We start from the raw sequence: 115343 nt of genomic DNA on the forward strand, positions 1-115343 counted from the left end.
TACATCGAGGTGTTTTATAATCGCCGTCGCAGACATAGTCATTTAGGCCAGTTATCACCGGCGGATTATGAAGAAAGAGAACGTCTCAACGAGGCAGCTGAGTGTCTATGAAACTGTGGGAAGTCCACACGGCATAGCTCAGGGACTGGAACTCCAGCCTCATTTTGTTTGAGAATTGCCATAATCTAGCTCTCAGTGAATTTTGATTTACGCATAGAAAACTCCTTGAGTTTATATTAATGGAATTTTCTACGAATAGCCTCTGTGGTTTTGAGGGGGGATTACAGCTTGTAAATACAGGGCCTTTTATTTTGATCGTTTATTTTGCAAAGGGCCGTTACAAACGCCCCATACAGTAGTGGGCGAAATGGTAGGGGAATGCAGCATAACTCAGATGCAGCTTTAGACTTGAATAAGCAATAACAATGACTAAATATCACACTAGTTGCCTTTACCTAAGACTAATAGCCTCCTGTAGCGCTTGCGAGATATTATCTATCACTTCATGAACCTTCTTACTTAATTGAGGATTGCTGCACTTTTGACACCATCACCTCTTCATATACTTCTTCCACATCAGCCATCCTGACCACGCTCTCAAGACGACTTAATGTAGTTAGCCTTATAGAATGCCTAAACGTGCCATCAGGTAGAAAAACAACCGGATTTTTTAATGAAAAAGGCTGACCTAACTCAAATAAAACATATAACTCATTAGAATCACTCTCCTTTCCGGTGATAGAGACATCGATTTCGCTTCGCTTTAAATATTGAACATTCCGTACCAGCCAAACCGCTGAAATATCATCACTTGTTTGATGATTAGGAATGAGCACTAAATATCGAACCTCATTGATTACATGAGCTTTAAACCTTAATTGAAATGTCGAAACTGGAAGATGATAAAAACGTAACACCCCATTCTTAAACTGTTCAAAGCAATGAGAAAACCTTTCATTATACTTGCCCAATGCTACTGTCATCGTTAAATCAGGGTACAGTACTTGACTCATGCCGTAATAAGGTATTCGCGCTGCTTCTTGAACATAGAACCTTTCGGCCATACTTATCACAGAATACATGGCCTCATGACCTTGCCCTATTTGTGTGCTCGGAGCTGTCCCAATTTGGTCTTGTAAAAATTCCAATAGCCATTTGCGGCCAGAATAACCACTTTGCTTGTCACAGCCGCTTTGGCTAGGCAATAAAGCAAATGCACCAATGCCGACTTCTTCTATCGCACTAGCGTAAGGGTTTTGCTTTGTGGCTTGATCAAAAAAGCCTGGGTATAAAGCAAAGGCACCAAATACAGGGCGGCTTTTCTTGGCAAATTGGCCACTCATTGAACTTGATGACGATTCAGACAAGCGAATTAAGGCATCGCGATAGCGGTGCATTTGGTTAATAGCATCGTCTGGCACGTAATCCGTACTTTCAATATCTTCATTGCTGTCATCAAAGCGGTTTTTATCGGTTTTAATGCGGTATTTGGCATCAAACAACCAAATAAACTGCTTCTCTTCTGATGAGCCCAGGTCTGAACTTGCGCTTTTAGGCAGTGTCACTTCCAACACAATATCCGGCTCTTGGTTAACCAAGTACGAGCGGATTGATTTTCCTTTTTTGGTAAATTTAGGCTCGTGTGCCAGCCTAGCTGTCACACCATCGCTGCGTTTAAAACGAAAGGCACCGGCAAAACCATCTTTTAGTTGGTACTCAAAAAAGTCATTTTGGGCGAGCTTCGTTGCACTGTTTTCCACCAATTCAAAGCCGAGATCCTGCTCTAAAATCTGTTTCAAACACAAAAAGCACCATACTTCATAAATCTCGGCCACTGACTTCATCGAAATGCTCGACTGATTGCCAAACACATCTAAATAAAATTTCAGCTCCTGCCAAACGCGATACACCGCGCTGTAACCGGTTTTTTGCTGTAGCACTAACGACTCACGACTTAAGCCTGTGTATGCGCCGACCTCTTTTAAAAAGCTTTGACCTAACACTTTTTGCAACGGTTGTTGCCAACTATGCAATTCATTTAAAAATGAATCAGACAACCGTTGACGTTCTGGGGCTTGGTTACTTTGCCTAAGCTTTTGTTCAAACTCCGCTAATTGCCGCTTGCTTTTACTAACCGCCATTTTGATAAAGCGGTTTTCTGGGGTATCGACACTCAGTTGCTTTTTTTCGACCGCGTAGCGTTTATCGTACTGACCATTAGCAAAGTCTTGTTTGACCTGCTCAGCTAGTTTATGAGACAGGCGGCCTTTTAATTTGGCAGCTTTAATATTGGCCACTGTGGGTTGCAAGCGGCTATGCGGTGCGGCACAAATCACTTTTAAGCCTTGCTCGAAGCGCTCTCTTAAGGCCGCAAAATTAGCCAGCCATATGAGAGGGAAATGACCTCGTTGCTGGTTGGTCGCAGCGTCTTGCTCAGTTTTTTCTACCAAACTAAAGCGCCAAAGTGGGTAAACTTTGTCGATGGCTTGGTACATGGCGGGCAAGTCTTGGTGCAGTGCCATTTTGGTTGGCAGCACCTCAAAGGCAATGTGCTGAGTCTGTGTTTTGCCATTCAGCTCAAAAGTGAGCGGTAAACGCAACCAACCCACATCGTTGCCGGTATTGATGGTGCCGGTTAAACGTGCACTTAATCCGTCTTCACTGGGAGTAAATATAAATGCATCACAAACAGTCTTAGAGCGGTGATTTAGGCTCGCCCATTGTACATTTTTAAGAAAAATCCACTCTACTTGATACAGCGTATTCTCAAAAAAAATAGGGGAGTCTAAATTGACTTGATCAGTGTGGTTAAGGTCTTCTACCGCATGCAAAAATGAGCATGGGCCATCGACAAAGCCTCGTGGTTGCTCGCTAAGTTTTATTGCAGGAGTAACTTTTACAAGAATATTAGAATTAGTGCATTGGCGAATAAGCAAAGTTTTGCTTAAGGTTCGGCTTCGGCTTTCAACCGACGCTGCTTTGACGGTGAATAAAAATTCGTCTGTTTTTAGCCTTAATAGTTCTGCCATGTGCTCACCCTCCTTGAAGCCAATTGTTTAAGGCCAGAAACTGGTGAAGGTGGCGTTGGCTAAGCGCTCGCTCATCCACTTCAACTTAACTTTTGAACGGCAAGGTATGCGAAGTACTTTTTCATCATCAGTAGCACCATCGGCAACGATTTTCTCGCGATATAAGTCAGGGCGTTGATCCTTATCGCCTTGTTCTGCTTGCCAAATAGGGGCTAACTGGTCTGCCAGCACAATATTCAGCTCTGCCAACAAGGCCTTACCATCAGATGTAGTGAGCTTGTCGGTATCGCCTTCGATACGTGGCAAAACTTTACACATCATAAAGTCGTCCCACACGGCTTTTAGGATCAAGTCATCTTGGGGTTGGCTGCTGGCCACAGCAAGAAGAAGTTCGTTTAAAGCACGGAACGCTAATTCAAACGGTGTATTTTTTAGAACAGTGTTTACAGCCGATAAAAATGCAACGGTTTTTGCTCCATCAGCATCAAAGGTATTGGCTAAATCTGCTTCACTGGCGTGTGACCGCACAGGGTAGCTTAGGCGTTTATTAAAACTAGTTGGGGTGAAGAATTCGTTATAGTCGTTAGGGAAAAAGGCACCAAAATCAAAGCTCAGTGCACGGTCAATCACTTTGCGCGAAAAACCATGCGTGGTTTCATCCATATTGACAGTGCCTGCGACCAGCAGATTAAACGGAATACCTAAACCATACTCGCAAATCAGTTCCCAAAGCTCATTATATTCTTCGCTGTCAAAGCCTAGCGCTTCGCGGAGCTTTTCTTTATCAGCGACTTCTTTAATGGTGGCGGGTTTTAATAAGGCATCACTGCTGTAGGTAAAGCTGTCATCTGACCAACGCCATTCGCGAGTTTCAAGCACTGACAGGTAATCAGCAAAATACTGCTCAACAGGGGCAAGGTTCATTTCATCTAAGCACAGCCAGTAAGGCAGCACCTTATCTAACGCATCAAGCTCACCTGTTACCACTAGGCGTTCACCTAGATCATCGCTATCTTGAACTTCAACGGTTAAGCCACTATCAGCAATCGCACGCCAAGCTTTGGCGATAAACTGCAATACATCGGTAGTGATGTATTCAGCGGCGCCATTTAAGCGTGAAATATAACCCAGCAAATCACTCGGCTCATGCCAGTCGGGCCGCACCGAGGTTAAACAATAGGTTTCAGCAAACTGCCCAGAGGTTTTAGCCTGTTCACGCACAAAGCGAGTTTTACCAGTGCCTGAGATGCCAGCTAACAGGAGGAAGGGTTTGGACAGAAACAACGAATTTACAGAAGCCACGTGCTTAACGCTTGGCACTGAACTCTTCGCTTGATTATATGCTTCGTAAACACTTCTATATGTAGTTGGACTTTGGCATAAATCATAGACCAACCGGCCAAATATACTTGATGATGCATCCGGTAAATTAATTTCTTTCAGGATAACAGAACCAAAACAGTCTCTTGATCCTCTAGGCTTACCCTGATCATTTATAAGCCTTTTTGAGCCCAGCCTATATTTAGCGTCATTTTTATCTAAAAACTTAGCAAAAAGCTCTATATCACCTTCAAACTCAAAACACTGCTTCAGTGCTTGCTTAGATTTTATATTTTCTTTTATTTGAGAAAAATCGCCTAGCAAGCTATCTGCATAAGGTCTTAATTTTTCATATATTTCAAAATATTTAAATAGTTCAGTCGCAAACTCATACATTTCGCTTGCAAATATAAAGTACTGATTAGGAATTAAAGCATAATTTGCAGGCTTATCTTCAGACTCCTTATCAGTTATCGCAAATGAAGTATAAGCATCAAAACCATAGCCAATGGCACCTAACTGATTCTGCAATAGTTTTTGTTGCGCTTGAGTTAGCCGATAATCAACAAGCTTAGAGTTATTAACTAGTGGCTGATTAAGTTCAATTTCATCAAGTTTTTTTAACATGCCATTCCTTTATTACATATACTCCGAGAGTCGCTCAGCTATAGCCCTAACTACGTCAACTGTAACACTATTACCAAATTGTTTATAAGCTTGAACCTTAGAACTGCTTGGTTCAAACTCATCTGGAAAACCTTGCAGTCGAGCTGCCTCTCTTGGACTAATCTTTCTGGGGTTTTTTCCAACTTGGCCAATTAACACTTCGCTTCCATCTTTATAATATCTTGCCGAGATCGTATTCGTGTAAGGCGACTCTTCTGTTACCAAGCCATAACCAAAACCTTTACCGTTTTTTTTATTTTCTATCTTTCTCCGTTGATGTCCCGCCCATAGTCTATCGGAAATAGTTAATTTAGGATCTGGATATTCCTCCAAAATATCACCAACTTTTACTTCAACTTCTAGTGGTTCTGGATATTCAAATCTATCCAACTCACCATCACGCCATAGGACAATATAAATGCGCTGCCTATTCTGAGGTATTCCAAAATCTACTGACTTAAGAACCATTTCTTTGGCTAAATTTTGAATTTCTTTTGTGGCTCCATTCTCAATAACACTTTTAGGAATATTACAGCTATACCCTATTTTGGTAAGTGTTTTTAGAATCACCTTTAATGTATAGCCTTTATCATGACTAATTAAACCTCTTACGTTTTCCAGCAACGCAAATTTAGGTTTTTTTGTTTCTAAAATATTCGCAATATCATGAAATAAAGTACCCCTCGTATCCTCTATCCCTAATTTAAGACCTGCATGTGAAAATGGTTGGCATGGGAAACCAGCCAAGAGGAGATCATGTTCAGGAATTTCATGAACTGGAATTTTTGTTATATCGCCAAATGGCTGTTCACCATGATTATTTTTATAGGTTTGCTGAGCATGCTTATCAAATTCTGACGAAAAAACACAAGCCCCACTATTTTGTTGAAACCCAAGTCTAAGACCTCCAATTCCTGCAAATAAGTCAATAAAACGAAATTTCGTATCGAAATCTGGTTTTAATTTTAAATCACCAAACACCTTCTCAAAAAAGGCATTCCGCGTTGTATATAAGTTATTCTCTTTAAGCAGTTTTATAACTTTTTCTTTTAATTTATCAGGTCCAATACGGCTTGGATTACAATAAAACGAACTATCGGTTGCGACCGCATGTAGCCACTGGTCAATAACAGCTTGAACGTCACTTCCTTCTGGCACATGCTCCAGAGCTAGTGGTTTAATCAATACTTGAGCTTGTTGAAGAACATTAATTTTATTTCTCATTATTCACTACTACTAAAAATTCTTGATGAATGACTTTAGGGCGAAGCATCGTTTTTGTACTTTGCACTTCTACTAAGTTGTACTTTCCTAGTGTTTTAAGAGTTCTCGACACATTACTCACCGCCCGCCCTGTCAGCGCCGCCAGCTCGGTTACTGACTGAGGTTCTTGCTCTGCAATGACTTTCAACAATTGCTGGTTTTCTTTCGACAGCACATTGGCCACTGATTTAAGAGAATCAAACCAAATATCCACTGGGTAATCTGGATCAGGTGCCTGCCCCTTAATGCCTATCACGCAACGCGATTGTTTGGCGCTTTTCATATACAACTCGTTTTCCAATCATTAACTCGGGATTTCAACGTGAAGTTCAAAGTTGAAAAAGAACACTATTAGAGAGGCTTCCACCAACCAAATAACTGTATATTTATACAAGTAAAGCACATATTATCAGCTGATGATAATAGAGCAAAGCATTTTCCGTCTGAGCAATAAAGCTTCTTTCTGTGCAGATAAAGCACAACAAGTGCTCTCGCTGCATTATCGTTGCTGGAGCCTAAACTTGGTGTTTACGTGGTGTCCTAGAGGTGACATGGCTATACTCGGCTAGTCATAAAAATACTACTTTACACAGTACATGCGCGGGCGAGTCTTGCCGGGCAAGCTAACTTGCGTTACGAGCAATTACTAAAGGGCACTAGGTAGCCTGCAAGCATGCGTGCATGATTTACGGGAATGTCACATCAGCCTATTTGGGCGGCCTCGTTAACCACAGGACAACACAAACTACTGAGCAGCTACGCCTACTGCGTCATATGCGGCAAGGTGAACACCTGATCAAACAACAATGTAAAGATAAAGGTGTACACTAAGAAAAACAGCAGCAGTGCAGCTTCCATAACGATGGCCTCCCAAATGCCCACGCCATACCAAAGCATGTACACCGGTAAGCAAAACAAAAACAATCCACCTTCAAAGCCCAGTGCATGCAAACTGCGAATTTTGAACGTGCGCGCAGTGAATTGACGACGTCTTTCCCAAGCTTCAAACAGGGTGTTATAGACATAGTTCCACACCACCGCAGTGCTTGAGACCAAGACCGCTACCGGTAAAGAGCTTTCGGCACCACTGCCGCTTAATGCCATCAAAACCAAAGTAGCAAAAAAGATACCCAACAACTCAAAAGACAAAACGTAGACAAGGCGACGTTTAAACGGACTTAATGTGATCAACTGAAACTCCAATAGCCTCTACAGGCTGCTTGATTCGTCAAGAGCCGGCCCGTCCCGGTCGAAAGTTAAATTTAAGATGCAAGGAAAGAACTTCCCTTGCTGCAGAGCCACGGTTTCCGCCTGCAAAGACTGCACATTATACTGTATTTCAGCACCGGCTAAACACTGGCATCGTCCCACGCCTGCAGACAGTGAATACAGCACGAAGGGGTGTTACACAAACCGTCGCTTTCGACGGCATCCTTCTGTGCGGTGCGTGCCCCCCAAACACCAAGCTCGTAGCCTCAAGGAGGTGTCTTACTCAGCGAGCGCACGCACCACAGGGTTTAACCGAGGTAGAGCACCGCGTCCATTTCAACGCAGGCGTTGCGGGGTAAAGAAGCAACACCGATGGCTGCGCGTGCAGGGTAAGGTGCGCTGAAATAACGGCCCATGACTTCGTTTAAAGCGCCGAAATTATCCAGGTCAGTTAAGAAAATATTGAGTTTAACGATATCATTGAGTGAACCACCTGCCGCTTCTGCTACGGCTTTTAAGTTTTCAAACACTTGTACCGCTTGCTGTTCAAAGCCTTCTACCATTTCCATGGTTTTGGGGTCCAGTGGGATTTGTCCAGACATATACACAGTGTTTTCTACACGTACCGCTTGTGAGTAAGTGCCGATTGCTGCTGGCGCATGCTCCGTGCTGATAATGGTTTTGCTCATGATATTCTCCGTTGTTTAGATAACCCGTCCGCCAGGCTCAATGCAGCACACCGGCCTAAGCGTACGGTAGAAAAGCAATTAAGCACGCATGCGTGTGATACGTGAGACACCCACGAGGGCACGTAACTTACGGATAATACGCGCTAAGTGGACGCGGTCGGTCACACTGATACCCAGCTGCACCACACTGATACGGCCATCGCGCTCATCCACATTGATCTTGTCAATGTTGGCATCGGCTTCGCTAATGGTGCCAGCAAGGAGCGCAATTAAACCGCGTTGATGCGCCAGCTCGATGCGTAATTCCACATTAAACTCGGCGTCGATATCATTAGCCCATGTCAGTGGAATGCATTTTTCTGGGTTGTTGCGGAACTCGCTGATGTTTTTACAGCTGTCACGGTGTACCACCATACCTTTACCAGCCGATAAGTGCCCCACAATGATGTCACCTGGAATCGGGGTGCAGCAGCGCGCGTAGTTTAGAACCAAACCTTCGGTACCGCGAATTACCAGCGGGCCATCTGCCGCCAGTGGATGCGCTTCGCTTTCTTCGGTTGCCAGTAAACGACGAGCCACTACGTGCGGGGTGCGATTACCTAAACCAATGTCTTCTAACAGGTCATCACGTTCATCTTGTTGGTATTCCTTCAACAAGGTGTTGAGGCGTTCGACGGAAACTGCTTCAAGGCTAGAGCCTAGGTTGTCTAAAGCTTTACTGAGCAAGCGCTTGCCTAAGGTGACCGATTCTTCACGGCGCTGTTGTTTCAAAGCATGGCGAATGTGGGTACGGGCCTTCCCTGTGACCACAAAGTTCAGCCAATTGGGGTTGGGCTGAGTATTGGGGGCGGTAATGACCTCAACCGTAGCACCACTTTCTAATGCTTGAGATAAAGGTGCTAAACGGCGATTGACGCGGCACGCAATACAGGTGTTACCCACATCGGTATGCACAGCATAGGCGAAATCCACAGGTGTGGAGCCTCGCGGCAATTCCATGATGCGGCCTTTAGGGGTAAACACATAGACTTCATCAGGGAATAAATCGATTTTAACGTTTTCAATGAACTCTAAAGAGTTACCGGCGCTTTCTTGCAGTTCCAGCAGCCCCTTCACCCACTGGCGCGCGCGCGCATGGTTATTGCGGCGACCATCATCGTCTTCAGTTTTATACAGCCAGTGTGCAGCAATACCATTGTTGGCCAGCTCTTCCATATCTTTGGTGCGGATTTGGATTTCAATCGGCACACCATGCATACCAAACAAGGTAGTGTGCAAGGATTGGTAACCGTTGGCTTTAGGAATCGCAATGTAGTCTTTAAAGCGACCAGGAAAAGGCTTGTATAAATTATGCACTGCACCGAGCACGCGATAGCAGGTGTCCACCTTGTCGACAACAATACGGAAGGCATAGACATCCATGATCTCGTTAAAAGCTTTACGCTTACCCCGCATTTTGCGGTAGATGCTGTACAGGTGCTTTTGACGACCGCTGACTTCACCCGGTAAGCCTTCGCGCTCTAAACAGTGCTCAAGGGATTCTTGAATTTTATTAACGATTTCTTTACGGTTGCCGCGTGCTTTAATAACCGCTGATTGAATCCGAGTGGCACGCATCGGGTGCATGGCTTTAAAGCCTAGGTCTTCAAACTCAGCATAAATGCGGTTCATGCCCAAACGATTGGCGATGGGTGCATAAATTTCTAAAGTTTCTTTAGCAATACGGCGGCGTTTTTCCGCATTTAAAGCACCTAACGTGCGCATATTATGCAAGCGGTCAGCCAACTTCACTAAGATCACGCGAATATCGCGCGCCATGGCCATGGCCATTTTTTGGAAGTTTTCTGCTTGTGCTTCGGCTTTAGTGCCGAACTTCATTTGAGTCAGCTTGGTCACCCCATCCACTAACTCAGCAACGTTGCTGCCAAACTGCGCGGTAATGGCTTCTTTGGGGATGCCGGTGTCTTCGATGACGTCGTGCAGCATGGCAGCCATCAAACTTTGATGGTCCATGTGCATGTCGGCCAAAATCGTAGCAACCGCTAAAGGGTGGGTGACATAGTGCTCACCACTGCTGCGTAACTGGCCATCATGGGCTTGTTCAGCATAGTAGTAAGCACGGCGCACCGCATTGACTTGATCTTTACTTAGATAAGTAGATAACTGCCCAGTTAGGCGATCTAAAGCAGGCATAGCTCACCTCCAGGTAGCAATCCATTATTCTTCACACAGTCAGCACAGCGCACGCTTAAACAGATACGCTTATTTATCGTCAAAGGCAGCAAACAATGGCTCGTCAGCCGTGAGCGCTTCTTCGGCGGCGATCATTTCTTCATCAACTAAACCGGCGGCAATCTCACGCAGCGCCAGTACTGTTGGTTTGTCGTTTTCAATCGGTAATTTAGGTTCTTTACCGCCGGTCGCCAATTGGCGTGAGCGTTTAGTGGCCAACATAACCAATGAAAAGCGGTTATCAACGTGTTCTAGGCAATCTTCAACAGTAACGCGAGCCATGGATATTCCTCACAGAAAAAAACAGCGCCAAAATGGGCGCATAAGTAGACACAGTTTAAGAAATAATGCGCGACAAAGAAAGGTGTATCGAGCTTTGTCGCACAGTTGTCACTATCGTAGCAGGTCGTTTAGCAGATGTGTGTGACGTTTTTGTTGGGGTTCAAGCCGTAACTGATTGCAGCGGAAGATGGCTTTGAGGTCTTCCAGGGCCGTAGCGAACACATCATTGATAATAATGTAATCGTATTCAACGTAATGGCTCATTTCAGAAATGGCTTGCTGCATGCGCAAATCGATCACATCTTCTGCATCTTGACCGCGATTGTTAAGGCGGTGACGCAGGTCTTGATGAGTGGGCGGCAAAATGAAGATGGATTTTGCTTCTGGCATTAATTTGCGCACTTGCTGTGCACCTTGCCAATCGATTTCTAAGATCAGGTCATAGCCTTTAGCGAGGGTATATTTTACCCAAGACAAGGATGTACCGTACAGATTGCCAAAGACTTCCGCGTGTTCTAAAAAATCGCCTTGCTCAAGCATTTCGACAAATTTTTCACGGGGAGTGAAGTGGTAGTTTACGCCATCGACTTCCCCAGGACGCATACCGCGTGTTGTGTGTGACACCGATACACGCACTTGCGCCATGGCATCGATTAAAGCCTTCACTAAGCTTGTTTTTCCTGCACCGGAAGGGGCAGACACAATATAAAGCGTCCCAGTTGTGCTCATGCAATACCTATAAAAGTTCAAAACGCCGCAGCGGTGTACTCATACAGCCCACGATGCAGACGAACATAGCCTCCTAGAGGAAGGTTCTGCCGCTGCGCTCTGCGATGTGTTACGAATGAATGCCTTATTCTAGCAGCAATTGTGAAGCGGCTTCATCTGTAATTGTTTTTGCTGCACTTAAGCGTCTTTTGTGTGGTAGTTATTGGCGATTAAATTCACCATGCTCGGTGCTGCACCAATATGCGGTAAAAGGGTGATTTTTTTATCAGGCCAGCGCTGTTGTGCGGCAGCAACCTCATTGGGTACGTCACTGACCACGTGATTACCTGAGGCTAAAAAGTAAGGCAGTACCAGCATTTCTGTACAACCATTGCTGAAGCTCTCATCCAGCGCTGTAGCAATGGACGGCTGAGCCAGTTCTAAAAAAGCAGCCTTGACCTGCCCTACTGGTAACTGTAGTTGTGCCGCTACTTTACCGGCTAAATCAAGGACCTCATGGTTGGATGCTTCACGACGACTGCCATGGGCGATGATCAATAAGTGTTTCATGTGGATTTCCTTGGGTTGGATGGTTCTGATGAGTGCGGCGTCTACCGCTCTGGGCTAAAGGATTACGCTCAGCCTGTGAACTCAGCCAGCTGTGCCGCATAACCTTCCTTATAACTGGGGTATTGCGGCTGCCAACCTAAAGCCCGTGCCCGTGCATTACTGCAACGCTTACTCCCCGAGCGTGGTTTAAGCACTAAACCTGGCACACTGCTGGCCTGCAATTGTTCCTGCAACCAAGCCACCACCTCAGATTGCTCCACTGGCGCATCATCCACACCAATATAAACCGACTCCAACGCGTGGCCCTGCGCATCAGCCTGTAACACTTTGACAATTAAAGCAGCGGCATCATCAGCGTGAATGCGGTTGGTGAAACTGTGTAAATGCGGTGCATGATACCCCTCTCGTACACGGCGCAATAACATATTGCGTCCAGGCCCATAAATACCCGTTAAGCGCACGACAGTCGTTGGATGACCACTGTTCAGTGCGCATTGCTCAGCTTCTAGCATGATTTGCCCAGACCAGCGACTGGGCTCAGTGACCGAGGTTTCATCAATCCAACTGTCATCGGCTTGCCCATAAACACTGCTACTGGATACAAACACCACCCGCTTCGGTTGTTGTTGATGCTGCTCAAGCCACTGATACAAATGCTTTTGCCCTTGCACATAGGCTTGCTGATAGCCCTCTTCAGTCATGCCCTGTGCAGCCATGGCATACACCACATAATCAATAGGAGACTGCGGCCAAGCACTGGGGCATGTGGGATTATTGAGATCTGCGGCAATGGGTATCACCTGCTCGGGTAATTGCGCAGTATTGCGGCGCACCCCATACACCAACCAAGCCTGCGCTTGCAGCAGTACAGCAACACGACTGCCAATATCACCGCAGCCCACGATCACCACACGTTTTTGTTCCTGCATTGCCTGCATCCCCCAGTTATTCGGTCCGAAATGTATTGGTCAGCAATAAATGTAACAGCTATGATGATCCCAATCCTAATTGGAATTCACTATGACCCTCACTGAACTTCGCTACATCGTTGCTTTAGCTCGGGCGCGTCACTTTGGTCGTGCGGCTGAGGCGTGCCATGTCAGTCAGCCCACCTTATCGGTTGGTGTCAAAAAACTAGAAGAAGATCTCGGCGTACTGATTTTTGAACGCAGTAAAAGTGCGGTACGAGTCACTCCCGTGGGTGAAGCCATTGTCGCCCAAGCGCAACGCGTATTAGAACAGGCCCAATCCATTCGTGAGCTGGCTCAAGCCGGAAAAAACCAACTGGCCGCCCCTTTACGGGTCGGTGCGATTTACACTGTGGGGCCATATTTATTTCCACAGATGATCCCTTTACTGCACAAAAGCGCGCCGGAAATGCCGCTGTACATTGAAGAAAACTTCACCCATATCCTGCGCGACAAACTGCGTCAAGGCGAATTGGATGTGATCATCATTGCGCTGCCTTACCAAGATGCTGATGTACTGACCAAAGCGGCCTACAAAGAGCCTTTCTGCGTCCTACTGCCGGCCGAACACCCTTGGACGCAACGAAAGAGCATTGATAACGCCATGCTCAATGACAAAAGCTTATTACTATTGGGCGAAGGGCACTGTTTCCGTGATCAAGTGTTAGAAGCCTGCCCAGTGATGCTGCCCGGTGACCCTGAACATAGCTACACCACAGTGGAGGCCAGCTCCCTGGAAACCATTCGCCACATGGTCGCTTCAGGTCTAGGTGTATCTGTACTGCCCTTGTCCGCAGTGGATAACCACCACTATGCCGAAGGTGTGATTGAGGTCCGCCCCTTCACCGAGCCGGCCCCTACGCGTACCGTTGCCATTGCTTGGCGAGCTACTTTTCCGCGACCCAAAGCCATTGATGCGTTGATGGAAGCCATTCGCCAGTGCGATGCTGCACGTGTTTATAGCGAGCACTAAAGATGTCGGACTTATTAGTACACACCCCTATTAGCGTACTCAAAGGCATCGGTCCTGCCATGGCCGAAAAACTGGCCAAAGTCGGGATTGAAAACCTGCAAGATGTACTCTTTCACTTACCTTCGCGCTATCAAGATCGCACGCGCATCACCCCCATTGGTGCGTTACGCCCTGGACAAGATGCAGTGGTGGTGGGAACAGTGATGGCGGCTAATGTCGTCATGGGGAAGCGCCGCAGTTTATTGGTGCGTATTCAAGACGGCAGTGGCGGTCTATCCTTACGTTTTTTCCACTTCAGCATGGCGCAAAAAAATGCCTTAGAAAAAGGTGTTCAAGTGCGCTGTTATGGTGAAGTGCGACCAGGTGCAACCGGTTTAGAAATCTATCACCCTGAGTACCGCGTCCACCAGCCCGACGAAACACCGACGCTGCACAGCACACTCACAGCCATCTACCCCACGACCGAAGGCCTCACTCAACTGCGCTTACGCGCCCTATGCGAGCAAGCACTGAGTTACTTAAACCCACGCAGCCTGCCAGACTGGCTCCCTACTTCCATAACAGAAAAGTACCAGTTGGGTGCCTTAGAAAATGCCATTCGTTATTTGCATCAGCCACCGCCCGATGCTGACTTAGATGAATTAGACGCAGGGGTGCACTGGGCTCAACAGCGACTTGCTTTTGAAGAAATGCTCACCCATCAGCTGTCCATTCAACGGGTACGAGTCAGTCTGCGCCAGCAACGGGCACCACAATTACCGCCGGCAAAAAAACTGCCTCAATTGTTTTTAGCCAATCTGGGCTTCACCCCCACTGGCGCCCAACAAAGGGTCGGCCAAGAAATTGCTTACGATCTTGCTCAAGATGCACCTATGTTACGCCTTGTCCAAGGGGATGTAGGCGCGGGTAAAACCGTCGTTGCGGCCTTAGCTGCTTTGCAAGCGTTAGAAGCCGGTTATCAAGTGGCGCTCATGGCACCCACAGAAATTCTCGCCGAGCAACACTTCATGAACTTCAGTAAATGGTTACAGCCACTGGGTATAGAAGTAGCTTGGCTCGCGGGCAAGCTCAAAGGCAAAGCCCGCAACCAATCCTTAGAAAAAATTGCGGCTGGAGTCCCTATGGTGGTGGGCACCCATGCACTCTTTCAAGATGAAGTGCAATTTCAAAACCTTGCCCTCGCCATCATTGATGAACAGCACCGCTTTGGTGTGCAACAACGCTTAGCCTTACGCAATAAAGGCGTAGATGGCCTAACCAGCCCGCACCAGCTGATCATGACCGCCACCCCTATTCCGCGCACTTTAGCCATGAGCGCCTATGCGGATTTAGACACGTCAGTACTCGACGAATTACCGCCCGGCCGCACCCCAGTCAACACCTTAGTGCTCAGTAATAACCGTCGTCTTGAGGTGATTGAACGAGTGCGCGCAGCCTGCGCCGAAGGCCGGCAAGCTTACTGGGTGTGCACGCTGATTGAAGAATCTGAAGAGCTGACCTGCCAAGCGGCGCAAAGCACCTATGAAGATTTAACCTTAGCCCTAGCAGGACAAAACGTTGGCTTGATTCACGGCCGCATGAAACCAGCAGAAAAAGCGCAAGTCATGGACGCCTTTAAACAAGGCGAGTTGCAGTTGTTGGTGGCCACGACAGTGATTGAAGTCGGCGTTGATGTCCCCAACGCCAGCCTCATGATTATCGAAAACCCCGAGCGCTTAGGTTTAGCCCAACTGCACCAATTGCGTGGCCGCGTAGGTCGAGGCAGTGCCGCTAGCCATTGCGTGCTGCTCTACCATGCTCCTTTGTCGCAAATCGGTCGCGAACGTTTGGCCATTATGCGTGAAACCAACGATGGTTTTGTGATCGCCGAAAAAGACTTGGAGTTACGCGGCCCAGGGGAAATGCTTGGCACCCGACAAACCGGTTTGCTGCAGTTTAAAGTGGCTGACCTGATGCGCGATGCACCACTGCTACCCTCGGTGCGTGAAGCAGCCGCCGAGCTGTTGCGCGAGCACCCCAATCGTGTCAGCCCTTTGCTCGAACGTTGGCTCAAACATGGCCAACAATACGGCCAAGTTTATTGACATCCTCCCCGACCTAAAGGAGGAGGATTCCTACTGCTAGACGGCCATGCCCGGCCGCGATAATGACAGTATGCGCTCACACTGCAAAGACTTTAACAGCCTATAGGGGGGCAGCTTGCGCCGCCCTCGCTATCCATCCTCGCACTAAAAGTACGAGGCTTTTCGCGACTTTAATAGCGGCTTAAAAAAGCTAAGGTATGCTGCGCAGCCAACGCTGGGTCTTGCTGCATAAAACAATGCCCTCCGGGCACTTGCTCCAACTGCACCTGCTCATTTTTTTGCGCCCACAATTGCGCCGACTTCGGCACAAAAGGAAAACTGTGTGCGCCATACATAAACAAGGCAGGCGTTTGCACCCGGCGCAAGGATGACCACAAACGACTCGGTGCCGAAGCAAAGATCCGCGCTTCCAATTCTGGGGGACATTTCAACTCCACCCCACCTTCTGCGGCCGGGCGCAGAGCATAATCCACAAAAGACGCCAAAGCTTCTGGTGCCCAACCTTGAAAAGCCCCGCGTCCGGTCAAGGCTGCATAGGCTGCGGCACGATCGGGCCAATGCCGACGGCGTTTCAGTGTCTTTTTTGCCACTTGATTAATGGTCACACCCAGGCGATCAGCGGTGCGCATCAGTAACTGCAGACGCGGTGTATAAATCACCGGATCCAACAGCACTGCTGCACGAAATAAGTGTGGATGCTGAGCCATGATCAAACTGGTTAGCACCCCACCAAAACTGTGCCCTGCGGCATACACCGGCGCATCCGCAAAAATTGCACGCTGTGCGTTGAACACCTCCACCGCCAAAGCGGCATTGCGATTCCAGCCTAAAAACCGCTCGCCTAAATCACTGTCACCATGGCCCTGAATATCACACAACCACAGATCATAATCGGCACTCAACAACTCCAACAGCGGTGTATACACCCGCCCACAAAAACCATTGCCATGCAAAAAATGCAACACCGGCTTGCCCGATGGCACGCTATGCCAGCCACGTAAGGTCAACTGTGCCGATGTGGGTTGTGACCATTGTTGTAAATTCATGCTCAATGCGTCCTTTATTATTTGAAGTTTTACGTGATTCATGGTGACAAAGGGCCGAGGTTACAGTGCTGCTAGTTAACCAACCCGACACGCAGCAAGCTCAGCAGACAGCTGTTCCGCATCCTGTGGTTGAGCAAAAATCAGCTCTAAACGTGAATCCTTACGCCATTCGCTGTTTTGCCAATGAATGATCTGCCCCGCTACAGCATTACCGGACAACCAACCCGCGTTAGTGTGTAAAACACATTTAGCACGCTGCCACGCCATGCCATTGAGCCACATTTGTACCCGCATCAACTCAAAATGCTGTGTCGGGTGCCAACGCCAGCCAATGCTCCAAGCGGTACCTTGAGTATTCACCGAGCACAGGGGTTGCTGTGGATCCGTCCAAACAGCGCCTACAGGTGCGCTTTGCTGACCAAAACGATCTTCGACTGGAACACCGGCGCGCTGCTCATGGCCCGGTAACAATGCATAAGGCAGCTGGCCCTGACGGGTGCAATACACCGACACCGAAGCAAAAGCGGCTTGCCAATGCTTGGCGTGTTCAGCGCTACCTGTATCGCATTTATTCACCAGCAAAACGCCCGTCTGCGCCAGCAATTGGGGATCCACCTGCGCCACAGCCTCAGAAGCCGTCATTCGCTGCGCATCCACTACCACAACCGCTGGCTGCACGGCCAACACATCCAACCATGGTACATCGCGCAGCTGGTCCAACAGTTGTAACGGGTGCCCCAAGCCCGAAGGCTCAATAAACAAGCGATCCGGTCGAGCTTTACGTAATAACTGCACTAATCCCACCTGAAAAGGCACACCATTGACACAACACACACAGCCGCCCGCGACTTCGGTCAAACTCACACCTGCGTCACCTGTATCGAGCAAAGCACTGTCTAAACCAATATCTCCGAACTCATTGATCAACACTGCCCAACGTTCCGTGCTAGGTCGCTGCGCCATCAAATTGCGCAACACACTGGTTTTACCCGCACCGAGCGCACCACAAATCACATGGGTAGGAATATGCTGCAACATCACCCAGACCGCCTTAACAATGAATGAGAATGCGCTACCTTAACAAAACAGCCTTCAGGGGTCGCTATTTTTGGAGTGTTCCGTAACGGTAGCGAACCTGTATAAAGCAATAATATTGATATTAAATGCAGGTAATATTCATTAGATACCACTCAAAGGGCACCCTAACATAACCCCATTCAACTGCCATAGGATAAGCTGAGCCTTACCAGCTTTATCAGCGCAGACTCCATCAACCACACAGGAGGGTGGCGTTACTCGTGCAGCTGCCAATCACTCTCGCAGACTCGGGTCTAAGCGCTAAAACAATCATGAATACAACAACTCAAGAGCCCATCGCTTACAACTATAAAGTGGTCCGGCAATTCACTATCGCGACTCTAATCTGGGGCTTCTTAGGGATGAGTATGGGCGCGATTTTAGCGGCCCAGTTGGTCTGGCCCGAGCTCAACCTGAATCTGCCTTGGACCAGTTTTGGTCGTATCCGCCCCATCCATACCAACTTGGTGATTTTCGCCTTTGGTGGCTGTGCGCTGATCGCCACATCTTTCTTTATTGTGCAGCGCACCAGCTATGCGCGGCTGCCCTCAGACAGTGCTGCAAGCGTCTTCTTTTGGGCCTGGCAGGCCATGCTAGTAGCCACCGTCCTCAGCTATGCCTTGGGTTACACGACCAGTAAAGAATACGCAGAAATGGAGTGGCCCCTGGCCTTAGTGTTGACGGTACTGTGGCTGATTTACACTTGGCTGTTTTTTGGCACCATCATGCGCCGTAAAACCTCCCATATTTACGTTGCGAACTGGTTCTACGGTGCTTTTATTGTGGTCACCGCCATGGTGCACATCATCAACCATATCGCCATTCCAGTCAGTTTGATGAAGTCTTATCCAGTCTATGCCGGCGCTACCGATGCCATGGTGCAATGGTGGTTTGGTCATAGCGTGGTGGGCTTTATTTTATCGGTCGGTTTTCTGGGCATGATGTATTACTTTGTGCCAAAACAAGTGGGCCGTCCGATTTACTCTTACCGCCTGTCCATTGTGCACTTCTGGGCCATCATCTCGATCTACATTTGGGCCGGCCCACACCACTTGCACTACACTGCTTTACCGGACTGGGTACAAAGCTTAGGTATGGCCATGTCCGTGATCCTCTTAGCGCCCAGCTGGGGTGGGATGATCAACGGTATGATGACCTTATCTGGCGGTTGGCATAAATTACGGAACGATCCCATTCTGCGCTTCTTAGTGGTTTCACTGGCTTTCTACGGCATGTCGACTTTTGAAGGTCCTATGATGGCGATCAAAACTGTTAACGCCCTATCGCACTACACTGACTGGACCATTGGTCATGTGCATGCTGGTGCATTAGGCTGGGTCGCCATGATCAGTTTTGGTAGCCTGTATCACATGATCCCGCGCCTGTGGAACCATAAACAAATGTACAGCATTGGTTTAATTAACCTGCATTTCTGGTTGGCGACAGCAGGGACTGTGATCTATATTGCCGCCATGTGGGTCAATGGCATTACCCAAGGCTTAATGTGGCGCGCCATCAACACCGATGGCACTTTATCCTACTCCTTTGTGGAGGCATTACAGGCTTCACATGCCGGCTACATCGCACGTCTACTGGGTGGTTCGCTCTTTGTTCTAGGCGTGTTCATTATGCTGGTTAATACTTGGCTCACCTTGCGCCAAGCTGCACCTCAGTCTGCAGCTGTGACGCAACCTGCGGAGATTTAACAGATGTTTATACTCATGGGATTGCTGTGTATCGCTGCCTGTTATTGGTGTCTACGCCACATCAGTCAACTGGACATGGACCATGCAGCCATGCTGCCCTTTGCCGATGACCGTCCTGCGGCTAGGCGCGTAGAACAGGAAACAGGTCGCCCTTGTTTACCCGAACATTTAGCCGAGCAATGCGCTTTGCAGGCCTAGTATTCAACAGCTGACAACACACATTGCATCACTCACTAGCAACGGTACTTAAAGTGCCGTTGCTTTTTCCGTTTTTATCTAACCCTTGGACAATTGCCTGTGCGTGCATGGATTAAAGCCTTTACCCCACTGTCACTGAACATTCCTGCCAAGCAATGGTTACGCGCAGCAGCCGGCGCCTTTCTGGGCGTTCTGCTCTGTGTGTTCTGCACCCATTACTTGTTTGGTACGGACATTGCCTTCAGCTTGGTACCGCCACTGGGCGCCTCTGCGGTACTGCTATTTATCACCTCAGCGACACCTTTAGCCCACCCGTGGTCGATGCTGGCAGGTAACTTAATCTCTGCCAGTATTGGTGTGATCGCAGCCCTCTATATCAATGACCCAGTGGTACGTTCGGCCATCGTGGTGTGCAGCGCCATCACTTGCATGTTGTCATTACGCTGCCTGCACCCACCCAGCTGCGCCATTGCTTTAGCGGTCACTTTAGACCCCACCTTGCATGCGCTAGGTTTTGCGGTGCTCATTCCTGTGGCCAGCCAATCTTTGATTTTGCTGTGTTTAGCGATGATTTTTAACAACCTAACCGGCACACCTTACCCGCGCCCCATTGCTCCACCACAGGAAAGCGTGCGTGACACCGCAGACCCCGTCCCCAGTGCGCGTACCAGCTTTAACGAAGAAGACTTAGACAAAGCCTTAGAAGAGTTTGGCACCTATGTGGATGTGCGCCGTGAGGACTTAGAAGAATTACTGCGCTTGACTGAATCCCACACCTTCAAACGCCGCACCAACAACATCACGGCCGGCGCCATCATGTCACGGGATTTACGTACAGGGCAGCCCGATATGCTGATTGAAGAGGCTTGGACCCTGCTCAAAACATACCGCCTCAATGCTTTACCGGTGGTGGATCAATATCAGCGTTTAGTGGGTATTATCACCTTAGTGGATTTGCTCCACTATTTTGAATTGGAAGCCCCGAGCAGTCGCTTTCATCGCCTGCGTTACCTGCGCAATCGACGCCTAAAAGACATCATGACCAAAAACGTCATCACCGTGAGCTTCAATACCCCCTTAACCGAGCTGATCACCTTGCTCAGTGATAAAGGGTTGCACAACATGCCAGTGGTGGATGAAAAGCAGCAGTTGGCAGGCATTGTCACTCAGTCGGACTTGATTGCCGCACTGTACCGCAGCTGGTTGATCCGCTTTTAACAATGACCCAGCAGGATCCCCCGCCTCTAAGCGCTGCCCAGGCTGCGATCATGTGCATGCTAAGGGTGAACTCACCCTTGCCATGCGGCAGTAGTAAGGCCCAAGCTGAAACCTTGTCCTAGATGGTGATGACAGCGCCAGTATCAACATCCTCAAAGAAGGATTGCGCTACGGATTATCAGTTCTAGAACCCCCAGGGTGCGAGGGAATGAGCCGAATCAATTTGCATAACCTCTGCTGGGTGCAGCGCACTCCCCCAGTCTGTGCATCACTTAGGAACCCACTTCTAAAGGGGTGGGTAGTTTCTTAGAACAACTGATCTTGAGTTTGTCGCCAGTTCGAGTCGTTTTGCATTAGGTTTTTCAAAACAGTTAAAGCCTCCAGCAAAGCGGCGCTGGGCTGGTCACTGGCATACATCAAATACACCGGCCAAGAAAACTCAGGGGCATGCGCAACGCGCTGCAGCTGGCCTTCTGCCAGATGCGGCTCCACCACCCGCGTACGAAAATACCCTCGCCCGCCTTCTTGTAGCAAAGTGTGCAAGGCCAAAGGCCCCACATTACAACGCAAGGCACTGTGAGCGTATTCCGGTAACACGGCATCATGTTGCTGACGGAATAAAATCCCCCAATCCACATAAATATATGGTTCGGGCATCTTCACTGACTGCACCTGAACCAACTTCTCTTCGAGCAGTTGCTCCACCTGCAAGCCCGGCCAATAGTGTGGCTCATGCATCAGCACTGCATCCAACTCACCAGTTTCCAGTTTCTTCCGCAAGGTCTCCGCATCATGCACACTGGCGTGCACCGCATAATCACTGCGCTGCTGCGACAACTGGGTGAACCAATCTTTAAGCAAGGGATTCCACAAACTGGTTTCCGCGGCCAAACGCACCTGCACGCGCAGCTGCTCAGGGAAAGGCAAGGCCGCACGCGCTGCCTCCCAAGTTTGCAACAACTGATGGGCGTAACGCACAAACTGCTCACCATGCACAGTCAGACTGGCACCGGCACGGTTGCGGACAAATAACGGACACTGCAGCTGAGATTCCAGGTTTTTAATGCGTGCAGTCACCGTGGTTTGAGTGACACACAACTGCTCAGCAGCCGCAATAAAACTGCCACAGCGCACAATGGCTAAAAATGTTCGAGCCAGCTCAATATCCATTGCTACACCTCATGCTGATTGAATTCATCCATTGCATTGCGCTCTCGAAGCCAGCGCAACCACTGCAGCATACGCCAAACCCCCGTGGCTTGTATTCATGCGGTAATCCACCAAGCCTCTCAAGTATCCCCCTCATATCGGCTCACTCAAAGCTAGCCCAATCTCTACCTGTCCAAATGCTCAGCCTCGCACCTGTCGTTTTGCCCCGCAGCCCTCAGCTCAGATTTAAGGGCGGCCTATTGCTACGAGCTGGGCTACAATAGCATTTGCAAGATGACTCAAGCCCCAACTCGCCGATGGTGACACGAATCACACCGGAACCGGTCGAAGATCCAAGGGTCTAAAGGGTTAATACTTTACATTTACTCGCTCACAAAAACTTAACGGAGTTTCACAATGCGCAAATTGCTTCTATCAGCTGTATTAGTAGGCGCCAGCCTGGTCGGCCCTACTGTGTATGCGCAGGCGCCGGTTGAAGGTACGAATTACATTACTTTGAGCAGCCCTGTTCCCACTGCACAACCTGAAAAAGTCGAAGCTGCCGCCTTATTTTGGTACGGTTGCCCACACTGTTTCCAGTTAGAGCCCACCCTTAAGCAATGGTCAGCAACCCTGCCTGAAGATGTGAACTTTATTCGCGTACCCGCCATGTTTGGTGGTCTGTGGAACTTGCACGGTCAGCTCTACTACACCTTAGAAACCCTGCAAGCTGATCCCAAAGTGCACGACAGCATTTTCAACGCAATCCACAACGAGGGCCGCAAACTCAGCACCACCACTGAAATTGCCAACTTTGTTGCCAGCCAAGGCGTGGATAAAGAACAGTTCCTGAAAACTTGGGACTCCTTTAGCGTGAAAAGCAAAATGGAAAAAGCCAAGAAACAAGCGCTGGCCTATCAAGTCAGTGGCGTACCTGCCATGGTCATCAATGGCAAATACCGCTTTGACTTAGGCATGACCGGCGGTCTACAACAAACCGTCGATGTTGCCGATGCGCTGATCGAAAAAGAACGTCAAGCTGAATAGGATACCGCTGTGCTGATGCCCCGTCGCTTTAGCAAAGAACGATCAATTATCTTATGCGATGCCAACTACAATCGGCTGAGCCGTCCCGATGCGTTGCCCCGTGATGGGCAGCGCATCCGCCTGCTGAGCTTTAATATTCAAGTTGGCATCAGTACCAGTGCCTACCGGCACTATGTCACCCGCAGTTGGAAGCATTTACTGCCGCACCAAGAACGCTACCGTAATCTGGAAAAAATCGGCTTTTTACTGGGCGACTACGACATTGTTGCCTTACAAGAAGCCGACGGCGGCAGCTTACGCTCCGGCAATATCAACCAAGTACAACAGCTGGCACAGTTGGGTAATTTCCCCTACTGGTATCAGCAACGTAACCGTAACTTAGGGCCCTTTGCGCAACACAGTAATGGCCTACTCACCCGTGTGGCACCCCAACACCTTGAAGATCACCCACTGCCTGGGCCGGCCGGACGCGGGGCGATTTTGGCCAAGTTTGGCGAAGGTGACAATGCCATTGCTGTGGTGTCGATGCACTTAGCCCTTGGCACCCGCGCACGTAACTTACAACTGGGTTACATCCGTGAAATTGTCAGTGACTACAAACACATTGTGCTCATGGGCGATATGAACACCCATGCAGAAAACCTGCTGATTAACTCCCCTTTGAGCAGTATGGACTTACGCGCACCCCAAATTTGCGCCACCTTCCCCAGTTGGAAGCCCCAGCGTTGTTTAGATCATATTTTGATCAGCCCTGAGTTGGGCATTGAAAACATGTCGGTGCTGCCATTTTCAGTGTCCGACCATTTACCTGTGGCCATGGATATTATTCTGCCTGAACCGCTTGCCCTGCCTAACGAGCAGAGCACAACACAAGCTTAAACCCAACTCTGGCTTCAGGTCGCGGCAACAGCGGCACTCAATGCAGCGCAACAGCCCCTGAGCCAAGGAGCGAAATGCCGCACAGCATTGCCCATGACAATCGATTGACTATTCTTTAACCATACGCTGATGAGATCGCACGCTGAACTATTATTCACGTAAACTAGAGTGCATCATTAGCCACTTACATTTTTATTGGAGCACTATCATGCAGGTTCGTGTTGGCGTTGTAATGGATCCGATTGAGGATATTGCATTTAAGAAAGACAGCTCGCTGGCCATGCTATTGGCTGCCCAAGCACGGGGCTGGACCTTGTTTTACATGGAACAGCAAGACCTTTACCAAGAGGCCGGCGAAGCCCGCGCACGCATGCGTCCACTAAAAGTATTCAATGATCCAGACTCTTGGTTTGAGCTTGAAGCCGAAATCGACGCACCATTGTCCGACCTCAACGTCATTTTGATGCGTAAAGATCCGCCTTTCGATAACGAATTCCTCTACAGCACCTACCTGCTCGAACAGGCTGAAACAGCCGGCACCCTAGTGGTGAACCGCCCGCAAAGCCTGCGCGATTGCAATGAAAAACTGTTCGCCACCCTATTCCCACAGTGCACACCCGCCACAGTAGTCAGCCGCCGGGCCGATGTATTGCGTGCCTTTGCTGAAAAGCACAGCGACGTGATTCTAAAACCTTTAGACGGCATGGGCGGCTCCTCAATTTTCCGTCACATGAAGGGCGACCCGAACCTGTCAGTGATTTTAGAAACCCTGACCGCCCACGGCACACAGCAAATCATGGCGCAAAAATACTTGCCAGCCATTAAAGACGGTGACAAGCGCATTCTGATGATCAATGGCGAGCCGATTCCATACAGCTTGGCGCGCATTCCCGCAGCCGGCGAAACCCGTGGTAACTTGGCCGCTGGTGGTCGTGGTGTGGCGCAACCGCTCACCGATAAAGACCGTTGGATTGCTGAACAAGTGGGCCCTGAGCTGCGCAAGCGTGGCTTATTGTTTGTTGGCTTAGATGTGATTGGTGAACACCTCACCGAAATCAACGTTACCAGCCCAACCTGTATCCGTGAAATTGATGACGCCTTTGACACTAAAATTGGCGAACAACTGATGGATGCCATTGCTGAACAGCTGGCTCAACGCGCTTAAGCACAACCTGCACCGCTTGGACGGCTGTCTTTGTCAGCCTGTACAAGTGGTGCACCTGTCAGTCCCGTTGCCGAGTGCCCTATGACATTCTCTGCCGATAACCCTTTTGCCCAACCTAAAACGACGCCAAGCCATGCCAAGCGCTTAGCAGTAGCCCTCGTGGTAGCGGCATTGGCGCACTTGGCAGTGATTGTGCAGTTTAATGCTTCACCCAAGCCCCAACCTCAACCTAGCACTCAACTGGATGTCACCTTGGTCAGCTTTAGCGCTGGCCAAAACACCACAGATCCCGATGCACCGGCACTGGATTCGCCCAGCACACAGACTGCAACACCTGCACTAGAGGCTGCTCAACCTACTGCCCCTAGCACTGCGCCTGAGCCCAGCCCTGCTGCGCCATCTCAGCCCAAAGCCGAGCCCGCCGAGCCCAGCAAGCCTGCGGCTGCAGTCGTAGCGCCACACACTCAAACAACGCCTGCGGCGCCCAAACCCACGCCTCAAGCTGCACAGGCAACACCACCTCAACCACAACCCAAACCCCAAGCCGTGGTTCAGCCCAAGGCGGCACAACCGGTGGCCAAAGCACAACCCACGCCTCGGCCCAGCACTCAGCGGGCCACACAACCTACACCCCCTGCCAAGCCAGCAGCGCCTCAGGCCCCCGCCACTGCAACCGGCACTCAACCCCTGTCGTTCAGCCGTGACCAGCTGTCCGCCAGCTTGGCCAAGATCCAAAGCCGTCAGTCGCTCAATGCACCCCACTCGCGCATCAGCCGTCATCAACGATCCACCGATCAACGTGATATCAGCTACTGGTACCGCGACGCCTGGCGTAAAAAAGTGGAGCGCATTGGTAACCTGAACTACCCTGACGCCGCCCGCCGCCAAGGCCTGTACGGACGTTTGCGCGTCCGGGTGCTGATCAACCGCGACGGCTCACTGCAGCAGGCACAGATTGTGCAATCCTCTGGGCACGCCATCTTGGATCAAGGCGCACTCAATATCATCCGCATGTCGGCCCCTTACGCGCCTTTTAGCAATGAACTGGCGGCCAAATACGATCAAATCGAAATCATCCGTAACTGGTATTTCAACCGTGGCGACCGCCTGTCCAGTCAGTAACAGGCGCCCAGGCTAGCGCAGGAGCAGAAAACACAAGCCCGTTAAAACGATCGCTAGTAGGTTTGAGCACCTAAAAAAGCACCAACACTGGCGTGAAACTGATAAACCCGTCAATAATCTGCGATACTATTTAGGCTCCTTTTGAGCAGTCTCTTTATTCGCTTATTGGACATACTATGACATCTAACTTTTTATCCCTTGTTGGACACTTTCTGATTGCCATGCCCACACTCACCGACCCTTTTTTCAAAGACTCAGTGGTGTACATCTTGGCCCATGATGCAGAAGGTGCGCTGGGGTTAACGGTTAACTTGCCTAGCGGCTTAAAACTCTCGGATGTGTATGAGCAATTGCAGCCAGACAAAGGACCACTGGACCCAGCCCATGATCAAGCGATTTTCATTGGTGGCCCCGTACAACCCCACGTCGGTTTTGTCCTGCACGAAGCCAAACACAACTATGCCGGCACCACCGCCTTTGGCGAGTTGGCCTTAACAGCCTCACAAGATGCCATCTTAGCGTTGGCCGAAGGCACCGGCCCCAACCCCAGCCTCCTCACCTTAGGTCATGCAGGTTGGAGCGCGGGCCAGTTGGAAAACGAGCTGCGTGAAAATGCCTGGCTGTCGTGCAAAGCCGATCCAAAGATTATTTTCTCCACCCCAGTGGAAGAGCGCCGCAGTGCGGCAGCCGCTTTATTGGGTGTTGATCTCGACCGTTTAAGCCACCACGTAGGTCATGCATGAGTGATAAACACGCCACACCCCAATTACTTTTAGGTTTTGATTACGGCACCAAGCAAATAGGGGTTGCCGTTGGGCAAATGGTCACTCAAAATGCCCGCGAATTATGTAATCTCAAAGCGCGCGATGGCATTCCCAACTGGGATGAAATTGAAGCTTTAATAAAAGAGTGGCAGCCCGACGCACTTGTTGTAGGATTGCCACTCAATATGGACGGCACGCCCAGCGATATGTGTGTGCGTGCGGAAAAATTTGCGCGCCGCTTAAACGGCCGTTTTAACTTACCTGTCCACACCCATGATGAACGCTTGACCACCTTTGAAGCCAAAGGCCAGCGTCTCTCACAAGGACAACAACGAGGCAGCTATAGAGAGCAACCTGTTGACGCCCTCGCAGCCGCTTTATTACTGCAAGGCTGGCTGGAGCAACACAGCACCAGCCGCTCTTGATGCTTGGAGTTTAGTGCAATGAACTTACCCGATACAGCTGTATTGATTCCACAAATAGCCCGTGAGCTAGAAGCTCACTTAAAGGCACAAAACATTGATGACCCGCGTTTTGTTGGTATCCATACCGGCGGTGTCTGGGTGGCCAATGAACTCCTCAAAGAGCTGGGCAGCGAAGAGCCGTTGGGCATTCTCAATGTCTCTTTTTACCGCGATGACTTCAGCCGCCGCGGCTTGCACCCACAAGTGCGCCCATCACAACTGCCATTTGATATCGAAAACCAACACTTGGTACTCATTGACGACGTACTCATGAGTGGCCGCACCATTCGCGCCGCCCTCAACGAAATTTTCGACTATGGCCGTCCTGCCAGTGTCACCTTAGTGTGCCTGCTGGACTTAAACGCCCGCGAACTACCGATCCGTCCGGACATTGTCGGTGAAACGCTTTCACTTGAACGAAATCAGCGGGTAAAATTAACCGGACCCGAACCGTTGGCCATCCAACTGCAAACCATCGACCACCTATAGAGTACCTACGCAATGACGCCTCCCTCACTAACGTGCCCGTTGCAGCTGAACGACCATGGTCGTTTGCGCCACTTCCTTTCTCTCGACGGCCTGCCTCGCAGCATGCTGACCGAAATTTTAGATACCGCCGACTCTTTTCTTGAAGTCGGCGCACGTGCGGTGAAAAAAGTTCCTTTAATGCGCGGTATGACCGTCTGCAACGTGTTCTTTGAAAACTCCACCCGCACCCGTACCACCTTTGAGCTGGCGGCCAAGCGTCTGTCAGCGGACGTCATCAGCTTGGACGTCACCACCTCATCCACCAGCAAAGGTGAAACCCTCACCGACACCTTGCGCACCCTTGAAGCCATGGCCGCCGACATGTTTGTTGTGCGCCACTCAGACTCAGGTGCAGCGCACTTTATCGCCGAACACGTCAGCCCAAACGTTGCCGTGATCAACGGCGGTGATGGCCGTCATGCACACCCCACCCAAGGCATGCTGGATATGTTGGCGATTCGTCGACACAAAGGCGATGTGGAAAACCTGAAAGTTGCCATCGTCGGTGACATTTTGCACTCACGTGTAGCCCGCTCCAACATGCTGGCACTGAAAACCCTCGGTTGCCCAGACATCCGCGTGATTGCTCCAAAAACCCTGCTGCCAATCGGCATTGAACAATATGGCGTGAACGTTTACACCGACATCAACGAAGGTTTAAAAGGTGTAGATGTGATCATCATGCTGCGCCTGCAACGCGAGCGCATGCAAGGTGGCCTGCTGCCGAGCCAAGGTGAGTTCTACCGCTTGTACGGTCTCACCGAACAACGCCTCGCCCTGGCCCACCCTGAAGCCATCGTCCTGCACCCTGGCCCGGTCAACCGTGGTGTAGAAATTGACTCCGCTGTTGCTGACTGTGATCGCTCCGTGATCCTTAACCAAGTCACCTACGGTATTGCCATTCGTATGGCAGTTTTGTCCATGACCATGAGCGGTCAAAACGAACAACGCGCACTAGATGCAGAAAAGCAGGAGTCACGTTAATGCACATTCAGATTCACGGTGCCCGCTTAATTGATCCTGCCAGCAAAACGGATCAACAAGCCGATATTTTCATTCGCAGCGGTAAAATCATCGCCATTGGCGAAGCCCCACGCGACTTTGTCGCCGACCATATGATTGATGGTAACGGCCTGATTGCAGCCCCAGGCTTGGTCGACGTTGCAGCCTCGCTACGTGAACCGGGCTACAGCCGCAAAGGCACCATTGCCAGCGAAACCCGCGCTGCAGCGGCCGGTGGTATCACCAGCTTATGCTGCACCCCGCACACCAAGCCGATTCTTGACACCCCAGCGGTGGTGGAATTGATCTTGGATAAAGCCCGTGATGAAGGCTCCACCAAAGTGTTTCCTTTAGGTGCCTTCAGTCAGGGTTTAGAAGGCGAGCAATTGGCAGAAATCTTCACGCTACACAAAGCCGGCTGCGTTGCCTTCAGCAATGGTTTGGTGCAGTTTAAGAACAACCGCGTTTTACGCCGCGCCATGGAATATGCCGCCACCTTTGATTTAACCGTGGTATTGAAATCACAAGATTCTGATCTGGCCGAATGCGGTATCGCCCATGAAGGCCCAGTGGCCAACTTCCGTGGTTTAGCGGGCATTCCAGAAACCGCCGAAACTGTAGCTCTGGCTCGTGACTTACTCTTAGTTGAGCAAAGCGGTGTGCGTGCCCACTTCAGTCAAATCACCACAGCACGCGGTGCTCAACTGATTGCAAAAGCACAAGCACGCGGCCTGCCAGTGACCGCTGACGTGGCCATGTATCAATTGATCCTCACCGATGAAGGCCTCGCGGATTTCTCTAGCCTCTACCACGTGCAGCCACCGATTCGTTCCTATGAAGATCGACAAGGCCTGCGCGAAGCGGTGAAAAGCGGTGTGATCAGTGCCATTGCCAGCCATCACCAGCCGCACGAAGACGATGCCAAATTGGACCCTTTTGCTGCCACCGAGCCCGGCATCAGCAGCATTGAACTCTTGTTACCACTGGCGTTAAGCCTCGTGGAAGAAGGCGTGTTTGATCTGCCGACTGCTCTAGAACGCCTCACCTGCGGTCCAGCCAAAGCCCTTGGCTTAAAGGCCGGCACCTTGGCCGTCGGCACCGATGCCGACATCGTACTCTTTGACCCTAAAGGGCAAACAGTCGTCGGGGAAAGCTGGCAGTCCAAAGGCAGCAACTGCCCCTTCATGGGTCACGTGCTCCCTGGCGCGGTACGCTACACCATCCTCAACGGTCGCATCACCCATAAAAACGTCTAAACCGTCCCGACCTACAGCGCCCCTGTAGGTCGGTCATTTTTGGCGAACAGGTGCCTCCTGAATCCGGCACCTAGCAGCCGACCAAAACGCCCCATCAACAGCCCACTCAACCAACAGCTCGTAAACACACCACCGGCCAAGCCCTGCCCTTGTTCGCTAAAATGGTTCGCTAAAAAGCCGCTCAACATGGCTCAGCAACAACGCCCGCAACAAAAAACACAAAAACATGTATAAATCGTCCGATAAAGTCTTCTAAAATAAAATCCATCCGGATATTAAGCATCCAAACTTACAGCCTGACCTGCTAAGGTCATAGCTCGAACCACAGCAGCAGCCAAATAAAAGCTGTTAACCTCAGAATCCACGCAGCGCGTTCAGCGCCACCTTGCTGATGCGTTATCGCTCATCCACAGGAGGACTGCCATGTGCGGAATTGTTGGTGCCATCGCAGAACGTAACGTCAGTGCAATTTTACTTGAAGGCCTCAAACGCCTTGAATACCGCGGCTATGACAGCGCTGGAATGGCCGTTTATTCACCGCAACAACAGCTGCAACGGGTGCGTCGCCTTGGTAAAGTGGCGGAGTTGGAAGCAGCCCTCAAAGCGCAACCACTGCCAGGCACCTTAGGCATCGCCCACACGCGTTGGGCCACCCATGGCGCACCCAGCGAAGCCAATGCCCACCCACACTTTTCCAATCAAGAAATCGCTGTGGTGCACAACGGCATCATTGAAAACCACCAGAGCCTGCGCGGCACATTGCAAGCCGAGGGTTATACCTTCACGTCGCAAACCGACACTGAAACCATTGTCCACCTGCTGCATCACCTGCAAAAATCCCAACCCGACCTGCTCGAAGCACTGCGTATCGCCGTAGGCCAACTGCATGGCGCTTACGGCTTGGCGCTGATCAGCAGCAAAGAACCTGAGCGCATCTTAGCCGCCCGCAGTGGCAGTCCTTTGGTTGTAGGATTAGGCATTGGAGAAAACTTTTTAGCCTCAGACCCACTGGCCCTGCGCCAAGTAACGGACCGTTTTATCTACCTTGAAGAAGGCGACATTGCCGTCATCGAGCGCCAGCGCGTACAGATTTGGGATGCGCATAATAATCCTGTTGAACGCCCTGTCGTGCTCTATAACGAACCGGCTGAAAGCTCGGAAAAAGGCAGCTACCGCCACTTCATGCTCAAAGAAATTGATGAGCAGCCACAAGCAGTTCAACGCACCTTAGCCGACCGTTTAGCCGCAGATCATGTGCTGCCCGAAGCCTTCGGGGCAGAGGCCAGCGCGCTGTTTAAACAGGTTAAAAACATTCAAATTGTGGCCTGCGGCACCAGCTATCACGCCGGTATGGTGGCCCGTTACTGGATCGAAAGCCTGACCAACACCCCTTGCCAAGTGGAAGTGGCCAGCGAATTTCGCTATCGCCATGTAGCAGTGCAGCCCGGCACCTTATTTGTCAGCATTTCTCAGTCCGGTGAAACCGCCGACACCCTCGCGGCCCTCAGGCACAGTAAAGACAACAACTACCTCGGCAGCTTAGCCATTTGTAATGTCGGCACCAGCTCACTGGTACGCGAGTCTGACCTCGTCTTACTGACCCGCGCAGGCCCCGAAATTGGCGTGGCGTCCACCAAAGCTTTCACCACTCAGTTGGTGGGTTTATTACTGCTCACCTTAGCCCTTGGCCGTGCGCAAAACAGCCTCGATACCGAACAAGAAAGCAGCATCATTGCAGCCCTGCGCAACCTGCCAAAAATCCTCAACGATACCTTGGCCCTCAGCACCAGCATCGAGCAACTTGCCCAATGCTTTGCGGAAAAACACCATGCTCTGTTTTTAGGCCGTGGCGAACAATACCCAGTGGCGTTAGAAGGTGCGCTGAAACTGAAGGAAATTTCCTATATCCATGCTGAGGCCTATCCAGCCGGCGAGCTCAAGCACGGCCCATTGGCGCTCGTCGACAGTGAAATGCCGGTGATTGCCGTTGCACCCAATAACGATTTATTGGAAAAACTCAAATCCAACCTGCAAGAGGTCAGCGCCCGTGGTGGACAGTTGTTTGTCTTTGCCGACAGCAGCGTGCCATTCATTGAAGATACACAAACCCGCGTGATCAAAGTACCCAGTATCCACCCTACTTTGGCACCCATCCTCTACACCGTGGTGTTACAACTGTTGTCCTACCACGTCGCCGTGTTAAAAGGCACCGACGTCGACCAACCCCGTAACTTAGCAAAATCAGTTACGGTGGAATAAAACCGGTGGTGGCTCTGAGTGGATCTGTAGTTTGATAATAAAGTTGGTCACTCAACAATACAGTGATTCACTCAACCACCAACCGTTTGCTGTGCTGTTAACGCAGTTGTTGCATGATTTGTGCGGTGTGTGCTTCGTTTTGAGTGGCCATGAGTAAGGTACCACTGGTGACAGGCTCGTCGATTTTAGCAACACTGACCAGTTGGTTACGGGCGCTGAATAAGAAGAACTTACCCACAGACTTTTTCGTCAGCTCTGCCAGTTTTTTCTTACCGGCTTCTGTCATTTCAAACAGCAAGAATGTTTGCCCATCTTCGGCCTGGACTGGAGCCACGCTGACCATATCAGCTTGGGTCAGTACAGGCTGCGGTGCAGCGTAGAGTTTAGTGTTTTCACCTAGATCCAAAGTTAACAGCTCAGGGTTTGCTTCCTGCTGCGCCAAGTGAACAGTAAACACATTCTGTGTGGCTTGTTGACTCGCCTGCTCTGCAGTCTGAGCCGGTGTAGGTGTTGCTGCAGCTTGCTGCTCCCCAGTGGTTTGACAACCTGCAATCAAGGCTAAACCTAGGGCTAAACCAGCAAGTTTAAATGGCATCTTAGTCAACATATCCTCTCCCTATACGACACAACACAATCGCTCTGCCGTTCATGATTTTTAAAACTATGACGTGCACAGCATAGACCTAATCTCAGGCAGCGAACAAGGGCATGAGTTCAATATCATCAGCACTCACACCTACATTATTTTTCGCGCTACGAAGCCGGCACCGGACCGATCATTTACACATGGCACATAATAACACTTGTATCACAGTACAAACTGTGTGCTTATAGACGCATTGCCCACCACCCTCAGCTGCTGCACACAACCGCAGCTGACTCACAGTTCAGCACCCCCGTACACCTGCTATACCTCATACAATGCTCTACCCAACACGGAGAGACAGGATGCAGCCTACGTTAAAAATCAGGTCTATTGCTAAACGCACCATCCATGCAGCGGTCGAGGCGCGCTACCACGCCATGCACAAAAAACATGCACAGCAAGTGCTGCATAACATTGAGCTCGACCAAGGCAAACTGCCGCCAAGTCTCAAAGCACAATGCGACCACTATGCACAACAACGGCTTGGGCATCGCAAATATGCGCCATGGCTGTACGTCTATGCGGCCATGCAAGGCACCTTTAAAGACGGCTGGCTGCCATGCAATTATTACGGCCATGCCATTGTGCGCGATATTGATCAAGGCTACGGCACAATCAGCGATCTGAAACCCTTAACCAACCGACTGCTACTCAGCAACCAACTGCCCGACCTGCTCTATGTCAACAACGGTTATTTAATCGAACCGAATAACTATCACATCGTCTCCAACGCACGCGCCACACAACTGTTATTTGACGAAAACAGCCAAGTGATTTTTAAACCCAATGCCTCCATCCAAGGCAAGGGCGTGCGCCTCTACAGCCAAGCACAATGGGCGCAAGCACGGCCGGTGAGCAATGGAGTGGTGCAAAAAATCATTCAGCAACATGATTTTTTTGATGCACTGTTTCCACACCCTGGCGCCACCCTACGCATCACCACCGGCTTAGATGCCACGGGGCAAGCCAGTGTACGCGCCGCCTATTTAAGACTGGGCCGAAGCCAACACAACAGCGCCACTCACGTACAAAGCAACAGCGCCGTGCGCATTGCCGTAGACCTGCACAGCGGCGCCCTCGCCAACACAGGTTACTTAGCCAACTGGCGCAGCTGCGAACGCCACCCCGACAGCCACGCAGGCTTTCAGGGCCAAGTGATTCCTGTATTTGCCCAAGCCTGCCGCACCGTTGAGCAACTGCACAACCGTTACCCCTTTGTCTTAACCATCGGCTGGGACGTGAGCATTAATCAGCAAGCACAGGTGGAAATTATGGAGTGGAACACCGCACACAACGACATTAAATTCAGCGAAGCCAGCCAAGGCCCCTGCTTTAAAGACATTCTGGACTTGAGCCTGCAACGGCCTTAGAGCAAGGCTCGAGAATCCACCGGGGCGGCGTTGAATACAGCGCCAAGCCATAGGCAAGAGTTTTATGTGCACTTCCAAGCATCCCGCGTTAAGCTATGTGCTGCAACAAGTGGCCGATAGCTGCGCTAGATGCAATAAGTATCGACGCTTGTTTGGAAGGGTGCAAGACAGCCGGCCAGCCGGTAAAGCCAAGCAAAGTGTGAGCAAACTCAGTAGGGTTCATCTCAGCGCATGTGCCAGCCACCGCCACAGCAGTGTTGTAACCTACCGACCACTTTGATGAAGACATAATATGAAAATAGCCATCATTGACGACTCACCCGCTGAGTTAGACAGCATCAAAAGGGCACTCGCGACCACGAGCATCCCGACGCTCAAGCACTTAGAAGTCGATTACTTCACTCAATCTAATGCCTTAATTGAGCAGTTATCCCACTATCAGCTCTTTATCTTAGATTGGTACATCGACAACAAATCGGGCCTCGATTTATTGTCTTTGATTCGTGCTCAGTGCGAGCCGAATACTGCCGTCATCATGGTAACCACGAACAACAAAGAAGAAGACATCTGTACTGCACTCATCAAAGGGGCTGATGATTACTTGGTCAAACCTTTCCGCGCAATGGAATTGTGCGCACGCCTGTACAATGTCATTCGCCGTTATCTACCTCAACCCACAGCGCAGCCCGATGAACACCTGCACATCGGCTGTTTTAGCTTTAACGATCAAGCCTTAGAAGTACGCCGTGAAGATACAAGCATTAAAATGGCACCGCGCGAATATGCCATTGCCCGCTACTTGTTCAGCCATCTAGGTGAGCCTATTTCACGCAAAACGCTGTACCAAAAGTTCTGGGAAAAAGAAGAGACCTACCATTCACGCTCGCTGGACACCCATATTTACCGAATCCGTACGCGCCTTGGGCTGACCGTCGAGCATGGCTGGCAACTGCACACCATCTATGGTTTTGGCTACCGTTTAGAGCCGATTCATACGCTCACCAGCTCATGACGATGCCTCACTGCCCACTGCTGGAAAAATAAACTCAAAGGCAACGCCACCCGTTTCTAGCTCAGAGCTGCTAAAAGAGGCTTGATGCAACTTGATGGCTGACTGCACTAAAGCCAAACCTAAACCATAGCGACCCGTCTTCATCTGTTGCGCTTGCGGCGCTGCTCGAACGACACCATCACTGTATTCACCGGCAGCACACTGACCGCTATCAGCAATGGTTAACACCACTCCACGTGAATCTTTTTTCAGTGTGATTGAAATCGAAGTTTGCGCACCGGCATAACGCACCGAGTTTTCTAAGATATTCGCAAATGCACGCTGCAACAATTTAGCATCGCCTAAAATCTCACCCAGCTCATCGGCTTCAGTGATAAAACTCACAGCGATGTTTTTAGCGTAAAACTGCGGCCACAGATAATCCAACGCATCTTGCACCACAGCAGCCAATAAAATTGGCTCCAACTTGAGCAGATCCACATCCCCTTTACTCAATACCAGCAAATCATCCAGCATGACCAAACTGGTCTGAATCAAAGCTTCCATACGCGCACTGAACTCCTGTTCAGGTAAAGCGGTGGCGGGATCTTTTTGTGTGTTCAGCAAGTCCATCATACTGACCTGCGGGGTTCGTAAGTCATGGGATAAATAGGTGCGAAATGCATCTTTTTTCAGCTGCAAAGCCTCTGCTGTCTTCAAGGTTTTTTCAAGCGCCGTCAGTTCAAAGCTAAACAAGTTTTGCGTCAGCGGTTTTTTGCCGACTGGACGTTGCTCATGCCTCGCGTACTCTGCATACGCTCGACTGTAATTTAACGCTGTACGGCACCATTTCAGAACTGCAACCGAACGGCGCCAATACCAAATCAACCAAGACCCGAGAAAGAATATGATGCAACACAGCGGTGACCACCAATAACCCAAACGTAACAGCACTAAGGTGATGCACAAGGTCAATGCGGAAAAAATCAAAGTCACATACGCAATATGAATCTTCGTATGCACATACAAAAAGCCAAAGAACAGCACAATGACCAGAATCCGCAACAGATGAACCGAAACACCTTCGATTGGCTCAATAAAACTATCTTGTACAAGATTCTGAATCAGCTCGGCTTGAATATAAGTTGAATTGTGCAACTTGGACATAGTCGTCACAAAACGGTCACCTAAACCCGGTGCCGTAGTGCCCACCACCACAATTTTGCCCGCAATATCTTCAGCCGCATAAGCCCCGGACAGCACCTCATGGTAAGGGATTTCTTTAAAATTCCGGTGCTGCCTATCCGAAAAATTAATCAACAACGGTTTCTGCAAATCTTTAGACTGCAAAGCATCGTAACCGGCGCCCCAATAAGCTTGTAGGCTCAATTGCGGTAATAATTCATGCGGTGTATCACGCAAGAGCTGCACGCGCCGGATCACCGCATCCGTGTCCACCTGAATACGGGATGTCGCCAACAAAGTATTGGGCGTACGAAAGAAAAAGTCACTGTGTTGCGTGTGATCTAAGACCGGCAAAACCACAGGAAAAGCCGATGCGCTGATGGCCTGTTTAAATGCCAAACTGGCACTTTTATTACTGGCCACTTCAGAGAAAATCACATTAAACGCCACCACCTTAGGGGCGGCACTTTGCAAACTGTGCAACAGCTCGGCATGTACATGCCGCGACCAAGGCCAACGCCCTAAATGCTGTATGCTCGCCTCATCAATGGTAATAATCACCACATCCTCAACGGGCGGAGCTGGGCGCTGCACAACTTTCACTATGGCATCGTAGAGGCCGTAACTGTACTTATCGAACCACGGCCCAGTTGCATAGGTTAAAAAAACTGCAAATACGACAGATAACAGCCGCCATTCAAAAATAAAGTTCCTGAATAGAAACTCTGTCATTTCCCCTTTTTTAGGCAGATCTTTGTACTTAGAAAAGGGGAGCTTGGCCCGAATCCATTGCCCAATCATGATTATTTCCTTCAAATACTCGCCAGTACCACTGCGCCTTAGGTAAGTTATGCACCTGCATTTTGCAGACGTTCTGGCCCATTCGATCCACTGCGGGCACTAAAAACTGTTCAGACTCCGCCAATTGCACACGCCATGTTGTATCGCAGTAAGGAAAACTAAACTCCAAACCCGACTTAAGCGGTGTCACCTTCACTTGCGGCTGCATATAGCTATACAGCACCGGATAGCTTTCAATGCCATGACGCGAGAATGAGGTCACCGTTAAATGAAACTGCTTATCGGTTGCAAACTCGGCTGGGATCACAAAGGTGCGCTTTTCACTTTTAAATTCATGCACAGGCACAGTGCGTTGACTGTCGCCATACACCTTCACTTTATATGCCGCTGAATGCCCACCAGTGATAATGGTTAAGTGCAAACCCTCGCTATCGTAAAACACCCCATCGATTCTTGGCTGCGGGGCCATTTTTTCATGCACAAAACCTTGCGTGTGACGATTAAAAGCAATGCCTTCACCCGCATTCACCTGAGCTAAAACACGCTGTTTTTCCGACGCCTGCACAAAACCTGTTAACACTTCACTGCGACTCACCGCTTGCGCTTGCTCAACCCTAAAATGCGTGCCTCGCACCCCTAAGGTCAGCTCCGCATTTTGCACTTCCAATTTGTTGTATGGCGTTTTAGCACCTGGTACACGTATCTCAAGCGCCCCTTTTTGCAAATTTAACTGAGGAATAGCAGGCACAGCTGAAGTTGCAGACTTTTGCCTTAACACCACAGAAGAAAAGGGTGAAATATCCAACTTAATATTGTTCTTAAACTGCAAGTGCACAAAAGACTGCTCAGCCACATCCAACACGCTACCGGCCTCAACAAACTCACCGACTTTAAGTTGACGCTGCTCAAGCCCATCCATGACCCACACCACCCCCGTTACTGCGGTCACCAATGCAGGGTAAAACTGCGGAGTAATAAATTTCAGCTTTTTACCCGGCTGCAACAACCGTGCGTTCTCAACCTGATTGAGTTGCTGCACAGCCAAGTGCTCCTCAGAACGACCCAAATACTTTTTAGACAGTGTCCATAAGGTGTCGCCTGGCACCACCGTGTGTTGAATCACTTGCACTTGCTGATCCGCAGCAAGGACACACCCCATGCCAGCCAAGGTTAACAACACACTAGCAATCAAACGACCAGCTGCACGAGTTAAATAACGCATAAAAACACTCCATGTATTGTGTTTTGATATTTGAAATAGCGTTGCATTGTACCCGCTCCATGTACACTCAGAACGATGAACCCACCTAAAAACGCACACCCTCAAGATGAATGATTAAACTTCTACGGCTCTCACCCGCTATGATTCTTGAGTCATCTATTCCTTGCGGCCTTTACCTATTGAACTGCTGTGCGCGTATTTTCTACCTGATGAGCTGTTAGAGCATGGATTAAGGTGGCTTAATGGCAGTCAAGAAGTTACAAGGCGCTTTAACGTAGAACAGCAAAATAGAATGATATGCACAACTCGGTGGTGAAGCACATGCATCGACAGCTGCAGACAAACACCTTAGCCGAGGCAGCCTCGGCGATGCTAGACCGCATGGAGCTGGCGCATGTGCGCTCTAAAATCTGTCACTCCAGCTCCCCATCAAACAACTTTTACAACCATCAAAACCACTAAGGAGCGTTTGATACGACCCTCCTTAGTGGTTAAATGCCTCATTTCATGCGCGCATGTTATTGCGACGCACGTACCGCAGTAATTTCTAAAGTCACACGGCGATTAGGCTGTAAACATTGGATCAACTCCGCACGGCTCTGCTGATCATTACACTGCACCACCGGCTCGGTTAAACCACGCCCTTCAGTCGTGATTAAGTCACGGGCAATGCCATTGGTGGCCAAATAATTCGCCACAGTTTCAGCACGCTTTTGCGACAGAACTTGGTTGCTTGCTGCCGAACCAATGCGGTCGGTATGCCCTACAACATGAATGCCTTCCACATCCACATAGTTCTGGTTAATCTGCTGCATCATCTCAGCTAAGCTGCGACGACCTGCTGCAGTGATTGAGTCGAGACCCGACCGGCCAAAAGCAAACAAAGCATCGGCTTCCAACTCAAGTACATCCAACTCTGTTTGTGCCTGCTGCCCCTGTTCTTCGGAAACGCTAGAGCGCACCAAAGCTTCACAGGTTGGGCTTGCCCAGTGTTCGGCCACCATCAAACTTTGACGCGTTGCCACCTGCTCGGAAAAATTCACCGGGTTCGGTCGCGCTTGCGGCTCAACCTTGGCGTACTGCACCTGATACTGACAGCTGATGTACTCACTGCCCTGTCCGGTTCTCAAGTTAAACACATAGTTCCAAGTGTCTTTTGGAATCAACCCTTCATTAAAGTGTGGATTACCTAAAATCAAGCGCACCTGATCACGATCCAAACCTGGATGAATGCGCGCAAACACCTCAGGCTCAATAAAAGCACCGGTTTTTAAATGGGTCGAACTTAATTCAGGGAAACTCACCTCAGCGTTCGGATCCACTGGCCCGCTGGCACAAGCAGCTAATACAGCAGTACTTAAAGCCACAGCCAAAGCATGAAATTTTTTCATAACAATCTCGTTTTAATCTCAGTAAAAATGGGGCAAAAAAGGGCTGCCGAACCGCTCAGCAGCCCCAGCGCAAGAATTACCAGTGCCAACCGGCACCAACTGCAGCACCGGCGTGACCACGGCTGTCGGCAGATGCATTGGCTTTAATCACAGTACGGGCATTATCCGATAAACGTGATACACCCACTGCCAACGCCGCCTCACCGCGGTAGGTAGAACCACCGAGCGTCAGCATGCTTTTTCCCGGTAACGACGATTGCGGTAAAGTAGCCGCAGCCATCGCTGCAGCAATACCCGCACGGGCGTTGTTATCTACTCGATCGATGCGCTTATTGGTGGCATTAAAGTACTGATTCACAGTACTGCCCAAGGCTTCAAGCTGACTCACGTTCACCGCGTCGGTTGGTGCCACACCGGCGGCAACGTTCGTGATTTGACGCTCGCCACCGACACTGCCCACAGAGACACTGTTGGCACGATCCGCCACCGAGCCTTGCCCCAGAGCCACGCTGTTATTGGCAACGGCTGACGCACCATGACCTATAGCTGTACTGTGATGCCCCGTCGCTTGAGCCTTATTGCCCACGGCTGTACTGTAATTTCCGCTGGCCACTGCTCCAGCACCACCGGCCGCAGACTGAATACCGGTCGGCGTAGGTGCAGGCGCGTTGAAATCTTGGCTGACTTGGAACATGCCGTCCTGGCCGGTTTTCAGGTTTTGGATATCACCCTCATTGATTGTCACACGGTTATTGGTCTCATAGAGCTGACTGCCATTGACCGCATCTGTGCTGGTATCGCTGATTTCACCATCTGCGACCCCAACAATCTTCTTGTCGCCGGCATTGATACCGTTTTTCGTGATACTAGGGCCACCATTGATTGTTATGCCGTTATCATTCATCACCGTATCGCCAGTGGTGACGCTGTCATGACTGACATTAGGCGTTGTTTTCACCACCATGTCACCCTGAGCATCAAATTCAACCTCGATATTTGTACCGCCCACAATGGACACTTTGTCGCCCGCTTTCACTTGTTTATCAGTTGTACCATCGCTCAAGGTCCAACCACCGGCCTGCTTATTAATTTCTACTTGCAGTTCATGCAACTGTGAACCATTTACCGCATCTGTACTGGTGGCGCTGATTTCACCCTTTGCGACTCCAATGATTTTCTTATCGCCGGCATTGATACCACCCTTACTGACCGACACATCAGAACCGTTAAAGCTCAAGCCATTATCAGTGACTAAAGTATCGCCTGCGGTTAAGCCTTGATTATTAAGGCTGACATCCGCCCCCACTTGCACACCATCTTTACTCACAATGGTATCGCCTACGGTTAAGCCACTGCCATCCAAGACACTGTGCTCACCCGTCTTATCACCTGCGATTACACGATCGTGCTCAACCTCAGTGGTGGTTGCGATTGTAATGTCCCTGCCGTTTTGGCTGATTTGAATATTCTTACCTGCAGAAAAGTCAACGGTCTCGCCGGGTTTCACCTGTTCGGATGGCCCTTTATTGGTACTGAGCTGCCAACCTTGTTCAGCGGTATTCTTAACACTTTCCAATTGGCTGACGTTCACCGCATCGGTCAGGGCAGTACCCGCCTTAACGTTGGTGATTTTCTCACCACCGGCATTAATGCCCGTCGCGGTTACAGCAACAGAGCTGTTATTAAAAGTCAGGCCATTGTTCGTAATAAAAGTATTACCCGCTTGCAAGCCTTGATTGGTTACAAAAACATCATTACCTACTTGCAAACCTGAGTTGCTTAAAACAGTTTCACCAGTGGTCACACTTGTAAAGTCCACTTCATCTTTTGTAGCAAAAGTTGTAGTGACCTCCCCCGTATTGGGATCTTCTACACTGGTTACTTCCATATTTTTACCAGCATCAAAATTAAGCTGACTACCCGGATTAATATTAAATTTTTGAGTGGCACCAGCGTTATTAACGCTGCCGAGCGTCCAACCACCCGCCATATTCAAATTATTTAACGCATCCTGCACATTGTTATAAGTACTGCCGCCTACAGTCAGTTCGGCTTTAACTTTGCCACCTACGTACTTAGAATTACCGCCTATCGATTCAGCAACACTGCTGCCCAAATTATAAATTTGTTCATTTAAACCTTTGCTCACGCCATAAAGCTGGCTGCCGTTAATGGCATCAGTGCTAGTCTCGCTCACCGCACCCGGAGCCACGTGAATCAACTGACGCTCAGCATCTGCAACACCCACGCTGACCACACCACCTGCGGTGCCAGCAAAACCACCATAAGTTTGCGTCTGCGGCAACCCGCCGCCTGAAAATGAAATCACACCCTCAGTCACCCGCGCTGCATCGCGGGTTTTCGAGCCGGCGCCCAAGGCGACTGAATTATCATGCTCAGCAAGGGCCTCAGCACCCAGGGCAATGGCTTTCTCACCGGTTGCATTTGCCTTAGTACCCACAGCAATATTATCGGATTGTGTCACACTGGCTCGATTACCAATCACCACCGCGTTGTTAACAGGATTAGCCTGGCTCGTGCCTGTCGGCCGCGCAAACGTACCCAGCATGACGTTGTCACTACCATGAAGCCCACCCGTTCCTGCATTACTACCTGCAGCGAGGTTGCGATCGCCTGTAATATCATCACCTGCTTCAAAGCCAAGGCTAGTATTCTGACTACCTTTAATTCTCTTACCTGCGTTATTACCAAAGCCAGTGTTATTGTCACCTATAACGCTTTCACCGGCGGCGGCACCAATCGCAGTGTTGTTGTTACCCTCAGCATCACGACCTGCCTGATAACCAATGTAAGTCACATTCTGGTTGGTGTCTGACGCAGTACCCATGCCCGCCCTGCAACCTATGGTGATATTGTTATCACCACCGACTCCAGGCGCGTCACCACAATCATCTGCCCCAATCGCGATACTTCCTTGCCCTGTGGTAGTTTCAAACTGACCATCAGCCCAAGCTTGGCCCACTAAACTACTGGCGGTTAAAGCTAAAACCAAAGCCGCTTTACGGCTGCGCTTCGAATGGCTTTTAGTGTTCTCGGATACGGCAACCCAGGTTCCCTGTGCTTCGCTCCAAATCACTCTAAATACTTTATTCATCCAATGTGTCTCCTGAGTTAACACTTCTTTAATGAATCAGAGCAACTCGCCCTGCAACTAACATTAATAATTATACTTACCTATTAAGTTAATTAAATGGAAGTTCAGAATTGTTCAGAATTGTTCAGAATCGTTCAGATTTAAAATAACAATCCGAAGTTAAAACAAGAGAAGATAAAATAAAAAACAACTCGCCAATCAAACTAAACCTATAAGACTATAGTTATAATTTAAAAGTCATTAATAATAGACAGCAAAAAAAACCAAACCAAAGTTATATATAAAAAGTTTACTACTCTATAGGCAACGCACAGATCAGCCCTCTGCCCCAGAACAAGGCATCCAGCATGATCCAAAAGAAAAGATACTGCACTCACATGCAAACACAGTGGGCCGAGCGTTAGCTGAGCATAAAAAAGCCAACCCAACCCACCACCTCATGAGGCGATGGGTACAGGTTGGCTCAGCCAATCAGTGCTGGGGTTCTTGGCGCTGTTCGTAGATCAGGTCGACGATCTCACCTTGGGGATTGTAGCCTTCAACGTACTGGCTCAAGAGCGCACGCACGGTGTCGCAATCGTTGGCGGCGCTGGCGGTTTTGAGTTGTGCGAGCAAGCGGCAGTATTCTGCCCAGCTCAGGTACGACTCATTGGCGCGCATGATCATCGGGTGGCCGGTGATGGTCACGTTGTCACCAATCAGCAGCTCCTCGTAAAGCTTCTCACCGGGGCGCAGGCCAGTGAACTGGATTTCCACTTCACCATTGGGATTGTCCGCACTGCGCACAGTCAAACCGGTCAAATTGATCATCTTCTCTGCCAGCTCAGCAATCTTCACCGGCTCGCCCATATCCAACACAAACACATCACCGCCCTGCCCCAAAGAGCCAGCCTGAATCACCAGCTGAGCCGCTTCGGGAATGGTCATAAAATAACGGGTGATGTCCTTATGGGTGACAGTCACAGGGCCGCCTTTACGGATTTGCTCACGGAACAACGGAATCACCGAACCGGACGAACCCAGCACATTACCAAAACGCACCATAGTGAAGCGCGTGTTGTTAGACACAACGGCCGTATCGGCTTGGCCAAACAAAGGCACCTGCTGCTCTTGGCTCAAGGCCTGCAATGCCATCTCTGCCAAACGCTTCGTCGCCCCCATCACGTTGGTTGGGCGTACAGCCTTGTCGGTGGAAATCAAAACAAAATTTTCCACCCCAGCCGTAATGGCCGCCTGCGCGGTATTTAACGTACCAAAGACATTATTCTGCACACCACGGGCTGTGTTGTGTTCCACAATGGGCACATGCTTATACGCCGCGGCATGGTAAATGGTCTCCACCTGCCAGGTCTGCATCACCTCAAGCAAATGGCCTGCATCGCTGATGGAACCCAAGACCGGCAACAGCTCCACAGACAACGCCAACTGACGCACAGTTTGCGCCAACTCGGTGTGCACCTTGTATAGATTGTATTCACCGTGTTCAAACAGAATCAGGGTTTTCACCCCACTGTGTAAAATCTGACGGCACAACTCCGAACCAATGGACCCCCCAGCACCGGTCACCATCACCACCTTACCGGCAATGCAACGTTGGAAGAGCGCCTCATCCGGCTCCACAGGATCACGGCCAAGCAGGTCAGCGATTTCCACTTCCTGCAGGTCTTGCACCTTCACCTTACCGCTGGCGATATCCATCAAACCTGGCATGGTGCGCACATGCACTGGATAAGGCTCCAAATTGGTGAGGATTTCACGGCGACGGGAACGGCTGGCCGAGGGCACCGCCAACAACACCTGCGTGGCTTTGGTTTCACGCAACATTTGCGCCATACGCCGCGGCTTATACACACGCAAACCGGCCACAGTGCGATTGGACAAACTGTCATCATCATCCAAAAACGCCACCGGGCGCATGGTCTTACCCAAGCGCAACGAACTGACCAACTGCAGCCCCGCGGAACCGGCACCGTAAATGGCTACCGGCTCACGGCGATCCATATCGGACATAAAAGGGATCAGCGCCGCACCCACTTCCCGTAAATCACCAATGAAATAATGACGCAAAAGCACACGGGTACCGCCAATTAACAGCAGACTCATCCACCAATAATTGAGCACCAAAGAACGGGGAATCAGCTCAGAGCCATCGTCATACCAGTAAATAAACAGGGCCAACAACAAAGTCGCCACCGACACCGCTTTGGCAATGGTCAGCAATGCCTCAGGGCCGGTATAGCGCAACACAGCACGGTACATACCTGAGCGCACAAACACCGGAATCGCAATCAGGGGCGCCATCACAAACAGCCAAGCGCGTTCTGTGAGCGGGTTCACAATATCAGCAAACCCCAAACGGACAAAAAACGCCAGCCACAAAGCCAGCCAGATCCAAACAATGTCCACACACACTTGACCGATGCGCTTATAACGACGCGGCCAACCTAAAAACCAATGACGCACCGCAACCCCCTTATGCAATCCTTGCCGTAGACCCTTCAGTTAACCGCGTTTGCTTTGCTGAGCTTTCACCTCACGCGCTTCGTCAGGTTCAAGCGCACTGTAAGCACTGTACTGACGCATGGCCTGTGCATCTTGCTCCGGCACCGCCAAACGCATCACCTCGTGCAACGCTGAACAGGTGCGCACGATCTCCTCAGCAGTCAGATTCGGGTTGACCAAAAACATCAAACTGGTATCACCCAACTGACGGGCCACAGGCAAAGGCTCGGCAGGACGCCAGCCGGTATGATCAAAGGCTTTTTCTAAATAGACTTCCGAGCACGAACCACTGAAGCAGGGCACACCGCGGGCGTTGATTTCAGCCAAAATGCGATCACGATCCCAACCAGCTTTCAGCTCGCTCGGCTCTACAAACACATAGCACTTATAAGCCGCATGCACGATGTCTTCAGGCACAGTAGGCACACGCAAACCGCGGCAAGCACGGGCGGCTGACCAAATCTTCTCCGCGTTATCGGCACGGGCGGTACGCCAATGGGGCATACGCTTTAACTGAATACGGCCAATCGCCGCCTGCATTTCCGTCATGCGCCAGTTGGTCCCAAAACGCTCATGCAACCAACGAAAACCCGGGGCATGCTCACGCTCATACACGGCTTCCCAGCTTTTACCGTGATCCTTCAACGACCACATGGTTTTCCACAGCTCAGTGTCATTGGTGGTGACCATACCGCCTTCACCACCAGTGGTCATGATCTTATCTTGGCAAAACGACCACGAACCCACATGGCCAATGGATCCCACCGGGCGGCCTTTATAGGTGGCACCGTGGGCTTGGGCACAATCTTCAATCACATACAGATTGTGCTGCTCGGCCAGCGCCATAATGGGATCCATATCACAGGGCCAACCGGCCAAATGCACAGCAATCACCGCACGGGTGCGCGGCGTGAGCACCGCTGCAATGGTTTCCGCGGTAATGTTTTGCGTATCCGGGTCCACCTCAGCAAACACCGGCACCGCACCGGCATTGACAATACTGGAGGCCGACGCCAAGAAGGTGCGCGGGGTAACAATCACCTCATCGCCCTCACCTAAATCCAAGGCCCAGAGCGCTATGTCTAAGGCGACAGTGCCATTGGCTAAAGCGATGGCATGTTTACAGCCGGCCCAAGCAGCAAACTCCTTTTCAAACTCACGCCCTTCAGTCCCCGTCCAATAATTCACACGATTCGACAGCAACACATCACGCACAGCGTTGGCTTCTTCCTCAGAGAACGAAGGCCATGGAGAAAAAGGTGTATTTAGCATGCTAAGCATTCCTACAAAAAATTGACTCGCCACAACACAAAACGAGTCAGAAAAAGATTCCACAATGGTACGCCAAAAGATTCAAACACTCACATGAATGTTGTATTCTGACGTGATTCATCACTATTAAAGTATCACTGAGTAAAACCTGCCTGGTTCAAGAACGGGCTAAATAGCACTGGAATGCTTCTGCAACGGCTTAGCAGGATTCCCCACCACAACGGCATCCGCTGGAATATTCTTTAACACAACACAGCTTGCACCAATGGTCGCATTAGCACCTATAGTGGCTAATTGCCGTATCGATGCACCAATTCCCACCCAAGCATGATCTTCCACAGTGACGCCACCGGCTAAATTCGCACCTGGGCTCACATGCACCGCATCACCTAAACGGCAATCATGATCCACCGTACAGCCGGTATTTAAAATGGCACCCATACCCACCTGAGTGAATGCATTAACAGCCACACCGGCAAATACCACCGAACCTGCACCAATGCGCGCATATTGACTGACCACAGCATTGGGGTGAATCAAACAAGGCAACACAGCCCCAAGGTTTTGTAATTCCTGTAGCTTTTGCGCACGAATGGCATTATTGCCAATGGCCACCGCAACACCTGCAAACTCAGACAAACGGGTATACAAATCAGCACTGGTACCTACAATCGACCAGACCTCATTGGTTTGCTTGTCTGGGTAGGCATCATCAAAAAACACACATGCATAACCCAACAGCTCAGCCATATCCGCTACTACTTTACCGTGCCCGCTCGCTCCTAAAATAGCCAACTGTGGCTTTGGCGTACCAGTAAACTTACTCATAGTCGCCTCGCCTTCGGCGCTGATGCCGTCGCGCACAAACACCTTTTTAATGGTTAAAAAGACAATTTTAAGATCCAGCCAAAACGACTGATTGTCCACATACCACACATCCAACTTAAACTTGTCTTCCCAACTGATGGCATTGCGACCATTGATCTGTGCCCAGCCGGTCACACCAGGGCGCACCTCGTGGCGGCGGTACTGTTGTGTTGAATACAGCGGTAAATACTCCATCAGCAAAGGCCGTGGACCAACCAAGCTCATCTCACCTTTGAGCACATTCCACAGTTCAGGCAACTCATCCAAACTGCTGGAACGCAAAAAGCTACCAAAAGGCGTCATGCGCTCTTCGTCTGGTAAGGGATTACCCTCAGCATCCACTGCATCACGCATGGTACGAAACTTAATCATTTCAAAAGGCTTGCCATCTTTACCGGGGCGTACCTGACGGAACAACACCGGTGAGCCTAACTTGCGGCGAATCTGCCAAGCCACAATGGCAATCACAGGGCTGAGCACAATCAAGCCACAGAGCGAGGCGACAATATCGAACAGACGTTTCAAATGACCCACCTAAAAACAAGAAATACTATAAAAACTGAAACGATGGAGCATAGCCTAACTGGACAAACAAAGTTAAGGAATTGACTGCAAGCATTCCGCATATATGCCAACTTGCTCACAAAATACAGGAGCAGCGTTGGTAAAGATCACAGCACTATGCCTCACCGTGGATTGCCGCATCACTATGCGATACGCAATGACTGCATGAGTTACATTGACTACCTAACAGCTTAATCCAACCCCATGCCAGCCAACATTTGCGCATTCACCTTGTGCACATCATATTTTTCCTCTGCAATTTCGCGTGAGCGTTGTCCCATTTGGATGATCAACTCGGGCTGTTCAATAAAGCGCAACATGGCTTGCGCCAAGGCATCGGCATCTTTAACTGGCACTAAAAAACCGTTATCGCCATCCACCACGGTTTCACGGCAACCTGGTGCATCGGTGGTAATCACTGCACGGCCCATGGCCATGGCTTCTAAAACTGTACGTGGCGTGCCTTCTCGATAGGATGGCAGCACATAGACGGAGCTGTTGGCAATCGCTGGGCGCACATCACTTAAACGGCCTAAAAAATTGATGGTGCCGGCAGCAACCCAGCGATCCAGTTCAGGTTGAGTGATGGTATTAGGATTGGCATCAATCCAACCGACCAGATCAAATTGCACCAGTGGATAACGTTGTTTCACTTGCTCGGCCGCTTGCACATATTCACGCACACCCTTATCGCCCAACAAACGACCGATCAATAAAAAGCGTGGTGCACTCTCTGTAGACAGCGGAGCCACTTCAAACTGTGCAACATCCACACCGGAGCCGGCTCACCTTCGCAATTATCGGCCTAAAGGCGCGACCTACAAAAAAACCAATCACCGTAGGTCGCTGCTTCAGCCCGACATGGCCGTTATAACCAGCCCAATACATTTGCATCGCCAAGCATATTTGTTGCCCATAAATGGACGACCTACAAACCTAAAAAACTTTATTTAGCAAACTCCAGCACTGCATTTTTTTGCGTTATGGGCAGTACTTCAGCTACTTTCTCCAGCAAAGCAAAAGCATTGATATAAGCTTCGTACTGGGGGGTGTCATCTTCTTCTGGGCCATCCACGGCAAAAAGCATGTCCTTGGGTAGCTGCTCACGACACTTGAGTTCATGCAGTCTAAATTGCCACTGACCAGCTTTTTCAAGAATTTTGACTGTTTCTTTATGCCCCAAATCGAGTGGTTTGATTGCTTTCAGCAGTTGCTCTTGCTTTTGCTCAACAAAAGGTATCGTGACGTGATATTGCTTATCGCCTAACCGTGCTGGCTTATAACGATCAGCCAAGCTTGCAGCAGTGAGCAAGTCACGGACATGCCCTTCTAAAACAGTTTCACGGTATTCACGAGTGACAAAAGCATGCTCAACGTAATAATTATAAAGCGTCTGCAACTGCTCTTGTGGCGTGCTGGTCAGCACTAAGCTCGGTTTGCTAAAGCGGAAAATTGTTTCACGGGGACGGATCAGTTCTTCAAATAAGCAGTGGTTATCATTTTGATAACGCTGCGTCAGCTCCTGCAAACGGTCCAACTCTTCTTTCATAGCACGTATTGCAGATAAGTAGATACGGCCATCCAAGTCTTTAAAAAAGTGTGTTAAGCGCGCATAACGTTTTTCTTGCAACTGATAGGCAAAGAAACCCTCTTGCGGCGCAGTCATTACGAGGCCAACATTGGCAAACTCGCCAGTTTCCACATAGGGCATAAAACGCAAAATTGCGTACTGATAAGCTGTGCGTTTCATGGCGTCCTCCAGAAATCGTTTCCTGACACTCTATTTAAGTGATTGTATATGTGCATGGTATCTATTTGCGCTGATACAGTTTGTTCATCATCCGAATACCACCAAGCGTTTGGGATGCTTTGTACTATCTTATCCCATTCCCTAAGTGCCGACTGCATTTGCTGACACATAGTCGCTTGCAACTCATTACATTGAGTAATCGCTATCCACTGCTCAGCAAAAATATGCGTACTGAAAAAATTGCTAGCATCAAAATCTCGGTCAAAAGCTTGATTGTGATCGATAACCACCAGCTGCTTATTCACCTCATCCCAGAACAGATTAGGATTACCGCCGTGAGCGGACAGTGTGCGGTCTTCATTGTGGATCCACCAATCAAAAGCCAACACCTTTTGCTGTACGTCTACTGGCACTTGCTCAATTCGACTGTAAGTCAGCTCCGTCACACTGCACTCTTCAGAGCCAAAAGCATAACCAATTCCTAAATCAGATAATTCAAGCTGTGAACTTGCAAAAAACAACTCTTCAGGTACAGAAACTAGGCTAAAAGGTGCGATTGGGATACCCAACGCAATAGCCAAATGCCCTGCAATCCATTCGGCCACTAAGCTGCGTCGCCCCGCCCCTTTACCTTTAACAAAGTAAATCTTTCCGTTATCACCACGACAAATAAAAGGCTCAGTAACACCTTGTGTTGAGCGGCGAATGACTTCAATGATTTCTATAGGCATGTACTTTCCATGTTGGTCTGTCAAACAGCTTGTATCCTAAGTAAAATCTGAAATAAAGTTCCGTTTGTTGCACGATAAAATAGACGTCTACGTTTGCACACCACTGCTCATATAACAACCGTAGGTCGTAGTTTTAACCCGACATGGCCATATCCTTGTAGGTCGCGGCTTCAGCCCGACATAATCTCATTTTTAGAAGCGCGCTTGTACGGAAGCATACGAAACTCAAAAGCCCTATGTGTCAGCCTAGTTGTCGCCACAAATGGACGACCTACACATATTTGTCGGCCTAAAGGCTCGACCTACAAAAGCAATTCCAGCACCACCCTATGTGTCAGCGTAGAACAAGTGAGCTTGACGGTAGTTTCGTTATCGATCACCTAAGCAGTTCTATTTAAAGCCAGCTAACCATACTTCTCAATCAAATATATGACGCACACTCTTTAAGCCTCTTCCCCAGCATCAGCCCTCTCTAGGCTTCTAAAATCGAGACTCGGCAGCATTAAAGGGCCATATTTTTGTCTCGATGATAAGGTTAAAAGCTGCTCACGCACGGAGGAGTACAGCAGCGACGTTGCATTCACCACAAGCTCATGCTGAAATTTTTCTGAAGGTTCTTCTAAATCATCGCAAACAAAAACCCCATCAAGAGCAATTACAAATTTATACGGAAAATCCTTGTCTTGAAAATTAAGCTGCAAGCTTATAATAAAAACATATTGAGATTGTTTTTCGCGGGTCTCAGGTTCACCTACAGTAATCGATATCTTAATTTTACTCGCAGCCGGCACCCAATAAGGCGATGATGCGTCCTTTTCCATCAGCTGTTCACTATCAACAGATTCCAGCTGCAAATGGCTGTAATGGTAGTGTTTTAACTGTAATGGTGAAAGCTTCATGCTTGCATTCCTGGCAAGTCAATCGGTGAGCTATAGGTATACTGGCGCACAATAGAACGACTGCTTTGGCTTTGCTGCCACTGAGCTTTATTGATTTGCTCAGCCGTCTGCAGCATTGCTTCAAGTTCCTGATGCTTTAATTGAGTGACCGCAATTTCCTCTTGGCGTACTCCCTCACGATCAAAAGCAATATCAAACTCAATATTTAAAGCTTCGCACACTTCAAATAACGTTTTTAACGTTAGATTAGTGGCTCCGTGCAATACCTTGCTTACACGGCTTGTTGTCCAACCCAACTTATCAGCCAACGCTTTTTGAGTCATCCCGCTTGCCGCAACAGCACTTGCCAAACCAACGGCAACTTCTTGTGCCTTTAACTCAAAACGAAAACCCTCATCTTGCATGGATTCTTGCCATAATTCGGCCAATTGATTACTTAGCATGTCTAACCTCCGGCTGAATCACACAAAGCTCATTTGCTTGCTCAGCATCAATATAGGTTTTTATTTCATTTTCCAGCTTTTTCTTCTCACCTGCACTCAACTTATCCTTACGCTTAGCCAAAGCATCAGCAAGAAAAATCACCTTACCCTCGGCATAGTAAAAAACGAGTCGCACATCGCCTTTGCGTAATCGCCAGATCACGCGATTAACGCCTTTATAGACAAACTCGTGCAGCTGATGGTTTTGTTTCTTATCGTAAAAGCTTTCTAGCGGCTGGCCCGTTTGAGCCACCTGCAACAGTTTATCTAACGCAGACAGCGCAGCTTTGCTATCTACCTGATTGCTTCGCCCTAAAATAACAATTTGCTCTAAAAAATAGCACGTATCAGGATCATCAGAAGCACACCGCGCCACCATATACGATCACCCATAAACACTGGCTTGGGCGGGCACCACTGCGGGTGCTGGAAAACAACCTGCTTTGTATGCTTCCGGTAAACCCATGAAAACACAACAAATAACTATGTACGCGCTACGGTAACAAATGAATACACGGAAAATTTAATTGATTGTCCAACGCATATCAGGTTTCAAGCTGCCTTGATGCACAACACATGGGTGTGCATCCACAGCTTTGAGCCTTTGCTTAAGTTTTTGCAATACATCTGCTGGGTCTATAAATTTTAGTCTGTGCTGATTTTGTTCCATGTGCAAAACAACCCTAAACTTTTTGGCTTTTAATGCTTGTTTAGCTAACTCCTTTTCGTGAGGATCGTTTGCATTACAACTGGCAGCAACAAGCCCTGCTAAAGTGTCACGCACCTTAAGTGCTACAGTTTCTCCCAGATCACTGGGCTTGATTCGCTCTGTATCAGGATGACGATAATCTTTCACTTCGATGAGCCAAGCGGTTTTTTGAGTGTTATCTAAATAAATAAAATCAACCGCCTTGATGCCGTTAGCGATACCAATAAACTGCTTGCGGTAAAAAGCCCAGGTGTCGTATTGACTTGCTAATGAGCCATCATCTGTTTCAAACGTAAATGTTAAGGTTCCTTCCTGAATGTCCACTTATAGCTCCAAGTAACGATCTGACTGCTGCAGGGCTTCATCCAGCATGACTAATGTTTGCAGTCCTTCCAACTCATCAGCCTGCTCTATGCTGACACTGTCATCTTCTGTTTTTAATGCAAAATAACGCTGAGTGAAATTTTTAGATTTTTTCTGTGCCGCTATAATTTCCAGCTCACGCAATAAAAACAGTGAGTGTGTCGCAATAAATACTTGAATACCGTTTGAAGCCAATGAATAAATAACCTCAGCAATCAGCTTGATCAGCTTGGGGTTGAGGTTAGCTTCAGGCTCATCCCAAAAAACGTAACCATTTTCTTGCAATACACCATTACAAATAAGCTGAGCCAGCATAGCCAGTTTACGTAAGCCTTCAGAAACAAGCTGCATTTCCATATTGCCAGCACCTGGTACGCTTAAATAAAAACGACCACTTTTATCAAGAAACACCTTTCCGCCCATGGCTTGCTCAAGGGGTTCAAGCAATTCATTTATGGCGGCGGCACGACGACCTTTAAGCTGTGGTACACCTAAGTGCACACAGGTATCGCGCCATGTTTCCTCAAAAGGCACATAATGCATGTCATATAAAGCAACAAAGCCTGGATAAATGGTCATAAGCTCGCGAGTTGGAATAAACAGCGCCCGCTTCGCAATCCATTGTTTGGGTAAGCAATCAAGCTGAACATCACTTTGCGCATTTGTAGCGAAGTTAATGCCTACATCAAAATCTGCATTATCAAAACTTAGTGCAACCTCACAACGTGCACGGCCTTGTTTACGGCTGGCTAAACGCCCTAAAGCATCGGGCTTAAACACCCCCAGCAGTTTTTCAGCGTAAGCTTTTTGCAGATAAGTCTTAGTGGGTGCACCTTGAGCAGGCTTGCGGCTGGCTTCTTCGCTGGTAGCTATCAACGAATAGGCCATTTTCATTAAATGGGTTTTTCCTGTGCCGTTTTCACCGACAAAGACATTCAAGCCAGCAGCAAAATCAAGTACATGCCCATTGGGGAAAAGCGTTAGGTTTTTAATGTTGAGCTGCTTGAGCACAATAAGCTGCCTCTATTTTAATGAGTACAAAAGAGTTTGCCACGGAAGAACACACAAAGCACAGAAGGTTAAGCAAAAGATAAGCTAAATGCTCACACTGCTGACTATTCCAACCCCATACCAGCCAACATTTGAGCATTTACCTTGTGCACATCATATTTTTCCTCTGCAATGCTGCGTGAGCGCTGCCCCATTTGCGCCATAAGCTGTGGCTGCTCAATAAAACGCAGCATTGCTTGCGCTAATGCATCGGCATCTTTAATAGGCACTAAAAAACCATTATCACCATCCACCACAGTTTCACGACAGCCCGGTGCATCCGTGGTAATCACAGCGCGCCCCATTGCCATAGCTTCTAACACCGTGCGCGGTGTGCCCTCTCGGTAAGATGGCAACACATAAACTGAACACTCAGCAATCGCTGGACGAACATCACTTAAGCGGCCTAGGAAATTAATCGTACCCGCAGCAATCCAGCTATCAAGCTCTGGCTGAGTGATGGTATTGGGGTTCGCATCAATCCAACCGACTAGATCAAATTGCGTGTCAGGATAACGCTGCTTTACTTGCTGCGCGGCTTGTACATATTCACGTACACCTTTATCGCCTAGCAAACGAGCAATCAATAAAAAGCGCGGCGCGCTCTCTGTAGACAGCGGAGCCACTTCAAATTGTGCAACATCCACACCGGAGCCATTGACCACACAAGATTGAGCCGCCGAACTCAGAATATTCAGCTGACGAAATAACGCCTCATCATCAGGGTTCTGAAAAAACACTGTGTGGCTACGTTTTAAAGCCGTACGATACAGCCCCTGCACCAAAGCCCTCACCTTACTGCGCTGGCCATCATCCTCACCGATAAAAGCAAAGCCTAAGCCTGTAATTAAAGCAAAACGCTGTGGCACCCGCGCTAACCAAGCCGCCAAAGTGCCATAAATAACCGGCTTGATGGTATAGCCCAGCACACACTGCGGTTTAATCTGACGCATCAATCGCCATAGGGCCAACATGGCTCTTAAATCAGCCAGAGGATTCATACCCGCACGCTGCATGGGAACATCGTGAGCAAGCACACCGAGCTTATTCAACTCGGCCATCACTTCGGCATTTGCCGTTAACTCAGGCGCAGCCACATGTACAGTTAAACCTTTGCTCAGCAGTGCTTGGATAAGGGGTTTGCGAAAAACGATTAAAGAATCTGCAAAGCCAGCAATCAGTAAAAACTTCATGTTTATTTAAACCTTGGGCCGCGAGGCAAGCGATTTGCAGATGCAGTTGTAGTAACAGCCGGTGCTGGCTTACGTTCTTTACCTATCAGCGAGATCAGTAAGAAAATGAGCATAGGCGTAAACATCCATTTTTGTCGCATGGCAATACCTAAGTTAGCACTTGTCATTGCTAACACTACCCACGCTAAACTTGCATATACCCACATAAACATACGATTCTCAGCAAATACCTGCACTTTCTTCTTAAATAACGAATAGCCACCAGCAATAAACAAATAGAGTAAAATTAAGTTATCAAGTGCCGCAGCTAAAGCAGTTATTGATCGAGCTTCAAAAATTAAAGGTCGAAACATATAAGTAAACAATTGCATCGGTAGGCTCATGCTAGAAATATCTACCCCACCACCGCCTTCCATATTGTGAGACTGCCGATTTTCTACATAGTCCATAATACCCTCAGCACTAGTAGGATCTGAAACACCTGCATACTGCAAAGCAAAAGGCACCATCACTGCTGCACCAACCATTGCGACAACACCTAACACTAGACGTTTAGCCAGATTGGTTTTCTTATCAAACATTACTGATACGGCTAGACCTATAACCATCATGCCAGCCATGTGTGGGCGAACTGTAAGCATAAAAAAAACAGCCAATACCATCAGCCACACTCGCTTGTTTAACTGCAAAGCAGCCCACATTGCTAAGCCCATGGCTAAAAACGAAATTGCATCTTTACCAATTGCTGATGACCAAAAACTCACTGAAGGCAAAAACACAATTATAGTTGCGAGCATTTTTAATAAATTAGACTTATTTCTTGTCGCCTGCTGCAAAGCTCTATCAAAAGCAAGGAGCCCGATCGAACCGAAAATATTAAAAACTAAAAAACAACTTAATATGCCAAAACCTAGCCCGTGTACTAATATACTCGTTAAGCCGTCTACAGCTGCAGTGCCAAATTCAAAATCAAAACGACCAATGACTGCTTTTCTATAGTAAGCAACAGAATCACCACCAAACTTTGTTACATAAGCCAAATAAATTAAGCAAAAAGCAGTATGCCAAAAATAAATTAAAAGCCCACGTTTATTTGACGACTTAAACACACCTGATATTTTCGCTGTTAAAAAAGCACCAGCAAGAAAAACTATAAAAGCACTGATAATCGACCAAGAGTTTTCAAACATAAAATCACTTTTTATTAAAAATAAATTACTGGTTTTCTAACCACGCTTGAAACATCAAGATATTCCAAAGATGATACTGCCAGTTCTTTTTGCCGCTTAAATGTTCAAGCCACATCGTTCGTATTGGTGCCGGATGAAAATACCCTTCTTGCCTTAAACGTTTTTCATCGAGCAAAGCTTCAGCCCATTCCCGTAAAGGCCCGCGCAGCCAACTTGCTAACGGAATGCCGAAACCGGCCTTAGGTCTTTCAATTAAATCTTTTGGCACATATTTATATAAAACTTGTCTTAATACCCACTTGCCTTGTCCATTACGGATTTTATATTCAAGAGGCATTTTCCACGCCAACTCGACAACACGGTGATCCAACATAGGTGTGCGGGTTTCTAAGCTGCTAGCCATTGCAGCCCGGTCAACCTTAACCAAAATATCATCGGACATGTAAGTCTGAGCATCCATTGCCATCATTGCATGCTCTAAACAGTCAGTTTTTGGCCAAGCAGAAGGATCTGTGAGAAGTGTAATGGGTTCTTGGCCATTAATCACAACGCTAGCTGGGTCTGTCCAGTGACTTGTGAGCTGTCTATAAAAAGCTTCTCCGCTAGACAGTGTTAACACTTCTGAAAGTTTACGAGCCTTTTCACCAGGTATAGATAACTGAAGCTTTTTAGGTAGAACGGGTTTGGCAAATTCAAACAGTTTATCCCAACTGTTTGGTGATAAAGAACGTAATCCTCCTGCAGCTAAATGCCTTACAAAACTAGGCATCTTCTGTACAGGTCCCCAAACTTTTTGAGCTGCAACGTAACGATTATAGCCGCCGAACAGCTCATCACCTGCATCACCACTCAGCGCAACAGAAACATGTTGTTTAGCTAACTGACTGACTAGAAAAGTGGGAATCTGCGAGCTATCTGCAAACGGTTCGCAATACATGTTGGCTAAATTAGGAATGACAGATAAAGCATCATCTGGTTGTACATAAAGTTCTGTATGTGCTGTACCAAGATGCTTAGCAACTGCCTTTGCATGCTCCGCTTCATTATAGCCAGGCTCATTAAAGCCCAAAGTAAATGTACGCACAGGCATATCAGATTGTGCTTGCATCAAAGCAACAATTGTTGAGCTGTCTACCCCACCACTCAAAAATGCACCTAGGGGTACATCAGCGAGCATTTGATCAGCAACACTCTTCTTAAGCTGCTCCTCTAAAGCATCAACTGCTGCTTCTGGGCTACCAACAAAAGGATTAGCCAACCCTTGTTCAACCACATTATTTAAAGACCAATAAGGCTTAGGAGTAGCAGCCTTAGATTGGCTCAAGTCGCCTTGCAAGGGGATTTGCAGTACATGGCCGGGCATCAGCTTTTGAATGCCCTTATAAATGCTATAAGGCGCAGGGATATAACAGTGGCGTAATAATAAAGTTAAAGCATCACGATCAATGACTGCCTCAAACTCAGGATGTGCTTTTATAGATTTAAGTTCAGATGCAAAAATCAATAAATCGTTAGACCAACCCCAGTACAGTGGCTTCTCACCCATGCGGTCACGAGCCAGCGTTAACACTTGCTCTTGCTTATCCCACACAGCAATTGCAAACATACCTATTGTTGCTTGCAAGGTTTTTTCGATACCCCATGCAACAAAGCAAGCCAGTAAAGTTTCAGTGTCAGAATGTCCGCGCCAGTTTATTACCAAGCCAGACTCAGCAAGCTGTTTACGTAAGGATTGATGATTGTAAATCTCACCATTTAAAACAAGTACATACCGGCCACATTCGGAAATCATCGGCTGATTGCCAGCACTACTTAACTCCTGTACCGCTAACCGACGATGCCCAAAAGCAAGGCCGAGCAAACTGTCCAGCCAAAATCCACCTGCATCTGGACCACGATGTTGAATTGAAAAATTCATCTGTTCTATTACAGACTGCATAGGAATTATAGAATGCGCATTAAAGAACCCATTTAAGCCACACATAGTTAAGTTATATCGCTCTTGATTATTTCATGAAATGTATGAGCTAAAATAGGTGCTTGGACTTGCAGAGAATACTTGGTTTCTACTGCTTCTCTTCCAGCATTACCAAGCTTTTTGCGTTCTTTATGTGAAGAAAGTAATACTTCCAAAGCTATGATCCACTCATCTGAAGTATCTGCAAGCAGACCACATTTACTGCCTTCAATAATATCCACATTAACTCCAACAGAAGAGCCAATCACAGGAACTGCGCAAGCCATATACTGAATCAATTTATAGCCACACTTACCTTTTTCCCATGGACCATCGGGTAACGGCATAATGCCAATATCCATTTTCCTGATAAGCTCTGATTCGGAAGCTTCACTCCAAGGCAAAACTTGTACGTCCAAGCCTTCTAGCTCAAGCGCAATATCAGCCGAAGCTCCAACTAACATAAGGCGTGCATTGTATTTATGACAGACTTCCAGCAAAGCATCGTAGATACCTACCACATATTTTTGTGTGGAAGGAGACCCTATCCAGCCAATAACTAAGCGCTGAGATACTACATCTTCTTTAGGTATATAGCGTGAACTATCAACAACCGTCGGTATTACTTTGACGACTTCTGCACCGGCCTTGTGTGCACGCTCCGCTAAGTAAGTGTTACCTGCAACCACACAGGCAGAACGCCTCATCACCACATCTATTTTTTTACCTAAAAACCTGCGAATCACTGGTTTAGGGGATAAATCATAGTTATGAAAAATCGCATCGTCATAGTCCACTACATAACGCTTGCCAATTAAAGCTAAGAAACGTTCAAAAACTGATGGTAAATATGGGAAAAGCTCGTATTCAATCCAAACTAAATCATAACGAAACACAGTACATAAAGTGAGCAAACGCTTAAAATAATAGCTCAAAATTGCTAAGCGTGAACGGCTACCTTTACTGTATAGATCTTTAAGGTAGGCCTCATCGAATAAGCTTTGAACAGTAAACTCAAAACCTTGCTGCTCAAGATAGGGTAGATATTGTAAAGTTCTTAGACGTGAGCTAGCACCCATACGTGGGTATTTAGTAAGCAATAATACTTTCATTTTCCAACCTGGCGCTGTTTAGTAGATTTAGCATCTAGTATTTTCTGATAAACAGCACGATAAGCTTCTATTCCATTTTCTAGAGAGAACACTACTTCCGCAGCATAGCGGCAACGTCTAGCCAATTCAGGGTCTTGCATTAAGATCTCCAGCTCATCTAAAGCTTGGTTCATATCGGCATCCGAACTGCTTTTAGCCAACACACCAACACGGTACCTTTCGATAATATGCGCCACATCACCAATACCAGCGTTGGCAATCACAGGTAAGCCACAACCGAGGATTTCTCCCATACGAGTAGGAGCACTTCCTATTTTTCCTAGCCCATCAGTAAAAAACATGACAGAAGCCGTTTGTGTTTGCACAGCTTTATGTACTTCATGCGATGGCAAGGGATAAACTTTCAACCTAGACTGAAGATCTTGATCTCCGCCAATTGCTTTACGAACTATTTCAGGGTTATCACGCGTAATCACTTCAAACTGGGCGTCAGGTTCACGCTTCGCTAACACTTTAAAACAAGCAGCTAACCAGTCCAAACGAAACCATCCACTGAGCACAGTACCTAAACAGCTATATACCTTAGGTTGATTAGGCCGCTTAGATATAGGCACAAAACGATTAAGATCTGCGCAAGTTGAAATGACAGATATTTTCTGGTTTTGAAGCTCTTGCGGGTATTCTTTTTTAAGATGAACAACCGCAGCATGAGTAAGCGACACCACAGTTGCTGCACGGGCTAAGCATTTGCGTTCTGCCCGAACAAGTAATTTATGCATTATTGAATCGCGTTTAATTCGTCCAGCTGTTATTAACTCCTCTGGCCATAAAGCACGCATATCAAAAATAAAAGGGGTGCCTTTTAGCTTATTAACAACTAAAGCAACTATTGTTGGTAGATATGAACGAGCATGAATAATATCAGCATTACCACGTGATACCTCACGCAAGCATAAATAAAGAAAAACCAGCATACTCCAAGCTGGTGCTATCACTTTAGGTTTATACATAAAACGCTGTGGTAACCAATGAATACCATGAGTTTTACAATCAGCATCGACTCTCGCAACTGCTGTTTTATCTGCCAAGTCTTCAGGTTTTTCAAAACTGATTAGTGTGATTTTGTAATCAGACGACAAACCTCTTAAATAAGACAGTACTTGACTTTGCCCAAGGGGTTCAAGCATTCCATTTCGAGTAATATAAAGAATGGCTGACTTACTCATGCTAATAATTTCCCTGCATTTTTGAAAACATTTAAAAATATCTAAAAATAAAGACTTTTGCTGAGCATTCAGCACTGTACGTTAATAATATAAATTAATCATTAGAGAGAAATATATCTAAATTTTCTGAATACCACATTTGAAACATTAAAATTGTCCATATTTTTCTATCATCATTTTTTTTCTCATAAAATAGTTTCAATAATTCAGAAACATAATCTGGGTTAAAAAAACCATATTTAACTAGACGCTCTTTACTTAAATAGTCATCCAACAAATACTTGAGATCACCACGAAGCCATGAATTAATAGGAATACCAAAGCCTTGTTTATTTCTTAAGAATAACTCTTCAGGGATGTAGCGCTTTAAAATCTTTTTTAATGCCTTCTTATTCTTTTTTTGGGAAATTTTCATTCCAGCAGCAAATTCAATAATTTTATGATCTAGTAGTGGCTCCCTACCTTCTAGAGAAACACTCATTGTAGCTCTATCAACTTTGACAAGCAGGTCATCTGGCAAATAACCTTTAAAATCAGAAATCATCATTTTCTCTAATTGAGAAGTTTCCACATAAGACTCTTTTTCAATAGAAAAATTATGTGATGTTAACTTTTTAATTTCTTCCTTACAAAAAACAAAACTAGAAGCCTTAAATGCTGTAGCTATATCATCATGCTCCAATACACTTTTAAACCTCATAAACTTAGTATAGAACTTTTCATTTATTCTATTCAAAAAAACCAAAGGTATTGGAATCAAATCTATTATTTTCAAAATAAGATTTTTAAATGGAAATTTATGAATAAATGGGAATCTTTTTTCCATTAGCGTATAACCCAAGTACCCACAAAATAATTCATCACCACCATCACCAGATAAAACAACAGATACTTTTTCTTTTGCAAGTTTAGATGCCAGAATTGTTGGTATGGCTGAGCTATCCCCAAATGGCTCATCAAAAGTTTTTGGTAAAATTTTAATAATTTCCAGTGCATCTTCTTTTTTGCAAATACGCTCTGTATGATTTGTTCCTAGATAATTCGCAATTTTTTTAGCGTGACCCGATTCATCATATTTTTCATCTTCAAAACCAATAGTAAAAGTATTAATTGGAGTATTACTATTTTTTTGAAGAATTGCTGCGACCAAAGAGCTATCTATACCACCACTAAGAAAAGCACCTATTGGAACATTTGATACTTTTCTTAGTTTGAAAGACTCAATAATTATATTCTCTAGCTCATTTAAATAATCTTCCGACTTCATCTTTATTTCAGAATAATAATCTTTTACATTCCAATAGCGCTCCAATTTAATATTTCTTGAAACAAGATCAAACTTTAAATAATGTCCAGGTAACAGCTTTTTAGCTGCTTTAAAAATAGTTCTTGGTGCATGAATATAACCAAAATATAGATAAGACGATACTGACTCGTAATCTATACTTTTATCAAAGGCAGAACACTTTAAAAAAGGCTTCAATTCACTTGAAAATATAAATTCAGTGTCTGTTATGAAATAATACAGCGGTTTCACACCTACACGATCACGAAAAACTGTGATTTCTTGCTTATGGAAATCATAAATTGCAAAAGCAAACATTCCACGAAACTTATCAATACTTTTAACGCCCCAACAGTGATAAGCCTTCAAAATCACTTCAGTGTCTGAATCAGACTTAAACTCATATCCATTTTCTATAAGTTCTTGTTGTATTTCTTTAAAATTATATATCTTTCCACCATGAATTATAGCCAGATCCTCATAAACCATCGGTTGATGACCCTTAGAGCTTAGATCCAAAATAGAGAGTCTTTTATGGCCTAATAAAATAGAGCAAGCATCATGAGAAAAAGACTCAACACCTTCACCGTCAGGTCCCCTATGCTTCATACTAGCTAGCATTTCTCTAAAAATATCGGTACTTATACTTTTTGTATGATCAACTAAACCTAGTAATCCACTCACTATTGAAAACTCCCTATGTATTGCTTTGCAATTTTATCAACTGAAAAATCAGCTGCACGACGCTTTAAAGCTTCTTTATCATGCTTTTGTTGCAAAGCTTCCAACATGGCTTGCGTTAAAGCTTCAGGATCATCAACAGGTACTAAAGTCCCGTATTTTCCATCCTCTAAAATTTCTCTTGGCCCAGATTTACAGTCAGTAGACACTATTGGTGTACCCACACTCATCGCTTCCACTATTACATTTCCAAACCCTTCGGAGTCAGAAGAAAGTACGAATAAATCAGCACATACATAATAAGGAGTTGGATCAGAAACAAATCCTGTTAATACTACATCCTGTTCAAGATTTAGCGATTTAATAAGCTCAGAGTATTCATCCCTCAACTCACCATCACCAACTATATAAAGTTTAGATTTGATTTTATTCCGCAACAATGAAAATGCTTCTATCAATAAAAAATGATTTTTAACTTCTGTATAACGCCCAACTGTTATAATTACTGGAATATCTTTAGCAAACCCCAAATCTTTACAATTAAAATCAAACTCATTACAGGATTGCGCAGGATTATATATCAATTCAATATCCTTGGAGGAAATACATGATAAATATGCAATATCTTCAACTACACCTTTTGATACACCTACCGTTTTATGCGCAATTCGGTAAGCTATTGCCATACTTGCCCGAAAAACAAAAAACTTAAAGATCCCCTTATTACTATACTGCTCTGACAATATTCCATGTTCACTTACAATACAAATAGTTTTTTTAAAACTTAAAAAAGTTGCTAATGATGCAATTACAGTCAAAGGCCACATTGCAGCAAGTAAAATATCTGGTTCTTCTTTTCTTATATAGCTTATTAAGAGTGAAAAAACATTCCTGAACTTAATTACATTTAGAGTTTTAACTGGAATTTCTTCAGGTACAAGATTCAGCAACCCTCCTTTTTTAGATAGCAACAAAAACTCTACTTGATTAGTCTTAGCTAGCTCTTTAGCTAAGACTAGTCGCATTTTCTCAGCTCCACCTTCTTTAAGGTTAGGAAGCAAAATTGTTATCTTTCGCACAGCAAATACCTTTCCATATTATAATTATTAAATAAATTATAGCTAACAAATTCTTTATCATTTAAAATATTTAATGGATAAAACTTATTAAATATTAATTGCTTAATTTCTGATTCGGGGTAATTCCACCAATGGCCAGGGCGGTCGGTAACATAGGTGATAAGTGACTTGTAAGTACCTAGCTCTTCGTTAGGCACTAATTCATCAAAAACTTCACAAATGGCATTCACCACATCAACATTTTTCCGTTCGTTCATGGCCGCCAATGTTGTACGTCTTAACCACTTCTCCTTCCATCAGCACTTTGCATAAAATTCGTGCGTGGTCTTCCACATATAGCCAATTGCGCATTTGTTCCCATTTTCCGTAAATAGGCAATGATTTACCTTCCAGGGTATTCAAAATAACTAACGGGATGAGTTGTTGTGGAAAATGAAAGGAGCCATAGTTATTTGAGCAAGTACCATAGGTGCGTAACCATGCTCTAACCAAATGATCCGAGCTTGCCTTACTGGCCGAATAGGGGCTACCGGGTGCATTCACAGTGGTTTCCATAAATAAATGCCTAGCTGCGCTTACTGTCTCGTTAGGATACGGTAGGTCCCCATACACTTCGTTTGTACTAATGTGGTGAATTTAATTTTATTTATATGGAGCCCTATATAACTACCAATAGCGTTTACTACGCATGATCACTTTATATTTAGAACACATCTATAGTAGAAAATGATTCTGCTGCAGAGTCTTTTTCGCTGACCAGTAATTCTTCAATCACCGGCCAATTGATTGCCAGTTCAACATCATTCCACTTAATCGCTCTTTCGCATTCCTTATCGTAAAAATCCGTCGTCTTGTACTGAAACTGAGTGTTATCTTCTAACGCTACAAAACCATGGGCAAAGCCTTCCGGTATCCAAAGCATGTGCTTATTCTTACTATTTAGCTCTGCACTTACCCATTGGCCAAAAGTCGCTGAGTCTGTACGGATATCAACAGCCACATCAAAGGCTGCTCCTTGGGTAACACGCACTAACTTACCTTGAGCATGAGGCGGTAATTGATAGTGCAAGCCTCGTAGTACGCCTTTTTTTGAACAAGAATGGTTATCTTGTACGAATGGTCTAGGAATAGGCAAACCTAATCTAGTCAATTCTTGATAAAAACGCTGCTCGTTGAAGCTCTCCATAAACCAGCCACGTTCATCCTCAAATACAGTTGGCTCAATAAGTACTACATCCGGTATTTTTGTTTGTATAAGTTTCATGCCCTGTACCCTAGTTTAATTAGATTTAACAAGTATTTCCCATAAGCATTTTTAGCTAATGGTTCAGCTAATGTTCGTACCTGTTCGGCATCAATAAAACCTTTTCGATAGGCAATTTCCTCTGGACAAGCAACTTTTAAGCCTTGGCGCTTTTCAATAGTTTGGATAAAAGAACTAGCTTCCATCAAACTCTCATGAGTCCCCGTATCTAACCATGCAAAACCGCGCCCCATAGTGACGACAGAAAGCTGCTTACGCTCTAAGTAGATCTTATTCACATCTGTGATTTCTAACTCACCACGATGCGAAGGCTTGATGCTTTTGGCGATTTCAATAACATCATTGTCATAAAAATAAAGGCCAGTCACTGCATAATTACTTTTAGGCTTGGTAGGTTTTTCTTCTAAGCTCAGAGCAGTACCTTGCTCATCAAACTCCACAACACCATAACGTTCTGGGTCATGTACATGGTAGGCAAATACAGTGGCACCTTCGTTTTGCGTACGAGCCACTTCTAACTCTTTTTGCAAGTCGTGGCCGAAGAAAATATTATCGCCAAGCACTAGTGCGCAGTTGTCATTACCAATAAAGTCTTCACCAATAATAAATGCCTGTGCTAAACCGTCTGGGCTAGGTTGCACTGCATATTCGATGCTTAAGCCCCACTGACCACCATCACCAAGTAATTGCTCAAAGCGCGGTGTATCTTGTGGTGTACTGATAATTAAGATGTCTTTAATCCCCGCCAGCATTAAAGTGCTGAGCGGATAATAAATCATTGGTTTGTCATATACAGGCAGTAGTTGCTTGCTCACTGTCATAGTGACTGGATACAGGCGCGTACCTGAGCCACCGGCCAGAATAATACCTTTACGTGTAGTCATTAGTTTTGTTCCATTATTTCAGTAAGCATGCGGGTTACACCCTGCTGCCAAGACGGTAATGTTAGGTCAAACACTCTAGTAATTTTCTGCGTGTTTAACCGTGAATTAAGTGGGCGCTGGGCTGGAGTGACATAACCAGCCGTAGTAATAGCCTTTAGTGTTTTGAGCTTTAACTCCACCCCTTGCTTTGCAGCAAAGGCAAACACATAGGCTGCATAATCATGCCAGCTTGTTTCTCCACTGGCGGCCAAATGATAAATACCAGCTATAGTTCTATCGGACTGAGCGCTTACTACAGTGCGAATCGCATGAGCTGTGCAATCCGCTATAAGCTCTGCACTGGTTGGCGCACCAATTTGGTCGTTAATTACACCAAGTTCAGGGCGCTCTTTAGCCAAGCGCAACATAGTTTTTGCAAAATTATTACCGCGAGCAGCATAAACCCAACTAGTTCTAAAAATAAGATGTTGCGGGCAGTTTTCTTTAATAAATTTCTCGCCTGCAAGTTTACTCGCTCCATATATATTTAAGGGGCTCGTTTTATCTTCTTCTTCCCACGGTTTACTTCTCTGCCCATCAAAAACATAGTCGGTAGAATAATGTACTAACCAAGCACCTATTTTTTTAGCTTCTTGGGCTAATATTAATACTGTATCGGCATTTATTTGCTGAGCTTGTTTTTGTTCACTTTCAGCCTTATCAACCGCAGTATATGCAGCAGCATTGACTATGACATCGGGCTGTATTTGTTGAATAGTCTTAGCTATTCCATCAGGTTTTAAAAAGTCACCGCAATAGTTTTCAGAATCAGAGCTGAGTGCTATTACCTCACCCAATGGTGCAAGTGCACGTTGTAATTCCCAACCTACCTGCCCGCTTTTGCCAAATAATAAAATCTTCATTTGTTTATTACACAGTTCCTAAACGCTCACGCTGGTAGCTGCCGTCTTGCACCCGTTGGCACCATTTTTGGTTGTCGAGGTACCACTGCACGGTTTTACGAATGCCCGATTCAAAGGTTTCCTCTGGTTTCCAACCAAGTTCTTTAGCAATCTTACTAGCATCAATGGCGTAGCGGCGGTCATGGCCTGGGCGGTCGGTGACATAAGTAATTAAGTCTTTGTATGAGTTTGTAGGCGTGTTGACGGAGGCATGGCCTCCTCCTACAGGCACGAGCTCATCAAGGATTTCGCAGATGGTTTCAACCACTTCTATATTTTGTAGCTCGTTATGGCCGCCGATGTTGTAGGTTTCGCCTACCTCTCCTTCCATCAGCACTTTACATAAAGCGCGTGCGTGGTCTTCTACATAGAGCCAATCTCGGATTTGGTCGCCTTTGCCGTAAATAGGTAATGGCTTGCCTTCTAGGGCGTTAAGTATTACCAGCGGTATTAGTTTTTCTGGAAAGTGGTAAGGGCCGTAGTTGTTCGAGCAGTTAGTGATTAGCGTTGGAAAACCGTAGGTGCGAAGCCAAGCGCGTACTAAATGGTCGGAACTAGCCTTGCTGGCTGAATAAGGGCTGCTCGGCGCGTAGGGAGTGGTTTCTAGGAACAAGTGGTTAACTGCATCATCAGCATCACTGGGGTGCGGTAAATCGCCGTATACTTCATCTGTGCTGATGTGGTGAAAACGAAACGTTTGCTTACGCTGTTCTTCTAGCTCATTCCAGTAGGCTCTGGCAGCTTCTAGCAAGTTATACGTACCTACGATATTGGTTTGGATAAATTCTGCTGGGCCATCTATAGAGCGGTCCACATGGCTTTCTGCAGCCAAATGCATCACTGCATCGGGCTGGTGTTGTTTGAAAACGCGCTCTAGCTCAGCACGATGACAGATATCCACATGCTCAAAAACGTAGCGTTTGTTATTACTCACTTCGGCCAAAGATTCGAGGTTACCTGCGTAGGTGAGCTTATCTAGGTTTACTACTTTGTGTTCGGTGTTGTTAATGAGGTGGCGCACTACGGCTGAACCTATAAAGCCGGCGCCACCTGTTACTAATATTTTCATTTACTTACCAACCTTAAAGCTAATTAAATAAGTCTATTCAAATCCCAAAAACATAAAGCCTGCATTAAGTTACTTCTTAATTCGAACCCAACCTATAAAATCGAGTTAACCCTATAGATTTTCTGCTTTTGAAAAATCCATCCAACTACTTTTAATCAACCTTATTTCCTAGCAATATGACGATAAAACCAAAATACAGTAAACGATCATCAGCGCGGGACATCTATTTGCTTGGCTTGAGGAATGACTTCATCGCTTATAATTACCTGCTGCTGTTACATTTTAAAAAGAAGGAGATTTTTTAAAAGCTCGCGCACTAACAACTGTAACTATTACATAAAGAACTAAATATGAGATTGCTGTCACTAATGAGTAAAGAGCAACCGCCAGTAGTGCACTTTCATACAGATAACTTGCGACCCATAACACTAAAGTTTTCAACCCTAGAAAAACGAGTTCATATATCAAAAAAATCCCCTGCATTTTTATAACTGGAATAGTTGCGATTAGAGGCCGTGCAGCTAATGAGATCAAAACCCATAATGCCATCCATTGCGCATACTGGCCTGCTATATACCACTCAGCTCCAAAAACTAGCCCAAATACATAGGGACCAAAAAGCATAATGAAGGTAAAAGGCAGTAAGCCAACCATAAAAGTAACAACTGTAGCTTTATTTAAAAGCTGGATATGATCTTCACCCCTATTTACCGCTTCCGCAATGCGTGGATAAAAGACATTGCCCACTGAGCTACCTATTAGCAATGCTGGTGCTGACAAAGCAGACATACCTAAAGAGAAAAAACCCGCTACAACCGGCCCAAAAAAGCTAGCTAAAATTAATACAGGCAAACTCTGCGATATTGCGTTAATCCAAATTTGTGGGGTTCGATACAAAGGAAAATCACGATGCTCATACGCCAAAACTTTTAAATCAATATTCTTTTCTGCTAGTTTATCTATTCGCCCATCTTTATCTGCCCATCTCTTAGCCCCAAACCACAACTGTACTGTATATAAGGCACTACCCAACGTAGCTAAAATAATCAACACAGAACCAATAGGCCAAAACCAACCCAAACCCACCTTTGAGCTATTGAGAATTAACGACTGCGAAACGGCAATTCGAGCTGTAACTTTGAACTGTTTTTTACGTATTAGCCATTGCTGCATGATTTGCTGCAATGCGCTAAAAAGCATCGCTAAAGGAATAAGTAGCATAAAGCTGGTAATGGCTTGCATGCCCAGTAGAGCGGCTATTTGCTCACCACCTAAAAGCAAGACCACAGTTAAAACAAGAGCCATCACTAAAGCGATGCAAAAGCTCAGCTTTGCAATGCCTTTGGCATCATCATCGGACTTCGGCAGCACAATGGCAATTGGATACGCCAACGCAGCTAAAGGTGTGACAAAACCCAGCACAGCCATAAAAGTGCCCAACAAGCCAAATGCTTCTGGTCCATACATCCGTGTAATGATGGGTGAGAAGGCTAGGTTGATAGCTTGTGCGCCAGCCGTCCCAGTTGCCACAAGCACCACATTCCGCACAAACTTACTTTTAGTTAACTGTTTAATCAATTTTTTCTCTATATGGTGCAGTGCCGTTTAATTCACACTTTTTTAATTCGATTAGGGTGTTAAACCAGCTGACTAGTCTCACCCCACACAGCATTTCAGCGTATCTTTAAAGACTATTAATCAGTCAGTATTGAAATTCGTGAAGAACAACCTATGCAATTCAATCAATAATTAACCCAAAAACTTCACATACCAAGGCATCGCTTCTGCAATCCCTTCGCTAATTCTATGGCTAGGCTCGTAACCTAACAGCGTTTTTGCTTTGCTTACGTCTGCTTGTGAGTGGCGTACGTCGCCTTCTCTAAATTCACGGTAGGTGGGCGTTTGTGTGTAGTTGATGCCGTTGTCTTTTAATGCGCTTTGAATGGCTTCAAACAGTTGGTTTAATGTTGTGCGGTCGCCTACGGCTACGTTGTACACTTGGTTTTTAGCATCTGGGTTTTTAGTGGTGGCGGCCAATAGGTTGGCTTGTACGGTGTTTTCTATGTAGCAGAAGTCGCGGCTGGTTTCGCCATCGCCATTGATAAACACGGGCTCGCCTTGAATCATTGCTGCAGTCCATTTTGGAATCACTGCTGCATAAGCGCCGTTCGGATCTTGGCGTTTGCCAAACACATTAAAGTAACGCAGGCCAATGCAGTTAAAGCCGTAGGTTTTAGCAAACACATCAGCGTAGAGCTCATTGACGTATTTAGTTACTGCATAAGGCGATAGTGGTTTGCCGATATTGTCTTCAACTTTAGGCAGCGCTGGGTGATCACCGTAAGTGGAGCTGCTGGCGGCGTAGGTGAAGCTCTGTACCTTCGCGTCACGTGCAGCCACCAGCATATTTAAAAAGCCGGTGATGTTGGCGCTGTTGGTAGTGATAGGGTCAGCAATGGAGCGTGGCACTGAGCCTAATGCGGCTTGGTGCAATACGTAGTCCACACCGGCGCAGGCTTTGTGGCAGTCATCGAGGTTACGAATATCGCCTTCCATAAAGCTGAAGTTGGCCCACTGTTCGGCGCTGACCAGCGTTTGTACTTCGTCCAAGTTGTATTGATGGCCAGTGGCAAAGTTATCCAGGCCGATGACCTTTTGGTTGAGTTTAAGCAGGGTTTCTAACAGGTTGGAGCCAATAAAGCCTGCAACGCCGGTGATGAGCCAAGTTTTGGGTTGCTGTAGGAGCTGTGTAAGCCGTTGCTGGTAAGGGGTTGTCATCTGTTGTGTCCAAGGTTGCATGTGTCGCCCCTAAAGGGCGACTGACATGAGGTTGTCAAATAAATGGGCGCTTTACCGGCCGCCCTCAGGCGGCACAAGTATTACAGGCGCAAGTCAGACTCTTCCGCAGTGAGGAGGTATTTTAAATCGTAAAGGATGTGCTCTGTTTGACCTAAGGCACGGATTTGGCCAGCACCCATGTCCTTAAACGCTTGGTGGCCTACGGCCAGTACTACGGCATCGTAAGTGTCTTGTTGCGGTGCGCTGATGGGGCTGATGTTGTATTCCCGCTCGGCTTCGGTTGGGTCCACCCAGGGGTCGAACACATCCACCGCAATGCCGTATTCTTGCAGCTCTTTAACTATATCCACCACCCGGGTGTTGCGCAGGTCGGGGCAGTTTTCTTTAAAGGTTAAGCCCATGATCAGCACCCGTGCCCCTTGCACATGAATGCGTTTTTTGAGCATGGCTTTAACCAGTTGGCTGACCACATAGGCGCCCATGCCATCGTTGAGGCGACGGCCAGAGAGGATGATCTCCGGTTGGTAGCCAATGCTTTGTGCTTTGTGGGTTAAGTAGTAGGGGTCCACACCAATGCAGTGGCCGCCCACCAAACCAGGGCGGAAGGGTAAGAAATTCCACTTGGTGCCGGCAGCTTCTAAAACAGCTTCGGTATCAATGCCCAGCTTATTAAAAATAATTGCCAGCTCATTGATTAACGCGATATTCACATCACGCTGGGTGTTTTCAATCACTTTCGCCGCTTCTGCAACTTTAATGCTGCTGGCTTTGTGCGTGCCGACGGTAATGATTTCGTTGTACAGCGCATCCACCAAGTCAGCGACTTCTGGCGTTGAGCCTGCCGTGACTTTTTTGATATTGGTGACACGGTGTTCTTTATCGCCTGGGTTAATCCGCTCTGGGCTGTAACCGGCGTAGAATTCTTGGTTAAAGGTTAAGCCTGATACACGTTCTAATACGGGTACACAGTCGTCTTCGGTGGCACCTGGGTAAACGGTGGATTCATAAATAACGATATCGCCTTTTTTCAGCGCTTTACCGATGGTTTCGGAGGCTTTGATCAGTGGCGTTAAGTCGGGCTGTTTGTGCTCGTTGATTGGCGTGGGCACGGTGACGATATAGACGTTGCAATCTTGGAGGTCATCTAAGCTGGCGGTGTAGCTTAGGCCATTTGCTTCGGCGAGTTCTGCATCGCTAACTTCTAAAGTAGCGTCATGCCCGGCTTTGAGCGCGTCAATGCGCGGTTGGTTAATATCAAAGCCTACAACACTGCGTTTTTTGCCAAATTCAACGGCTAGAGGTAGGCCAACGTAACCTAAGCCGATAACGGCGAGTTTGATATTTTTCAGATTTAACAGAGCCATAGCGTTTTTTAGTCCTATATATCCATATGTATTACATGATTGCTGTCAGTGCTAAATACTTACACAGACATGCTACCGCCCTAGGGTTGTTCGCGAATCATCCCCAAGGCGCATCGTATTTGAGCTGTGTGGCTGGGCTAACTTGCGTGTAACTCAGCCAGTTCTATCAATACTTTTTTGCTGGCCCAGCAGGCTGCTGCGCTGTTGCAGGTCTTCGATGATGTGGTGATCCACTGTGAATCACCTGGCCTGCAAAGGTTCATCACTGCCGCAGGCCAAAAATGAACGGGCTTGATGTAGCAAGGGGCTTTGCAAGCAAAGCCCACAAGCAACGGGTATCCGCATTATGACTTGGCGCCTTCGCTATAGCCGTAGTAGTCGTAATAACCACCGTAGCTGTAGCCACGTTTTTTCGCTTTGTTGATGTCCACTTGGTTGAGCACCACCCCGGTTACAGGGGCATTGCTTTGCAGCAATTGGCCCACGCCTTTTTCGGCCAATGGAATGGCCGTGTCGTCAGATTTAATCACGTAAATCAAGGCATTGGCTAAGGTGCCCAACATCAGTGCATCACTCACCGCTTGGGTCGGTGGTGAGTCGATGATGATGCGGTCGTACTTGTCTTTCAGCTGTTCAATCAGCGCCTCAAAACGCGGTGAGGATAAAAGCTCCAGCGGGTTTGGCGGTACGGCACCGGCGCTGATCATATCAATCCCGTATTGATTTTGAATGCACTCAGACAGCTCTGCCGTGCCGGCAATCAAGTTGGCTAAGCCTGGGGTGCCCACGGCAAAGTCAAAGTTTTTGGCTAAGGTTGGGCGGCGCATGTCCGCATCAATCAGCACCACAGATTCCATTTGCCCTAAGGCGATGGCTAAGTTCGCTGCCACTGTGGATTTACCTTCACCCGGTACCGATGAGGTGACCACTGTGACTTTGTGCGGTTTGTCCATGCCCGACAGCACTAAACTGGTGCGCACCGTACGTATAGATTCTGAAAAGGATTTGTCTTTATCGCTTTCAAACAAATGCGCCACTTGCTTGCGGTCTTTCTTTTTCACCAGCGGCAAAATACCCAGCACCGGCAAGTTCAGTTTGTTTTCTACGTCGTCAGTGCTCTTAAAGGTGTTGTTTAACATCTCTAACAGCAGGCTTAAGCCCACACCCACCAATGCCGCTAAGAAGGTGGCTAACAATACAATCAGCGGCTTCTTCGGTTTAATCGGTGTAGTCGGTACTGTGGCGGTATCCACCACACGGGCGTTGACGGTTTCTAAGTCACTGGTGGCCGCGGTTTCTTTCAAGCGGGTTAAGAAGGTGTCGTACAGCGCGCGGTTGGTGTCCACTTCACGTTGGTATTCACGCAGTTGGTATTCTTTGCGGGAAATGTCTTGAATCTGTGCGCGGTTTTCGTTCACCGAGCTGCGTAGCGATTGCTCGTTCGCCACCGCTAAACGGTAGTTACGCTCAATGGCGGCCACCACTTGTTCCACTTGGCCTCGTAAGCTGGCTTCGGCGGCGGCCAATTCAGTGCGCGCTGCTTCCATGGCTGGGTGACGGGCACCGTAGCGCTTGGACAACTCTTCTACTTTGGATTTGGCTTGCGCTTCATTGGCTTTAAATTGTTGGATTAAAGGATCACCCAACACCGCCGACACCGTAGCCAAGCGACGCCAGCCGCCGCTTTTCATGGATTGTACTTGGCGATACAGGCTTTCTGCTTCTGCACGGGCGCTGCGCGCATCCACCATGCGGTTACTGGTGGCCGACAGTTCAGCTGCCGTAATGGTGGACACCCCATCAATGTCTACGAGGTTTTCTTGTTCACGGAAGTTTTGCAGTTGGGTTTCTGCTTCTTTAAGTTTGGTGCGCAGCTCGCTTAAACGGCTGTTCATCCAAGCGCTGGCATCCGCCGACATGGCCATGCTGGCTTCTAATTGGCTTTCAATAAAACCTTGGGCTAAACGGTTGGCTGCATTGGCCGCCATGCGTGGATCGGCCATATCCACCTGCACATTGACCAACTGGCTTTTGCCTTGCGGCTCAATGCTGATGCGTCTCATAAATTGACGCACCACCGAGGCAAAGATCTGTTCTTCGCTTGGGCCGGTTTCTGCTTCAAGGTCCTCAGGGAACTCGCCAGGAATCAATTGCTTTGGATTCAGTTGGCTGATCCAACCTTTAATATCAATCAGCGGCGCTTCTTGTTGGCGTGGGTCAAACTCAGGGTGTGTGGTTAAACCCAATTCATTCACCACTCGCTCCGCCAGCGAGCGGGATTTGAGCAACTCAAACTGGGTTTGTAAGTACTCACTGCCGCTGCCTTCTAAGCCGTACACCTGCTCAATGGACACCACATTGGCTTTTTTCTGCTCAATGAGGAGGGTGGCTGAAGCGCGATAAATGGGCGTTAAGCTCAGCACAATCAACACCGTGACCATGGCCACCACTAACGTGAGGCTGATAATGGCCCACTTACGGCGCCAAATGGCACTCCAGAGTTTTAGCAGATCAATTTCATCATCGTCCTGCTGCGCCGCAAGTGGGAGTGGACGGTTAGGGGTGGATAAAGCGTTAGTTTCCATACGGGAGGACACTCAAAACAATGGTGTTAGGCGCCGGCATCAAGCCAGCGTCATAAATAGGCAGGTACGGGTTTGGCTTAAAAGAAGCCTTGATCAATATTAATGGTATCACCAGGCATCACCGGCGCATCTAAACTGACACGCTGTGGTTTGCGCTCGGCGTCTTGATCACGCACCACGGTAATGCGGTTGGTCGAGGCCCGCTCGGTTAAACCTCCGGCCAAGGCAATGGCGCGGCGTAAGTTTAAACCCGGTTGATACTTATAACCACCCGGTGCATTGACCTCACCACTGATATAAAACTCGCGGTACTCTAAAACGCTGATGGAGACGCGCGGATCAACTAAATAATCGCCTTTCAGCTCTGCGGTTAAAGTGCGCTCTAATTCTGCTGCGGTTTTGCCGCGGGCACGCACTTCACCAATAAAGGGGTAAGAGAAAGTGCCAGCATCGGTGAGGCGCACTTCATCTAAACTTAAATCGGGTTCACCAAAAACAGTGACCTTAATAATGTCACCAGAGGACAATTTATAGGTGGAGTTGCCTTCCTGCACATTTATTTGCGCGCTCGTGGCTACACTAACCAAGCTGATCAATAAGCCCATGAGCAGTGCGGTAAAATTGCGGATTACCATAAGGTTGTTCTCTTTTTAAACATAACAAAGCGTGTGTAAAGCAAAGATGACTCCTAACTTTACACACGCAATAGAACGCCAGTATGAATTACAGGCTTGCGCTAATCGTTAAACCATACACGTTGCGCTTGTAGTCACGACTGGCCACGTTGGAGTCGTTTTCACGGCGGGTGTAACCCACGCCCACATCCAACCAACGGCGCAGTTCGTAAGTCAGAGCTAAACCGTACTGATCAATTTCATCTTCACGCTTGGTGCTCTGGTAGTCACGATCGATACGGCGGTAGCTGGCATTGGAGTACAGACGGTCGGTCCAGTAATGTTTCCAGCCCAATGAGGTATCAACCGTTTTGATGCTGCTGGTCACGTGATCGGTATCTAATCCTAAATCAGGATCAAAGGCACTGTAGGTGTTACCTTCGTCGTAACCACGACGGGTTTTTAAGCTGAAGGTTGAGTAAGTGCGTGGTGACCAATCAACCCCTGCTTCCCACATGCTCGTGCTGGAGCTGGAGCCGCGATCTGGATCTTTTTTCTCACGACCAATTTTTACGCTACCTGTGGTTTTAGCAGTTGCTTCCCAAGTTACACCGGCGAGCAATGCTTTGTTTTTGCTGTCGCGGTTGCTGTCTTTCTTGTAGTCGTAATCGGTGTAACGACCTTCCAATAACAGCTTGGTTTTTGGTGCGATGGCATAGTAACCAGTGATACGGCCCGCTGTAGCGTCGCGGTCGCTGCCCTTGTTACGCTTGTCGTCGTAACGCAGTTCGCTGTAGTCCGCGCCCAATTCAACCTGGGTACGAGCAGTACGTGCACCAAAGGTATACACACCGCCGATGTTTTTGGTGTCCCACTTGTCGTTTTTGTACTTGCCAGAAGCATTGATGATGTTATCACTGCTGGTACTCTCCAGTGTGTGATAGCCCGCATTCAAGACTAAACGGTTGCGTGAGTTGAACTCGTAGCCGGTTTTACCTGTGAAGTGGTGATCAATGTAGCTGTTGTCTTTAGCTGAGTGGAAGTTGTAGCTTTTTAAGCGGTACTTCAGCTCATGGGCACTTTTTGCGCGATCAAGATTCAGCGCAAAGCTTGGCTCAATGATGGTGTAATCGGTGCTTTTGCGCTTTTTGTCTGTCGCATGCAGGTTGTCATCGTGACCGTGTTCAAAACCCAAAGTAGGGGTGAACATTAAGCCATCGCTTACGCGAATGCTTTGTGGGTCAATGGCAAATGCAGATGTGCTAACACCTGCGGCGGCTGCTACAACAACCGCCAATTGAGTTAATTTCATACGCATTCTTTTTATCGTCCTATGCAAACCAAGTAAGTTTACTGATCAATCAATTGAATAAAACTAAGGTTAACTTAGGATCAGTTCGGGCTCGCCACGCTTGGGCTACCACCACCGCTGCCACCAACGCTTGGCATACTTGAAGTCGGTGCGCTTGCGCCAGTGCTGATCACAGTGCCTTGTTGGCCTGCAGTCACTGCATTACGGATGGCTTGTTCTTGGCCCGGTGCCGCTTCAATCGCTGCTGCGACGATGGCATCGGTCATGCTTGGGTTAGCGTTGATCGCTGCCGCAACGATGGTTGCAGCCATGGCGGGTTGGTCAGCAATCAAATCTTTAAGGGCTTGTACCAGAACACTACCTTCGGCACTGGCAATGGCTTCGGCGTGTACGCCTGCATCAACACCGTAGGCGGCTAAGCTGTCTGCTGTTGCTTGGTCAGCCATCGCTTGGCCAGCAAATAATGCTGCTGCAACGGATAAGGTCATAAATGTCTTGCGCATAATTTCTCTCTCTTGTTTTCTATCTTAGGTCGCCCCTTAACGCATTAAGTGGGCTTGATGGGTTGACTGTTTAAGCACATTTAACTGTCAATAACCGACGGGGTGCCTAAAATGTCCCTGAATACTAGCACAACTGATTTGGCTTTTAAGGTAGCACCGATTAATTCCATTTATTTTTACTTAAATTAAATCTAACTTAACTAAATCTAACTTAATCCTAGCTTAGGCCATACGACATTCAGCCATGAGTTCCCATGGCAATGATCCATTGGCAAGGATGCTTTTTGTGCGTTATGGCGCTTTTAAGGCCGCCATCACGGGTTGTACTTCGGTGTTACTTGCGTGTTCAATGCCAGCTGTGTGAAAAATCAACTGGCTTTTATACTACTAAAGCCCAAGCTTAACCATAACTTAATCTATATTTTTTGCGCTAGATCACGGTTTTCGCAGCGTTTTGTGTAAATAAGGTCAACAATCGCGCCTTGTGCAACGTAGCCATCGACGTATTGGCATAAGATTTCGCGCACTTCCGTGCAGTCATCTTCCATTGCTGCTTTACGTAAGCGTTGCAGCAGTTGGCAGTATTCAGGCCAAGGAATGAAAGCTTCGTTAGCGCGCATGATCATGGGGTGTTCGGTGGCGGTAACGTTGTCGCCGATCAGCAGTTCTTCATAGAGTTTTTCTCCTGGGCGCAAGCCTGTGAACTCGATGCTGATGTCGCCATGAGGGTTGTCTGCACTGCGCACGGTGAGCCCACTGAGGTGGATCATTTTTTCTGCCAATTCCACAATGCGTACCGGTTCGCCCATGTCCAACACAAACACATCGCCACCTTGGCCCATGGAGCCGGCTTGAATCACCAACTGTGCCGCTTCTGGGATGGTCATAAAGTAACGGGTGATTTCTGGATCCGTCACTGTTACCGGGCCGCCACGGGCAATTTGCTCACGGAACAAGGGAATCACTGAACCCGATGAGCCCAGCACATTACCAAAACGCACCATGGTGAAGCGGGTGCGGTTGTGCACTTTTTGCCGCTCGCCTTTACGCAATAAACGCGGCTGCGACTCGGCGCTGAGGGCTTGCAGCAGCATTTCCGCTAAACGTTTGGTGGCACCCATGACATTGGTGGGGCGCACGGCTTTGTCGGTGGATACCAAAACAAAGTTTTCCACTTGCGCCACCATGGCCGCTTGCGCGGCGTTTAACGTGCCAAACACATTATTGAACACGCCGCCGGCAATATTATTTTCTACAATGGGCACATGTTTATAGGCGGCTGCATGGTAAAGGGTTTGCACCTGCCAGGTTTTCATCACTTCCAGCAGCGGCTTGTATTTACGCACGGAACCCAGCACCGAAACCAGATTCACATCCAAGCCCTGCTCTTTAATGGTCTGCGCCAGCTCGGTGCTGATTTGGTAGGCGTTGTATTCTGAGTGTTCAAACAGCAGCAAGGTTTTCACCCCACTGCGGATGATTTGCCGGCACAGCTCCGAACCAATGGAGCCGCCCGCCCCTGTCACCATCACCACCTTGCCTGCAATGCAACGCTTAAACAGGGCGCTATCGGGCACCACTGCATCACGGCCCAGCAGATCAATGATGTCCACTTCGTGCAGGTCTTGCACTGTAACTTTACCGCCCGCCAATTCGGCCATACCAGGGATGCTGAGCACGAACACCGGATAAGGCTCTAAAAAATCCAAAATCTCACGGCGACGACTGCGCGACACCGACGGCAAAGCCAACAACACTTGGCTGGCTTGGCTCTCACGCAGCAGCTGTTGAATATCCCGCGGCTGATACACCTTAAGCCCAGCAATAACGCGTTTTTCTAAACTAGGATCATCATCAATAAAAGCCACCGGACGCATCGCATTGCCCAAACGTAACGAAGTGAGCAATTGCTGCCCTGCACTGCCGGCCCCATAAATGGCCACACGGGCGCGGCGGTTGTCTTTATTGAGCAAGCTGGCCAAGGAAAAAGAGCCGCCAATAAAGTAATGGCGCAAGAGCAGGCGCAAACCGCCCAGCAGCACCAAGCTGATCCACCAGTAATTGAGCAACAAAGCCAGTGCTAGGGTTGTGCTGTCATCCAAGCGCCAGTACATCAGCCCGCCCAACACCAAGGCTGATAAGGTGGTGGCACGGGCAATGGTGATCAAAGCATCTAAACCGGAATGGCGCATGACATAGCGGTACATGCCGGCGTAATTGAAAATGGGCAGGCTGATTAACGGCGCGACCAGTAACAACCAGCCCTGCTCGCGGATGCCTTGGTAAGCGCCGCTGACCCCCAGTTGCACCACCCAAGCTAAAGCTAAGGCTAAGACCACTAACACAGTGTCGGTGCTCATTTCCGCTAAACGCTTGTATTTATGTTCCCAACTGATTAACCATTTCCGCATTTCAACTCCCTTCAAGCGAGATGGCACTTGAACCTGTACTGTGATTTCAATATAAAGCAGCCTCTGTAGGCGTACGTGTGACTGTGCTTGCTGCGAGCCATACGCTGCTAATCTGTTGTGGAGCCGGATATGACCAACCCCCTGATTCAACCTTTAAATGACAAGCTGGAAAGCGTCTTAGTCGATGCCCGCGTGCAGCAAACCGCACTCCCCCAATTACCGCTGCAGTTGTGGTTGATCAACCCCGACACCATGCATCGCCCCATGAGCCAGGAAGAAGTGCAAAACATTTTTGCCGCGCCGCCATATTGGAGTTTTTGTTGGGCCAGCGGCTTGGCTTTGGCCCAGTGGCTGTTGGCCCATCCGGAGCAAGTGGCCGGTAAACGGGTGATTGATGTTGGTGCCGGCAGCGGCATTGTTGCCTTAGCGGCGAAACGGGCCGGCGCCGCGCATGTGGTGGCCTGTGATTTAGACCCCGTGGCTTTACACGCCTGTCGCGCCAATGCCGCTTTAAACGGCTTGGAATTGGCATACAGTGCGGATCTGTTCAGCGAGCGCGAACCGTATGATCTGCTGTTTGCCGCGGACGTGCTGTACGACCCTGACAATGTGCCCCTTGTGGAGCGTTTTCCTGATTTTGCTAAGCAGCTGATCATTACCGACTCCCGCCAACGTGATTTTCAACATCCCCTGCTGCGCAAAAGCGAAAGCTTGTATGGGGAAACCTTGCCTGATTTGGGTGAGCCCTTAGAGTTTCGCCAAGTCAGTTTGTACCGTTCTCTTTAATTGCTCTGTGCTGCGCCCTGCGACTGGCTCTGTACTTGGCCAGCCGGTGCTAATCCAAACCCACGCGTTTTCTGAGTTTGGACACCAATAAAATCAATGGAATGTAGGCCATGATCACCCCGATCAGGCCATCGACGTAGCCCAGCCCCACCAGCAGCGCCATGGGCAGCAGCCAGAACACATCGATTTGCAAAACAATCATGGTGACCGGGCGGTGCTCTTTGTACTGCCGAGCGGCATATTGATAGCCGTGGCTATTGTGGGCTTCGCTGATTTTCTGCCCAGTCAATAAACGACGTAATAAGGTGTAAGTGGCATCCACCACAAAGACCGCCAATAAAATGATCCAACTCCACAGCAGCTCGGCCTTAAACCACGCCGCCTGCAAGGATAAGAGCGCCAGCACCACGCCTAAAAAACCGCTGCCGGCATCGCCCATAAAAATCCGCGCTGGGGGAAAGTTCCAATATAAAAACCCCGCCACAGCTGCGGCTAAAACAAAGGGCAATAAAGCCATTTTGGGCTCACCGAGCAGCAGATATAACAAGCCACCGGCGATGCAGGTGCAGATGGCTTCGACACTGGCTAAACCATCAATGCCGTCCATAAAGTTGTACAAGTCCAGCATCCACACAATGTAGAACGCCGCCAACACGGGCCCTAACAGACCTAAATCAAAGTCCGTGCCGGCCAATTGCAACGGTGGCAAGCCGCCCAACCAGAACAAGGCCCAAGCTGCGGCCATAAAATGGCCCAATAAGCGCCAACGCGCGGCAATGTGGCCCCGATCATCAATAAAGCCCAACACGGCTACGCCTGCACCGGCGCCAACCAAGGCAATGATGAACGACCAAGGCTGCCACCCGAGCACCCCCAACAACAGGGCTACACTTAAAAAACTGAACACAATGGCCACACCGCCACCACGGGGGGTGGGCACACTGTGGGAACTGCGTTCATTGGGAATGTCCATCATCTGGCTGGCCAACGCATAACGGCGCAGCAGCCAAGTCAGTCCCCAAGTCACAATCCCAACGCTGATAACAAGCAATACACTGAACATGCTTCTTCTCCCTCTATGGATGCACTATGGCGCTGCGCGGAACGCTCTAATGCGAGTACAGCGCACAGTCCGACACCTTGTTCGGGTGCGTCCCGCTGCGTACCTGTGTCATGGCGGCGCATCAAATGGGCCCAAACATGATGGCTTCTAATTTGCGCGCCAACATGCCGTATTCATAACCCTCTAAGGCCGCTTTGCGTCCGTTTTCGCCCATTGTATGCCGCTGTTCTGGAGTCAATGCCTGTAACTGATAAATGCCTTGCACAATGGCCGCAGGATCTTCCGCCGGTACCGTGATCCCCGCCTCGGCATCGTCCACTGGTTTAAAAGGTGAGTCGATGGCATACAAAATGGGTTTGCCGCTCATAAAGTATTCCGGCAATTTATGCAGGGAACTGCCATAGCGGTATAACGCACTTTTCACAAAACCCACGTAGCACACATCAAACACACTGAGCATGGCCGGGATCTGTTTTTTGGGAATTGAGCCAATTAAGGTGATGTTGTCCAGCTCATTGATTTGCACAAACTCATGCACCGCCTGCTCTAAACGGCCACTGCCAACCAGCACATAGTGAATGTTGGGATCGGCTTGGGTCAGCTTCGCCGTGTCCAGCAGGGTTTGAATGGCATTGGCCTGACCTAAGGTGCCGGTATAACCAACAATGAATTTATCCACCGGCAGCCGCTGCACAATGCTGTCGGGCAAGGCTTCTTGCTCGTTGAATTCTTCAGGGTAAAAACCGTTGGGGATCCAAGCGAATTTTTCCTGATCGGCGCCGTGCTTTTCTAAGTGATGAATGGCAAAAGGCCAGTTGGACACAATGTAATCCGACTTTCTACAGGCCAAGTTTTCCACCCATTGGTGCAGCAGAATCAGCGGGTGATATTTGGATTTGCCGGCCAGCTCAATCAAGGTCAGTGGCCACAGGTCGCGAATGTCCCAAATCAGGCGCACTTTATATTTACGCGCTAAACGCAAGGCGCTGACATAGGGAATGAGTGAGGGTGAACCAAACAGGATCACATCGGGTTTTCCGCCAAAATATACGGCAAATTGAGCATTTTCCGCGCAAATTTAAACCAGTTAAAGATGCGTTTTTTGTCATTGGCGCCATTGTAGTGGGGCATTTTCAGCCAGACGAAATGAAAGCCTTCGTTGATTTCTTCAATCAGAAAATCTTTGGTTAAGGTCGGGGGCTCACGCAGTAAATGAGAAAAACCAGCGGCAACTAAGTAGACTTTATAGCCCCGTTTCGCCAACTCTTTACCCAAATAGTAGTTCCTCCCGCCCATCCCCGTTTCCGGTGTGGACGCATACTGGTTAATCAACCAGATGATTTTTCTATCGGTCATCGATAATCCCTCAAAATTATAATTTTTATGTGGTGTTACCGACCCAAAAATCCGTGTTGGGCGGTCTGGGGATAACGGCTCCCTTACAGCCTCACCGACCCGCGCCCTAATGCGAGTTGGCAATCGGTGGTTGCGCACTACATACAGCCTGCTTTACCGCATGATTGCTGATAAAACGAAGCTGTACTGCGCAGCCAAATGGCACCGAGCTCAGTTCCGAGCGCGGTGGCTTACCTGTGAAAAATCCTCTTGATGAATTGTGCGATGGTGGCGTCTTGCACCTTGACGTACGCCGCGCTGCGCAGTGCGTTGTAGCCCTGATTGTTTTCAGTTAAGGCCCGCATTTTGTTGTAAAAATCTTCAGGATCATTGAAGTTGGCAAACACAATGTCGCTGTCGGCACTAAAGCACTTCGGCAAACTGCCCACGGGGGTGCTGATCACCGCCAAACCATTGGCCATGGCTTCTAACACCACCCGCGGTGAGCCTTCTGACAAGGATGCAAACAAGAACACATCGGCGCTACGCAGGGCTTGGTTGATCTGTGCGCGGTCTTCAATTTTGCCCAAAAAGTGCACATTGTTGATCTGTGCGTCAGCCACGAGGTTTTTCAATTCATGCTCAAACTCACCGGAGCCAATGATGGTGAAGCTACTCTGTGGGTAATCTTGATTGTAGCGGGCAAAGGCACGCAGCACGGTTTCCACCCCTTTGGCGGTTCTTAAGTAACCCAAGTAAATGAATTTGGCCGTTTCTGGGTGAATATTTTTTTCCGCATAGTAAAAATCACCTGCGGTTAAAGTGGAGGAAATCAGCGCTGTCGCTGTAATCCCCTTGCGCGCCAAGCGCTCAGCCAAATGGTGGCCATTGGTGTACACCTGCGCCCCTTTACAGGCCCACAGATACAGCTGATTTTCGATGGCAAAGGCGCTGACTAAAAGGCGTTTTTTCAGGGGGCTGAAGTTGGGGTTATTCAGCGCTACGTCCACAGGATCCCCCACATAATGAATGATGCGCTGAGCCTTGCCGGCAAAGCATTTTTGCAGCCAGCCAAAGGGGGTTGGGTAACGTGAATAATAGGTGGTCACCCCTTTAATCTGGCGGTAAGCCTGAACAAATGCCGGAAAATACCGCACCGAGCTCAAATAACTGCCCGAGCCCATGGGGAGTTCATGCACCTGAATATTGCCCAGCCCAGTGATGGGCAAGTCTTCCGTACTGGCATCGGCAGCTAAATGCCGACAACCAGCAATGAGCACCACCTCATCGTAGTACTGCACAATTTCTTGCAAATACAACCAGTGACTGAAGGGTAAGTAATACGCGTTGCCCTTTTTTTCGACACGCCATGCGTGGATCAGTAGTTTTGTCGGCATGCTCACATCCTCACCACATAGCGTAAAAAGGTCACACTGAACATCACGGTTAATAACACCAAGGTGATGATCAGGTGGTAGCGCTCCCACAACAGGGCGATGTCGGGTTTTTGTCCATCAAAATACGCCAATCGGGTAGCCGAGGGTTTCTAGCCCTCAGCCCCCACAACACCCTGCATGCGGCTCCGCACAGGGCGTTTCACTAAGAGTGGTGAAGCTTAATCCAACCATCGCGCAATGCGTACAGACCCTGAGATTTTAAGTAAGCATTTGATAATGCCTGATTAATTCCCGGAGTTTTAGAGCTACGCCATGGGCCTTTGCTGGTGATACCGCATGCAACTGCAGCTTGCACATGAACGCCCAACCGCATTAAGTTTCTTACTTTAGTGCGCGGCTTGCGCCACTGTCGCCAATAGGCCATTCGAACCCTGCGCCGGATCCAATGATCCAGTTCAACGCAGTGCTGATAGCCACTGGCGATACCAAAGTAGTTTATCCAGCCGCGTAGATATTGGCTGACCTTAAACAGCTGGTATTTCATTGACACGCCCCAGTTACGATTCGTGAGTTTGCGAACATTCTGCTTAAACTTCTGCAGCGTTTTCGGATGCCAGTGAATGCGGTTTGCCTTGAACGTAAAGCCCAAGAACTGGCTTTCATTGGTTTTAACCACTCGACTTTTGTCAGTGTTGACCACTAACTTTAAACGGTTTTGCAAGTACTGACTGATACTGCGCAGCACGCGTTCTCCAGCTCGCTGACTCTTCACTACAATCGTGAAATCGTCCGCGTAGCGGGCAAACTTATGGCCGCGATTTTCAAGTTCTTTATCAAGAGAATCGAGCATGATATTCGCCAGTAACGGCGACAATGGCCCGCCTTGCGGTACACCGACTCGACTCTCACCTTTGAACTGGTTATCGATAAACCCAGCTCTCAGATAACGTTTAATCAATTTAAGAAGACGCTTATCTTTCACCTTGTCGCCAAGGCGTGTCATCAGTAAATCGTGATTAACTCGGTCAAAGAATTTCGACAGATCAACATCCACCGCGAAGCGGCGTCCTTCCTTGATGATGCTCTGTACCTGCTTAACCGCTTGCTGCCCATTACGACCTGGACGGAATCCAAAACTGTGTTCAGAAAAATCAGGGTCGAAAATAGGTGTTAATACTTGGGCAATGGCTTGTTGGATTACACGATCAGTAACGGTTGGAATACCCAGCTGACGAGTACCGCCATCTGGTTTAGCTATTTCAACACGCCTTACCGGTGAGGGTTGATAACAGCCTGTTACCAGTTGTTGTTTCAATGCTTTCCAGTTGCCGGATCTTACCCAAGCGGGGAATTCATCGATGGTCATGCCATCGATGCCAGCGGCCCCTTTATTGGCTCGAACGCGTTTCCATGCCGCAGAGAGATTATCTTCCTGCAGCACGTGCTCGAATAGATCGTTGCTAAAGGCTGGCTTCATATCGCTACGCTGAGTCACGTCATCGCCGGACGGCGTTCGTGTGTTCAAGTGTGACAAGGCTCCTCCTTTGTTCTTAATGTTCAGGCCTTCACCGTGTCCCAGCCATTACGCTGGGCATTTGGCTACTATGCCGTCTGCTGACTTCTGCTTAATCACTCACAGAGTTGCCTCTGTTCGCGCTATCGGTTTGCATCTAATTCGCTCTCCAAGGTCGATACATTCCTTAGAGCCAAGGCACTTATTAACCAGAGCCTCACTGGTGGATTACCGATCGCTTGTTAAGCAGATCTCCCCAGATAAGAGCATGTACTGTCACTGCACTGCTGCATCATTTACGGTGGCCGTTAGATCACATGGCTTCGTTGTCTTGTGCCAACTCGCCTTCAGCCTACGCCTCATATGATATTTTTGTTCATCAGCTCGCAGCTTTGCGTCCGGCTTCCTCCAGACAACTCCTCGCGGAGTTGCCCTTGCCATTCGCTAGTAGTTAACATCTAATAACGATCATAAATCGCTAAGGATGGTGACCTTCCTACAGAGGACTTTCACCTCATTAGTTCATGCCCATGCTGGGCGTACGCAAGAGGTAGGCGGCGTAAATGGCCGGTAAAGATTGCCGTGAGTCTAAAATCGACTTACCACCGGCCTGCCCCAGTTTGTAGAGGATTAAAAAGCCAATGATGAACAGGCCAATTTTGTGCGCACGGTAATGCTTTAACAGGTACAGCAAGCTGACAGTGACCATGGGCAAAATGGCGTAATAGCCCAACAATGGCAGGTAGTGGTAAGCCACTGTGTTCATGCCTGGGTCCAGTTCCATGTAGGTGGGTGTCGGTAAAAACAAACTGAACACGGCCAAAATAGGGCCCAGTAACAGGGCTATCACCCCCAACTTACCCAGGTCATTGCTGCCCTGATAGGCTTCGGCCTGCCCACGCTGCTCCATGCGGCTGTTGAAATATTCTTCACCGGTCAAGCTGAGCAAGCCGGAGCTGTAGAGGTATTCCCAAATCAAGTAAAAACACAACACCACCAAGCCCACCCACAATACGCTGGTGAAGCTGCTGCTTTGGTTTTTACGCACCAATACAGTGCACAGAAAAATCGCCACTAAGTAAGGCAGCAAAATGGCAGCACGGAAAAATAACAGCGCCCCCATGGAGAAAGCCACTAAGAGGATGTTTTTGGTATTGATGCCCTTGGCGAAAAAGTTGACTGTGCCGTAGATCAAGCTGGCAACAAAGAAAATCAAAATGGTGTCTTTTAATTGCAATGCGCTGTACACCACAAAGGCCGGCGAAAAGGCCAATAAGATGCTGGCTAACTTGGTCAGTGCGTCTTTGTCAGTGAGGTAACGGATGGTGGCGAAGTAAAAAGGAATGGTCAGGGTAGAAAACAGCACATTTAAAAAACGCGGGACTAAATGTGAATCCCCAAAGGCCAGCTTGGCTAAGGCGCTGAAATTCGGGTAACCGGAGTAAAACCCTGTACTAAAGCTGATGTCGCGATAAAAACCAAAACCTCGGGTGTTCCACACGCCAACGATTTTCGTGGCCGCTTCGTTGTACACGTAGTCATCTTTGTAACTTAAAAACGGAATGCCAACGGTATCCAACATTAAGTACTCAAAGATCAGCACAGCAAAGACTTTAAACACCAGTGAGCTGAGCATGAGCAAAAGGACAAAATGCAGCGGTTCCAATTGAATGGAAAAGCGGTACAAAGACAGCAAGATGATGAACAATACGGCCAAAATCAAACTGTATAAGGCCACAGGGTAAATGCTTTGGTTAATGGCTAGGCCAAACAGCAAGGCCATTAAGGCAAAGCACAGTAAATACCTGTTGTGTAAGGTCAAAATCGAGCTAGTCATAGCTGCCTCCCTTAACCGAGCGCAGCTGCCGCACACCGCTGTCTAAAAAGCCGCTGATGATTTCATAAGGGGCATTGACCCGACCGATGATCTTTTTATTGTTTTTATCCCAATACATGTTGAATTTGCCCGAACCATTGGTGCCGAAGCCATAGCTGATTTCTACAATCAGCGGCGCGTCACCGTCGAGCACAAAATCAAATGCCACACTGAGCATATTCAGGCGTTTAGCGGTATCTTGCGCGATTTGAATGATTTTTGGATCAATTTCACCAAAATCAAACATGCCGCCACCCGAGGCGCGGAAGTCCCCTTTGCGCACCATGCGCTTCACCCCATAGGCTTTGCTGTTGACCACTATGATGCGGTAATCGCAGCTGTTATTAGGGATGAAATCTTGAAAGTAGACGTAATTTTTTTCTTTCGGAAAACCTTTGCGCCCGTGGTACACCATCTTGAAAAAACCCGGGGCTTTTTTCAGCCGCTGCATGATGCCGGAAAAGCTACCCGCCACCTTCAGCTTGGTTTTCACATCGGCTAAATAACCCGGGCTGGGATCCACCCCTTCGCTGAACATGCGCTTAATGTAACGCCGCGCCTCAGACTGGCTTTTAATCAGCCGCACATTATAGGAGCCGGCCCCACGCCGCAGCTTGGCCACCTTCGGATAGGTGGTGGTTTTGGCCCACTCCAACGCAGCATCTTCACTATAGAACACATGGCTGGGCACCAAGGGTGCATCAATGGATTCCAATAAGTATTTTTGCGACACCTTATCGTCAAAGTGCCACGAGGCGTTGATGTCGGGAAACACCTTAATCCCGCTGACCTGCGCAGAAAATAAGATATTGCGCGCCATAAAGATGTCGGTGGCACTGTTGTGGGTGAAGTGCCACATTAAGTGCGTGACCTCATGGGCCTTTAAGGTGCTGATAATATCGCTGGCATAACAGTCCACTAGTACATAGGGGATCCCCTGTTCTTCAAGGTACTGCACCCAGTTTTTATTCCAGCCATTGCCATTATGTATTGCTACATTCATATTCGTATCCTTGTCTTATTATTCTTCTGGCTGTGTAGCTCACCGTCACACCGAGTAACACTCGCGTGCAGGCAATGGTTAGCGCAGCTCCAATGTGGCCGTAGGTATAAATCAGCGGGAACGCCGCAATAAACCCCACCAACGAACAACCGATGGTGATATTTTTCAGCTGTTTTTCATGGCCCTTGATGATCATGTAATGGGTGCCGTAGGCATTGCTCAGGGCTAAAAACACAATGGACACGGCTAAAATTTGCAGCACCGGAACCGCCCCAGCAAACTCCGGAGTAAAGAACACCGGCACCAACACAGGCGCCGTTAACAACAAGCCCAAGGCACACACCCCAGCGCTGACTAAATTGATTTTTAAATACAGGCTGTGTTTCTCTGATTTACGGGACAGGAAAGGAAAAAACACCCGCGACAACACCGTCATCAATTGCTGCGCAATGTTGGCAAATTTACTGCCCGCATCCAGCAAACCATTGGCCACGCTGCCGCCCATAAAGCCCAATAACATCACAGAAAAGTTGGTGTACAAATTGGGCATTAAATTATTGATAAACACATCGGTACTGCTGTGGATGGTGCGATAAATGGCCGACCAGCGCGGTGCCTTCAGCCGCACTTGCCACTGCACCAGCACCACATACATGGCCCCCATGCCGGTGAACATATAGCCCAAAGACAAGAACAACGGCTGCAGCATGTAATCGGATTTTTCTTTAATGAAAATAAAAATCAACGCGGTGAACAGCGCTTTCGATAGCAGATCAAACAGGGTGATGTATTTCATCCGCTCCATGGCTTGGAAAAACCACGCTGGAAACAAAATATGCCCAGGAACCAACAAGAAAGTGATCAACAGCAGGTTTTTCTGTGCTTGAAAATACGGCACGACAGCAATGGCGCCCAGCAGCAACAGCAAGGACAACAGCATCAATAACAGGCGCGCCCACAGCACATTGGAAAAGATTTCTGCGACTTTTTCTGGGTTGTCTCGATGCCGCGCCACATCACGGGTGGCGGTAAAGTTAAAGCCCCAATCGGCCAAGGTGCGAAACCCCATCACCACCGCTGCGGCAAAGGCGATTTTGCCGAAGCCGTCTACGCCAATGACCCGCGCCAAGTAAGGAATGGTCAGCAACGGAAAAATGTAACTGGCCACCTGCAGCAACAGCAAATATCCAAAGTTACTGGCCAAAGCGCGACCGTCTCGCGTGCCTTGCACCCGAGCCCATAGGGCTTTGATGGGGTTGTTCATAACAACCTCTGAGTGCGACTGTGCACATGCAGGTAAGCATTCATAGACGACTCATCCTAAGTTGTGAAAACGGGCCAGTGTCAGTTCCGGCGGTTATAAATGTTTACAGGCGTAGATCTGACTCCTCAGCAGTCAGCAAGTATTTCAAGTCATACAGAATGTGTTTCTTTTTTCCTAAAGCGTGAATCTGCACGGCGCCCATCTGCCTAAATTGCTCATGGCTGACGGCAATCACCACCGCATCATAGGTGTCGGGCTGCAATGTGCTGACCAGTTCTAAGCCATATTCCTGCTGCGCTGCCGCGGCACTCACCCAAGGGTCATAGACATCCACTTGAATGCCGTACTCTTGCAGCTCATGCACGATGTCGATGACGCGGGTGTTACGCAGATCAGGGCAGTTCTCTTTAAAGGTTAAGCCCATGATGAGAATGCGCCCGCCATACACATGAATGCGGCGTTTCAGTAGCGCTTTAACCAGCTGCCCCACCACGTATTCGCCCATGCCATCGTTAAGGCGGCGGCCCGAGAGGATGATTTCCGGCTGATAGCCGATGCTTTGTGCTTTATGGGTGAGGTAATAGGGATCCACACCAATGCAGTGACCACCCACTAAACCGGGGCGGAAAGGTAAGAAGTTCCACTTGGTGCCCGCTGCTTCGAGCACCGCTTGGGTATCAATGCCCAACTTGTTGAAAATGATGGCCAGCTCATTGATCAAAGCAATGTTCACATCCCGTTGGGTGTTTTCGATCACTTTGGCTGCTTCCGCTACTTTAATGCTGCTGGCTTTGTGCGTGCCAACGGTGATGATTTCGTTATAGAGCGCATCAACCAAGTCGGCCACTTCAGGGGTGGAGCCGGCGGTGACTTTTTTAATGTTGGTGACTCGGTGCTCTTTATCCCCTGGGTTGATCCGCTCAGGGCTGTAACCGGCATAAAAATCTTGGTTAAACACCAAGCCTGATACCCGCTCTAACACAGGCACACACTCATCTTCCGTAGCACCGGGGTACACCGTGGACTCATAAATCACAATATTACCCGGCGCTAACACCTTGCCTATGGTTTCTGAGGCTTGAATCAGTGGGGTCAAATCCGGCTGTTTATGCTGATTGATGGGGGTGGGCACCGTCACAATAAAGACATTGCAATCGTGCAAATCGGTGGGGTTATGGCTGTAGCTGAGGCCCTGTGCTTGGGCTAATTCAGCATCGCTGACTTCAAGGGTGCTATCGCTGCCGGCACGTAATGCATCAATGCGCGGCTGATTGATATCAAAACCGAGCACGGAACGCTTTTTACCGAACTCAACTGCCAGCGGCAGGCCCACATAACCTAAGCCAATAATGGCTAATTTAATTGTAGAAGGTGCAAGCATGGTGATGTCCCTGTTGTTTTTTATAATAATTAGTGAAACAACACCTTATAAACAAACAACCATCTTGGACTTCTGCTTATTTATAAAGAATCATCGTGGCCTGTGGTGCCCCTGAACTCTCCAGATATGCATACAGCATTTGACAGACATTTTTAATATACGCTGCAAACAAAACATATACGAGAATTTATTGAACTTATCGCTCAATTATTTATCATTTATTCTTGTTAGCTTGCTAACGAAACATTAAATAGCCGAATAATTCTAATATGGGAGATGATTGTAAAATGAGAACTGGTGAACAGTATCCGTCTAAGCCATTGAATCAACAGCAGTTAAATATAATAAATAACCACCAATACAGATCGCAATCACAACAATAAGCATTCAACGAAAAAATAACGGAAACATCTTGTATGAATATTAATTAATCTTTTAAATTCAAACGATCAATTTAATTAAACGATTACTTTTTTAAATACATCCAGCCAAGTGTTCATACGCGCTTGCCAGCTGTAATGTGCAATGGGCGTAGCAATGGTAGCGGTGAAGTCGAGGTCCATTAAGCGCTGGGCTGTCGCCGCTGCATCTAAGAAATTCACACAGACGCCACGGCCATACTTTTGCACCTCATCGCAGTACCCTAAGACCTGCTCTTGAGTAATCACAAACCCGCCGTGTTTGATGTAATCATAGAGTTTCAGCGGGCTCCCAGGGCTGACCCGGCGGTTATTCACCGGCAGTAAACACGCACTGGCAATGCTGATCAGCTCATCGGAGCCTTGATCATCTAAGGGGGAAATATTAATTAACAGTCGTTGCGGATCGATCTCCGGCCCGACCCGACCACCAGCACAAATGATTTTTAAATCACTGTTGTTCTGATTCAATTGCCCTTGCAAAGCAACCAAGTACTCCACCCCGTGCCATTGACTGGCTGAACCGGTAAAAATTAAATAACGGTAGTTGTCAGACAAGCCATGGGACTTTTTATATTTAGCTAAAATATCTTTCTTATCAAGCGCTTGCATTTTTGTTTGAGCAAAGCCGTTATAACAATAAAAGTCCAATGGACCACAACCATATGTTGCGTCATACCAATCTTTTAACAGTGGATGATTAAATATCCGAGCATCGGCTAATCGATCAATCATTAATGTATACAGTGCAATCAATTTTAATACACTTTTAAATATTTCACTTTTATTTAATAGATTAATCTCTTCTATACGATCAGCATGAATCTCTCTAAATGTTTTGCATTTAAGTAACTTACATAAACACACTGAAAGCAAACCTATATTGCCACGACTGATAAATATATCGGGGCGCTGACGCAAGATATATGCAAAGCATTTCAGTTCAGTCACTAATAAGCCAAATAGCCGCGGCTTACAGTTGACGGAAAAAAACTTCAATTCATCAACCAAGGCGGTCAAAGCCTGCAGTTTTTGCCGAGTTGCACGGTTCTTGCCCGTATAGCCAGACAGATCAAAGTTACCTGCATAGAGTATTTTCATAAGGTCTCACAATGGTCTGATGCAGCGCTAATGATCAATACGCATTCAGCCTGTGCAGCAAAAAACGCAACGAGTCGCCCCAGAGGTGAAGGCAGATTTTGCCACGGGCGGCACCCTTGCTGTAGCGCACAGTAAGCGGTGCAACCCGTTCATTTTTGACGCTCAGGTCAGCATTAGGTTCAGCACGCGACTGCGTTTTCTATGCTTTATTCATCTTGAGCAGGTAGCTGTGATGCTGCACATAGTTGATTTTTTGCTCAGTGCTCAGCCCCTGCAAATCTTGTGCGTCACAGCCTGCTCGCGCCAACAACAGGTGGATATTTTTTGACCAATCGGACCACGCCCCCTCGTAGCGCGCCCCTTTAACCTGACGCTGCAACCTTTGCCAGATTTGAATCAGCGGCTTAGACCACAGGTTCACCGCCAAGCCGTAATAGGGAAAGATCCCCGTTGGATGCGGGATGAACTGGCTCTTAGCGAAGTATGCTTTTACCGCCTTGTGGAAAAAACGGCGATTGTTCTTCCACTTCACGGGGATGCAGGCAGCATGCTGCACCGCGGCTTTACACGTATACAGCTCATAACTGGGAAACAAACGGCGATTGACTGCAATATTGGTGTTGGATTTCAGCATGCTGTACGGCCACAGCACAAACCATTCATGACAGGATTTGGGCCGAATCGCTTGCACTTTTTGCATGTGCTGACGCCGGCGGTGATCAATGGCGGCTAAATGTTCGGAGGCATAACCATTTGCGACCAACGGCTGCGTACGGGTTTCACCTTGCTGCTCAATGTCTGGCAGAAACTTCAGTCGCTGCCAAGCGTTAAACGTGCGAGCATGCGCAGCTTTGAGCAATGCATCAGCGCCATAACCACCAAAGACGGCCTGCTGTTGATCCAAACCTGACTCTTCTGCCAATCCTAAACTGTGGGCATGGGTGTATTGCAGCCCGCTGCCCACGAGGCGACTGGCCGCCGGCAAGATATCCACATAATGGGTGGGTGAACGCACCAAAGCATGAAACACACAACCATAGGCACGCGCCACACGCTGGGCAATATTAAATTCTCGGTTTTTTGAATCAAGAAACACATAACCGTGCCGTTTGAGGCGCGTCGGCAACATGCCGGCAATGGAGCGGGAGTCTTCCCCTGCGCTGATAAACAGTCCCACGCTGTCCAGCTGCGCGGTGATGCGCTCAATGTGATCCAGCACACCCACACGAAAAGCAGCGGCGGCCTCCGTCATGTTGCGGTAGGGATTGTATTCCTTCGGCTCCCAGTAGGTTTCCCAACTTTCCAAATTGTGCTGACGGTTAAAAGTCCAACAGTACTGAGTCGCCGGCTCCAACTGAAAAATCTGAGTGAACATCGTGTGTGGGTAAGTGACAACGCCGTGCAGAATATAGTCATCCACCGAAACGGGATCAATGGCGTGTTCTTGTTCACTGACTTGCGCTACAGCATCCACATGGGTGCCAAGCACCCAATCAGCCTCTTGATGGTACTGATACACCGGAATGAACAACATGTGATCTGTTATGCAATACAGCTGCTGCTTCAGTTTATCGATGATCAGCAAGACAAAAGGCCCACTTAAATCTTCAGCCCAATCTGCCTGCCCCGATAGATAACGCTCTAAAATGGCACGGCTCGCCGCACTCGATGGCTTATGCTCAGCCAGAAAATGATTATCACGCCAGCACAGCACTGGTCCGCCAATCACAGCGCACAGATGCTCTGCAGTTTCATAAGGCACAAACCCCTGATAAGGGCTTTGACTCACCGCCAACGCTCCCCAATCACCTTGATATTCAGTGACGGCAATGCGCTCAGGCACAGGCATCAAGGCTTGCAGAGGCTGTGCCAGCTGACTACGGCGCTGAGGATTGCTAGCAAATAAAAAATCACTCATGGGTCTGCTCCCGATCAAAAACCTGTGCCACTGTTAAGGTTTTGCCCACTAAATACAGATTTAATAAAGCGCCAACTACACTGAATAAAGCCACCGCAATTAAAGCATCCGCAAAGTAAAAGAACCCCATATACAAAGCCACAACGCGCAGCACAAGGCTGACCCATTCGTAGTTTAAAAACCAAGCCTGCAACCTAAACACAGGGATTGCCGACACCGAAGGACGATTGGCCAAAGCAAAGAAGGACCACACTGCCAACCATTGCGCATACTGCCCCGCGGTCTGCCAGGCGGCACCAAAAACCCAAGCAAATAAGTCGGGGCCAAACAGAATGATGATTAAAAACGGCCACACACCGATCACAGCTAAACCTAAGGTGGCCTTGAGCAGCAGTGGCAAAGTTTGCCGTTGCCCCACCACCGCTTCATTAAAGTGCGGGTAAAATACACTTTGTACCGAGGCGCCGAGCAAGGTGGCCGGCAAGCCCAGCACTGAGCGCGTCAACACGTAATAACCCACCACAGCAGGGCCAAAAAAAGCCCCCAACATTAAAATAGGCAGGCTTTTTGAGGCGGTATTTAACACCACTTGCGGCGCACGATAGAGGGGAAAATCTTTATAGGCCACTGCCACCTGCCGCAGCGACACCGGCACTGGCGGAGGGTCTGATTGACGGGCCTTGGTCCGCTCCAATTTCCGCCCTAAATGACTGGTGAGCAAGGCTCGTAGCGCAATGGCAGCGCTATGAATCCCAATCAAAAGCGCCGCAATGGGGGCAAACAGACCAGCCAACGCTTGGCTGCCATAATTCACAATGGCATGTGCTACAGCAATATTGGCAATGCCTTTAAAGTGCTTTTTACGGATCAGCCATTGCTGGGAAACCTCTTGGCAAGCACTGAACAGCATCACCAATGGAATTAAAAACTTAAAGTCGATTAAAGCAGCCACCCCCAGTTGGGTGATGATCCAATCGCCGGCCAATAGCAACAGCAATGCCACTGCCGCACTGACCACCAACGCAATGCACAAGGACAGCTTCACCAGAGCCTTGGCTTCGTTATCCTGCGGTGGCAAAACAATGGCAATGGGATAACACAGCGCGGCCAAAATGGTCAGCACTGCCGTTAAAGCAACAAAGGCGCCCAACACACCATAGACTTCGGGCCCATAAGTACGGGTGATAAAAGGCACAAACAGCATGCCAATGGCCTGTGCGCCGGCGGTGCCACTGGCAACCACCAACACACTTTTGACCAAGCGGTTATGCATGATCTTGCTGAGTTTCTGTTTGATCATCTGCATGGCCGTTCGCTACGTTTGACCAACATTATTGTTCATCCAACAGCGCCAACAACTTGCCTTCCAGCTTGTCTTGTAAGCTGTAGACATAGGGCACGCCAATGTGGTCTTTATCACGGTAAATCAGCACATCATTAAAGGCTGTGTAGCACCTTTGCGTGGAACAATAGGCCTTACTCATATCAATGGAGTCGATCAAATCACTGTATTGCGCAGCGGGATCTTGCAGCGGATAAATCCCGTCACGCGGCATCGAGCAAGCGTCGTGATAGGCATTATCACGGTAGTTTTTCATCGCACACTGCGTGGCTTCAAAACTAAAGCGCGGGTTATCACGGATGCCGATCACCGGAATTTTTTCTGCTTTAAAAGCCTCTAAAGTTGCCAGTAACCCAGCGGGCACACTTTCCGCGCGATCCACATAGGTGCGCGTGGAGTTGGTGATAATAATGTCCGGATCCAACGCCACAGCTTTAGCCAACACATTTTTATTCCACGCCTTACAAGAGTCACTGAGCTCATCGGTCACTCCCAACGGACAGCCACTTTTGGTCATGACATCCAAGCGAAAGCCTCGCTCACGGGCAATCTGCTCCAGCGCCGGCAACCATTGCACAATATGTGAAGAGCCCACCACCAAGAGTTTCAGCGCATCCTCTCTACCAGGCGTTCGGGTACAGGAAGTGGCATCAGCACGCAGCATATTTTGGTGACACTGCCCTTTGCTGTACACCGCTGGCACAATGCTGCGTGCCACTTTCAGCTCGCGGTAAGGCATTTGCTGCGCATGGGTCTGCACCATAAACAAAGCGGCGTTATAGGTTTTATTTTGATAAGTCTGCAGCACCTGTTGAATGTCTTGATGTAAACGACTTTCGCTGACTTTCAATACACTGAACAACAGTCCGCCACCCAGCAGCAAACAACCCAACACTAAACCGCTGTTCACTACAATGCGTGTTTTACCGATGCGCTGAAAACCACGCTCCCACACTGCATAAGCTATATAAGCGCACACAATGGATAAGGCGATGATGGCTAAACCGGCCACAAGGCTCACTCGGTCTAACATGAAGTAACTCTTGTAGAACACCAACAACGGCCAATGCCATAAATAAATGGTGAAAGAAAAACCACCCATCAGCACCAAAGGCTTAAAGGATAAAAGCCGCGCGCTAAGACTTGTGCCCGCATGCCCTGCAATCAACACTAAAACGGCCGCCAACACGGGCACCAATGCCGGATAACCTGGGTACAGTGCGTGTTTAGGAATCAAGAGGGCCGCGACAAAAATCAAGGCAATGCCCAATACACCGAGGATGTCGCTGCTTTTTTTAGAGGACGTGATACTGGGTAAATACAGGTATACCAATCCGCCCGCACAGAACTCCCACAACCGCGCTAAGGTGTTGAAGTAGGCCTTGCTCGGATCAACCTGCACCGCGTAATTGGCATAAGCAAACGACGACAACAGTACTAGGCTGTAAAGCACGACAATGGGTTTTAAGTCGTGGCGTTTGATCGCCCAGTAAAAGACCGGAAACAGTGCTATGGCTAAAATCAAATAGATCTGCACTTGCACTGACAGTGCCCAAAACTGCTGAAACGGGCTGCTGCTGTCTTGATTACCGAGGTAATCCGTGGCTTTCCGGATCAATTGAATATTTTCTAAGTGCAGCAAAGACGCCATGCCTTCTTTCAGCAAAGTGTTTTGCTCAGAACCCGGCACGATCAGCAGCACCCCGAGTGCGGTGCACGCAATGACTAAAAAGGCCGAAGGGTAAATGCGTTTGAAGATGTTCAGCAAAAACAGCGCAGGGCCTGTATAGCCATAACGGGCGATGTTTTTGATATATACGGCCGTGAGTAAATAGCCGGACACCACGATAAAAATATCGACACCGCCGGACACTTTATTCATCCAGATATGGAAGACCATAATGGTCAACGCACCTATGGCACGTAAACCTTGGATATCTGTCCGATAACTTAACGCTGCATAGCGATCCGATCTAAACATCCGCCTTCTCCTAGAAGAACGGCATTCGACCGGTAAAATAGTCGCCTTACAAACACCGTTTTTATACCTTCACAGAAAAAAACGCTGCTGTCGATCATTCATTTGCGCCTGAGTGCACTTTGGCTCTACAACTTAAGTGTTAACGCAACCACATCACCAAGACCAACCCCCTGTACATCGGTCCTCGGGCTAGCTTTCAAACGAATGCTTGCCGCATCAATCCAACTCAGCACGGACTTTAATTTTGCGTTTGCTGTGGTTTTGAATCAGCACCGCAATGGCACATAAGGTGATGAAAGTGGCCGCATTAGCCGGGATTTGCAGATTAAAGTCACTCAGCGAGTGAATCAGCAATGAAAGTATGCCAATGCTGACCCCTAAACCCAGCCCATTTCTAAACATGGAACGGGTTTGCCAAAGTGCCGCCAAAGCAAAGTACAACGCCCAACCGGTAAACAGCGCCAGCAGCACTGTACCTATCGCGCCGTATTCCACAAAAAACTGTAAGAAATCATTGTGCGCATGGTCAAAATGTAACCGCACTGACGCATCGGCATACTGCGAATAAGTGGCTTCAAAGGCCCCTGCTCCTTGCCCAACAATGGGCTTGTGCAAGGCCAAAGGCACAATATCTGTAAAAACTTGGCCGCGAATTTCATTGGCTTGCTGCACCTGCTCCACCGGCACATTATTGATCACCACGGTTTCCACGCGATCCACCAAACGGGTATCAAAGAGGCGGTCTTTGAGTCGCTCTAGGCCAAAGTACTGACTGATCACCAAGGTATCGATCAAAATCAAACTGACTAAAATTAAAATATTGCGGCGGCGGTTTTCCCGATTACGCACAATAAAGATAAAACTCATGGCCAACATGGCAGTGAAAAAGGCCACATTACCGCCACGGGAACGGGTCATTACCAAGGCAATCACTAAGATCACCAAGGCTAAACGCAAACGTGCTTTAGGACCCATAATCAGCTCAATGGCTGACACCCAACTCCAACGTTCTGTACTGCGCAAAGCCATCATCAAACCAATGCCACAGGCCAGTGTGAGCTCAATATAGCCCGCAAAGTGATTACGGTTGACGAAGGTACCATTGGCGGCGCTGCCACTGCGTACGCTCTCACCAAAGAAGCTCCACTCAAAGCCTGAGAGCGCCATAAAGGTGCCGTAAAAGGCCTGTAAGGTGCCGCTCACCACTAAAGCGCCCAACAGCCACAGCAAACGGGTGCGGGTGGCAAACAGGCTGATGATCAATAAAAACAGCAAGCTGTAAGACAGGCCCAGTACCCCATACAACACGCTTTGCCCAGGGTCAGCACTGATGCCGAACAGGTTTTGCAAGGCCACCCATAATTGCACGGCTAACAAAACAACAAACAACGGTAAACCCGGCTTTAATGCTTTAGAGGCCATGATTTTCCCGCGCCATAAACCCAGCGCCCACAGGCAACTTAAAACGCCCACACAGACCGCAATACTGCCCATGGCCCACAAACGGTTAGCGCCCAACGGTAATGGCAAGAGAATAAGGAAGGTCAAAAGAGCAAGAATTAAATTGCGCTCATAACGGTTACTGGCTAATCCAGACATAGACATTTTTTATTGTACTGAGGTTGAAGGAGAAGGCTGAGCACTGTCAGCCTCAGGCAGCGGTGCACAAGGTTTAAAACCGTCTTGCAGGCTATCGCATAACAGCTCAACACGCCCCACTTCGGCGGCGATGTTAAACAACTGTGTACGGTTGGAGCGCCCATAACGTGCGGTATAACCGGCTTGTTCTAAGGTCAAAGCTTGCAAGGTGTGATCCAAGTACGGCCAACTGATTAAACCAATTTCGGCCACACGACGGTTAATCCCAATGCGGGTAGGGCCATAATGTACCGCTTGCAACATGGCGTGCCGAAACTCTTGATCATACTCACCGGCCGTCATTTTGCCGTACGCTAAACCGGTCCATGCATAGGGCCAAGTGGGGCGAATACTGAGGGCTTGGCGAAAAGCCGCAATGGCATGTTGCTGACTTTCTTCACGGTTGGCCAAAGGTGTATTCGGACTGTACCCCCGCCACTGCCACATGTAACCGAGTTGTTCGTAATAGGCGGCATTAGCGCCGGGATACCAAGCAATGGCTTGCTCAATGGCCTGTTGTGCCACTTGCCACGCTTGATCACTGGGCACTTCGCGCTTTTCTTCCCAATCGCTGAGAAAACTGCTAGCACGGTACTGATGTAAATTGGCCATAAACAGGCGGCTGCCTAAGACCACAATGCTCAAACCCAGCACTATAACCAATAGACACAAGATGCTTTGCGCCGGCTTGGCCAACGCATATTTTTGTGATTTAGATGACATACATTAGCTCAGCTTACTTTCAGCAATGGCCCAAGGATTATCCAGCACCAAGCGCTGTGCAGCTGCTTCACCTATGATTGCTGCTGCAGCGGCACATCCCTGACTTAAAATCGGTGGGCGATGTTCAAGGTTATGTGCATCACTGGCCAAAATCGTCACCACGCCCTCTTTGAGTAAGGCGTGGGCCAATGCTTGTGCCGGCTCACCAAAGCGTCCGGCCACTGAACCTGCGGTCACTTGCAGTAAACAGCCCTGCTCTATAAAGGGTTTAATTTTATGAGGCGTGCGTAATAAGCCTTTATTGCGTTCTGGGTGAGCAATCAAAGGTTGAATCCCTTGTTGCAGCAACCAGGCCGTTAAACGCTCAGCACCAAAAGGTATTTCACCGTGGGGGAATTCCAATAAGAGGACCGGTCGGCCCTGCCACTCGCCAAGAAATGGAATCTGATTGTGTTTTACCGATACCATCAATTCCATGCCAAAACGCACTTCTGCCGCGGCGTTAATGGTGAGCTCAAGCTGCTCATCCAACAAACCTTGTTGCAGTTCAGTCAACGCCTGTTGAATGCTCTCAATGGTGTTGTCATAACGCCCTGGATGGATATGAGGCGTACAGACCATATGAGTAATGCCGTCTTGCACCGCAACTTTAGCAAGCGCTAAAGCCGTGGCTAAATCTGGCGCACCATCATCAATGCCGGGTAATAAATGGCTATGCAAATCAATCATGGATCGTTCCAGTTAAGGTCAAAGCGACAAACGCATGAGTGTACAAAACTATTCCCCGAAGCTCTAGTTTCTTACACTTAAGTATATTATATAAAGTATATGCAAGCGGTCTAAACCCCCGCCTACACAATGCCTAAAACCCGCTTAAATACTGAGGTTCAGCAGCTTTTTAACGACCTTAACACAGCATGCAACCCTACAGGGCGCCTTGATGCATTCGCTGACTCTACGCAATGCAATGGAGTGCCATTGCCCTTGCTCAGTTGTGCCACTGCAACCCGGTATCGTCACCCGCCGTGCAGTGGCATCAGTAGTGTAAAAAGAGGCTGAGCCATATCACTAAGGTGGAGTATGGCTCAACAAGGGCTTAGGCTTTGTGCGGTTGGTTATAACCATAATAATCGTAATAACCACCGTAGCTATAACCGCGTTTTTTAGCTTTCTTGATATCCACCTGGTTCAGCACCACACCAATAATCGGCACTTTCTTTTGTACCAACTGACCCACGCCTTTCACCGCGAGCGGGATGGAGGTGTCATCGGACTTGATCACATAAATTAAGGCATCCGCTAAGGTACCTAGCATTAAAGCATCACTCACCGCTTGCGTGGGTGGTGAGTCGATCACAATGCGATCGTACTGACCTTTCAGCTGTTCTATCAGCTCAATGAAGCGAGGTGACGACAATAATTCCAATGGATTCGGTGGCACCATGCCTGCGCCAATCATGTCGATGTTATGTGCCTGCTGTACGCTATCAGCAAACTTCGCTGTGCCGGATAACACATTGGCCAAGCCTGGATTCCCCACAGCAAACTCAAAGTTTTTGGCCAAGGTAGGACGGCGCATATCAGCATCAATCAACAGAACTTTTTCCATCTGCCCTAAAGCAATGGCGATGTTGGCAGATACTGTGGACTTACCTTCACCTGGCAAGGAAGAGGTCACCACAATCACCTTATGCGGGATGTCCAAATCCGACAGCACTAAACTGGTGCGAATAGTGCGGATGGACTCAGAGAAGCCTTGGTCTTTATCGGTCTCATACAGGTGCGCCAGCTCTTTGCGCTGCTTGCGCTTCACTTGCGGCAAAATACCTAAAACAGGCAGATTCAGCTTAGCCTCAACATCTTCTGTGCTTTTAAAGGTGTTATTGAGTTTTTCACGCAGCAAACTTAAGCCCACACCGGCTAAACCGGCTAAGAACATGGCCATCAATAAAATCAGCCCTTTGCGCGGTTTAATGGGTTTCTTCGGCACTTTTGCCATATCAACGATACGTGCATTCACCCGTTCTAAATCACTGGTGGCCGCGGTTTCTTTAATCCGGGTTAAGAAGGTGTCATAGAGGGCACGGTTGCTTTCCACTTCACGTTGGTATTCACGCAGTTGGAATTCTTTGCGGGAAATGTTCTGGATCTGCGTTCGATTTTCATTCACTGAACCGCGCAATGAGCCTTCATTGGCCACAGCTAAGCGGTAATTACGCTCAATAGCGGCCACAACTTGCTGCACTTGCCCACGCAAACTGGCTTCAGCCGCAGCCAATTCAGTGCGCGCGGCTTCCATCGCAGGGTGACGTGAACCATAACGCTTGGACAATTCTTCCACTTTAGAGCGCGCTTGGGCTTCATTGGCTTTAAACTGCTGAATCAATGGATCACCCAACACCGCAGACACTGTTGCCAATTTGCGCCAGCCGCCATTTTTCATGGATTGCACTTGGCGATACAGGCTTTCAGCTTCTGCACGGTTACTGCGCGCATCCACCATGCGATTACTGGTGGCCGCTAATTCTGCGGCACTGATGGTCAGCACGCCGTCAATGTCCACAAGGTTTTCTTTTTCACGGAATGCTTGCAGCTTGCCTTCAGCGGCTTTTAATTTGGTGCGCAATTCACTCAGACGGCTGTTCATCCATGCACTGGCATCGGCCGAAGTGGCCAACCCTGCTTCCAACTGCGCTTCAATAAAGCCTTGGGCGAGACGATTCGCAGCGTTGGCTGCCATGCGTGGATCATTCATATCCACCTGCACCCGCACCAGCTGACTGTTACCTTGCGGCTGAATACTGATGCGCCCCATAAATTGCATGACCACCGCATCAAAAATATCTTCTTCGCTGTTTTGTTGCGGGGTTTCCGCCTTAGCCGGCACTAACGCAGGAAACCAGCTGTGCAAGTCGATACTTCGCAACCAACCGCGGATATTAAACAACGGTGGTTCTTGCTGGGTAGGATCAAATTCTGGGTGCGTAACCAAACCTAAATCAGTCACCACACGCTCCGCTAAGGTGCGGGATTTCAGCAGTTCAAACTGTGTTTGCAGGTATTCATTGTTGTTACTTTCTTGACCATAAACTTGCTCAATGGCCACCACACTGCCTTTATTTTGTTCAATTAACAGGGTGGCCCAGGCGCGATACACCGGCGTAATATTGAGCACTATCAGCACAGTCACCATACCCACCACTAAGGTTAAAGTGATGATGCTCCACTTGCGCCGCCAAAGGGTGTTCCACAATTTAAACAGCGCCATGCTGTCATTGTCATCGTGCTGTGTTGCTGCGGGTAACTGGTGGTTACTCGAGGCTAAAGTTTGATTTTCCATAGGTCGTTACCCCGATTTTATTATTATAAAGCGCGGCTGAACTGCCGGCGCGAAAGCGCTAGGTGGTGTACTTGTTAAAAGAATCCTTGGGCAATATTGATGGTATCGCCAGGTCGAACCGCTTCATCTAAAGCGACTTTGACCGGTTTACGCTCGGGATCGATGTCACGAACAATGGTGATGCGCCGTGTTGAAGCACGCTCAGTTAAGCCACCGGCTAAAGCAATGGCACGGCGTAAATTCAAGCCCGGCTGGTATTTGTAACCACCGGGCTGTTTTACTTCGCCGCTGATATAAAACTCGCGATACTCGAGAACGCTGACAGAGACCCGCGGCTCCACTAAAAAACCGCCTTGCAATGCATTACTGAGCAAACGCTCCAACTCAGCAGCGGTGCGGCCTTGGGCTTTCACTTCACCCACAAAAGGGTAGGAAAAAGTACCCGCGTCGGTCAGGCGGGTTTGTTCAATGCTCAAATCAGGCTCGCCATACACAGTCACGCGAATGATGTCTCCGGATGACAGTTTATAAGTGGCATTACCCACTAATACGTCAGTTTCTGCACTTACGGTAAAACTTGAAAGCAGCATTAAAATGCCAAATAAAGCGGTGTAGAGGTGTCGAATAACCATAGGCCGTTCCCTTTGGTGAATCTGATGGTGTAGGTGTCTGTAGGCATTCCCTTGCCCGACCTACTGTTGATCAACTGGAGCTGGCTGCCCGCTCTCTGATGCTGACCGTTGGGGTTGTACGCAACAATGGTGTGTTCGCGCTTGGTAAATTTGGATTAAGAAAACAAGGACCGACGGTGTACAGAATGCTCTTACTTTCTGCCACGGCCGCATGAATGACCGATTCTTCTTCAGGTAAAGCCGCAATGGCCGCTTTTAAAATGGCATCCGCAAGGTCTGGATTACTCCGGCTCGCAGCCACCACTATGGTGCCCGCCTTCATTGAGAGCGCAGTGACAAGGTCTGTGAGGTTATCCACTAAGAGCTCGCCTTCTGAGTTCACAATATGAGTATTTTGTTGAGTGGTGAGAGGAATACAGTGTGCTTGTAAGCTATCTGCTGTCATTTGACCGGCCCATGCTTGCCCTGCAAACAGTGCCGCAACTATAGGTAGAGTTATTATTATATTACGCATATGCATATCCCTATCCTGGGAACATTATCGAAGTCGCTTCCTACCTTTTGAGCATTGGCCACTTCACTCAGCTTTAGCGCGTTAAATTAAAGCTGCACTTGCACAATACAGGACAATTTTATCGATTGTCCTATTAAATATTAAATATTGAATATATTTTTGTTTCTGCTGAGCCTGTAGCCACCATTCCTGCATGACCCACTCAGCCCCCTCATCCGCCTATACGGGTCTGAAAAGGCCAACCTGCATTAATACATCTCTGCAATACACCCCTTCGCATGCGTCCAAAGTGCCTGAACCATTTATTCACGATCACCCCTTGACCCTCACTCAGTGTTAAGGTTTACCGTATAGACTGGTTTAAAACAGCGGGGGCATGATGATGGCTGACTTAAAAACACTACAAATTCCAGTGCGAGGCATGACGTGCGCAGGGTGTGCAGGGCGTGTTGAACGGGGCTTGCTTCAAGTTTCAGGTGTTGAGCAAGCTGTGATCAATCTGGTCACTCAAGAGGCCATCGTTCATCTGTCCCAACCCGTGGCATTAACGGCACTGGTCGAAGCAGTAGAAGGCAGCGGTTATCAGGTGCCTTTGCACGGTTATGATTTTGCCGTCAGCGGCATGAATTGTGGCTCCTGTGTGGGCCGTATCGAGCAAGCGCTGGCACAAAGCCCCATTGTGGTCAGCTATCAAGTCAACTTGGCCACTCAACAGGCCCACGTGCAGTTGCTCGCTGGCGAAGACCCTGCCCTGATCAGTCAATGGCTCACCGAACACAACTACCCAGCCGAGTTACTTGCCGATAATCAGCGTAAAGCCGATGACCTCAATACCCGCCAAGCGGCTGAGCAAGCTGGGTTAAAAAAGCAACTTAAATATGCTTTCTTATTTGCCACACCTTTGTTTATTTTGGAAATGGGTGCGCACTTTATTCCGCCATTCCATGCTTTCTTAGAACGCACTTTTAATACTCAGCACCTGTGGTATCTGCAGGCCATTTTAGCCGCCTTGGTGTTGTTTGGCCCCGGTCGCGATATTTTAAAAATGGGTTGGCAGGCACTGCGTCGCCTCACTCCAGATATGAACTCTCTGGTGGCGTTGGGTACCATGGCGGCCTTTGGTTACTCCATGGTGGCCACTTTTATACCGCAGATCCTTCCCGCTGCTACGGTCAATGTCTACTTTGAAGCCTCTGCTGTGATTATTGCCCTGATTTTGCTGGGCCGCTATTTGGAAGCACGCGCTAAGGGCAATGCAGCCGATGCCATTAAACGCTTAATTGATCTGCAGCCGCGGGATGCACGGGTTTTGTTCAACGGTAAAAGCATCGACAAACCTGTGGCGGAAATCCGTGCCGGTGAAATCCTCGAAATCCGCCCCGGTGAGCGCATTGCCTTAGACGGTGTTGTAATTGCAGGGCAAAGTTTTGTCGATGAGTCCATGCTCACCGGTGAGCCCGTACCTGTGGAAAAAACCACCGAGACCAAAGTGATTGGCGGTACCGTCAACCAAACCGGAAGCCTACAGGTGAAGGTGGAGCAAGTGGGTGCCAATACGGTGTTAGCCCATATCATTCGCTTGGTGGAACAAGCCCAAGGGAGCAAGTTGCCGATTCAGGGTTTAGTGGATCGCATCACCCTGCGTTTTGTTCCTGCGGTGATGTTGGCCGCGTTAGCAACCTTTATTATTTGGATGATTTTTGCGCCAGCCCCTGCATTAAGCCTCGCCTTAGTCAACGCCGTCGCCGTGTTGATCATCGCTTGCCCGTGCGCCATGGGTTTGGCCACCCCCACTTCAATTATGGTGGGTACAGGCCGTGCTGCGCAGCTGGGTATTTTATTCCGTCAGGGCCAAGCGCTGCAGGCACTTAAAGACGTTAAAGTCATTGCGGTGGATAAAACCGGTACCCTCACTGAAGGTCAGCCACAATTAACTGATTTTGTGGTTACAGCAACACAACACGACGCATCTGTCTTAGCTTTAGTGGCTGCGGTGGAGCAGCAATCTGAGCACCCCATTGCCCAAGCCATTGTGCAAGATGCGGAGCAACGCGGTTTAAGCATACCGAGCATTGCTGAGTTTCAATCCATTACGGGCATGGGCGTACAGGCCAAAGTGGAGGGTCAGTTGGTGCAAATTGGTGCAGACCGTTTTATGGACAGTTTAGGCATCAGTACAGCTCAATTTACCGAGCAGGCACAACAACTGGGTGAGCAAGGTAAATCCCCCATGTACGCGGCCATTGATGGCCAACTTGCAGTGATGATGGCAGTCAGTGACCCAATCAAATCCAGCAGTAAGGCAGCCATTGATCACCTGCACAAGCAAGGCTTAAAGGTGGCCATGATCACCGGTGATAACCGACACACCGCGGAGGCTATTGCCAAGCAATTGGGCATTGATCATGTGGTCGCGCAAGTGTTGCCAGAGGCTAAAGTTGAGGCTGTACAACAACTGCAGCAACAGTACGGTCAGGTGGCCTATGTCGGTGATGGTATCAACGATGCTCCTGCTTTAGCTGCTGCGGATGTAGGCATTGCGATTGGTACAGGTACAGATATCGCCATGGATGCCGCCGATGTGGTGTTGATGTCGGGGCACTTAACTGGCGTAATCAATGCCTTAGCTTTATCTAAGGCAACTTTACGCAATATCAGCCAAAACCTGTTCTGGGCGTTTGCTTACAACATTGCTTTGATTCCAGTGGCCGCAGGGGTGCTCTATCCATTCAATGGCACTTTGTTATCGCCTGTGTTGGCAGCAGGTGCCATGGCCTTATCCAGCGTGTTTGTGGTGACCAACGCCCTACGTTTACGTGGCTTTAAGGCACCTTTGGAGGCAATTTAGATGAATATCGGTGAAGCTGCTGCTGCATCAGGTATCAGCCGCAAGATGATTCGTTACTACGAGGAAATTGGCCTACTGTCGCCGGTGCCCCGTAGTAACGCCGGTTACCGTGTGTATAACGCTACAATTGTGCAACAACTGAGTTTTATTAGGCGGGCGCGAGATCTGGGTTTTTCTTTAGAGCGGATTAAAACGCTGATGGATCTGTGGCACAACACCGACCGACAAAGTGCCGATGTGAAAGCACTGGCGCAACAATATATGACGGAACTGGATCAAGACATTAAAAACCTGCAAAGCATCCGACAGCAATTGGCTGAGTTGGTCGAGCAATGCCACGGCGACGGCCAACCCGACTGCTCAATTCTAGACAGCCTCGCTCAACCGAAATCCCACGCCTAGATTGAGATCCCCCTGCCAATTGCGTGTTGATCTGACACTCAACTGACCAAGGCTCGCCAAAATACCCACCCCATCCGCTCAACACTGAGCGTAACTTGGCCGATGTAGTAGTTAAAAAATCCCAGCATCTAAACCTGCGGCCATGCCCATGCCAAGTTCTTCGCACTGCGCTAAAAATGCCTCATCCCACTGCCCCTTGCACAACAATGGTTCTTGCACTTGCTGCCAGCGCAGGCCTGTCAGAATGGTTTTCAAGGCACGCAACGTACCGGTGCCATCATGGCCGGCACGCACCACTATGGCGCAGGCAAGACCTTGCTTTTCTTCTAAGACGGGATAATAAGTACGGTCAAAGAAATCTTTCATTGCCCCACTCATGTAAGCAAGATTCTCGGGTGTCATTAAGATAATCGCTCCTGCAGCCAGCACATCCTCCGGCCCAGCCTCTAAGGGAGGCAGCACCCGCACCTCAACATTTTCAATGTCTTCATGCTCCGCACCGCGCACTATGGCATCTAACATGCGTTGCAAATTAGGCGACGGGGCATGGGCGATAATTAACAGTTGCTTGCGCTCAGTCTGAGTCATAACACACTCCTTACACACCAGCGGTCGATGGATGTTGAATTCACTATACCTGATTAGCGCCGCTGCGTTTTTCAGTCCACAACCTTCTGCCAACACAGCATATGCAATTCAATACTCTTGTGAGATATTCTTATCGGCAGCAGCCTCAAGCTCTTGCTAGACTAGAGCAATGGCCACGTCACTTAAGTGAATAAGGATTCAAACTATGCGTAAAACTTTAAAGCGTTTAACTCTAGCTGGGTTACTGATCAGCTGTCCTCTACTGGCTGTTGCCAACGAGCCCATTGATGTGCCCTTGGATGCAGAACCTGATGTAACCATTGTGCAGAAAGGTGATCGTCTTGTTGAAGAGTACCGCGTCAATGGTTTTTTATACGCGGTCAAGGTGACCCCGAAAAAAGGAAAACCGTATTTCTTAGTGCGTGCTGACGGCAGCGACGGTAATTTTGTCCGTGCCGACAAGCCCGAAATGCGCATTCCATCTTGGGAAATTTTTAGCTGGTAAACACCTCACTCACGGCTCTATGCAATCCACTAGAGCTGACCCGCACACAGCAGCCCACACGAAGTCGGCCTTAAAAGGCCGACTGACACAACCCAAAAGATCACAACGGCAGGCAGATCAGAACAACCGCTGCAACCCAGGCTATGCTCGCCAAGGTTTACGAACCATCCTGCTCGCAACCTTGTCGAAGCCCAGCTCTCACCTACACCTTTTAACAGTTACCTAGCAGAATCCCCCACCTCTTAGGGAGTGGGTCATTTATGAGGAGCAACTGATCGCCAAATGCTTACCCCATTGCGGTGGACGCTCAGCATAGGTTTCACAACCTACTTGTTCGGTAAAGGGATTGCGCAACACCTCATGCAACTTATGCAATGGTTCGTAATTACCGTCTTCCGCCTCATCAATAGCCAACTGAATTAAGTAATTACGCAACATGTACAGCGGGTTCACCTTATGCATCTCGGTGCGACGTTGCGCTTGGCTGCGAGTGTCATTTGCACAGCGCGCAACAAACTCAGCACTCCACTCACTGAATGCTGCTTGGTTTATGAAATCAGCACGCAGCGTGGCCAAAGCTTGTTCGACGGGCTGCTCACCTAAGTTGCGGAAAAACAAAGTGTAATCCACGCCACTTTGGTCCATCTGCAATAAGAGCTTTTCAATCAATACAGCATCCGTATCCTGCTGTCCGACTAAGCCTAAACGGGCACGCATCGCTTTGAGATACGCCTGCTGCTGCAACGCTGCATAGCCATCCAGAATCCCTTGTAAACGCTCAATCGATACATAACGAGTGAGGGTTTCCGCAAAAGCCGTCAGGTTCCAATAACCCATGGCTACCTGCTGATTGTAAGCATAGCGACCCTGGCGATCCGAATGGTTACAAATATAGTTTTGCTTAAAGTCATCTAAAAAAGCGTAAGGCCCAAAATCAAACGTCAGGCCCAAAATCGACATGTTGTCAGTGTTCATGACGCCATGACAAAAACCATAGGCTTGCCACAAGGCAATGGTTTCAGCTGTGCGCTTGACGACGGCTTCCAATAAAGCAGCCAATGGCTCATCCGCCGTGAGGCATTCTGGATACAAATCATTGAGCACATGCGCGTGCAATTGCTCCAGTTCGGTGTACTGCTTGTTGTAGTAAAAGTATTCAAAATGGCCAAAACGGATATGGCTAGGTGCCAAGCGAATTAACATGGCAGCGGTTTCACGCTGCTCACGCCACACCATAGTGCTGGAATCTGTGACACACAGGGCCCGCGTTGTGGGAATCCCTAGCCGGTGCAGGTATTCACTGGCTAAAAACTCTCGAATGCTGCTGCGCAACACGGCCCGACCATCGCCCGTGCGCGAAAAAGGGGTCATCCCTGCACCTTTAAGGTGGACATCCCAATGTTCGCCGGCAGCGTTTAACACTTCAGCCAAGAGTAATCCGCGACCGTCCCCTAAACGCGGAGTATAACCACCAAATTGATGGCCAGAGTACACCATGGCCCGTGGTTCCACTTGTGGCCAATGCCAAGCGCCACTGGCCAAAGCTAATAACTGTGGGTCTGCAGCAGTGTGCGCTGGTAAATCCAATAAGGCTAAAGCCTCACGGCTGCAAATGACCATTTTGGCCTGTTCCACAGCGCTAGGTTGGACCACAGCAGAAAATGCATTGCCTAAACGGGCAAAGCGCGGATCAAAAGTAAGGGTGTCTAGGCTTTTCATGATCGATACTCCAACACCGCACTGCGTCTTGATTGCCGGTGATTATTTTTTGTTTATCGGGTTTTCAGCACTCTGGATGATACGTTGCTCTTGCCCTGCTGAATTTTTAATAGTGACATCCAACTGATCAAAGGCCATATCCACATTGTGTTCACGGAAGCTCAGCACGATTCGAGTGAGCACCTCATCGATCACTGGGTTGCGATCTGACAACTCACCCACGTGGAAACGCAATTCATGATCAAAGGTACTGGCACTGATCTGTAAGAACAGGACAGCCGGTTCAGGCTCACGCAATACCCGTGTATTTTCTACCATTGCTTGCATCATTAATTGGCGCGCCAAATCCATATCCGTTTCATAAGCCACACCAATTTTAATGACCACACGGGTGATGGTGTCACTCAAGGACCAGTTAATCAGCTGATCGGTGACAAACACCTTGTTTGGCACAATAATTTCTTTGCGATCAAAGTCCGTGATGGTCGTGGCACGAATCCGAATGCGACTCACAGTGCCCGACAAATTCCCAATGGTGACCACATCGCCAATACGCACTGGGCGTTCAAATAGGATAATCAAGCCCGACACAAAGTTTGCAAAGATCTCTTGTAACCCAAAACCCAAGCCCACAGACAGCGCTGCTACCAGCCACTGCAACTTATCCCAACTGACACCGAGCACTGACAAAGTCGCGACAAACCCTGTGGCCGAAATGGTGTAAGACAATAAAGTCGTGGTGGCATAAGCAGTCCCTTGCGCCAATTTTAAGCGCGATAAGAACAACACTTCTAACAAACCTGGCATGTTGCGTGTCAGCATGATGGTAAGCAAAATAATCACGCCTGCATCCAACACGTCTCGCAAACTGATCGGCAGCGCCACCCCTGCACTGCTCACATTTTCATAGAGGGTGATATTGTCTAGATAGGTAAATAACGACAGTAAGTCTGACCACACCCAATACAAGCACACAAAGAACAGCCCCATTAAGATCAAGCGAGCTAAACGTAAGGACTGCTCATTGATTTGCGAAATGTCCAGTAGCATATCGTCCGTGGCCACCTCGCCATCCACACCGTCCTTGCTCTGGCTGAGCTTCGCATCTTGGCTACGCTGCCATGCTAAACGCCGCGCTGCTAAGGCTAAACCACGCACCAACATGGCTTCTAACAGCACCCAAATCAGCATTAAAGATAAGGTGTCGAGTAAGCGCGCGCTGAGTTTCAGTGCGGTGTAGTAATAACCAGAAACCAACGCCACCACAAATAACAAGGGCAACAGTGCAATCACCAAGCCAATGAAACGGCGTAAAACAGAGGTGTTGTCTGTGCTGTAACGGTGCATCACCAAGCGCAATAACAACCACGTCAACATCAGCAAGCAGAACATCAACAACACAAAACCGATGACGTCTTCACTTAAAGCAGCCGGTTGGCCTTGAGCGATGGTCACCACAGCACTGAGTAATAAAGCTGTAAAACCCAGTGCACGAATTTTCGGTTGCAGGAAAGCCACTTGCTCACGCGGCCAACGGAAATGCATGATGGCTACGCCATTGGGCGCCAGAATCCGATAGCCACAGTAAAACACCAGCCACACCTGTGCCATCGCCAATAATGCGTAACCCACCTCACGCACATGCCCGTTCCCATCAATGGTTAAGATCAAGCCTGAACTGGCCAAAATCAAAGAAACGGGGGTGGCTAACAAAAGGTTTAAAATAATCGCACGGGGCGTGTGCAACTGGTTGTCATTGCGGTAATGGCCAATATCCGCGTGTAAGTCACGTAAACCTTGGATGATTTTCGGACGTTTCCACGCCAGTAACAACATGCTCAATAACACAGGCAACAGCCACCCAATCCGTTTGGCCACCACTTGCCAAGCCTGCTGCGCTTCTTGAATCCAAGCGATCGAGGACACTTGATAAGCGAGGCGCTCCGGCGCGGCTTTCAACCATTCCCAATCCAACGGCTTATTACTCGGAATCCAAAACATTTGCTCATCAAGGGTGGTGCGCAGTGCATCTGTCATACTTTGCAGTTGCTTTTGATTGAGCTGTAAAGTGATGGATTCACTTAAATAAGCATTCAACTCGCGATTAAGACGATCCAACAGCTCGGCACGGGAGCGCACTAAATCCAACAAACTATTGCGCAGCACTAATTGCTCATCATTGGGCTCAGTGTCGCGTAAAGCATTTTGCACATATTCTTCTGGACGGCTGACCGTTTCGCGCAGTTGACGCAGTTCAAACTGGTAGAGGCGGGTATCAGCAATTTGATCGGCTAAGCTGCGATCAAAACTGACCACGGGCAGAGATTGTTTCTGTTGATATAAAATTTTGGCCAGTAATAAACTGCCCTGCAATACGCTGATTTGCTCTTCTAAAGCTTGATCTGTTTGCTGCACACTGTCGAGCTGTTGACGCACCAGTAAGTTACGCTGAGTGAGCTGGTTACGACGCTCTGTTACGCTGAGCAAGTAGTCCGACAGTTTCAGGTTTAAGCTGCTTTCACGCAGCAATAAACTATCGGTGCCTGCTTTACTGACCTCTAAAGACAACTCAGCCACTGTTTGCTCAGAGTCGGCTTGCCGCTTTTTATTCAATAATGACTGCAGTGCCAAAATCCCTTGCTCTTGGCGCTCCACCTGTACCAACAATAAATCCCTGCGACTGCTGCCCAACTCTTGCAGCACGCTATTGCCAGCCAATTCAGCGCGGCGCAGATCATTTTTGCTTTCTAACGCAAGAACTTCAGCCCTCAGCGCATCATTTTTATCTGTATTAAGTGGCTTACTACCGTCTTTACCACTTTTTAACTGATTGTTGATGTCTTGAATACGGGTTTGGTTACTACTGATTTCTGCCTGCGCACGCTCCGGTCGCGTTTGTGCAGTTACGATTAAAGCATTGGCATCATTGAGATCTTTTTGCAGTTCACGCAGCTTTTGATTGCGTTCTGCTAAGAGGGTTTCCAGTTCTTTAACAGACGCATTGGCCAGACGTTGACTGGGATCATCCACTTCCGAGGCTAATAAGGCTTTAAGTGCATTACCCGCCTGACTGATTTGCTGTGGAGCCGACTCCAGTTGATTTTCCAGTTGTTCTAAAGCGTCTTGGTTACGTTCAGCTGTTTCCAGCCAAGCCAGTGTTTTTTCTAAGGTTTGTTGCGCGGCCTGTTGCTCAGCTTCTGGCAGTTTTCGATTGGGCAAATCCACCAATGCTTTACGCATGCTAGTTGGTGTCAGCTCCAGTGCGGGGGCACTGACACTCATGACTAAGCCGCTAAGGCACATCAATAAGAGCAGCATAAATCTGTATTTCATTGGCCTACAACCTTTATAAATGAAGTGCCTGCGGTCGCTCATCCTGCACCTATAGCGCTGTTGGATTGCACTACTAGGTTAAAAAAATGGCGGATCTAGACGCTTACCCTCAGGGAATTTCACCCCAACTTTACTGACTTTATTACCATCCATCAGTGCCACTGCCCAAGTTAAACCCTGCCACTCAATATGGTCACCGAGGACTGCTTCGCCAGCAACGGCTTCAGTGATGAACTCAGCCAAGGTGGTTTTTGGATCCAGACCTTCCAACTTCAAGCCATACACGTCCGCTACCGCGCCCATTTGTGCATCCCCTTCCAAAACAAAGTCACCAAAGAAGCGCATATCCAATCCACGCTGAGGCGCTTTACTGAACAAGCGCCCTAAAGCAGGTAGATCTTCTTCATGCCCTATGACACATAAAATATCATCGGCACGCAATTGGGTACTGCCGCTAGGGTGAAGTAACT

Annotated in this window: 95 protein-coding genes and 2 pseudogenes (1 of these 97 running past the window's edge); 22 read left to right on the top strand and 75 right to left on the bottom strand. The window is 48.4% G+C overall.

Going from position 1 to position 115343, the window contains the following annotated elements:
* Positions 1–9 precede the first annotated feature (9 nt).
* On the top strand, positions 10–111 hold the full coding sequence (locus TOI97_RS13335) for a hypothetical protein (RefSeq protein WP_407651316.1): 102 nt from the start codon (positions 10–12) through the stop codon (positions 109–111).
* Between the two features lie 404 nt (positions 112–515).
* Here the strand turns inward: TOI97_RS13335 and TOI97_RS07235 are convergent, their stop codons facing one another.
* From TOI97_RS07235 to TOI97_RS07285, 11 genes are all read right to left on the bottom strand, one after another.
* On the bottom strand, positions 516–3029 hold the full coding sequence (locus TOI97_RS07235; protein ID WP_321553454.1) for a restriction endonuclease-like protein: 2514 nt from the start codon (positions 3027–3029) through the stop codon (positions 516–518).
* A gap of 27 nt (positions 3030–3056) precedes the next feature.
* Entirely contained in the window at positions 3057–4976 is a 1920-nt protein-coding gene (locus TOI97_RS07240) for an McrB family protein (protein WP_321553455.1), read from the bottom strand.
* Positions 4977–4988: 12 nt separating this feature from the next.
* On the bottom strand, positions 4989–6239 hold the full coding sequence (dcm, locus tag TOI97_RS07245) for a DNA cytosine methyltransferase (RefSeq protein WP_321553456.1): 1251 nt from the start codon (positions 6237–6239) through the stop codon (positions 4989–4991).
* Complete coding sequence (locus tag TOI97_RS07250) at positions 6229–6561, bottom strand: HVO_A0114 family putative DNA-binding protein (protein WP_321553457.1); 333 nt, start codon at positions 6559–6561, stop codon at positions 6229–6231. The genes dcm and TOI97_RS07250 overlap by 11 nt, the downstream gene beginning before the upstream one ends.
* A gap of 479 nt (positions 6562–7040) precedes the next feature.
* Positions 7041–7469, bottom strand: coding sequence for a PACE efflux transporter (locus tag TOI97_RS07255; protein WP_321553458.1), 429 nt, complete (start codon positions 7467–7469; stop codon positions 7041–7043).
* 326 nt (positions 7470–7795) lie between these two features.
* Positions 7796–8176: a RidA family protein gene (locus TOI97_RS07260; protein WP_321553459.1), complete on the bottom strand. Its 381-nt coding sequence runs from the start codon at positions 8174–8176 to the stop codon at positions 7796–7798.
* Between the two features lie 78 nt (positions 8177–8254).
* Entirely contained in the window at positions 8255–10369 is a 2115-nt protein-coding gene (spoT, locus tag TOI97_RS07265; RefSeq protein WP_321553460.1) for a bifunctional GTP diphosphokinase/guanosine-3',5'-bis pyrophosphate 3'-pyrophosphohydrolase, read from the bottom strand.
* 69 nt (positions 10370–10438) lie between these two features.
* Positions 10439–10690 carry a DNA-directed RNA polymerase subunit omega gene (gene rpoZ / locus TOI97_RS07270; RefSeq protein ID WP_321553461.1) on the bottom strand — a complete coding sequence of 84 codons (252 nt, stop codon included), beginning with the start codon at positions 10688–10690 and terminating at the stop codon, positions 10439–10441.
* Positions 10691–10801: 111 nt separating this feature from the next.
* Positions 10802–11419 (bottom strand): guanylate kinase, encoded by a 618-nt coding sequence (gmk, locus tag TOI97_RS07275; RefSeq protein ID WP_321553462.1) that lies wholly within the window; start codon positions 11417–11419, stop codon positions 10802–10804.
* 177 nt (positions 11420–11596) lie between these two features.
* A complete protein-coding gene (locus TOI97_RS07280) occupies positions 11597–11968 on the bottom strand; it encodes a sirohydrochlorin chelatase (RefSeq protein WP_321553463.1) in 372 nt (123 codons plus the stop codon).
* A gap of 68 nt (positions 11969–12036) precedes the next feature.
* The gene (locus TOI97_RS07285) at positions 12037–12897 is read right to left on the bottom strand and encodes an NAD-dependent epimerase/dehydratase family protein (RefSeq protein WP_321553464.1); all 861 of its coding nucleotides are present in this window, start codon (positions 12895–12897) and stop codon (positions 12037–12039) included.
* A 91-nt stretch (positions 12898–12988) separates the two neighbouring features.
* Between TOI97_RS07285 and TOI97_RS07290 the strand changes: the two genes are divergently transcribed.
* The gene (locus TOI97_RS07290) at positions 12989–13909 is read left to right on the top strand and encodes a hydrogen peroxide-inducible genes activator (RefSeq protein WP_321553465.1); all 921 of its coding nucleotides are present in this window, start codon (positions 12989–12991) and stop codon (positions 13907–13909) included.
* 2 nt (positions 13910–13911) lie between these two features.
* Positions 13912–15993: an ATP-dependent DNA helicase RecG gene (recG, locus tag TOI97_RS07295; protein ID WP_321553466.1), complete on the top strand. Its 2082-nt coding sequence runs from the start codon at positions 13912–13914 to the stop codon at positions 15991–15993.
* Positions 15994–16163: 170 nt separating this feature from the next.
* Here recG and TOI97_RS07300 read toward each other — a convergent pair whose 3' ends face one another.
* Together TOI97_RS07300 and TOI97_RS07305 are read right to left on the bottom strand one after the other, a co-directional pair.
* Entirely contained in the window at positions 16164–17039 is an 876-nt protein-coding gene (locus tag TOI97_RS07300; RefSeq protein ID WP_321553467.1) for an alpha/beta fold hydrolase, read from the bottom strand.
* Positions 17040–17114: 75 nt separating this feature from the next.
* A complete protein-coding gene (locus TOI97_RS07305; RefSeq protein WP_321553468.1) occupies positions 17115–18077 on the bottom strand; it encodes a CobW family GTP-binding protein in 963 nt (320 codons plus the stop codon).
* Positions 18078–18388: 311 nt separating this feature from the next.
* On the opposite strand from TOI97_RS07305, the gene ccoN reads away from it, so the two are divergent.
* From ccoN to TOI97_RS07320, 3 genes are all read left to right on the top strand, one after another.
* Positions 18389–19822 (top strand): cytochrome-c oxidase, cbb3-type subunit I, encoded by a 1434-nt coding sequence (gene ccoN / locus TOI97_RS07310; RefSeq protein WP_321553469.1) that lies wholly within the window; start codon positions 18389–18391, stop codon positions 19820–19822.
* A gap of 3 nt (positions 19823–19825) precedes the next feature.
* Positions 19826–20020 (top strand): hypothetical protein, encoded by a 195-nt coding sequence (locus tag TOI97_RS07315; RefSeq protein ID WP_321553470.1) that lies wholly within the window; start codon positions 19826–19828, stop codon positions 20018–20020.
* A 99-nt stretch (positions 20021–20119) separates the two neighbouring features.
* Positions 20120–21238 (top strand): HPP family protein, encoded by a 1119-nt coding sequence (locus TOI97_RS07320; protein ID WP_321553471.1) that lies wholly within the window; start codon positions 20120–20122, stop codon positions 21236–21238.
* Between the two features lie 306 nt (positions 21239–21544).
* Here TOI97_RS07320 and TOI97_RS07325 read toward each other — a convergent pair whose 3' ends face one another.
* The gene (locus TOI97_RS07325) at positions 21545–22408 is read right to left on the bottom strand and encodes a LysR family transcriptional regulator (RefSeq protein WP_321553472.1); all 864 of its coding nucleotides are present in this window, start codon (positions 22406–22408) and stop codon (positions 21545–21547) included.
* Between the two features lie 396 nt (positions 22409–22804).
* On the opposite strand from TOI97_RS07325, the gene TOI97_RS07330 reads away from it, so the two are divergent.
* From TOI97_RS07330 to glmS, 10 genes are all read left to right on the top strand, one after another.
* Entirely contained in the window at positions 22805–23434 is a 630-nt protein-coding gene (locus TOI97_RS07330; RefSeq protein WP_321553473.1) for a thiol:disulfide interchange protein DsbA/DsbL, read from the top strand.
* Between the two features lie 15 nt (positions 23435–23449).
* Positions 23450–24313, top strand: coding sequence for an endonuclease/exonuclease/phosphatase family protein (locus tag TOI97_RS07335; RefSeq protein ID WP_407651335.1), 864 nt, complete (start codon positions 23450–23452; stop codon positions 24311–24313).
* Positions 24314–24521: 208 nt separating this feature from the next.
* Complete coding sequence (gene gshB, locus TOI97_RS07340) at positions 24522–25478, top strand: glutathione synthase (protein ID WP_321553475.1); 957 nt, start codon at positions 24522–24524, stop codon at positions 25476–25478.
* A 30-nt stretch (positions 25479–25508) separates the two neighbouring features.
* Entirely contained in the window at positions 25509–26600 is a 1092-nt protein-coding gene (locus TOI97_RS07345; protein ID WP_321553476.1) for an energy transducer TonB, read from the top strand.
* Positions 26601–26776: 176 nt separating this feature from the next.
* Positions 26777–27343 (top strand): YqgE/AlgH family protein, encoded by a 567-nt coding sequence (locus TOI97_RS07350; RefSeq protein ID WP_321553477.1) that lies wholly within the window; start codon positions 26777–26779, stop codon positions 27341–27343.
* Complete coding sequence (gene ruvX / locus TOI97_RS07355; protein WP_321553478.1) at positions 27340–27789, top strand: Holliday junction resolvase RuvX; 450 nt, start codon at positions 27340–27342, stop codon at positions 27787–27789. The genes TOI97_RS07350 and ruvX overlap by 4 nt, the downstream gene beginning before the upstream one ends.
* 18 nt (positions 27790–27807) lie before the next feature.
* Positions 27808–28317 (top strand): bifunctional pyr operon transcriptional regulator/uracil phosphoribosyltransferase PyrR, encoded by a 510-nt coding sequence (pyrR, locus tag TOI97_RS07360; RefSeq protein WP_321553479.1) that lies wholly within the window; start codon positions 27808–27810, stop codon positions 28315–28317.
* A gap of 12 nt (positions 28318–28329) precedes the next feature.
* Positions 28330–29340, top strand: coding sequence for an aspartate carbamoyltransferase catalytic subunit (locus TOI97_RS07365; RefSeq protein ID WP_321553480.1), 1011 nt, complete (start codon positions 28330–28332; stop codon positions 29338–29340).
* Entirely contained in the window at positions 29340–30614 is a 1275-nt protein-coding gene (locus tag TOI97_RS07370) for a dihydroorotase (protein ID WP_321553481.1), read from the top strand. Before TOI97_RS07365 ends, TOI97_RS07370 begins: the two co-directional genes overlap by 1 nt.
* Before the next feature lie 423 nt (positions 30615–31037).
* A complete protein-coding gene (gene glmS / locus TOI97_RS07375) occupies positions 31038–32873 on the top strand; it encodes a glutamine--fructose-6-phosphate transaminase (isomerizing) (RefSeq protein WP_321553482.1) in 1836 nt (611 codons plus the stop codon).
* A gap of 97 nt (positions 32874–32970) precedes the next feature.
* On the opposite strand, the gene TOI97_RS07380 is transcribed toward glmS, so the two are convergent.
* On the bottom strand, positions 32971–33480 hold the full coding sequence (locus TOI97_RS07380; protein WP_321553483.1) for a SecDF P1 head subdomain-containing protein: 510 nt from the start codon (positions 33478–33480) through the stop codon (positions 32971–32973).
* 341 nt (positions 33481–33821) lie between these two features.
* Between TOI97_RS07380 and TOI97_RS07385 the strand changes: the two genes are divergently transcribed.
* Entirely contained in the window at positions 33822–34889 is a 1068-nt protein-coding gene (locus tag TOI97_RS07385) for a sugar-transfer associated ATP-grasp domain-containing protein (protein ID WP_321553484.1), read from the top strand.
* 88 nt (positions 34890–34977) lie between these two features.
* Here TOI97_RS07385 and TOI97_RS07390 read toward each other — a convergent pair whose 3' ends face one another.
* Positions 34978–35178 (bottom strand): hypothetical protein, encoded by a 201-nt coding sequence (locus TOI97_RS07390; RefSeq protein ID WP_321553485.1) that lies wholly within the window; start codon positions 35176–35178, stop codon positions 34978–34980.
* 3 nt (positions 35179–35181) lie between these two features.
* Between TOI97_RS07390 and TOI97_RS07395 the strand changes: the two genes are divergently transcribed.
* Positions 35182–35901, top strand: coding sequence for a response regulator transcription factor (locus tag TOI97_RS07395; protein ID WP_321553486.1), 720 nt, complete (start codon positions 35182–35184; stop codon positions 35899–35901).
* Here the strand turns inward: TOI97_RS07395 and TOI97_RS07400 are convergent.
* The 36 genes and pseudogenes from TOI97_RS07400 to TOI97_RS07575 all read right to left on the bottom strand — a co-directional run bounded on the left by TOI97_RS07400 (position 35896) and on the right by TOI97_RS07575 (position 80252).
* A complete protein-coding gene (locus tag TOI97_RS07400) occupies positions 35896–37866 on the bottom strand; it encodes a CHASE2 domain-containing protein (protein ID WP_321553487.1) in 1971 nt (656 codons plus the stop codon). The two genes, TOI97_RS07395 and TOI97_RS07400, sit on opposite strands and share 6 nt — an antisense overlap.
* Positions 37826–39088 (bottom strand): FecR family protein, encoded by a 1263-nt coding sequence (locus tag TOI97_RS07405; protein ID WP_321553488.1) that lies wholly within the window; start codon positions 39086–39088, stop codon positions 37826–37828. Before TOI97_RS07405 ends, TOI97_RS07400 begins: the two co-directional genes overlap by 41 nt.
* A gap of 518 nt (positions 39089–39606) precedes the next feature.
* Entirely contained in the window at positions 39607–40479 is an 873-nt protein-coding gene (locus TOI97_RS07410) for an OmpA family protein (RefSeq protein ID WP_321553489.1), read from the bottom strand.
* A gap of 76 nt (positions 40480–40555) precedes the next feature.
* Positions 40556–43594 (bottom strand): YadA-like family protein, encoded by a 3039-nt coding sequence (locus tag TOI97_RS07415; RefSeq protein ID WP_321553490.1) that lies wholly within the window; start codon positions 43592–43594, stop codon positions 40556–40558.
* 471 nt (positions 43595–44065) lie between these two features.
* Entirely contained in the window at positions 44066–46057 is a 1992-nt protein-coding gene (locus tag TOI97_RS07420; RefSeq protein ID WP_321553491.1) for a polysaccharide biosynthesis protein, read from the bottom strand.
* 39 nt (positions 46058–46096) lie between these two features.
* The gene (locus TOI97_RS07425) at positions 46097–47368 is read right to left on the bottom strand and encodes a DegT/DnrJ/EryC1/StrS family aminotransferase (protein ID WP_321553492.1); all 1272 of its coding nucleotides are present in this window, start codon (positions 47366–47368) and stop codon (positions 46097–46099) included.
* 168 nt (positions 47369–47536) lie between these two features.
* Entirely contained in the window at positions 47537–48196 is a 660-nt protein-coding gene (locus TOI97_RS07430; protein WP_321553547.1) for an acetyltransferase, read from the bottom strand.
* Positions 48176–48760: pseudogene (locus tag TOI97_RS07435) on the bottom strand (sugar transferase); the annotation flags it as partial. The gene TOI97_RS07430 and the pseudogene TOI97_RS07435, both read right to left, overlap by 21 nt.
* A 230-nt stretch (positions 48761–48990) precedes the next feature.
* Positions 48991–49572 (bottom strand): glycosyltransferase family 4 protein, encoded by a 582-nt coding sequence (locus tag TOI97_RS07440; protein ID WP_321553493.1) that lies wholly within the window; start codon positions 49570–49572, stop codon positions 48991–48993.
* 173 nt (positions 49573–49745) lie between these two features.
* Positions 49746–50549 (bottom strand): DUF3037 domain-containing protein, encoded by an 804-nt coding sequence (locus TOI97_RS07445; protein WP_321553494.1) that lies wholly within the window; start codon positions 50547–50549, stop codon positions 49746–49748.
* Positions 50546–51280 carry a HipA family kinase gene (locus TOI97_RS07450; RefSeq protein WP_321553495.1) on the bottom strand — a complete coding sequence of 245 codons (735 nt, stop codon included), beginning with the start codon at positions 51278–51280 and terminating at the stop codon, positions 50546–50548. The genes TOI97_RS07445 and TOI97_RS07450 overlap by 4 nt, the downstream gene beginning before the upstream one ends.
* Before the next feature lie 443 nt (positions 51281–51723).
* Complete coding sequence (locus TOI97_RS07455) at positions 51724–52179, bottom strand: protein-export chaperone SecB (RefSeq protein WP_321553496.1); 456 nt, start codon at positions 52177–52179, stop codon at positions 51724–51726.
* Positions 52176–52622, bottom strand: a complete 447-nt coding sequence (locus tag TOI97_RS07460; protein ID WP_321553497.1) for a helix-turn-helix domain-containing protein — start codon at positions 52620–52622, stop codon at positions 52176–52178. Before TOI97_RS07460 ends, TOI97_RS07455 begins: the two co-directional genes overlap by 4 nt.
* Positions 52612–53040, bottom strand: a complete 429-nt coding sequence (locus tag TOI97_RS07465) for a hypothetical protein (RefSeq protein ID WP_321553498.1) — start codon at positions 53038–53040, stop codon at positions 52612–52614. Before TOI97_RS07465 ends, TOI97_RS07460 begins: the two co-directional genes overlap by 11 nt.
* A gap of 144 nt (positions 53041–53184) precedes the next feature.
* Entirely contained in the window at positions 53185–53694 is a 510-nt protein-coding gene (locus tag TOI97_RS07470; protein ID WP_321553499.1) for a cysteine--tRNA ligase, read from the bottom strand.
* Positions 53695–54744, bottom strand: a complete 1050-nt coding sequence (locus TOI97_RS07475) for an AAA family ATPase (RefSeq protein ID WP_321553500.1) — start codon at positions 54742–54744, stop codon at positions 53695–53697. It abuts the gene before it with no gap.
* Between the two features lie 104 nt (positions 54745–54848).
* Complete coding sequence (locus tag TOI97_RS07480; RefSeq protein ID WP_321553501.1) at positions 54849–55976, bottom strand: glycosyltransferase family 4 protein; 1128 nt, start codon at positions 55974–55976, stop codon at positions 54849–54851.
* Positions 55977–55978: 2 nt separating this feature from the next.
* Positions 55979–57166, bottom strand: coding sequence for a hypothetical protein (locus tag TOI97_RS07485; protein WP_321553502.1), 1188 nt, complete (start codon positions 57164–57166; stop codon positions 55979–55981).
* Positions 57167–57191: 25 nt separating this feature from the next.
* A complete protein-coding gene (asnB, locus tag TOI97_RS07490) occupies positions 57192–59150 on the bottom strand; it encodes an asparagine synthase (glutamine-hydrolyzing) (RefSeq protein ID WP_321553503.1) in 1959 nt (652 codons plus the stop codon).
* 2 nt (positions 59151–59152) lie between these two features.
* Positions 59153–60235, bottom strand: coding sequence for a glycosyltransferase family 4 protein (locus tag TOI97_RS07495; RefSeq protein ID WP_321553504.1), 1083 nt, complete (start codon positions 60233–60235; stop codon positions 59153–59155).
* Positions 60232–61536 (bottom strand): glycosyltransferase, encoded by a 1305-nt coding sequence (locus TOI97_RS07500; RefSeq protein WP_321553505.1) that lies wholly within the window; start codon positions 61534–61536, stop codon positions 60232–60234. The genes TOI97_RS07495 and TOI97_RS07500 overlap by 4 nt, the downstream gene beginning before the upstream one ends.
* A 19-nt stretch (positions 61537–61555) precedes the next feature.
* Positions 61556–63430, bottom strand: coding sequence for an asparagine synthase (glutamine-hydrolyzing) (gene asnB, locus TOI97_RS07505; protein ID WP_321553506.1), 1875 nt, complete (start codon positions 63428–63430; stop codon positions 61556–61558).
* Positions 63430–64506, bottom strand: a complete 1077-nt coding sequence (locus TOI97_RS07510) for a glycosyltransferase (protein WP_321553507.1) — start codon at positions 64504–64506, stop codon at positions 63430–63432. The genes asnB (TOI97_RS07505) and TOI97_RS07510 overlap by 1 nt, the downstream gene beginning before the upstream one ends.
* A gap of 119 nt (positions 64507–64625) precedes the next feature.
* Positions 64626–65139: pseudogene (locus TOI97_RS07515) on the bottom strand (GDP-mannose 4,6-dehydratase); the annotation flags it as partial.
* A 70-nt stretch (positions 65140–65209) separates the two neighbouring features.
* Positions 65210–65770: a dTDP-4-dehydrorhamnose 3,5-epimerase gene (gene rfbC / locus TOI97_RS07520; protein ID WP_321553508.1), complete on the bottom strand. Its 561-nt coding sequence runs from the start codon at positions 65768–65770 to the stop codon at positions 65210–65212.
* Complete coding sequence (gene rfbA / locus TOI97_RS07525; protein ID WP_321553509.1) at positions 65767–66654, bottom strand: glucose-1-phosphate thymidylyltransferase RfbA; 888 nt, start codon at positions 66652–66654, stop codon at positions 65767–65769. Before rfbA ends, rfbC begins: the two co-directional genes overlap by 4 nt.
* Positions 66654–67556: a dTDP-4-dehydrorhamnose reductase gene (rfbD, locus tag TOI97_RS07530; protein ID WP_321553510.1), complete on the bottom strand. Its 903-nt coding sequence runs from the start codon at positions 67554–67556 to the stop codon at positions 66654–66656. Before rfbD ends, rfbA begins: the two co-directional genes overlap by 1 nt.
* A 7-nt stretch (positions 67557–67563) precedes the next feature.
* Complete coding sequence (rfbB, locus tag TOI97_RS07535; protein ID WP_321553511.1) at positions 67564–68664, bottom strand: dTDP-glucose 4,6-dehydratase; 1101 nt, start codon at positions 68662–68664, stop codon at positions 67564–67566.
* 282 nt (positions 68665–68946) lie between these two features.
* Positions 68947–70242 (bottom strand): lipopolysaccharide biosynthesis protein, encoded by a 1296-nt coding sequence (locus TOI97_RS07540; protein WP_321553512.1) that lies wholly within the window; start codon positions 70240–70242, stop codon positions 68947–68949.
* A gap of 171 nt (positions 70243–70413) precedes the next feature.
* Positions 70414–71463 carry an NAD-dependent epimerase/dehydratase family protein gene (locus tag TOI97_RS07545; protein ID WP_407651333.1) on the bottom strand — a complete coding sequence of 350 codons (1050 nt, stop codon included), beginning with the start codon at positions 71461–71463 and terminating at the stop codon, positions 70414–70416.
* A gap of 80 nt (positions 71464–71543) precedes the next feature.
* Positions 71544–72827 carry a Vi polysaccharide biosynthesis UDP-N-acetylglucosamine C-6 dehydrogenase TviB gene (gene tviB / locus TOI97_RS07550; protein ID WP_407651334.1) on the bottom strand — a complete coding sequence of 428 codons (1284 nt, stop codon included), beginning with the start codon at positions 72825–72827 and terminating at the stop codon, positions 71544–71546.
* Between the two features lie 344 nt (positions 72828–73171).
* Positions 73172–75412, bottom strand: a complete 2241-nt coding sequence (locus tag TOI97_RS07555; RefSeq protein WP_321553513.1) for a GumC family protein — start codon at positions 75410–75412, stop codon at positions 73172–73174.
* A gap of 77 nt (positions 75413–75489) precedes the next feature.
* Positions 75490–76047 carry a polysaccharide biosynthesis/export family protein gene (locus tag TOI97_RS07560; RefSeq protein ID WP_321553514.1) on the bottom strand — a complete coding sequence of 186 codons (558 nt, stop codon included), beginning with the start codon at positions 76045–76047 and terminating at the stop codon, positions 75490–75492.
* Between the two features lie 88 nt (positions 76048–76135).
* Entirely contained in the window at positions 76136–77344 is a 1209-nt protein-coding gene (locus TOI97_RS07565) for an outer membrane beta-barrel protein (RefSeq protein ID WP_321553515.1), read from the bottom strand.
* Positions 77345–77418: 74 nt separating this feature from the next.
* Entirely contained in the window at positions 77419–77841 is a 423-nt protein-coding gene (locus TOI97_RS07570) for a hypothetical protein (RefSeq protein ID WP_321553516.1), read from the bottom strand.
* A 416-nt stretch (positions 77842–78257) separates the two neighbouring features.
* The gene (locus TOI97_RS07575; RefSeq protein ID WP_321553517.1) at positions 78258–80252 is read right to left on the bottom strand and encodes a polysaccharide biosynthesis protein; all 1995 of its coding nucleotides are present in this window, start codon (positions 80250–80252) and stop codon (positions 78258–78260) included.
* Between the two features lie 129 nt (positions 80253–80381).
* On the opposite strand from TOI97_RS07575, the gene TOI97_RS07580 reads away from it, so the two are divergent.
* Complete coding sequence (locus tag TOI97_RS07580; RefSeq protein WP_321553518.1) at positions 80382–81038, top strand: class I SAM-dependent methyltransferase; 657 nt, start codon at positions 80382–80384, stop codon at positions 81036–81038.
* Positions 81039–81087: 49 nt separating this feature from the next.
* Here TOI97_RS07580 and TOI97_RS07585 read toward each other — a convergent pair whose 3' ends face one another.
* The 19 genes from TOI97_RS07585 to TOI97_RS07675 all read right to left on the bottom strand — a co-directional run bounded on the left by TOI97_RS07585 (position 81088) and on the right by TOI97_RS07675 (position 105478).
* Complete coding sequence (locus TOI97_RS07585; protein WP_321553519.1) at positions 81088–82101, bottom strand: MraY family glycosyltransferase; 1014 nt, start codon at positions 82099–82101, stop codon at positions 81088–81090.
* Positions 82102–82222: 121 nt separating this feature from the next.
* Positions 82223–83128, bottom strand: coding sequence for a glycosyltransferase family 4 protein (locus TOI97_RS07590; protein WP_321553520.1), 906 nt, complete (start codon positions 83126–83128; stop codon positions 82223–82225).
* The gene (locus TOI97_RS07595) at positions 83125–83457 is read right to left on the bottom strand and encodes a glycosyltransferase family protein (RefSeq protein WP_321553521.1); all 333 of its coding nucleotides are present in this window, start codon (positions 83455–83457) and stop codon (positions 83125–83127) included. The genes TOI97_RS07590 and TOI97_RS07595 overlap by 4 nt, the downstream gene beginning before the upstream one ends.
* A gap of 230 nt (positions 83458–83687) precedes the next feature.
* Positions 83688–84833 carry a glycosyltransferase family 4 protein gene (locus tag TOI97_RS07600; protein WP_321553522.1) on the bottom strand — a complete coding sequence of 382 codons (1146 nt, stop codon included), beginning with the start codon at positions 84831–84833 and terminating at the stop codon, positions 83688–83690.
* 202 nt (positions 84834–85035) lie between these two features.
* Positions 85036–86358 (bottom strand): group II intron reverse transcriptase/maturase, encoded by a 1323-nt coding sequence (ltrA, locus tag TOI97_RS07605; RefSeq protein ID WP_321553523.1) that lies wholly within the window; start codon positions 86356–86358, stop codon positions 85036–85038.
* A gap of 505 nt (positions 86359–86863) precedes the next feature.
* A complete protein-coding gene (locus TOI97_RS07610) occupies positions 86864–88183 on the bottom strand; it encodes a glycosyltransferase family 39 protein (RefSeq protein ID WP_321553524.1) in 1320 nt (439 codons plus the stop codon).
* On the bottom strand, positions 88176–89225 hold the full coding sequence (locus TOI97_RS07615) for an ATP-grasp domain-containing protein (RefSeq protein ID WP_321553525.1): 1050 nt from the start codon (positions 89223–89225) through the stop codon (positions 88176–88178). The genes TOI97_RS07610 and TOI97_RS07615 overlap by 8 nt, the downstream gene beginning before the upstream one ends.
* Positions 89206–90489, bottom strand: a complete 1284-nt coding sequence (locus tag TOI97_RS07620) for a flippase (RefSeq protein ID WP_321553526.1) — start codon at positions 90487–90489, stop codon at positions 89206–89208. The genes TOI97_RS07615 and TOI97_RS07620 overlap by 20 nt, the downstream gene beginning before the upstream one ends.
* 103 nt (positions 90490–90592) lie before the next feature.
* Positions 90593–91870: a Vi polysaccharide biosynthesis UDP-N-acetylglucosamine C-6 dehydrogenase TviB gene (gene tviB / locus TOI97_RS07625; protein WP_321553527.1), complete on the bottom strand. Its 1278-nt coding sequence runs from the start codon at positions 91868–91870 to the stop codon at positions 90593–90595.
* Positions 91871–92328: 458 nt separating this feature from the next.
* Positions 92329–93390, bottom strand: a complete 1062-nt coding sequence (locus TOI97_RS07630) for a glycosyltransferase family protein (RefSeq protein WP_321553528.1) — start codon at positions 93388–93390, stop codon at positions 92329–92331.
* 199 nt (positions 93391–93589) lie between these two features.
* Positions 93590–95308: an asparagine synthase-related protein gene (locus tag TOI97_RS07635; protein ID WP_321553529.1), complete on the bottom strand. Its 1719-nt coding sequence runs from the start codon at positions 95306–95308 to the stop codon at positions 93590–93592.
* Positions 95301–96614, bottom strand: a complete 1314-nt coding sequence (locus tag TOI97_RS07640) for a lipopolysaccharide biosynthesis protein (protein WP_321553530.1) — start codon at positions 96612–96614, stop codon at positions 95301–95303. Before TOI97_RS07640 ends, TOI97_RS07635 begins: the two co-directional genes overlap by 8 nt.
* A 25-nt stretch (positions 96615–96639) precedes the next feature.
* Positions 96640–98631 (bottom strand): acyltransferase family protein, encoded by a 1992-nt coding sequence (locus TOI97_RS07645; protein ID WP_321553531.1) that lies wholly within the window; start codon positions 98629–98631, stop codon positions 96640–96642.
* Positions 98632–98847: 216 nt separating this feature from the next.
* On the bottom strand, positions 98848–100236 hold the full coding sequence (locus TOI97_RS07650) for an O-antigen ligase family protein (protein ID WP_321553532.1): 1389 nt from the start codon (positions 100234–100236) through the stop codon (positions 98848–98850).
* A 3-nt stretch (positions 100237–100239) separates the two neighbouring features.
* Positions 100240–100992, bottom strand: a complete 753-nt coding sequence (locus tag TOI97_RS07655) for a hypothetical protein (protein WP_321553533.1) — start codon at positions 100990–100992, stop codon at positions 100240–100242.
* 3 nt (positions 100993–100995) lie between these two features.
* Complete coding sequence (locus TOI97_RS07660) at positions 100996–101721, bottom strand: tyrosine-protein phosphatase (protein WP_321553534.1); 726 nt, start codon at positions 101719–101721, stop codon at positions 100996–100998.
* A 367-nt stretch (positions 101722–102088) separates the two neighbouring features.
* A complete protein-coding gene (locus tag TOI97_RS07665; RefSeq protein WP_321553535.1) occupies positions 102089–104332 on the bottom strand; it encodes a GumC family protein in 2244 nt (747 codons plus the stop codon).
* A 74-nt stretch (positions 104333–104406) separates the two neighbouring features.
* Positions 104407–104964 carry a polysaccharide biosynthesis/export family protein gene (locus TOI97_RS07670; protein WP_321553536.1) on the bottom strand — a complete coding sequence of 186 codons (558 nt, stop codon included), beginning with the start codon at positions 104962–104964 and terminating at the stop codon, positions 104407–104409.
* A gap of 70 nt (positions 104965–105034) precedes the next feature.
* A complete protein-coding gene (locus TOI97_RS07675) occupies positions 105035–105478 on the bottom strand; it encodes a hypothetical protein (protein WP_321553537.1) in 444 nt (147 codons plus the stop codon).
* A gap of 382 nt (positions 105479–105860) precedes the next feature.
* Between TOI97_RS07675 and TOI97_RS07680 the strand changes: the two genes are divergently transcribed.
* Together TOI97_RS07680 and cueR are read left to right on the top strand one after the other, a co-directional pair.
* Entirely contained in the window at positions 105861–108326 is a 2466-nt protein-coding gene (locus TOI97_RS07680; RefSeq protein WP_321553538.1) for a heavy metal translocating P-type ATPase, read from the top strand.
* Positions 108327–108728 (top strand): Cu(I)-responsive transcriptional regulator, encoded by a 402-nt coding sequence (gene cueR / locus TOI97_RS07685; protein ID WP_321553539.1) that lies wholly within the window; start codon positions 108327–108329, stop codon positions 108726–108728.
* A 111-nt stretch (positions 108729–108839) separates the two neighbouring features.
* Here cueR and TOI97_RS07690 read toward each other — a convergent pair whose 3' ends face one another.
* On the bottom strand, positions 108840–109316 hold the full coding sequence (locus TOI97_RS07690; protein WP_321553540.1) for a flavodoxin family protein: 477 nt from the start codon (positions 109314–109316) through the stop codon (positions 108840–108842).
* Between the two features lie 205 nt (positions 109317–109521).
* Between TOI97_RS07690 and TOI97_RS07695 the strand changes: the two genes are divergently transcribed.
* A complete protein-coding gene (locus tag TOI97_RS07695; protein WP_321553541.1) occupies positions 109522–109821 on the top strand; it encodes a DUF2782 domain-containing protein in 300 nt (99 codons plus the stop codon).
* Positions 109822–110079: 258 nt separating this feature from the next.
* On the opposite strand, the gene TOI97_RS07700 is transcribed toward TOI97_RS07695, so the two are convergent.
* From TOI97_RS07700 to TOI97_RS07710, 3 genes are all read right to left on the bottom strand, one after another.
* Positions 110080–111540, bottom strand: coding sequence for a protein adenylyltransferase SelO (locus TOI97_RS07700; RefSeq protein ID WP_321553542.1), 1461 nt, complete (start codon positions 111538–111540; stop codon positions 110080–110082).
* A gap of 42 nt (positions 111541–111582) precedes the next feature.
* Positions 111583–114873 (bottom strand): mechanosensitive channel MscK, encoded by a 3291-nt coding sequence (mscK, locus tag TOI97_RS07705; protein WP_321553543.1) that lies wholly within the window; start codon positions 114871–114873, stop codon positions 111583–111585.
* Positions 114874–114951: 78 nt separating this feature from the next.
* Positions 114952–115343, bottom strand: the final stretch of a protein-coding gene (locus tag TOI97_RS07710) for a potassium/proton antiporter (protein ID WP_321553544.1). 1351 nt of this gene lie beyond the right edge of the window; the window shows 392 of its 1743 coding nt (coding positions 1352–1743); its start codon lies off the right edge, out of view — the gene reads right to left on this strand; it ends in the stop codon at positions 114952–114954.

Source organism: Denitrificimonas halotolerans (assembly GCF_034259425.1).
GTDB lineage: Bacteria > Pseudomonadota > Gammaproteobacteria > Pseudomonadales > Pseudomonadaceae > Denitrificimonas > Denitrificimonas halotolerans.

Excerpts from the sequence above, each read along its gene's own strand:
- TOI97_RS07235 (WP_321553454.1), bottom strand. The coding sequence starts at position 3,029 with ATGGCAGAACTATTAAGGCTAAAAACAGACGAATTTTTATTCACCGTC.
- TOI97_RS07240 (WP_321553455.1), bottom strand. The coding sequence starts at position 4,976 with ATGTTAAAAAAACTTGATGAAATTGAACTTAATCAGCCACTAGTTAAT.
- dcm (WP_321553456.1), bottom strand. The coding sequence starts at position 6,239 with ATGAGAAATAAAATTAATGTTCTTCAACAAGCTCAAGTATTGATTAAA.
- TOI97_RS07250 (WP_321553457.1), bottom strand. The coding sequence starts at position 6,561 with ATGAAAAGCGCCAAACAATCGCGTTGCGTGATAGGCATTAAGGGGCAG.
- TOI97_RS07260 (WP_321553459.1), bottom strand. The coding sequence starts at position 8,176 with ATGAGCAAAACCATTATCAGCACGGAGCATGCGCCAGCAGCAATCGGC.
- spoT (WP_321553460.1), bottom strand. The coding sequence starts at position 10,369 with ATGCCTGCTTTAGATCGCCTAACTGGGCAGTTATCTACTTATCTAAGT.
- rpoZ (WP_321553461.1), bottom strand. The coding sequence starts at position 10,690 with ATGGCTCGCGTTACTGTTGAAGATTGCCTAGAACACGTTGATAACCGC.
- gmk (WP_321553462.1), bottom strand. The coding sequence starts at position 11,419 with ATGAGCACAACTGGGACGCTTTATATTGTGTCTGCCCCTTCCGGTGCA.
- TOI97_RS07280 (WP_321553463.1), bottom strand. The coding sequence starts at position 11,968 with ATGAAACACTTATTGATCATCGCCCATGGCAGTCGTCGTGAAGCATCC.
- TOI97_RS07285 (WP_321553464.1), bottom strand. The coding sequence starts at position 12,897 with ATGCAGGAACAAAAACGTGTGGTGATCGTGGGCTGCGGTGATATTGGC.
- TOI97_RS07290 (WP_321553465.1), top strand. The coding sequence starts at position 12,989 with ATGACCCTCACTGAACTTCGCTACATCGTTGCTTTAGCTCGGGCGCGT.
- recG (WP_321553466.1), top strand. The coding sequence starts at position 13,912 with ATGTCGGACTTATTAGTACACACCCCTATTAGCGTACTCAAAGGCATC.
- TOI97_RS07300 (WP_321553467.1), bottom strand. The coding sequence starts at position 17,039 with ATGAATTTACAACAATGGTCACAACCCACATCGGCACAGTTGACCTTA.
- TOI97_RS07305 (WP_321553468.1), bottom strand. The coding sequence starts at position 18,077 with ATGTTGCAGCATATTCCTACCCATGTGATTTGTGGTGCGCTCGGTGCG.
- ccoN (WP_321553469.1), top strand. The coding sequence starts at position 18,389 with ATGAATACAACAACTCAAGAGCCCATCGCTTACAACTATAAAGTGGTC.
- TOI97_RS07315 (WP_321553470.1), top strand. The coding sequence starts at position 19,826 with ATGTTTATACTCATGGGATTGCTGTGTATCGCTGCCTGTTATTGGTGT.
- TOI97_RS07325 (WP_321553472.1), bottom strand. The coding sequence starts at position 22,408 with ATGGATATTGAGCTGGCTCGAACATTTTTAGCCATTGTGCGCTGTGGC.
- TOI97_RS07330 (WP_321553473.1), top strand. The coding sequence starts at position 22,805 with ATGCGCAAATTGCTTCTATCAGCTGTATTAGTAGGCGCCAGCCTGGTC.
- TOI97_RS07335 (WP_407651335.1), top strand. The coding sequence starts at position 23,450 with ATGCCCCGTCGCTTTAGCAAAGAACGATCAATTATCTTATGCGATGCC.
- gshB (WP_321553475.1), top strand. The coding sequence starts at position 24,522 with ATGCAGGTTCGTGTTGGCGTTGTAATGGATCCGATTGAGGATATTGCA.
- TOI97_RS07350 (WP_321553477.1), top strand. The coding sequence starts at position 26,777 with ATGACATCTAACTTTTTATCCCTTGTTGGACACTTTCTGATTGCCATG.
- ruvX (WP_321553478.1), top strand. The coding sequence starts at position 27,340 with ATGAGTGATAAACACGCCACACCCCAATTACTTTTAGGTTTTGATTAC.
- pyrR (WP_321553479.1), top strand. The coding sequence starts at position 27,808 with ATGAACTTACCCGATACAGCTGTATTGATTCCACAAATAGCCCGTGAG.
- TOI97_RS07365 (WP_321553480.1), top strand. The coding sequence starts at position 28,330 with ATGACGCCTCCCTCACTAACGTGCCCGTTGCAGCTGAACGACCATGGT.
- TOI97_RS07370 (WP_321553481.1), top strand. The coding sequence starts at position 29,340 with ATGCACATTCAGATTCACGGTGCCCGCTTAATTGATCCTGCCAGCAAA.
- glmS (WP_321553482.1), top strand. The coding sequence starts at position 31,038 with ATGTGCGGAATTGTTGGTGCCATCGCAGAACGTAACGTCAGTGCAATT.
- TOI97_RS07380 (WP_321553483.1), bottom strand. The coding sequence starts at position 33,480 with ATGTTGACTAAGATGCCATTTAAACTTGCTGGTTTAGCCCTAGGTTTA.
- TOI97_RS07385 (WP_321553484.1), top strand. The coding sequence starts at position 33,822 with ATGCAGCCTACGTTAAAAATCAGGTCTATTGCTAAACGCACCATCCAT.
- TOI97_RS07390 (WP_321553485.1), bottom strand. The coding sequence starts at position 35,178 with ATGTCTTCATCAAAGTGGTCGGTAGGTTACAACACTGCTGTGGCGGTG.
- TOI97_RS07395 (WP_321553486.1), top strand. The coding sequence starts at position 35,182 with ATGAAAATAGCCATCATTGACGACTCACCCGCTGAGTTAGACAGCATC.
- TOI97_RS07400 (WP_321553487.1), bottom strand. The coding sequence starts at position 37,866 with ATGATTGGGCAATGGATTCGGGCCAAGCTCCCCTTTTCTAAGTACAAA.
- TOI97_RS07405 (WP_321553488.1), bottom strand. The coding sequence starts at position 39,088 with ATGCGTTATTTAACTCGTGCAGCTGGTCGTTTGATTGCTAGTGTGTTG.
- TOI97_RS07410 (WP_321553489.1), bottom strand. The coding sequence starts at position 40,479 with ATGAAAAAATTTCATGCTTTGGCTGTGGCTTTAAGTACTGCTGTATTA.
- TOI97_RS07415 (WP_321553490.1), bottom strand. The coding sequence starts at position 43,594 with ATGAATAAAGTATTTAGAGTGATTTGGAGCGAAGCACAGGGAACCTGG.
- TOI97_RS07425 (WP_321553492.1), bottom strand. The coding sequence starts at position 47,368 with ATGCTAAATACACCTTTTTCTCCATGGCCTTCGTTCTCTGAGGAAGAA.
- TOI97_RS07430 (WP_321553547.1), bottom strand. The coding sequence starts at position 48,196 with ATGAGTAAGTTTACTGGTACGCCAAAGCCACAGTTGGCTATTTTAGGA.
- TOI97_RS07445 (WP_321553494.1), bottom strand. The coding sequence starts at position 50,549 with ATGAAACGCACAGCTTATCAGTACGCAATTTTGCGTTTTATGCCCTAT.
- TOI97_RS07450 (WP_321553495.1), bottom strand. The coding sequence starts at position 51,280 with ATGCCTATAGAAATCATTGAAGTCATTCGCCGCTCAACACAAGGTGTT.
- TOI97_RS07455 (WP_321553496.1), bottom strand. The coding sequence starts at position 52,179 with ATGAAGCTTTCACCATTACAGTTAAAACACTACCATTACAGCCATTTG.
- TOI97_RS07460 (WP_321553497.1), bottom strand. The coding sequence starts at position 52,622 with ATGCTAAGTAATCAATTGGCCGAATTATGGCAAGAATCCATGCAAGAT.
- TOI97_RS07465 (WP_321553498.1), bottom strand. The coding sequence starts at position 53,040 with ATGGTGGCGCGGTGTGCTTCTGATGATCCTGATACGTGCTATTTTTTA.
- TOI97_RS07480 (WP_321553501.1), bottom strand. The coding sequence starts at position 55,976 with ATGAAGTTTTTACTGATTGCTGGCTTTGCAGATTCTTTAATCGTTTTT.
- TOI97_RS07485 (WP_321553502.1), bottom strand. The coding sequence starts at position 57,166 with ATGTTTGAAAACTCTTGGTCGATTATCAGTGCTTTTATAGTTTTTCTT.
- asnB (WP_321553503.1), bottom strand. The coding sequence starts at position 59,150 with ATGTGTGGCTTAAATGGGTTCTTTAATGCGCATTCTATAATTCCTATG.
- TOI97_RS07495 (WP_321553504.1), bottom strand. The coding sequence starts at position 60,235 with ATGAAAGTATTATTGCTTACTAAATACCCACGTATGGGTGCTAGCTCA.
- rfbC (WP_321553508.1), bottom strand. The coding sequence starts at position 65,770 with ATGAAACTTATACAAACAAAAATACCGGATGTAGTACTTATTGAGCCA.
- rfbA (WP_321553509.1), bottom strand. The coding sequence starts at position 66,654 with ATGACTACACGTAAAGGTATTATTCTGGCCGGTGGCTCAGGTACGCGC.
- rfbD (WP_321553510.1), bottom strand. The coding sequence starts at position 67,556 with ATGAAGATTTTATTATTTGGCAAAAGCGGGCAGGTAGGTTGGGAATTA.
- rfbB (WP_321553511.1), bottom strand. The coding sequence starts at position 68,664 with ATGAAAATATTAGTAACAGGTGGCGCCGGCTTTATAGGTTCAGCCGTA.
- TOI97_RS07545 (WP_407651333.1), bottom strand. The coding sequence starts at position 71,463 with ATGCAACCTTGGACACAACAGATGACAACCCCTTACCAGCAACGGCTT.
- tviB (WP_407651334.1), bottom strand. The coding sequence starts at position 72,827 with ATGGCTCTGTTAAATCTGAAAAATATCAAACTCGCCGTTATCGGCTTA.
- TOI97_RS07555 (WP_321553513.1), bottom strand. The coding sequence starts at position 75,412 with ATGGAAACTAACGCTTTATCCACCCCTAACCGTCCACTCCCACTTGCG.
- TOI97_RS07560 (WP_321553514.1), bottom strand. The coding sequence starts at position 76,047 with ATGGTAATCCGCAATTTTACCGCACTGCTCATGGGCTTATTGATCAGC.
- TOI97_RS07565 (WP_321553515.1), bottom strand. The coding sequence starts at position 77,344 with ATGCGTATGAAATTAACTCAATTGGCGGTTGTTGTAGCAGCCGCCGCA.
- TOI97_RS07570 (WP_321553516.1), bottom strand. The coding sequence starts at position 77,841 with ATGCGCAAGACATTTATGACCTTATCCGTTGCAGCAGCATTATTTGCT.
- TOI97_RS07575 (WP_321553517.1), bottom strand. The coding sequence starts at position 80,252 with ATGCGGAAATGGTTAATCAGTTGGGAACATAAATACAAGCGTTTAGCG.
- TOI97_RS07580 (WP_321553518.1), top strand. The coding sequence starts at position 80,382 with ATGACCAACCCCCTGATTCAACCTTTAAATGACAAGCTGGAAAGCGTC.
- TOI97_RS07585 (WP_321553519.1), bottom strand. The coding sequence starts at position 82,101 with ATGTTCAGTGTATTGCTTGTTATCAGCGTTGGGATTGTGACTTGGGGA.
- TOI97_RS07595 (WP_321553521.1), bottom strand. The coding sequence starts at position 83,457 with ATGACCGATAGAAAAATCATCTGGTTGATTAACCAGTATGCGTCCACA.
- TOI97_RS07600 (WP_321553522.1), bottom strand. The coding sequence starts at position 84,833 with ATGCCGACAAAACTACTGATCCACGCATGGCGTGTCGAAAAAAAGGGC.
- TOI97_RS07610 (WP_321553524.1), bottom strand. The coding sequence starts at position 88,183 with ATGACTAGCTCGATTTTGACCTTACACAACAGGTATTTACTGTGCTTT.
- TOI97_RS07615 (WP_321553525.1), bottom strand. The coding sequence starts at position 89,225 with ATGAATGTAGCAATACATAATGGCAATGGCTGGAATAAAAACTGGGTG.
- TOI97_RS07620 (WP_321553526.1), bottom strand. The coding sequence starts at position 90,489 with ATGAACAACCCCATCAAAGCCCTATGGGCTCGGGTGCAAGGCACGCGA.
- tviB (WP_321553527.1), bottom strand. The coding sequence starts at position 91,870 with ATGCTTGCACCTTCTACAATTAAATTAGCCATTATTGGCTTAGGTTAT.
- TOI97_RS07630 (WP_321553528.1), bottom strand. The coding sequence starts at position 93,390 with ATGAAAATACTCTATGCAGGTAACTTTGATCTGTCTGGCTATACGGGC.
- TOI97_RS07635 (WP_321553529.1), bottom strand. The coding sequence starts at position 95,308 with ATGAGTGATTTTTTATTTGCTAGCAATCCTCAGCGCCGTAGTCAGCTG.
- TOI97_RS07640 (WP_321553530.1), bottom strand. The coding sequence starts at position 96,614 with ATGCAGATGATCAAACAGAAACTCAGCAAGATCATGCATAACCGCTTG.
- TOI97_RS07645 (WP_321553531.1), bottom strand. The coding sequence starts at position 98,631 with ATGTTTAGATCGGATCGCTATGCAGCGTTAAGTTATCGGACAGATATC.
- TOI97_RS07650 (WP_321553532.1), bottom strand. The coding sequence starts at position 100,236 with ATGTCTATGTCTGGATTAGCCAGTAACCGTTATGAGCGCAATTTAATT.
- TOI97_RS07655 (WP_321553533.1), bottom strand. The coding sequence starts at position 100,992 with ATGTCATCTAAATCACAAAAATATGCGTTGGCCAAGCCGGCGCAAAGC.
- TOI97_RS07660 (WP_321553534.1), bottom strand. The coding sequence starts at position 101,721 with ATGATTGATTTGCATAGCCATTTATTACCCGGCATTGATGATGGTGCG.
- TOI97_RS07665 (WP_321553535.1), bottom strand. The coding sequence starts at position 104,332 with ATGGAAAATCAAACTTTAGCCTCGAGTAACCACCAGTTACCCGCAGCA.
- TOI97_RS07670 (WP_321553536.1), bottom strand. The coding sequence starts at position 104,964 with ATGGTTATTCGACACCTCTACACCGCTTTATTTGGCATTTTAATGCTG.
- TOI97_RS07675 (WP_321553537.1), bottom strand. The coding sequence starts at position 105,478 with ATGCGTAATATAATAATAACTCTACCTATAGTTGCGGCACTGTTTGCA.
- TOI97_RS07680 (WP_321553538.1), top strand. The coding sequence starts at position 105,861 with ATGGCTGACTTAAAAACACTACAAATTCCAGTGCGAGGCATGACGTGC.
- cueR (WP_321553539.1), top strand. The coding sequence starts at position 108,327 with ATGAATATCGGTGAAGCTGCTGCTGCATCAGGTATCAGCCGCAAGATG.
- TOI97_RS07690 (WP_321553540.1), bottom strand. The coding sequence starts at position 109,316 with ATGACTCAGACTGAGCGCAAGCAACTGTTAATTATCGCCCATGCCCCG.
- TOI97_RS07695 (WP_321553541.1), top strand. The coding sequence starts at position 109,522 with ATGCGTAAAACTTTAAAGCGTTTAACTCTAGCTGGGTTACTGATCAGC.
- TOI97_RS07700 (WP_321553542.1), bottom strand. The coding sequence starts at position 111,540 with ATGAAAAGCCTAGACACCCTTACTTTTGATCCGCGCTTTGCCCGTTTA.
- mscK (WP_321553543.1), bottom strand. The coding sequence starts at position 114,873 with ATGAAATACAGATTTATGCTGCTCTTATTGATGTGCCTTAGCGGCTTA.